Annotated in this window: 80 protein-coding genes and 2 pseudogenes; 39 read left to right on the top strand and 43 right to left on the bottom strand. The window is 63.1% G+C overall.

All coding sequences use genetic code 11. The annotated features are described in order from the left end of the window. From CKO23_RS26875 to CKO23_RS07640, 3 genes and pseudogenes are all read left to right on the top strand, one after another. Positions 1-124, top strand: a pseudogene (locus CKO23_RS26875) (IS1595 family transposase); the annotation flags it as partial. Between the two features lie 160 nt (positions 125-284). After that, entirely contained in the window at positions 285-1979 is a 1695-nt protein-coding gene (locus tag CKO23_RS07645) for a lipopolysaccharide biosynthesis protein (protein ID WP_346014584.1), read from the top strand. A 21-nt stretch (positions 1980-2000) separates the two neighbouring features. Further along, on the top strand, positions 2001-2834 hold the full coding sequence (locus CKO23_RS07640; protein ID WP_200329683.1) for a CpsD/CapB family tyrosine-protein kinase: 834 nt from the start codon (positions 2001-2003) through the stop codon (positions 2832-2834). 281 nt (positions 2835-3115) lie between these two features. Here the strand turns inward: CKO23_RS07640 and ppdK are convergent, their stop codons facing one another. Both ppdK and CKO23_RS07630 read right to left on the bottom strand, forming a co-directional pair. Beyond that, on the bottom strand, positions 3116-5887 hold the full coding sequence (gene ppdK / locus CKO23_RS07635) for a pyruvate, phosphate dikinase (RefSeq protein WP_200329681.1): 2772 nt from the start codon (positions 5885-5887) through the stop codon (positions 3116-3118). Between the two features lie 396 nt (positions 5888-6283). After that, entirely contained in the window at positions 6284-8560 is a 2277-nt protein-coding gene (locus CKO23_RS07630; RefSeq protein WP_200329679.1) for an ATP-binding protein, read from the bottom strand. Between the two features lie 209 nt (positions 8561-8769). On the opposite strand from CKO23_RS07630, the gene CKO23_RS07625 reads away from it, so the two are divergent. The 5 genes from CKO23_RS07625 to CKO23_RS07605 all read left to right on the top strand — a co-directional run bounded on the left by CKO23_RS07625 (position 8770) and on the right by CKO23_RS07605 (position 15509). After that, positions 8770-11610, top strand: a complete 2841-nt coding sequence (locus CKO23_RS07625) for a valine--tRNA ligase (protein ID WP_200329677.1) — start codon at positions 8770-8772, stop codon at positions 11608-11610. Between the two features lie 94 nt (positions 11611-11704). Then, positions 11705-12400 (top strand): tRNA (guanosine(46)-N7)-methyltransferase TrmB, encoded by a 696-nt coding sequence (trmB, locus tag CKO23_RS07620; RefSeq protein WP_242482282.1) that lies wholly within the window; start codon positions 11705-11707, stop codon positions 12398-12400. After that, entirely contained in the window at positions 12400-13026 is a 627-nt protein-coding gene (locus tag CKO23_RS07615) for an ABC transporter ATP-binding protein (protein WP_200329675.1), read from the top strand. Before trmB ends, CKO23_RS07615 begins: the two co-directional genes overlap by 1 nt. Continuing rightward, the gene (locus CKO23_RS07610; protein ID WP_200329673.1) at positions 13023-13829 is read left to right on the top strand and encodes an ABC transporter permease; all 807 of its coding nucleotides are present in this window, start codon (positions 13023-13025) and stop codon (positions 13827-13829) included. Before CKO23_RS07615 ends, CKO23_RS07610 begins: the two co-directional genes overlap by 4 nt. A 264-nt stretch (positions 13830-14093) precedes the next feature. After that, positions 14094-15509 (top strand): FAD-dependent oxidoreductase, encoded by a 1416-nt coding sequence (locus CKO23_RS07605; protein WP_200329671.1) that lies wholly within the window; start codon positions 14094-14096, stop codon positions 15507-15509. Positions 15510-15918: 409 nt separating this feature from the next. Here the strand turns inward: CKO23_RS07605 and hemE are convergent, their stop codons facing one another. Further along, positions 15919-16983, bottom strand: a complete 1065-nt coding sequence (gene hemE / locus CKO23_RS07600) for a uroporphyrinogen decarboxylase (RefSeq protein ID WP_200329669.1) — start codon at positions 16981-16983, stop codon at positions 15919-15921. 453 nt (positions 16984-17436) lie between these two features. Between hemE and uvrD the strand changes: the two genes are divergently transcribed. From uvrD to CKO23_RS07560, 8 genes are all read left to right on the top strand, one after another. After that, positions 17437-19611 (top strand): DNA helicase II, encoded by a 2175-nt coding sequence (gene uvrD / locus CKO23_RS07595; RefSeq protein WP_200329667.1) that lies wholly within the window; start codon positions 17437-17439, stop codon positions 19609-19611. Positions 19612-19693: 82 nt separating this feature from the next. Further along, entirely contained in the window at positions 19694-20905 is a 1212-nt protein-coding gene (locus CKO23_RS07590; protein ID WP_200329665.1) for a 30S ribosomal protein S1, read from the top strand. 99 nt (positions 20906-21004) lie between these two features. After that, positions 21005-22210: a radical SAM family heme chaperone HemW gene (gene hemW, locus CKO23_RS07585; protein ID WP_200329663.1), complete on the top strand. Its 1206-nt coding sequence runs from the start codon at positions 21005-21007 to the stop codon at positions 22208-22210. A 206-nt stretch (positions 22211-22416) separates the two neighbouring features. Next, a complete protein-coding gene (mgtE, locus tag CKO23_RS07580) occupies positions 22417-24081 on the top strand; it encodes a magnesium transporter (protein ID WP_242482281.1) in 1665 nt (554 codons plus the stop codon). Positions 24082-24315: 234 nt separating this feature from the next. Beyond that, positions 24316-24516 (top strand): 50S ribosomal protein L31, encoded by a 201-nt coding sequence (gene rpmE, locus CKO23_RS07575; protein ID WP_200329661.1) that lies wholly within the window; start codon positions 24316-24318, stop codon positions 24514-24516. 289 nt (positions 24517-24805) lie between these two features. After that, complete coding sequence (locus CKO23_RS07570; protein WP_346014583.1) at positions 24806-26068, top strand: malic enzyme-like NAD(P)-binding protein; 1263 nt, start codon at positions 24806-24808, stop codon at positions 26066-26068. 108 nt (positions 26069-26176) lie between these two features. Then, the gene (gene mdh / locus CKO23_RS07565; protein WP_200329657.1) at positions 26177-27109 is read left to right on the top strand and encodes a malate dehydrogenase; all 933 of its coding nucleotides are present in this window, start codon (positions 26177-26179) and stop codon (positions 27107-27109) included. Between the two features lie 93 nt (positions 27110-27202). Next, the gene (locus CKO23_RS07560) at positions 27203-28498 is read left to right on the top strand and encodes a citrate synthase (RefSeq protein WP_200329655.1); all 1296 of its coding nucleotides are present in this window, start codon (positions 27203-27205) and stop codon (positions 28496-28498) included. On the opposite strand, the gene CKO23_RS07555 is transcribed toward CKO23_RS07560, so the two are convergent. Further along, positions 28474-29109: a hypothetical protein gene (locus CKO23_RS07555; protein WP_200329653.1), complete on the bottom strand. Its 636-nt coding sequence runs from the start codon at positions 29107-29109 to the stop codon at positions 28474-28476. The two genes, CKO23_RS07560 and CKO23_RS07555, sit on opposite strands and share 25 nt — an antisense overlap. Positions 29110-29803: 694 nt before the next feature. Here CKO23_RS07555 and CKO23_RS07550 point away from each other — a divergent pair. The 9 genes from CKO23_RS07550 to CKO23_RS07510 all read left to right on the top strand — a co-directional run bounded on the left by CKO23_RS07550 (position 29804) and on the right by CKO23_RS07510 (position 43498). Continuing rightward, positions 29804-30877, top strand: coding sequence for a pilus assembly protein PilM (locus CKO23_RS07550; protein WP_200329651.1), 1074 nt, complete (start codon positions 29804-29806; stop codon positions 30875-30877). Beyond that, positions 30878-31450 carry a PilN domain-containing protein gene (locus CKO23_RS07545; RefSeq protein WP_200329649.1) on the top strand — a complete coding sequence of 191 codons (573 nt, stop codon included), beginning with the start codon at positions 30878-30880 and terminating at the stop codon, positions 31448-31450. A 56-nt stretch (positions 31451-31506) separates the two neighbouring features. Further along, complete coding sequence (locus CKO23_RS07540; protein ID WP_200329647.1) at positions 31507-32121, top strand: type 4a pilus biogenesis protein PilO; 615 nt, start codon at positions 31507-31509, stop codon at positions 32119-32121. Beyond that, complete coding sequence (locus CKO23_RS07535) at positions 32118-32645, top strand: pilus assembly protein PilP (protein WP_200329645.1); 528 nt, start codon at positions 32118-32120, stop codon at positions 32643-32645. Before CKO23_RS07540 ends, CKO23_RS07535 begins: the two co-directional genes overlap by 4 nt. A gap of 20 nt (positions 32646-32665) precedes the next feature. Further along, positions 32666-35050 (top strand): type IV pilus secretin PilQ, encoded by a 2385-nt coding sequence (gene pilQ / locus CKO23_RS07530; protein ID WP_200329643.1) that lies wholly within the window; start codon positions 32666-32668, stop codon positions 35048-35050. A 279-nt stretch (positions 35051-35329) separates the two neighbouring features. Beyond that, positions 35330-35854, top strand: coding sequence for a shikimate kinase AroK (gene aroK, locus CKO23_RS07525; protein ID WP_200329641.1), 525 nt, complete (start codon positions 35330-35332; stop codon positions 35852-35854). A 13-nt stretch (positions 35855-35867) separates the two neighbouring features. Then, positions 35868-36950 carry a 3-dehydroquinate synthase gene (aroB, locus tag CKO23_RS07520; protein ID WP_200329639.1) on the top strand — a complete coding sequence of 361 codons (1083 nt, stop codon included), beginning with the start codon at positions 35868-35870 and terminating at the stop codon, positions 36948-36950. Positions 36951-37383: 433 nt separating this feature from the next. Beyond that, positions 37384-42039 carry a glutamate synthase large subunit gene (gltB, locus tag CKO23_RS07515; RefSeq protein ID WP_200329637.1) on the top strand — a complete coding sequence of 1552 codons (4656 nt, stop codon included), beginning with the start codon at positions 37384-37386 and terminating at the stop codon, positions 42037-42039. Beyond that, positions 42032-43498 (top strand): glutamate synthase subunit beta, encoded by a 1467-nt coding sequence (locus CKO23_RS07510; protein WP_200329635.1) that lies wholly within the window; start codon positions 42032-42034, stop codon positions 43496-43498. The genes gltB and CKO23_RS07510 overlap by 8 nt, the downstream gene beginning before the upstream one ends. A gap of 77 nt (positions 43499-43575) precedes the next feature. Here CKO23_RS07510 and gspD read toward each other — a convergent pair whose 3' ends face one another. The 16 genes from gspD to CKO23_RS07430 form a co-directional block, all read right to left on the bottom strand. Further along, positions 43576-45762 carry a type II secretion system secretin GspD gene (gene gspD, locus CKO23_RS07505; protein WP_200329633.1) on the bottom strand — a complete coding sequence of 729 codons (2187 nt, stop codon included), beginning with the start codon at positions 45760-45762 and terminating at the stop codon, positions 43576-43578. Between the two features lie 41 nt (positions 45763-45803). Further along, complete coding sequence (locus tag CKO23_RS07500) at positions 45804-46415, bottom strand: hypothetical protein (RefSeq protein ID WP_200329631.1); 612 nt, start codon at positions 46413-46415, stop codon at positions 45804-45806. Continuing rightward, complete coding sequence (gene gspM, locus CKO23_RS07495; protein ID WP_200329629.1) at positions 46412-47020, bottom strand: type II secretion system protein GspM; 609 nt, start codon at positions 47018-47020, stop codon at positions 46412-46414. Before gspM ends, CKO23_RS07500 begins: the two co-directional genes overlap by 4 nt. Beyond that, on the bottom strand, positions 47017-48117 hold the full coding sequence (locus tag CKO23_RS07490) for a PilN domain-containing protein (protein ID WP_200329626.1): 1101 nt from the start codon (positions 48115-48117) through the stop codon (positions 47017-47019). Before CKO23_RS07490 ends, gspM begins: the two co-directional genes overlap by 4 nt. A 470-nt stretch (positions 48118-48587) precedes the next feature. Next, the gene (locus tag CKO23_RS07485; protein ID WP_200329624.1) at positions 48588-49556 is read right to left on the bottom strand and encodes a general secretion pathway protein GspK; all 969 of its coding nucleotides are present in this window, start codon (positions 49554-49556) and stop codon (positions 48588-48590) included. After that, positions 49517-50221 carry a prepilin-type N-terminal cleavage/methylation domain-containing protein gene (locus CKO23_RS07480; protein WP_346014582.1) on the bottom strand — a complete coding sequence of 235 codons (705 nt, stop codon included), beginning with the start codon at positions 50219-50221 and terminating at the stop codon, positions 49517-49519. Before CKO23_RS07480 ends, CKO23_RS07485 begins: the two co-directional genes overlap by 40 nt. 10 nt (positions 50222-50231) lie before the next feature. Then, on the bottom strand, positions 50232-50618 hold the full coding sequence (locus CKO23_RS07475) for a type IV pilus modification PilV family protein (protein WP_200329620.1): 387 nt from the start codon (positions 50616-50618) through the stop codon (positions 50232-50234). A gap of 2 nt (positions 50619-50620) precedes the next feature. Further along, positions 50621-51079 carry a GspH/FimT family pseudopilin gene (locus tag CKO23_RS07470; protein WP_200329618.1) on the bottom strand — a complete coding sequence of 153 codons (459 nt, stop codon included), beginning with the start codon at positions 51077-51079 and terminating at the stop codon, positions 50621-50623. A gap of 41 nt (positions 51080-51120) precedes the next feature. Continuing rightward, a complete protein-coding gene (gspG, locus tag CKO23_RS07465; RefSeq protein WP_200329616.1) occupies positions 51121-51552 on the bottom strand; it encodes a type II secretion system major pseudopilin GspG in 432 nt (143 codons plus the stop codon). A gap of 102 nt (positions 51553-51654) precedes the next feature. Continuing rightward, positions 51655-52863, bottom strand: a complete 1209-nt coding sequence (locus tag CKO23_RS07460; protein ID WP_200329614.1) for a type II secretion system F family protein — start codon at positions 52861-52863, stop codon at positions 51655-51657. A gap of 70 nt (positions 52864-52933) precedes the next feature. Then, positions 52934-54649, bottom strand: coding sequence for a type II secretion system ATPase GspE (gene gspE, locus CKO23_RS07455; protein WP_440870562.1), 1716 nt, complete (start codon positions 54647-54649; stop codon positions 52934-52936). Between the two features lie 144 nt (positions 54650-54793). Beyond that, a complete protein-coding gene (locus CKO23_RS07450) occupies positions 54794-56686 on the bottom strand; it encodes a nucleoside-diphosphate sugar epimerase/dehydratase (RefSeq protein WP_200329610.1) in 1893 nt (630 codons plus the stop codon). A gap of 2 nt (positions 56687-56688) precedes the next feature. Beyond that, the gene (locus CKO23_RS07445) at positions 56689-57729 is read right to left on the bottom strand and encodes an MraY family glycosyltransferase (RefSeq protein WP_200329608.1); all 1041 of its coding nucleotides are present in this window, start codon (positions 57727-57729) and stop codon (positions 56689-56691) included. Positions 57730-57784: 55 nt separating this feature from the next. After that, positions 57785-58339, bottom strand: coding sequence for a DJ-1 family glyoxalase III (locus CKO23_RS07440; protein WP_200329606.1), 555 nt, complete (start codon positions 58337-58339; stop codon positions 57785-57787). A gap of 79 nt (positions 58340-58418) precedes the next feature. After that, on the bottom strand, positions 58419-59774 hold the full coding sequence (locus CKO23_RS07435; RefSeq protein WP_242482280.1) for a S41 family peptidase: 1356 nt from the start codon (positions 59772-59774) through the stop codon (positions 58419-58421). A 304-nt stretch (positions 59775-60078) separates the two neighbouring features. Continuing rightward, positions 60079-61383 carry a murein hydrolase activator EnvC family protein gene (locus CKO23_RS07430; RefSeq protein ID WP_200329604.1) on the bottom strand — a complete coding sequence of 435 codons (1305 nt, stop codon included), beginning with the start codon at positions 61381-61383 and terminating at the stop codon, positions 60079-60081. A gap of 137 nt (positions 61384-61520) precedes the next feature. Between CKO23_RS07430 and CKO23_RS07425 the strand changes: the two genes are divergently transcribed. The 4 genes from CKO23_RS07425 to CKO23_RS07410 all read left to right on the top strand — a co-directional run bounded on the left by CKO23_RS07425 (position 61521) and on the right by CKO23_RS07410 (position 64141). Further along, the gene (locus tag CKO23_RS07425; RefSeq protein WP_200329697.1) at positions 61521-61889 is read left to right on the top strand and encodes an ArsR/SmtB family transcription factor; all 369 of its coding nucleotides are present in this window, start codon (positions 61521-61523) and stop codon (positions 61887-61889) included. 200 nt (positions 61890-62089) lie between these two features. Then, on the top strand, positions 62090-62521 hold the full coding sequence (locus CKO23_RS07420; RefSeq protein WP_200329602.1) for a rhodanese-like domain-containing protein: 432 nt from the start codon (positions 62090-62092) through the stop codon (positions 62519-62521). Between the two features lie 85 nt (positions 62522-62606). Then, entirely contained in the window at positions 62607-63083 is a 477-nt protein-coding gene (gene secB, locus CKO23_RS07415) for a protein-export chaperone SecB (RefSeq protein ID WP_200329600.1), read from the top strand. 11 nt (positions 63084-63094) lie between these two features. Then, positions 63095-64141, top strand: a complete 1047-nt coding sequence (locus CKO23_RS07410; protein ID WP_242482279.1) for an NAD(P)H-dependent glycerol-3-phosphate dehydrogenase — start codon at positions 63095-63097, stop codon at positions 64139-64141. Here the strand turns inward: CKO23_RS07410 and CKO23_RS07405 are convergent. After that, positions 64138-64620, bottom strand: coding sequence for a tRNA (cytidine(34)-2'-O)-methyltransferase (locus CKO23_RS07405; RefSeq protein WP_200329598.1), 483 nt, complete (start codon positions 64618-64620; stop codon positions 64138-64140). The genes CKO23_RS07410 and CKO23_RS07405 overlap by 4 nt on opposite strands. A gap of 138 nt (positions 64621-64758) precedes the next feature. Here CKO23_RS07405 and CKO23_RS07400 point away from each other — a divergent pair, with 138 nt between their 5' ends. Next, positions 64759-64983, top strand: coding sequence for a hypothetical protein (locus tag CKO23_RS07400; RefSeq protein ID WP_200329596.1), 225 nt, complete (start codon positions 64759-64761; stop codon positions 64981-64983). A 112-nt stretch (positions 64984-65095) separates the two neighbouring features. Here the strand turns inward: CKO23_RS07400 and CKO23_RS07395 are convergent, their stop codons facing one another. The 6 genes from CKO23_RS07395 to CKO23_RS07370 all read right to left on the bottom strand — a co-directional run bounded on the left by CKO23_RS07395 (position 65096) and on the right by CKO23_RS07370 (position 72069). Further along, on the bottom strand, positions 65096-65512 hold the full coding sequence (locus CKO23_RS07395; protein WP_200329594.1) for a hypothetical protein: 417 nt from the start codon (positions 65510-65512) through the stop codon (positions 65096-65098). Between the two features lie 37 nt (positions 65513-65549). Then, positions 65550-67001 carry a nitrogen regulation protein NR(I) gene (gene ntrC / locus CKO23_RS07390; RefSeq protein WP_200329592.1) on the bottom strand — a complete coding sequence of 484 codons (1452 nt, stop codon included), beginning with the start codon at positions 66999-67001 and terminating at the stop codon, positions 65550-65552. Next, complete coding sequence (gene glnL / locus CKO23_RS07385; RefSeq protein ID WP_200329590.1) at positions 66994-68073, bottom strand: nitrogen regulation protein NR(II); 1080 nt, start codon at positions 68071-68073, stop codon at positions 66994-66996. Before glnL ends, ntrC begins: the two co-directional genes overlap by 8 nt. Positions 68074-68328: 255 nt before the next feature. Continuing rightward, positions 68329-68850 carry a DUF4124 domain-containing protein gene (locus CKO23_RS07380; RefSeq protein ID WP_200329588.1) on the bottom strand — a complete coding sequence of 174 codons (522 nt, stop codon included), beginning with the start codon at positions 68848-68850 and terminating at the stop codon, positions 68329-68331. A gap of 173 nt (positions 68851-69023) precedes the next feature. Beyond that, a complete protein-coding gene (gene glnA, locus CKO23_RS07375; protein WP_200329586.1) occupies positions 69024-70427 on the bottom strand; it encodes a glutamate--ammonia ligase in 1404 nt (467 codons plus the stop codon). Between the two features lie 484 nt (positions 70428-70911). After that, positions 70912-72069, bottom strand: coding sequence for a cation diffusion facilitator family transporter (locus CKO23_RS07370; protein ID WP_346014580.1), 1158 nt, complete (start codon positions 72067-72069; stop codon positions 70912-70914). A 175-nt stretch (positions 72070-72244) separates the two neighbouring features. On the opposite strand from CKO23_RS07370, the gene glyQ reads away from it, so the two are divergent. Genes glyQ through CKO23_RS07350 form a run of 4 tightly spaced genes read left to right on the top strand, consistent with a single transcriptional unit; the run spans position 72245 to position 76548 of the window. Next, positions 72245-73150: a glycine--tRNA ligase subunit alpha gene (gene glyQ, locus CKO23_RS07365; RefSeq protein WP_200329584.1), complete on the top strand. Its 906-nt coding sequence runs from the start codon at positions 72245-72247 to the stop codon at positions 73148-73150. Positions 73151-73163: 13 nt separating this feature from the next. Further along, complete coding sequence (gene glyS / locus CKO23_RS07360) at positions 73164-75242, top strand: glycine--tRNA ligase subunit beta (RefSeq protein WP_200329582.1); 2079 nt, start codon at positions 73164-73166, stop codon at positions 75240-75242. Further along, positions 75239-75829: a D-glycero-beta-D-manno-heptose 1,7-bisphosphate 7-phosphatase gene (gene gmhB / locus CKO23_RS07355; protein ID WP_346014579.1), complete on the top strand. Its 591-nt coding sequence runs from the start codon at positions 75239-75241 to the stop codon at positions 75827-75829. Before glyS ends, gmhB begins: the two co-directional genes overlap by 4 nt. Positions 75830-75831: 2 nt before the next feature. Further along, positions 75832-76548, top strand: coding sequence for a lysophospholipid acyltransferase family protein (locus CKO23_RS07350; RefSeq protein ID WP_200329580.1), 717 nt, complete (start codon positions 75832-75834; stop codon positions 76546-76548). Positions 76549-76611: 63 nt separating this feature from the next. Here the strand turns inward: CKO23_RS07350 and gyrB are convergent, their stop codons facing one another. The 4 genes from gyrB to dnaA form a co-directional block, all read right to left on the bottom strand. Continuing rightward, positions 76612-79017 (bottom strand): DNA topoisomerase (ATP-hydrolyzing) subunit B, encoded by a 2406-nt coding sequence (gene gyrB / locus CKO23_RS07345; protein WP_200329578.1) that lies wholly within the window; start codon positions 79015-79017, stop codon positions 76612-76614. 235 nt (positions 79018-79252) lie between these two features. Beyond that, the gene (recF, locus tag CKO23_RS26695) at positions 79253-80356 is read right to left on the bottom strand and encodes a DNA replication/repair protein RecF (RefSeq protein ID WP_200329576.1); all 1104 of its coding nucleotides are present in this window, start codon (positions 80354-80356) and stop codon (positions 79253-79255) included. Positions 80357-80389: 33 nt separating this feature from the next. After that, positions 80390-81490 carry a DNA polymerase III subunit beta gene (gene dnaN / locus CKO23_RS07335; RefSeq protein WP_200329573.1) on the bottom strand — a complete coding sequence of 367 codons (1101 nt, stop codon included), beginning with the start codon at positions 81488-81490 and terminating at the stop codon, positions 80390-80392. Between the two features lie 196 nt (positions 81491-81686). Beyond that, a complete protein-coding gene (gene dnaA, locus CKO23_RS07330) occupies positions 81687-83039 on the bottom strand; it encodes a chromosomal replication initiator protein DnaA (protein WP_200329572.1) in 1353 nt (450 codons plus the stop codon). Positions 83040-83324: 285 nt separating this feature from the next. Here dnaA and rpmH point away from each other — a divergent pair, with 285 nt between their 5' ends. The 5 genes from rpmH to mnmE are packed head-to-tail and all read left to right on the top strand — an operon-like array spanning position 83325 to position 87082. Then, positions 83325-83459, top strand: a complete 135-nt coding sequence (gene rpmH, locus CKO23_RS07325; protein WP_200329570.1) for a 50S ribosomal protein L34 — start codon at positions 83325-83327, stop codon at positions 83457-83459. Further along, entirely contained in the window at positions 83456-83842 is a 387-nt protein-coding gene (rnpA, locus tag CKO23_RS07320; protein ID WP_200329689.1) for a ribonuclease P protein component, read from the top strand. Before rpmH ends, rnpA begins: the two co-directional genes overlap by 4 nt. Next, positions 83827-84063, top strand: coding sequence for a membrane protein insertion efficiency factor YidD (yidD, locus tag CKO23_RS07315; protein WP_200329568.1), 237 nt, complete (start codon positions 83827-83829; stop codon positions 84061-84063). Before rnpA ends, yidD begins: the two co-directional genes overlap by 16 nt. Beyond that, positions 84056-85726, top strand: a complete 1671-nt coding sequence (yidC, locus tag CKO23_RS07310) for a membrane protein insertase YidC (RefSeq protein ID WP_200329566.1) — start codon at positions 84056-84058, stop codon at positions 85724-85726. Before yidD ends, yidC begins: the two co-directional genes overlap by 8 nt. 18 nt (positions 85727-85744) lie before the next feature. Then, a complete protein-coding gene (gene mnmE, locus CKO23_RS07305) occupies positions 85745-87082 on the top strand; it encodes a tRNA uridine-5-carboxymethylaminomethyl(34) synthesis GTPase MnmE (protein WP_200329565.1) in 1338 nt (445 codons plus the stop codon). 247 nt (positions 87083-87329) lie between these two features. On the opposite strand, the gene CKO23_RS07300 is transcribed toward mnmE, so the two are convergent. The 12 genes and pseudogenes from CKO23_RS07300 to CKO23_RS25285 all read right to left on the bottom strand — a co-directional run. Further along, positions 87330-88778, bottom strand: coding sequence for a nicotinate phosphoribosyltransferase (locus tag CKO23_RS07300; RefSeq protein WP_200329563.1), 1449 nt, complete (start codon positions 88776-88778; stop codon positions 87330-87332). Between the two features lie 108 nt (positions 88779-88886). After that, complete coding sequence (locus CKO23_RS07295) at positions 88887-89936, bottom strand: bifunctional nicotinamide-nucleotide adenylyltransferase/Nudix hydroxylase (RefSeq protein ID WP_200329561.1); 1050 nt, start codon at positions 89934-89936, stop codon at positions 88887-88889. Positions 89937-90239: 303 nt separating this feature from the next. After that, entirely contained in the window at positions 90240-90920 is a 681-nt protein-coding gene (locus CKO23_RS07290; RefSeq protein WP_242482276.1) for a DUF599 domain-containing protein, read from the bottom strand. Positions 90921-90941: 21 nt separating this feature from the next. Next, positions 90942-91769 carry a bifunctional DNA-formamidopyrimidine glycosylase/DNA-(apurinic or apyrimidinic site) lyase gene (gene mutM / locus CKO23_RS07285; RefSeq protein WP_200329559.1) on the bottom strand — a complete coding sequence of 276 codons (828 nt, stop codon included), beginning with the start codon at positions 91767-91769 and terminating at the stop codon, positions 90942-90944. A gap of 7 nt (positions 91770-91776) precedes the next feature. Next, the gene (locus tag CKO23_RS07280; protein WP_200329557.1) at positions 91777-92928 is read right to left on the bottom strand and encodes a DUF4340 domain-containing protein; all 1152 of its coding nucleotides are present in this window, start codon (positions 92926-92928) and stop codon (positions 91777-91779) included. Then, entirely contained in the window at positions 92925-94286 is a 1362-nt protein-coding gene (locus CKO23_RS07275) for a GldG family protein (RefSeq protein ID WP_242482275.1), read from the bottom strand. The genes CKO23_RS07280 and CKO23_RS07275 overlap by 4 nt, the downstream gene beginning before the upstream one ends. Positions 94287-94294: 8 nt before the next feature. Next, entirely contained in the window at positions 94295-95032 is a 738-nt protein-coding gene (locus CKO23_RS07270; protein ID WP_200329553.1) for an ABC transporter permease, read from the bottom strand. Then, the gene (locus CKO23_RS07265) at positions 95029-95946 is read right to left on the bottom strand and encodes an ABC transporter ATP-binding protein (protein ID WP_200329551.1); all 918 of its coding nucleotides are present in this window, start codon (positions 95944-95946) and stop codon (positions 95029-95031) included. Before CKO23_RS07265 ends, CKO23_RS07270 begins: the two co-directional genes overlap by 4 nt. A 507-nt stretch (positions 95947-96453) precedes the next feature. Continuing rightward, on the bottom strand, positions 96454-96564 hold the full coding sequence (locus tag CKO23_RS26690) for a helix-turn-helix domain-containing protein (RefSeq protein WP_369407999.1): 111 nt from the start codon (positions 96562-96564) through the stop codon (positions 96454-96456). Positions 96565-97247: 683 nt separating this feature from the next. After that, entirely contained in the window at positions 97248-97763 is a 516-nt protein-coding gene (locus CKO23_RS07250; RefSeq protein ID WP_200329547.1) for an REP-associated tyrosine transposase, read from the bottom strand. A gap of 404 nt (positions 97764-98167) precedes the next feature. Continuing rightward, positions 98168-105730 carry an NHL domain-containing protein gene (locus CKO23_RS07245; RefSeq protein ID WP_200329545.1) on the bottom strand — a complete coding sequence of 2521 codons (7563 nt, stop codon included), beginning with the start codon at positions 105728-105730 and terminating at the stop codon, positions 98168-98170. Between the two features lie 552 nt (positions 105731-106282). After that, positions 106283-106500, bottom strand: a pseudogene (locus CKO23_RS25285) (sulfur globule protein CV3); the annotation flags it as partial.

Here is a 106500-nt window from a genome sequence, read left to right as displayed (position 1 = left end):
TGCCAGCTACCTGAACGAGTTCGTGTTCCGCTTCAACCGCCGGCGGTCCCGCAGCCGTGGGATGGTGTTCTACCGGGTACTCGAACTCGCGATTGCGAACGAGCCTGTGCGCTACAAGGAACTCGCACTGACCCAGCGACCCCGAACAGTACTCCCCACCCCGCCGAGGGCAAATGGCCACCCGCCAAGCCTCGACCTCCCTCCCGCAAACCGTCCGTGGAGGAACTCCGGTTAAGTGGAGAGCCCAGATCCAGATATTGACGCGAAGGAAGTGGCAGCTGATCGTGCCGACCTTCCTTCTGGCCGTCCTTGCCATCCTTGCCGCGCTCTTGATCCCGTCAGTCTATCGCTCCTCGGCGACCATCCTCATCGAACGCCAGGAAATACCCTCGGATCTCGTGAGAACGACGGTGACCAGCTATGCCGACCAACGCATCCAGGTCATCAGTCAGCGGGTCATGACGACGAGCAATCTGAGCAAGCTGATCGAGAAATACGACCTCTACCCGGACATCCGGCGCAAAGCGAGCATCTACACCGCGGTCGAAGTCATGCGCGAGAAGATCAATCTCAACATGATCAGCGCCGATGTGCTCGACCCGCAAAGCGGCCGAGCCCAGGCCGCGACCATCGCCTTCTCCCTCTCCTTCGACAGCGAGTCGCCCGAGACCGCACAGCGGATCACCAGCGATCTGGTCTCACTTTTTCTCAACGAGAACCTCGAGAGCCGCGCCGCCGCGGCCAGCGAGGCGACGGCCTTCCTGGGCGCGGAGGCAGACCGCCTGGGCGAGGAGATCAACACGCTCGAGGCCCGGCTCGCGGGGTTCAAGGAGGAGCATGGCGACAACTTGCCCGAACTGGCGTCGCTGAATCGCGAACTCATGATGCGCAACGAAGAGCGACTGAGAGACAACGCGCAGTCACTCAGGACATTGGAACAACAAGCGCTCTATCTGGAGTCGGAGCTGGCCCAGCTGAGCCCAACCATCCTGGGATCGACGAGCAAGGGCGGCGCGACTTCCTTGGACGGCTATCTGGAAGAACTCCAGGCACAATACGTGCGCATCAAGGAGCGCTATTCCCCCAATCACCCAGACCGGATTCAGCTGGAGAAAGAGATCGCCGCGTTGCAACAGCATGTCGGCAAATCGAGCATTGCAACGATCCAGGTCCGGTTGAACCAATTGAATGCCGACCTCTCTTCATTGACCAAACGCTACTCGAACGAGCATCCGGACGTCATTTCCCTGCGTCGGAGCATCCGCGAGACCGAGTCGCAGCTCGCCAGCGCCAGAAAGCAGATGCGCGATAACGACGTGGTATTCGACGGCGCCAATAACCCCGCCTACGTGCAAATCCGCGTCAAGCTCGATGCGACCCGCCTAGAGATGGAATCTCTGCGGCAGACCAAGAAAGAGCTGGAAGGCGAGACGAAGCGGTATGAGGCCCTGTTGACCGAGGCGCCACGGATCGAGCAGGAATACCGCGCACTGACGCGGGACTACGACAACGCCATGCTGAAGTACAAGGAGATCAAGGAAAAGGGGCTACAGGCCGAGCTGGGCCAATCGCTCGAACGCGATCGCAAGAGCGAACGCTTCTCCCTGATCGAACCCCCGCTCAGACCCGAAAAGCCCTTCAAGCCTAACCGGCTCGCCATCGTCGTGCTCGGGTTGGTGCTGGCCATGGCCGCGGGCGTCGGCAATCTCGCCTTGCAAGAGAGCATCGACAAGGGGCTCTATGGTTCGCAAAGGGTCCAGGCTGCCACCAACATTCCGTTGCTGGCCGTGATTCCCTACATCGCGACGGACTCCGACGTCAAAACCGGTCAGCGGCATCGCCAGATCATCCTCGGGGCCAGCCTCGTGGCTGGATGCTTGGCGCTCGCGATCATCCACTTCTTCATCGCCCCACTGGACGTCATCTGGTTCGTCCTGATGCGTCGTTTCGGGACCGACATGCCGTCAATGGGTCACTGAAAGAACGAGGTCTAGACCGCTATGGAACGACTGAAACAGGCGATGGCGCGCGCGCGGGCTGAGCGCGCATCCATTCGCACGGTGACACCATCGGCGCGGCACACAGAAGAGTTGGGGCTCGGGCAGAAGACACGCTCGAAAGGCGCGGCGCTGCGGATCAGGTACACCCACACCGCGACCATGCCGACGGATGCGCATTCGCTGCGCAATGATCGCATCATCCTCGCGGAAGGCATCGAGACGATCTCGGAGCACTACAAGGTGCTGCGTACGCAAGTCCTTCAGCGCATGCGCGCCAAGGGGTTACGCACACTTGCAATCACGAGTCCCGGCCCCGGGGAAGGCAAAACCACGACGGCCATCAACCTCGCCATCAGTCTCGCGCGGGACGTCAACCAGACCGTCTTGCTCGTGGATCTGGATCTCAAGCGCCCCGCGGTCGCCAAATACTTCGGCAACGAGCAGGCGTTGGGGATCAGCGACTATCTGACGGAGGGCCGCGACCTCGCTGACATCATGTTCAATCCCGGCATCGAGCGGCTGGTCGTCCTGCCTGGTCATCAGCAGGTCATCCACTCCTCCGAGATCCTGTCATCGCCGCGTTTCGTCAACTTGGTGAATGAACTCAAGGCCCGCTACGAAGACCGTTTCATCTTCTTCGACCTACCGCCGCTGTTCGCGAGCGATGACGTCATCACCTTTCTTCCCTATGTCGACGCGGCCATGCTGGTCGTCGAGGACGGCAAGGTCACCCAGGCCGAACTCCAGCAAGCGCAACAGCTTCTGGGGGAGAAATCCCTGGGCCTGGCGCTCAACAAGGCGCAAGAGGCCAGCACCTCCACCGGCTACTACTGAGCCGAGACGCAAACGCCCCCAGACGGCCCAGTGCGCCCCTGACCGTCTTCGCCGAAGGGAGCCGTCAAGGGCCAACGCTCGCGGAACGAGCCATTGGCGCCTTCAGCGACCGACATTCCCCCACCCCGAGACAGGGCTAGCGACCAAGAAGGCGGCCACCAACAGGTGGAGCCTGGGTGGCTCTGGCGCAGTCGCCAAGGCAGGCGGCGCATCGAGTCGCCGTTTCCGATGGCATAACGCCGATCCGGCGAGCCCGCCTAGCAGGCTCGCCGAGTAGGCGTCTAGCCGTTGGCCTTGAGCGCCGCATGCGCCGCGGCCAGCCGTGCAATCGGCACGCGGGGTCCCGAGCAGCTCACGTAGTCCAGCCCCGCCTCGTGGCAGAAGGCGATGGAGGCCGGATGACCGCCGTGCTCACCGCAAATGCCGACGTGCAGGTTCGGTTTCACCGAACGGCCCCATTCCACCGCCAACTGCATCAGCTTGCCGACGCCCTTGACGTCCAGCACGTCGAACGGGTTGTCCTGGAGGATCTCGGACTGGTTGTAGAGCGGCAGGAACTTGTTCTCCGCGTCCTCGCGCGAGAACGAGAAGGTCGCCTGGGTGAGGTCGTTGGTGCCGAAGGAGAAGAACTCGGCCTCCTCGGCCAGGGACTCGGCGCGCATGCAAGCCCGCACCACTTCGATCATGGTGCCGAACTTGAACTTGACCGGCTTGCCGTAACGCTCCGCCACCTCGGCGTGGATGTCGTCGACGAACACCTTGACCTTGCGCAGCTCCTGCGCGGTACAGACCTGCGGCACCTTGATCTGCGGGTGTACCTCGATCCCGGCCTTGGCGCATTCGGCCGCGGCCTCCAGGATGGCGCGCACCTGCATCTGGTAGATCTCGGGGAAGGTCATCCCCAGCCGCACGCCGCGATGCCCCAGCATCGGATTGGTCTCGTAGAGCGCACGCACCTTCCTGAGCATGGCCTCCTTCTTGGAGATCGCCTCCTCGACGACGGCCGGATCGATCATCCGGCGGGCGGTATCGACCTCGTGCCGCAGGCTCTCCGAGGCGTGCAGCAAGCCCATGGCGCCGGCCAGAACCGTGACCCCGCGCGCATTCTGCGCCAAGACGCGCAGCTCCGAGAGCTCGCGCTCCAGCACGTGCTCGTCCGGCAGGAACTCGTGGATCGGCGGATCCAGCAGGCGGATAGTCACCGGGTTCGGCGACATGACCTCGAAGAGATCGCGGAAGTCGGTGCGCTGCAGCGGCAACAGTTTGTCGAGCGCCTGCTGGCGCTGCTCCGGCGTCTCGGCGACGATCATCTCGATGACGATGGGCAGGCGCTCGACGTCGTTGAACATGCGCTCGGTGCGCGCCAGCCCGATCCCGACGGCGCCGTAGCGGCGCGCCTTGCGGGCGTCATCGGGCGTATCCGCGTTTGCCATGACCTTGAGCCGCGCCTTCTCGTCGGCCCAGCCGAGCAGCGTATTGAGCTCCGGCGAGAAATCCGGCTCCACCGTGGGAATCGCCCCGAGATAGACCTTGCCCGAGGTTCCGTCGAGGGTGATGACGTCCCCTTCCTTGAAGCTGGTAAGCCCGACGCGCGCCTCGCGGCGATTGACATCGACGCTGATGCCCTCCGCGCCAGCAACGCAGGGTTTGCCCATGCCGCGCGCGACCACGGCGGCGTGGGAGGTCTTGCCACCCCGCGAGGTGAGGATCGCCTCGGAGGCGAAGAAGCCGTGGATGTCTTCGGGCTTGGTCTCCTCGCGCACCAGGATGACCTTGCGACCCTGCTCCTTGCCGAGCTGCTCTGCCCGATCGGCATCGAAGACGGCGATACCCGAGGCCGCGCCTGGCGACGCGGGAAGTCCCTGAGCGACCGCTTCAACCTTGACCGTGGGATCCAACTGGGGAAAGAGCATCTGCTCCAGCGATTCCGGCGGGATGCGCAGCAGCGCCTCCTCCTTGCTGATGAGCCCCTCGCGCTCCATTTCGACCGATGAGCGCACCATGGCGATGGTGTTCATCTTGCCGTTGCGGGTCTGCAGGCAATAGAGCTGTCCGCGCTCGATGGTGAACTCGAAATCCTGCACCTCGCAGTAGTGGGTTTCGAGCTTGTCGCGCAGCTCGTCGAGCTGAGTGGCCAGGTCCGGCATCTCGACCTTGAGACGGTCGATCGGCTTGGGCGTGCGGATGCCCGCGACCACGTCCTCGCCCTGGGCGTTGATCAGATACTCGCCGTAGAGCTTGTTCTCGCCGGAGGCCGGGTTGCGGGTGAAGGCCACGCCGGTGGCCGAGTCATCGCCGCGGTTGCCGAAGACCATGGTCACGACATTGACCGCCGTGCCGTTCGCCATCTCGGGCGTGATATGGAACTGCTTGCGGTAGTCGACTGCGCGGCGTCCACTCCAGGAATTGAAGACGGCCTTGATCGCGATCTCGAGCTGCTGGTAGGGGTCGGACGGGAAGGCATGACCGGTCGCCTCCTCGACCACCTTGAGGAAGCGCTCGCTCACCTGACGCAGATCGCTGGCGGAGAGATCCACGTCCTGCTTGGCGTGGGCGGCCTCCTTGATCGCCTCGAACTCCTTGTCGAAGGCCTCGTCCGGCACGCCTAGCGCGACCTTGCCGAAGAGCTGGATGAAACGGCGATAAGCGTCGTAGCCGAAGCGCGGGTCGTCGGTGGCGCGGATGACGCCCTGGAGGGTGTCGGCATTGAGGCCCAGGTTCAGGATGGTATCCATCATGCCCGGCATCGACATCGCCGAGCCCGAGCGCACCGACACCAGCAGGGGGTTCTCCGGATCGCCGAAACCCTTGCCGGTCTTCTCTTCGAGCGCGCGCATGTGCGCCTGCACGTCCTCGATCAGCCCGGGCGGAAGGGCGCGATTCGTCTCTGCCAGATACTCCAGGCAAGCCTCGGTCGAGATCACGAAGCCGGGCGGGACATTCAGCCCGATCTGCGTCATCTCACAGAGATTGGCACCTTTACCGCCGAGCAGTTTCTTATTCTTGCCATCTCCCTCTTCGAAGGCGAAAACGTACTTGCTTGTAGTATCCATCGGTTGGATCGGCCTCTCTCGCTGGTGGGTTGTAGGAGATCAGATCAGTGCGGATCCAGGCTCACGCGGAGCCTTGGCTGGGAACGTCAAACGGTGGATATTGTGTCAGACCTTCGGCCGTGCCGTAGCCCTAAATAGTGAATATTCGACTTTTCCTGATCGGGGCCAAGACCGGATGGTACGCGAGGGACCAGCAAACCAGGCGATCGACTCGCTTCGGCGCTCGCGAACCAGCGCGGCGCGCCAGCAGGGCTGGAAGAGCCTGGCGGCGGATCCCGTCTTCGAACCCCTAGGGGCGCAGCCGGCGTTCCGCGACCTGCTGACCGCGATCGACGCCGACATCCAACAGGATTGGGCACAGGTCACCGCAACGCCGGCGTGTGACCAACCACCGGGTCAGGACTGTCCGCCGGTGACGGACTCGCCCTCTGAGGTCCGCGCTGTCTCCGGCCCTGGCGGCGGCAGCCAGCGGCTCAGCACGGAGGCCAGCTCGGCGAAGGAATAGGGTTTGGAGAGATAGTCGTCGAGCCCCGCCGCGAGATAGCGGTCGCGATCCTCGCTCAGGGCGTGCGCGGTCACGGCAACGATCGGGGTCTTGGCGAGGCCCCGCTCCTGCTCCATCCGGCGCATGCACTGCGTCGCCTGAATCCCGTCCATCAGTGGCATCTCGCCATCGACCAACACCAAGTCATAGCGCTGTCGCTGGAACGCCTCCACGGCCTTGCGGCCGTCCTCCGCGAGGTCCACTTCACAGCCCATGCGCTCCAGCATCAGTGTTGCCAGGGCCTGATTGACTGGATTGTCCTCGGCCAACAGAACGCGGACCCCAGGGTAGTTGATCGGGCTCGCGCCGCCCGGCTCGCCAGCCTGAGGCGCAGCGGACCCGGCCCCCGGTTGCAGCAACCCGAGAAGCGCCTCATCGAGCCCCGTGGCAAAGAGCGCCAAAGGCCCAACCGAGACCTCGGGCGTTGCGTGGATTTCCATGAAACGGCGGTAGGGCACGAGCAGATGCGTCGGGACACCAAGCGCCCTCGCCGCCTCGAGCGGATCCGGCGAGCCAGCTTCCTCATGGATGACCAGAATCGCGAGATCCCCGGCCGGCGGCACGGCGGACGCCTCTTTCAGGGTGCTCAAGTCCGTTGGCACGGGCACCATCGACCGCTGGCGCAGACGCGCGCACAGCAAATCCCGGCTATGGGCCTGGTCGTCGACGACCAAGACGCGCAGGCCAACCAAGGCCGCCGGCGTCTCCGCAAGAACCGCCGGCTCGGCGGCGGCATCCACGGGCAACACCAGCTCCAGCCGGCTGCCGCCTCCGGCGCGGGCGACAAGGTGCAGGTCGCCCCCCATCATCCGCGCCAGGCGTCGTGAGATGGCCAGCCCGAGGCCGGTCCCACCAAAGCGGCGGCTGGTGCTCGCCTCCGCCTGCTCGAAGATCTCGAAGATGCGCTCCCGCATCTCCGGGGAGACCCCGATACCCGTGTCTTCCACCAGAACCCGCAGCGTCGGCGCATCGGTGTCGGGCCAGCTGATCGTCACGACCACGGACCCCTGCGCGGTGAATTTGATGGCGTTACTGAGCAGATTGGACAGGATCTGCCGATAGCGCGCGACATCGCCCAGGGCAGGCCAACGCGGACCGTCCGCGACCCAGAGCAGCAAGTCAACGCCCTTTGCCTCCGCGCCTCCGGCGAACAGCTCGACCTGGGTCTCCGCCGCCAGGACCGGATCGAAGGGTTCGGCATCGACCTCAAGCCGCCCGGCTTCGATCTTCGAGATATCCAGGATGTCATCGATGATGCGCAACAGCCCCTGCCCCGCTTGCCGGACCTGAGCAGTCATGTGCCGTTGCCGGGTGTCCAGATCCGTCTCCAGAAGCAGCTCGGTCATGCCCATGACGGCACTCATCGGCGTGCGGATCTCATGGCTCATGTTGGCCAGAAACTCGGACTTTGCACGGCTCGCCGCCTCCGCCCTGCCCGTGGCTTCCTGCAGGCGCAGGTTGAGCACGATCGAACGGATCAGGATCTTGCGGTAAACAAGCCCAGTCACGGCCATCGCCGCGCCATAGATGACCAGCATGGTGCCGGTCGCCCGGCCAGCCGTGTCGCCGAGGAGGAGGAACCAGAGGGTGATCGGGGCAAGCACGATCAGGAGATAGCTGATGTAGACGCGGTAGACGCAGCCCAGCACGGCGGACGCGCCAGCGACCATGCCGCCAAGCGCGAAGGTGATCCACACCTGCGTCAGGAGCGGGCTGTCCGGCACGAACAGGAGACCGAAACCACCCCAAAGCAGCCCGCCGACGCATGAGCCCACCAGGAAGGCGTCTCTCCAACGCAGCATCTCAGCGTCGCTCGGGGCCTTGCGCCGGAAGCTCAGCAGATGGAGTGCGCGGACCCCGGTGACGACAACAAGCGCGACGAACCAGACAAACAGAAGCCCTGGCTCGGACACCAGATCCCAGAGCACCGCCATCATGAGCACGCCCAACACGACGTTGACCAGGAGGCCAGTGAGGGCATTGTGGTAGAGCGCCCTCACCCGTTCCGCCTGCACGGCAAGCGGCAACGCCGAATAGTCGAGCGCGAACAGGCCGGTACCTTCGGTCTGGAGGCGGGGCCTAGACTCGGGGTCCATGCCGGCAATCAGCTGAACTTCGTTCCGACGCATCGCCACCCTATTCGATCCCGCGATCTTGCCGCATTGGACACTCGATCAGACTGCTTTCCCACGCAGAGCGCAAGGCGCTGGCGGTGATCCTGCGCGGTGCTTCACACAAAGTGGTCGCGCGCCAGCGAGCGGAGTCGAGCGGCGTGCGCGGCTTTTTCATCAGTTATACTGCCAAGTTTCGTACCCGCCCGCCGACGAGCCCGAGCACCATGCTGGACAAGAACTACGACCCTCAATCCCTGGAGAAGACCTGGTACCAAACCTGGGAGGAGCGCGGCTACTTCGTCCCCTCCGATCAGGCGGGTGCGGGCGCTTACTGCATCATGATCCCGCCGCCCAACGTCACGGGCAGCCTGCACATGGGACATGCCTTCCAGGACACCATCATGGACGCCCTCACCCGCTATCACCGGATGAAGGGCGAGCGCACGCTCTGGCAGGCCGGCTCGGACCATGCCGGCATCGCGACCCAGATGGTGGTGGAGCGCCTGATCGACGCCGAGGGCAAGACCCGCCACGACTACGGCCGCGAGAAGTTCCTGGAGCGCATCTGGGAATGGAAGGCAGAGTCCGGCAACACCATCACCCGCCAGCTGCGACGCATGGGCTCATCGCTCGATTGGGAGCATGAGCGCTTCACCATGGACGAGGGACTGTCCGCCGCCGTGCGCGAGGTCTTCGTCCGTCTCCATGAAGAAGGGCTCATCTACCGCGGCAAGCGGCTGGTGAACTGGGATCCGGTTCTGCACACCGCCGTTTCCGACCTGGAGGTGCTTTCCGAGGAAGAAAGCGGGCACATGTGGGACATGCGCTATCCGGTCGTGCAGCCGGAAGGGGTCAAGGAGCAGGTCTACATGGTGGTTTCAACCACCCGGCCCGAAACCATGCTCGGTGACTGCGCGGTCGCGGTGAACCCGGAAGACGACCGCTATAAGCACCTCATCGGCGAATTCGTCGAGCTGCCGCTCACCGGCCGGCGCATCCCCATCATTGCCGACGAGCACGCCGACCCCGAGTTCGGCACCGGCTGCGTCAAGATCACGCCCGCGCACGACTTCAACGACAACCAAGTCTGGCATCGTCATCGCGACGAGACAGGCATTGCCGAGCAGCCGCACGGCGGGCTCATCAACATCTTCACGCCGGATGCCGCCATCCGCGACAACGAGCCCGAAGAAGGCCAGCTTCTGCCCGCCGCCTACATCGGCCTCGACCGCTACGCCGCGCGCAAGCGCATCGTCGCGGACCTGGAGGCGCTGGGCCTGCTCGCCAACATCAAGGACCACCGACTGCAGCAGCCGCGCGGCGACCGCTCCGGCGCCGTCATCGAGCCCTATCTGACCGATCAGTGGTACGTGCGCGTCCAACCGCTCGCCGACCCGGCCATCAAGGCCGTGGAGAATGGCGACATCCGCTTCGTGCCGGACAACTGGAAAAACACCTATTTCGAGTGGATGCGCAACATCCAGGACTGGTGCATCAGCCGCCAGATCTGGTGGGGACACCGCATCCCGGCCTGGTACGACAGCGAGGGCAACGTCTACGTCGGCCGCTCCGAGGAGGAGGTGCGCGAGCAGCACGGCTTTGGCCCCGAGGTCGCGTTGGAGCAAGACCAAGACGTGCTCGACACCTGGTTCAGCTCCGCGCTCTGGCCCTTCAGCACCCTGGGCTGGCCGGAGGAGACCGACCGGCTCAAGACCTTCTACCCGACCTCCGTCCTGGTCACCGGCTTCGACATCATCTTCTTCTGGGTCGCCCGCATGATCATGATGGGCCTCAAGTTCATGGACGACGTGCCCTTTCGCGAGGTCTACATCCACGGCCTGGTGCGCGACGCCCACGGCGACAAGATGTCCAAGTCCAAGGGCAACGTGCTCGACCCCATCGACCTGATCGACGGTATCGAGCTGGAGCCGCTGGTCGAGAAGCGCACCAAGGGCATGATGCAGCCGCATCTGGCGGAGCGGATCGCCAAGGCGACCCGCAATGACTTCCCCGACGGCATTCCCGGCTTCGGCACCGACGCCCTGCGCTTCACCTTCGCCGCGCTCGCCTCGACCGGCCGCGACATCAAGTTCGACCTCAGCCGCACCGAGGGCTACCGCAACTTCTGCAACAAGCTCTGGAACGCCTCGCGCTACGTGCTCATGAACACCGAGGGGCAGGACTGCGGCTTAGGGTCTGACCCCATCGAACTGAGTGCGGCCGACCGCTGGATCCGCTCGCGGCTGGACAGCACCACGGCCGCCGTCACCGAGGCCATCGAGGGCTACCGCTTCGACCTCGCCGCCCAAGCGCTCTATGAGTTCACCTGGAACGAGTTCTGCGACTGGTACCTGGAACTCTGCAAGCCGGTCCTCACGGGCGAGGCCGCATCCGATGCCGCTAAGCGCGGCACTCGCCAGACGCTCGTGCGCACGCTTGAGGCCCTGCTGCGTCTCGCCCACCCCATCATGCCCTTCATCACCGAGGAGATCTGGCAGAAGGTCCGGCCGCTCGCCGGCGTCGATGGGGACACCATCATGCTGGCGCCCTTCCCGGTGGCCAACGCAGGCTCGGCGGATCCGCTGGCGGTCGCCGAGATCGCCTGGGTCCAGCAGTGCATCCTGGGCGTTCGCCGCATCAAGGGTGAGATGAACATCCCGCCCGGCAAGCCGCTGCCGGTGCTGGTCGCCAATGCCTCGGATCAGGACGAGGTCTGGCTGGAGACCGCGCGCCCCTATCTCGATTTTCTGGCGCGCACCGAATCCATCACCCTGCTCGACGACGAATCCGCGGCGCCGGAGTCCGCCATCGCCCTGGTCGGCGGCATGAAGCTGCTGATCCCCATGGCGGGTCTCATCGACAAGGATGCCGAGCTCAAGCGGCTCGACAAAGAGATCGCTCGGCTCACGGACGACATCGCGCGGACCGAGAAGAAGCTGGAGAATCCGAGCTTCGTCGATAAGGCACCCGAGGCCGTCGTCCAGAAGGAGCGCGCCAAGCTCGCCGAGCATGCGGCGGCGATTGGCAATCTGCAGACGCAGCGGGCGAAGATTGCCGCTTTGTAGGACGGCGCTCCGAGATTGCTGAGACTTTGACGCAGCGACATTCGCGCTGATCCATCGGGATCGCGCGCCACAACACACCGACCGAGACTCGGATTTGCACTCGACCGACCCACACCACCGCCCAATCCGCAGCTTCGTCTTGCGGGAAGGACGCCTGACAGGCGCGCAGGAACGCGCCTTCGAGGACCTTTGGCCGAAGTACGGCATGGACTGGACGCCGGGGCAGCCGATCGACCTCTCGCAGGTCTTCGGGGGCTCGAAGCCCGTCGTGCTCGAGATCGGTTTCGGCAACGGAGAATCCTTGGCTGAAATGGCCGCGGCTGACCCGAGCCGAAACTGGCTCGGCATCGAAGTCCACCGCCCTGGCGTGGGACACCTCCTGCTTGAGATCGAGCGCCGCGCCCTGGAGAACCTCAAGGTCATGCGCCACGACGCCGTCGAGGTGCTGACCCAAGGCCTCTCGCCAGCCAGCCTGGATGGGGTCCAACTCTTCTTCCCGGATCCCTGGCCCAAGCGTCGCCACCACAAACGCCGCATCCTCAGCCACCAGTTGGTCGATCTGCTGGCCAAGGTGATTCGCCCGGGCGGCGTCTTCCATGCCGCGACGGACTGGGAGCCCTACGCCGAGCAGATGCTGGAGATCATGGAGGGGGCGAGCGAGCGCTTCGAGAACATCGCCGGACCTGGGCAATACGCGCCGCGCCCCGGCGCACGCCCGCTGACGAAATTCGAACAGCGCGGCGAACGGCTCGGGCATCCCGTTCACGACCTGCTCTACCGGCGTCGCTGATGACGGCCCTGCGGCTGGAGGGCATCCGACACCCGCTCTTAGCCCCCATTGATCTGAAGGTCGCTGCCGGCGAGCTGGCGTTCATTTCGGGACCATCCGGGTCCGGCAAGAGCTTGCTGCTGCGCGCGATTGCCGATCTGGACCCGCACGAGGGCAACGTCTGGCTCGGTGACGAAGCCCGCTCGGCGATGGCGCCACCGACCTGGCGTCGGCGCGTCGGCCTGCTGCCGGCCGAGTCCTTCTGGTGGGGTGAGACCGTCGGCGAACACCTGTTGAGTCGCAAGCAGACGGCGCCAGAGACCGACCCGTCCATCGATACCTGGCTCGGGCAGCTCGGCTTTACGTCGGATGTGCTGACCTGGTCCGTCGCGCGACTCTCGACCGGCGAGCGTCAGCGGCTCGCCCTGATTCGACTCTTGGCGCAAGGCCCAGAGGCCATGCTGCTCGATGAGGCAACCGCAAACCTCGATCCCGCGAATCGCGATTGCGTTGAGTCGGTGATCGAGGCCTATCGCCGTCAGGCCCAAGCGGCGGTGCTCTGGGTGAGTCATGATCCGGAGCAGCGACGGCGTCTCGGCGGGCCTTGCTACCTCATCGACGCCGGCAAGCTGGTGCCAGAGCCATGACCCTGATCCATCTCACCCCCTGGGATCTGGCCATCGCGGCGATCCTGGTCCTGCTGCTCGCGGCCATGTCCTGGTGGCTCAGGCTGGGCGTGGAGCGACGCGTGCTCATCGCGGCCGCACGCAGCGCGATCCAGCTCACCCTGGTCGGCATGGTGCTCAAGCTGCTCTTCGCCCAGACCAGCCTGCCGCTGATCGGGCTCATGGCGATGGTCATGCTCTCGGTCGCCGGACTCGAGGTCATGCAACGCCAGAAGCGCCGTTACCGCGGTGGCTGGGGCTACGGAATCGGCGCCATCTCGATGTTCCTGTCGTCGTTCAGTGTCACGCTGCTGGCGCTGACGCTCGTCATCGGCGTTGAGCCCTGGTACCAGCCACAGTATCTGATCCCGCTGCTGGGCATGATGCTGGGCAATACCATGAACGGCGTCGCCATCGCACTCGACAACCTTACCCGCAATGCCTGGGAAGCGCGGGGCAAGATCGAGGCACGCCTGCTGAGCGGTCAGAATTGGGAGGAGGCCATCGAGGACATCCGGCGCGAGGCGCTGCGCTCCGGCCTCATCCCCATCGTGAACGCCATGGGCACCGCCGGCCTGGTCAGCCTACCCGGCATGATGACCGGCCAGATCCTCGCCGGAAGCCCGCCGATGGAGGCCGCGAAGTATCAGCTCCTGATCATGTTCCTGATCTCGGGCGGAACTGGATTGGGCTCCATGGCGGCGGTGTGGCTGGGATCTCGTCGGCTCTTCGACGAACGTCAACGCCTGCGGCTCGACCGACTGGTCAAGGCATCCAGATCCTGAGACAGGATCTCTCTGCCTGATCGAGCGCCGATCTCTGGCCAGGGATGGCGCCTCGTGGCAGCCCTTCGCGGCGGCAGGCTCGCGCGCGCGTTGGGGACGGAAGGGCCAAACAATAATTGACTATTTTAATCTCTTAAATCCGAACCCTTGTGTTCTCTGGCGTCTCCACATCCGCTAATGTGACCCGAATGTTGCGCCGCACAAGAGCCGAGTCAGGCTCGCTCGCGGCGAAGGGCACCTCAGCCGCTGAAGGAGACCCAAGGCATGTCAGCCTCGACCCACTACGACGTCCTCATCGTCGGCGCCGGTGTTACCGGCACGGCCCTTCTCTACCAGCTCGCCAAGTTCACGGACCTCAGCCGACTCTGTCTCGTCGAAAAGTACGACAGCGTCGCCAGCGTCAACTCGCACGCCCACAGCAACAGCCAGACGATCCACTGCGGCGACATCGAGACCAACTACACACTCGAAAAGGCCGCCGCGGTCAAGCGCACCGCCTACATGGTGGTGAACTATGCCACCAAGCTTGCGGGCGAGGAGCGTGACAGGATCATCCACCGCATGCCGAAGATGGTGCTTGGCGTCGGGGAGGCGGAATGCCGCTACATCCGCGCACGCTACGAGACCTTCAAGGGCCTCTTTCCGCGCATGCAGCTTCTGGAGCGGGAGGATATTGCGGGCATCGAGCCAAACGTCGCCTTGGTGAATGGCGCCTGGCGGGACGAGGAGATCGTCGCGTCCGGAGCTCCGGACGATTACTGTGCCGTCGATTTCCAGGCACTGGCACAGTCCTTCTCGGATGCCTGCGTCCAGATGGATCGCACGACCGGCAAGCAGATCACGCAACTGTTCTCGACCAAGGTGGATGCCATCCGCAAGGAAGACGGCGGCTACGTGCTGCAAACCAATCGCGGCCTGCTTCAGGCGCGAGCAGTGGTCGTCTGCGCCGGCGGCCACTCGCTGCTGATGGCTCAAGAGATGGGCCTTGGGCTCGAATACTCCTGTCTGCCGGTCGCCGGCTCCTTCTACTTCGCGCCCGAGGCGCTCAACGGCAAGGTCTACAGGGTGCAGAACCCCAACCTGCCCTTTGCCGCCGTGCATGGCGACCATGACGTCAAGGAGCGCGGCAAGACCCGGTTCGGGCCGACCGCCCTCATGCTGCCGATGCTCGAACGCTACGATCGCTCATCCATCAGGGAGTTTTTCAAGGTCCTGCGCTTCGACCGACAGGTCGCCAGCGTCATCTGGGACCAGATCAAGGTACCGGACATCCGCCGCTACATCCTGCGCAACATCCTCTACGAGGTTCCGAAGCTCAACCGCCACCTCTTCGCGAAAGAGATCCGCAAGATCGTGCCTTCCATCCGCGTGGAAGACATCAGCTATGCAGAAGGATTCGGGGGTATCCGCCCGCAGCTCATCGACAAGACAGCGCGCAAGCTCCGCATGGGCGAGGCGAAGTTCACCGATGGCGCCGGGATCATCTTCAACATGACGCCATCCCCAGGCGGCACCAGCTGCCTGGGCAGTGGTGAAAAGGACATGCGGGCGCTTGCGACCTACCTTGGTGCTCGCATCGATGAGCCCGCCTTCGAGCGAGAATTGCTGATGGGCCAAGAAGATACCCGGATGCATGTCGCCAATGACGAACCGGCCGCTCTCGCGGTCGCGGCATCCTGATCAGGCTGTCCGAACATTCCATCGCAGCGTCGATGATGACCGCCCAACCGACCCCCACGGCAAGCGGGGCAGCGTCGATCGTCAGCGGGAATTGGCCATCGGAATAGGCTTCGAGCTGGTGCAAGGTCGTCCATTCGAGCACGACCCCATGGACGAATGAGGTAAGGTGACGACCTTCGCCACCCGCCAGGAACCCTGCCGCGTCCCGCACGACCCCGATCCCCGGAGTCCGTCGATCAGTCGCTCGAAGACGAGAAAGTCCATGATCCGCGCTGCCCGGCATCCGCGCTCGCAGGCCGCTCAAGGCGTTCCGGCATCGCCAACATCGGGCAATGGGGGTCTCTGCACAGGTCAGGGGCCTTCGTGGCCCCTGTATCCTGCTCGATCAGGCGGCGTCCCGAACCGCCGTTTAGACGTGATACGCCCGGCTCAGCTCGTGCACCGCGGCGACCATCGCACCGGCATGCTCCGGATTGACGTCCGGTGTGATGCCATGGCCCAGGTTGAAGACGTGGCCGTTGCCCTTGCCGTAGCTGGCCAAAACACGAGCAACCTCTTCGCGAATGCGCTCGGGCGAGGCATAGAGCGCGCAGGGGTCCAGGTTGCCCTGCAGGGCGACACGGTCTTCGACCATGCGACGGGCGTCCGCCAGATCGGTCGTCCAATCCACGCCCAGGGCATCGCAGCCCGTCTTGGACATGTCGCCCAACCACTGCCCGCCGTTCTTGGTGAAGAGGATGATCGGCACCCGACGGCCCTCGGACTCGCGGGTCAGACTCTCGACGACGCGCTGCATGTAGGCCAGCGAGAACTCCCGATAGTTGGCCGGCGCCAGCGCACCACCCCAGGTGTCGAAAATCATCGCGGCCTGGGCGCCACGCGCGATCTGGGCGTTGAGGTAGGCCGCCACTGAGTCGGCCGTCTTGGCCAGCAGCTTATGCAGCAAGTCCGGGCGGTCGAACATCATGCCCTTGGTGTGCGCGTAGTTCTTGGCGCCACCGCCTTCAACCATGTAGGTCACCAGCGTCCAGGGGCTGCCGGAGAAGCCGATCAAGGGCACCCGGCCATTGAGCTCGCGGCGAATGGTGGAGACGGCATCCATGACGTACTTGAGCTCGCCTTCCGGATCCGGGACGGCGATCCGCTCGACATCGGCGGCCGTGCGCACCGGCCGCTCGAAGTGCGGACCCTCGCCATCGGCGAAGTAGAGCCCCAGGCCCATCGCGTCCGGCACCGTGAGGATGTCGGAGAAGAGGATGGCGGCGTCCAGCGGGAAGCGATCGAGCGGCTGAATCGTGACTTCACACGCGAGCTCGGGGTTCTTGCACAGGGCCATGAAACTGCCGGCCTTCTCGCGCGTGGCGCGGTACTCCGGCAGATAGCGGCCTGCCTGGCGCATCATCCAAACCGGTGTGTAATCAACGGGTTCACGCAGCAAGGCGCGGAGAAAGGTGTCATTGGTCAACTGGGTCATGAAAGGGTGCCCGATCTGAATTTGGTGGATATCCCCGACTGGTCGAGCCGCGCATTCTACTACGCCCTGAGGCATCGGGGCGCGAAGAGCAGGGCACGCCAGCGGAGTCGCGTCGGACCTCGGCGTCGCGAACATTAGCCGACTATTTAATATCAATGACTTACGGACGATAACAAGCTGTTGATAAGCAGCCTGGTTTCTCTGTGCATAGCCTGTGGATCAATCCGAGGCCTTATTTTAACCACCGCTTATCCACATTCTCGTCCGTGTGAATCGATGCCTCAAGCACTTAAAAATGCGAAGGTTTTCTGAAAAATCGAGTTATCCACAGCCCTTATTACAGTTATTCTTTCTTCAAGATTGTAAATATAGAGAAGCGCCGTCGCCCCTAAAATCGATCGCCCCCTGCCCCCTCGATTAGGGCGCTCGCCGCGAGGTTGGTAGAATCCGCCGATGGACGTTTCTCATCTCCTCGACTCACTCAACGATGCCCAGCGCGACGCGGTGTCGGCCGAAGCCGGCAACTTGCTCATCCTCGCGGGGGCTGGCTCCGGCAAGACACGGGTGTTGGTACACCGCATCGCCTGGCTGCTTCAGGTGGAGCGACTGCCGCCTTGGTCGATCCTGGCGGTCACCTTCACGAACAAGGCCGCGCGCGAGATGCGCGCGCGCCTGGAGGAGATGCTCGGCGCGCCGGTCGGCGGGATGTGGGTCGGAACCTTCCATGGATTGGCGCACCGCTTCTTGCGCGCGCACTGGCAGGACGCCAAGCTGCCTCAGCATTTCCAGATCCTGGATGCGGACGACCAATTTCGGTCGATCAAGCGCATCCTCAAAGCCATGCAGCTCGACGAGTCGCGCTATCCGCCCCGTCAAGTTCAGGGTTTCATCAACAAGCAGAAGGACGAAGGTCTGCGCCCGCAGCATCTGGAGAGCGGCGGCGACTTCTTCATGGAGAAGATGATCGCGGTCTACCGGGAGTACGAGGCGATCCGCATCCGCGGCGGCATGCTGGATTTCGCGGATCTGCTGCTCTGCGCGCTGGAGCTGCTGCGTGAGCGCCCGGACATCCTGCATCACTACCAGCAGCGTTTCCGGCACATCCTGGTCGACGAGTTCCAGGACACTAATGCCATCCAATATGCCTGGCTGCGGCTGCTCGCCGGGCAGAACGACAACCTCTTCGCCGTGGGCGACGATGACCAGTCGATCTATGGCTGGCGTGGGGCACGGGTGGAGAACATCCAGTCCTTCCAGCACGACTACCCGACCACGCGGACGATCCGGCTGGAGCAGAACTATCGCTCGACCGGCAACATCCTGGCGGCGGCCAATGCGCTGATCGCGAACAATCCGTCGCGCTTGGGAAAAAACCTCTGGACGGAGGACACCGACGGCGATCCGATCCGCCGCTACAGCGCCTTCAACGAGGTGGACGAGGCCCGCTTCGTGATCGAGCGCATCCGCCGCTTCGTCCAGGAGGAAGGCTACCGACGCGATGAGTGCGCCATCCTCTATCGCACGACCGCGCAGTCGCGGCTGTTCGAGGAGGCGCTGATCCAGGCACAGATCCCCTACCGGGTCTACGGCGGCCTGCGGTTCTTCGAACGCGCCGAGATCCGCGATGCGCTGGCCTATCTGCGCCTGCTCTCCAATCCGGATGACGACGCGGCCTTCGAGCGCGTGGTGAATACGCCAACCCGAGGGATCGGCGACCGCACGCTGGAGCTGCTGCGCGAGCAGGCGCGCGAGGCGCGTGTCTCATTGTGGCAAGCCGCCCAGGATCTCAGCGCGACGGGGGCCTTGGGGCCGCGTGCGAGCGGTTCGCTGCGCGCCTTCATCGCGCTGATCCTCGAGCTGAAGGCCGGCGGCGCCGAGCGCGAGCTGGCTGAGGTGACCAACCGGACGATTCAAACCGCCGGTCTACCGGAGCACTACAAAAAGAACAAGGACGGCAAGGGACAGGATCGCGTCGAGAACCTGGAGCAGCTGGTCGACACCGTCCTGCGCTTCGAGCAGGAGCTGGAGGACGAGGAAGGCGATCCGCTCGGCGCCTTCCTCGCGCATGCCGCCTTGGAAGCCGGCGAGACCCAGGCCGACCAGGGCGAGGACAGCGTGCAGCTGATGACCTTGCACAGCGCCAAGGGTTTGGAGTTCCCCATCGTCTTCCTGGTCGGTCTGGAGGAAGGGCTCTTCCCGCACAACCTGTCGGCCGAGGACCCGGACCGGCTGGAGGAGGAGCGCCGGCTCTGCTACGTCGGCATGACCCGCGCCATGCAGCAGCTCTACGTCAGCCATGCGGAAAGCCGCCGGCTCTATGGGCGCGAGGACTATCCAGCACCCTCCCGCTTTCTGCGCGAGATCCCGGCTGGGCTGATGGAAGAGATCCGCGGCGGCGGGGTCAAGCGTCAGATGCGCGCGCCGAGCCCCCCCCCGGGAAGCCTCTCGGGCGCCGCCGCCCCCGAGGGATTTCAGCTCGGCCAACGCGTGCGGCACCCCAAGTTCGGCGAGGGAGTCGTCTTGAACAGCGAAGGGCGCGGCGCTCAGGCCAGGATCCAGATCAACTTCCAGGATGTCGGGGCCAAGTGGCTGGTGCTCGCCTACGCACACCTGGAACCCACCGGCTGAACCGCTCGCCACTGGGGCGAATGGCGATTACGCCCTACAATAGCCAGGATCATCCATCCACTTGTCATCCTCCGTCTCACCCATGTCCGACTCACAAAGCTTCGAAGACCTGCTCAACCAATTCGACCAAACCCACCCGCAGAGCCTCAAGGGCGACCCGACAGTGGGGGAAAAGGTCAAGGGCACACTGATCGCGATGGGGGAGGAATACGCCTTCGTCGACCTGGGCGCGAAGTCGGAGGGGCGCTTGGAGATTGCCTCGCTCAAAGATGCGGAGGGCCAGCTCAAGCATGCGGTCGGTGACGAGATCGAGAGCCATGTGACCGGCAAGGACGAGGAGAGCGGCATGCTGCTGCTCGGCAGTCAACACGGACACAAGGCCCATGGACTCGACGAGGTGGAGCGCGCCTATCGACAAGGTCTGCCGGTCCAGGGTCAGGTCACCGCGGCGGTCAAGGGCGGGCTCGACATTCAGGTCGCCGGTATTCGCGCCTTCTGTCCGGCCTCGCAGATCGATATCCGCTTCATCGATGACCTCTCCGAGTTCGTCGGTCAGCGGTTCGACTTCCGCGTGACCAAGTTCGAGGGCGGGCGCCGGCCCAATCTGGTCGTCTCGCGGCGTGCGATCCTCGAGGAGGAGCAACGCATCAAGGCCGAGGAGACCCGTGCCCTGCTCAAGGAAGGCGCGGTGCTCACGGGCACCGTGACGTCGTTGAAAGACTATGGCGCCTTCGTCGATATCGGTGGTCTCGAGGGCATGATCCACATCAGCGAGTTGGCCTTCGGGCATGTGAAGCACCCGAAGGAGATCCTGCAGGTCGGTCAGACGGTGGAGGTCGGCGTCTTGCGGATCGAGCAGCCGAGCGACGCCAAGAAGCGCGAGAAGATCGCGCTCTCGATTCGCGCGGTCAGCCGCGATCCCTGGCTGGATGCCATCGAGGCCTTCCCCGTCGGAACCCGCGTTCAGGGACGCGTGATGCGGCTCCAGCCCTTCGGTGCCTTCATCGAGCTGGCGCCCGGGATCGACGGTCTGGCGCACATCAGCGAACTCGGCGCGGAGAAACGGATCAACCACCCGAGCGAGATCCTCAAGGAGGGCGACCTGGTCGAGGCGAGCGTGCTGGGTATCGATCTCGAGCGCCACCGTATCAGCCTGTCACTGGATGAGCAGCGCGCACGCGAGGCGGCTGCCACCGACGCCCTCAAGTCGGCCAAACCGGCTGCCGCTGCACCGGAAAAGACCATGGGCAGTTTCGGCGAACTCCTGAAGGAGAGCCTGAGCAAGGGCCGCTAGTCCTGCGTCGGTGCCAGCGGATCGCCGCGGGGTGAGAGGCGTGATGCCAGGCGCAGGCACTGTGTCATCGCGCCTGCGCGGAATCGCCGCGAGGCCAAGGTGAGTCTCCGGGCGGAGACTGTGCGGGCAAGCGGACCTCCGCTGAGCCTCTACGTGCACATCCCCTGGTGTGTCCGCAAATGCCCCTATTGCGATTTCAACTCGCACGGGGCCGGCCAATCGCCCCCGTTCGAGCGCTATGTCGCTCAGCTGTTGGCGGATCTGGATGAGGATCTGAGCAGACCTGCCGCGCGGCGGCCTTTGCAATCCATCTTCATCGGCGGTGGGACCCCGAGTCTTCTACCGGGGGGCATGGCACGCCGTCTGCTGGCGGGCATTCAGGCGCGCATGGATCTGGCGTCGGACGTGGAGATCACGCTGGAAGCCAATCCCGGCACGGTCGATGCGCGGCACTTCCAGGCGTATCGCGAGGCCGGCGTGAATCGGCTCTCCATCGGTGTGCAGAGCCTGTCCGCGGACCAATTGGGCAGACTCGGGCGAATCCATGACCCCGCGCAGGCACGCGCGGCGGTGCGCATGGCACGCGCCGCCGGTTTCGAGAACCTCAATCTCGACATGATGTTCGCGCTGCCGGGCCAGACGCTGCAAGAGGCGGCTCGGGATCTGCAGGACCTGATCGCGCTTGAGCCGGAGCACATCTCCTACTACCAGTTGACGATCGAGCCGCACACCCGCTTCCACGCGCAGCCGCCCGAGCGCCCGGATGAGGATCTGGCGGCGGACATGAGCGAGCACGGCATTCGGCGGCTGGAAGCGGCCGGATACGCCCGCTACGAGGTCTCGGCCTACGCCCGCCCCGGCCGACCCTGTCGTCACAACCTCAACTACTGGCGCTTTGGCGACTATCTCGGTCTCGGCGCCGGTGCGCACGGAAAGCTGACGGATAGCGGGGACGCTGCCTCGGGCTGGTCGATCCGACGTACCGCCAAGCGGCCGAATCCCCAGGATTATCTCGACCGGGAGCCCGCTGACCTGGTGGGCACGGCGCGGGTGCTGAGCGAACCGGAGACCCTGTTCGAATTCGCACTCAACGTTTTGCGCTTGAACGGCGGATTCCAAATGCGACTCTTCGAGGACACCACAGGCCTAGACTGGTCCAGGATCCACCCCCGCATCGAAGCGGCGGTGCAAGACGGCCTCTTGTGTCTCCGCGACGGCCTGGTCAGGCCCACGGCACTGGGCGAGCGCTTCCTCGACGATCTGGTGACCCGGTTCATGCCAGGCACGAAAGAAGGAGGCGCTTGAGAACGCCCTCGCCCGACCTCGACGACGCCATCCAGGGTGAGGACGGCATGCCGGGCGCCTCTTCCGGCCGGCGCGGAATTCATCATCGACTGGTTCGATAAGGTCCGCGCATCTCTCTCACCGGGCGGACGCGCCCTGAATCGACTGGGCGAGATGCCCATGCGTGATCCTGTCGACGTCAACGCCTATCCAAACGGACGACCCACTTGAAACCACAAACGCAGGAGCGAGACGATTCCGTCGCGACCGAGATCCATCGCCTGCGCGAGATGCTCGCGCAGAACCAGGGCAAGCGCGTGCGCCGCCTGCTCAAAGCCATGCATCCGGCGAAGGTCGCGAGCTTGCTTGAAACGCTCACGCCAGAGCAGCGCGTTGCCGCCTGGCATCAGGTCGATGCACGCACGGAGCCGAAGGTGCTCGCACATCTGTCCGCGGCGCTACGCGCGCAGCTCGTGCGCGACCTCGAGGCCGACGCAGCCCCAAACGAGGATTCCACCGATCTGGCCGCGCCCGTCGCGGATGCCCGCCTGGAAGACGAGCCGGAAACCCAGTTGCGCCTCGTCCTGGATGCGCTGGACCAGGGCAAGCTCAAGCGCATCGCGCGCCTATTCCGCAAGCTGCATCCGGCGCGCATCGCCGGATTGCTGGAGTCGCTGCCGGCGACCGAGCGCGCCACGGCCTGGGACATGGTGGAGGGCGAGCGCACGGGCAAGGTGCTGCGCCACCTGCACGAGGAGGTGCGTCGGCGGCTGGCCACGGAGATGGACCTGGATCACCTGGTCGACGCCGCGCGGGGCCTCGAGCCCGATGACCTGGTCGACCTCATCCAGGACCTACCGACAGCCACCGGCCGTCAAATCCTGGAGGCCATGGATCGGCGCGAGCGCGAGCGGCTGCAGTCGATGCTCGCCTATCCCGAGGACAGCGCCGGCGGTCTCATGAACATGGACCAGATCGCGGTGCGCTCCAACATCAAGGTCGGCACCCTGCTGCGCTATCTGCGCCTGCGCGAGGATCTGCCGCTGAACACCGACAAGCTCTTCGTCATCGACCGCAAACATCAGTATCAGGGCATCCTGCGGACCGGCCGTGTGCTGACCGCGGATCTGCAGACGGCCGTCGCCGACCTCATGGAGGCCGACTTCGAACCTGTGCCAGCCGATCAGCCGAGCGATGCGGTGGCGCGCCGCTTCGAGGAGCAGGATCTGACCTCCGCCCCGGTGGTGGATGCGCAGGGCCGGCTGCTGGGGCGCATCACCATCGATGACGTGGTCGACGTCATCCGCGAGCAGTCCGCCCACGCGATGATGGGCATGGCGGGCCTCGACGAGGAAACGGATATGTTCGCCCCGGTGCTGGCCAGCAGCCGTCGGCGCGCGGTTTGGCTTGGCATCAATCTCATCACCGCCTTCCTCGCGGCCTGGGTCATCGGCCTCTTCGAGGGCACGCTGCAGCAGGTGGTGGCGCTCGCGGTGCTGATGCCGATCGTCGCCAGCATGGGCGGTATCGCCGGCAGCCAGACGCTCACGCTGGTGATCCGCGGGTTGGCGACCGGTCAGCTCGGCAGCGGCAACACCCGCATCCTGCTGCTCAAAGAGGTCGGCATCGGACTCCTGAACGGTCTGCTCTGGGCGCTGGTGGTGGCCGCGCTGGCCATTCTCTGGTTCGGCAATTGGCTCATCGGCGGCATCATTGCCGTGGCCATTCTGCTCAATCTGCTGTGTGCGGCGGTCTCCGGGGTCACCATCCCGCTGCTCATGCGCCGCTTCGGTATCGATCCGGCACTGGCTGGCGGCGTGGTGCTGACCACGGTCACCGACATCGTCGGCTTCTTCGCCTTTCTGGGACTGGCGACCTTGATCCTGCTCTGAAACGCAGGCTGGTCAACTGGCAGGGAAGCTAAATCCCGAACGCGAGAGAGGCTGTTGTCTGCGTAACGCCGCTGGCGGCGAGCCCCAAGGGCCGTCAACCGAGCCGCCTAGGAGACGACGGGTGTTGAGCGGGTTAGCGGGCTCGCAATCACGCGTTGCCTGCGTGGAAGATTCCTGGTACGCTTGCGCGTTTTACAAGAATTCCAAAGCCCAAGCGGGCCAAAAAGGGTCATCATGAAAGAAGGAATCCATCCGGATTACACCGATGTGAAGGTGGTCTGCAGCTGCGGCAACGAGTTCACGACGCGATCCACCAAGGGTCAAGAGATGCACATCGAAGTCTGCTCCTCCTGCCATCCCTTCTACACCGGAAAGCAGAAGGTTCTGGATACCGGGGGACGCGTCGACAAATTCCGTCGCAGGTATTCGCGCTGAGAGACCTAGATCGGGCGCGGGTCGTGCGAGTCAACTGTGCCTCGCGCGCCGACAGACCTCGCGCTCTCGATCGCCTTGCCATTCTGACCAAGAGACGATTGGTCGCTTCTATTATCCGCACCCGCGTCATTTGACTCGCCGCCACGGCGGGGAGATGATGCCGCCGTCACCGCCTGCCGATGCACGACCTCATCGTGCGCCTTCATGGACCTTCTCGTGGAGACTGCCGCCGACTGGGGCTTTGTCGATCGGTCGACAGACGGCCGAAGATTCCATTGGAGAGCGCACCGTGACCGACCCCGAGAGCTTCGCCCATCCCGACGCAGACTTGAACCGCGAGGCGCTGGATTTCCACGCGCATCCGAAGCCGGGCAAGATCGGCATCGCGCTGACCAAGCCGGCCGATACGCAACATGATCTCTCGCTCGCCTATACGCCCGGAGTGGCGGAGCCGGTGCGGCGGATCCATGCCGATCCGCAACGGGCTTACGACTACACCAATAAGGGCAATCTGGTTGCGGTGATCACTGACGGGAGCGCTGTGCTCGGCCTCGGAAACGTCGGCGGCCTGGCCGGCAAGCCGGTCATGGAAGGCAAGGCGGTGCTCTTCAAGCGGTTCGCGGATATCGACTGTTTCGATATCGAGGTCCAGGCCGAGCATCCGCAAGCGTTCATCGAGACGGTGACGCGCATCGCCCCGACCTTCGGGGGGATCAACCTGGAAGACATCGCCGCGCCGCATTGCTTCGAGATCGAGCAGGCGCTCATCGAGCAGCTGGACATCCCCGTCTTTCATGACGATCAGCATGGCACCGCGATCATCATCGCGGCCGGGCTGCTGAACGCGCTCGAGCTACAGGGCAAGACGCTGGAAGAGGCGCGCATCGTCGTCTTGGGCGCGGGTGCCGCCGGCATCGCCGGGATCCGCCTGCTCATGACGCTGGGCGCCCATCGCAACAATATCTTCTGCGTCGACCGCCAGGGGATCATCCACCTGGGCCGCAAGGATCTGAACCCCTATAAGTTCGGGGTCGCCGCCGATACGGAGAAACGCACGCTCGCGGATGCCATGGAAGGGGCCGACGTCTTCATCGGCGTCTCGGGACCGGATCTCGTCTCGGAGAAGATGCTCGCCTCCATGGCGCCGCGGCCCGTGGTGTTCGCCCTCTCGAATCCAGTTCCCGAGATCCGCCCGTCGGTGGCGATGCGGGTGCGCCAGGATCTGATCATGGCCACCGGCCGATCGGACTATCCGAATCAGATCAACAATGTCCTCGGCTTTCCCTTCATCTTCCGCGGTGCCCTGGACGTGCGCGCATCGCGCATCAACGAGGACATGCAGATCGCGGCGGTCGAGGCGCTCCGCGCCTTGGCTCACGAGCCTGTTCCCGGCGAAGTCCTCGCGGCCTATGGTCTGGACGCGCTGCACTTCGGTCCGGACTACATCATTCCGAAGCCCTTCGATCCGCGGCTGCGCGAGCGGGTGCCGCAAGCGGTCTCCCTCGCCGCCATCAAGAGTGGCGTCGCGCGCATTCCGCAAGCGGTGTCATGACCAGTATGATTGGCTGAAGGCTCGGGTCGACAACGGCCGACGTTGGCGAATCTCTGTAATCCCGAGCATCCGACGGATAACCATCCAATCGACCGGAGGAGCAGAGACGTGAAAAAGATCAGTATCGTGGGCGCTGGCCGCGTCGGTGAAACAACGGCGCAGATCCTGGCGGAAGAGGAGTTCTGCCGAGAGATCGCACTCTTCGATGTTCGCGAGGACGTGCCGGAAGGGATCGCGCTGGACATCCTGCAGACAGCGCCTTTCTTCGAGTTCGATTGCGTCATCCAAGGCAGCAACGACCCCCGCATCCTCAAGGATTCCGAGCTCGTCATCGTCACTGCGGGCATTCCGCGCAAGCCGGGGATGTCGCGGGCCGACGTCTTGGAGACCAATACCCGCATCATTGACGAGGTCACGGACCATGTCATGGCGCACGCACCCAATGCCATGATGCTGCTGGTCTCCAACCCCGTGGATGCCCTGACCTACCGGGTCGCCCAACGGACCGGCTGGGATCGCAGTCGGGTCTTCGGTCAGGCCGGGGTGCTGGACGCCTCCCGCATGGCCAGCTTCATCGCGCAGGAGACCGGGTTCTCCGCCCTGGACATCACCACCATGGTGCTTGGCGGGCACGGCGACACCATGGTTCCCGTCTCGCGCTTTTGCACTATCAACGGCATACCCATTTCATATTTCCTCTCGGATGAGCGCATCGAGGCCATCAACGAGCGCACGCGCAAGGGTGGCGCGGAGATCCTTGCGTTGCGCAAGAGTTCGAGCGCCTATGACGCCCCTGGTGCGGCGGTGGCGGCCATGGTCGACGCCATCGTCAACAACAGGCGGCGTGTGCTGCCCTGTGTCGCCCTGCTCGAAGGCGAGTATGGCGAAGCGGATATCGCCATGGGCGTGCCCTGCATCCTCGGCGAGAAAGGCGTGGAGTCGGTCGTCGAGCTGAACCTCAATGACCGCGAGCGCGCGGATTTCGACAAGTCCGCCTCAGCCGTGCGGGCTGAAATCGAGCGAGTGCGAGACATCCACTGAGGCGGCTTTTGGCGCCCACTGACTCGAAAACCACACGCGCTGTTCCTCAATGGTGATCGAGCACCAGGAACAGCCTTGGCCAGGAGCGAGCTAATGTCGAACGAAACCATCACCGTGATCAACAATGCCACTGGAGAGCGGCATGAATTCCCGCTGAAACAGGGGATCCTGGGACCAGCTGCGGTGGATATCTCCTCGCTCTACAAGGAAGCCGGGTTCTTCACCTACGACCCTGGCTTCATGTCGACCGCCAGCTGCAACAGCGCCATTACCTTCATCGACGGCGAGGAAGGCGTCTTGCTCTACCGCGGCTACCCCATCGAGCAGCTCGCGACCAAGGCGAGCTTCTTGGAGGTCGCCTACCTCTTGCTCTACGGCGATCTCCCTGACGAGAAGGCGCTGCTGGGTTTTGAGAAGATCATCACCCGCCACACCATGCTCAATGAGAACCTCAAGGATTTTCTCGACGGGTTTCACTACGACGCACACCCCATGTCGATGCTCGTGGGCGTGGTGGGCTCCCTGTCCGCTTTCTACCACGATTCGCTGAGCGTCAATGATCCGCGCCATCGCGAGATCTCGGCACACAGACTCATCGCGAAACTGCCCACCATCGCGGCCGCCGCCTATAAGCACAGCGTCGGCGAGCCGATCATGTACCCGCGTAACGACCTGCGCTATTGCGCGAACTTCCTCCACATGATGTTCGCGACGCCATGCGAGCACTACAAGCCTGGCCTGATCGCCGAGAAGGCGATGAATCTGCTCTTCATTCTCCATGCCGACCACGAGCAGAATGCCAGCACATCGACCGTTCGGCTCGCGGGTAGCTCCGGGGCCAATCCCTTCGCCTGTATCGCGGCGGGAATCGCCTCGCTCTGGGGTCCGGCTCACGGGGGCGCCAACGAGGCGGTGCTCGACATGCTGCTCGAGATCGGTGATGTCAAGAACGTGCAGCGCTTCATCGAAAAGGCGAAGGACAAGGACGATCCCTTCCGACTCATGGGCTTCGGACACAGGGTCTACAAGAACTACGACCCGCGCGCCAAGATCATCCGCGAGGTCTGCCATCAGGTTCTCGATGAACTGGCGGATGCCAATAACCCGCTCTTCGAGCTCGCCATGAAGCTGGAGGAGATCGCGCTCAACGACGAATACTTCGTCGAGCGCCAGCTCTACCCGAACGTCGACTTCTACTCAGGCATCATCTACCAGGCGCTCGGCATTCCCCGCAACATGTTCACGGTAATGTTCGCGGTCGCCCGAACCGTGGGCTGGGTCTCGCACTGGATGGAAATGATGTCGGACTCCAGCAACCGGATCGGCCGACCCCGCCAAATCTATTGCGGACCCACCCAGCGCGACTACCTGCCCATCTCGAAGCGATAGCCGGCATCCTCCTCGGCGAGCAGCTGCTCGACCTCGTCGACATCCGCGCCGCGCTGGGGTCGATCCGTGATCGGATCCAGCGGCGGATGTCGGCGGCACTGACGTGGCAGCACGATCAGCTCGAAGGGGATCTCACCGGCCATGAAACGAAAAACCGGGTGAGCACTGCGCTGTCCTCCCGGATAACGCAGGCTACGCTCGGCTTCCCGCCAAGGAATCCGCTGCTCCACGAGGGCGAAGAGGACGTCTTCCGGCCGATCGGCGAAGAGAAACAATTCGACGCCGGTCTGACGATCGCCCATGCCGGTGAGCACCGACCCGACCAGCCATGGCGAGAACGCCGCGAAGGTCTGCATCGCCTGTAGGGCCTGCTGACGCAGGCTGTGACGCTCGCGGGCGTGCGCGGATCCAAGAAACAGCCGCTGCTGGATCAGAACGGCATCACGGACCGCCTCGTTTGTTGGCCAGTGTCGGCGATCCTGGATTCCGGCTCGCTCGGCGGCTTTGCGCCGGGCCCGATCGAAATCGGACAACCCCTGCTCGACCATGATGCGCGCGGCTTCGTAAGCCAGGCGCTCTTTGAGTGCGTTTGAACGGTCTCGTCCAGCCATCGAATAGCTCCTCTTCTGCATGTGCGAGCAGGGTGCGCGGCTGCCGGATTCGCAGATTCGTTTCCGATCACCGCGCATCGTCGCATTGAATCACCGGTCAGGCGAGACGCCAGACCCGCGCGATTCATCCACGCGGAGCCAAGCTCATCTGGCCAGACAATCCACCGCCAGTCGAAACAGGCGGAGCCTTGTTGCATCGGGGCAACAGTTGCGTCTTGACGAAGGTGACGGCGACCCTGCGCCGCAGCAATCGAGTAAGCGCCGATGGACCTTTGCGCGCGCAGACTTAGGTCAATATCTTCCACGAAAAATGACGCCGCGCTAGCATCTCAGCAGGAGGATGTGGCTATAATGGCGCGCAGCTATTTGTGGCAGTTACGCCAGTTGCTGTCTCGGTATTGAGGGATAACAGGGAGAGAACATGTGCCTCGCCGTGAAGAAAACGAGCACCAGGACAAGTTCAAGAAGCATCTGTTTCGCGTATCCTCAGCCGCCGCGGCCCTTCGGCCTGACTCGGCAGGCTCCATCCGAGCTGTCCACGCGACCGACTCGTCGGGCTTATGCTGTCTGACGAGTGGTATGGAGGGAGTCGCATGAAGGGGCTCATTCCACACGTCAAGTCTGTTATCTTTTCACGACAGCACGGAATTCAAGCTCATACACTCCTCGACGGATACGAATCAGCGAGATAAATATGTTTGGCCTCAGTCGCAAGAACAGTCCCCTCTTGGGGATAGACATCAGCTCGACGGCCATCAAGTTGATCGAGCTTTCGCAAACCTCTGGCTCCAAGGCGGGACACTATCGGGTCGAGCACTATGCGATCGAGCCGCTTCCTGGTAATGCCGTCGCCGAGAAGAAGATCGTCGAGCCCGAAGCGGTCGGACAGTGCATCCGCAAGGCCGTGACCAAGGCGGGCACCAAGACCAAGAAGGCCGCGATTGCGGTGGCTGGCTCGGCCGTCATCACCAAGGTGATTACCCTGCCGGCGACGCTGAGTGACGCCGAAATGGAGACCCAAATCCAGCTCGAGGCCGATCAATACATCCCCTACCCGCTCGAAGAGGTCAATCTCGACTTCGACGTCATCGGTCCATCGAAGAACAGCCCCGAGGTCCTGGACGTCCTGCTGGCGGCATCGCGTCGGGAGAATGTGGACGATCGCGTCAGTGTGCTCGAGCTTGCGGGCCTGATCCCGACCATCGTCGATGTCGAGGCCTACGCGATGGAGAATGCCTGCTCGCTGATCCAACGCATGCGCAAGGACGCGGGCGCTTCCAAGACCCTTGCGATCGTGGATGTGGGCTCCGCAACCACGACGCTCCACGTCCTGAACGACGGCCAGATCATCTATACGCGCGAGCAGAATTTCGGCGGTCAGCAACTGCGCGAGGAGGTTCAGCGGCGCTACGGCCTCACCCGCGAACAAGCGACGCAGCAGATCATGGATGGCGATGTCGCCGAGACCTACGAGATCGACGTCTTGGGGCCTTTCAAGGAGGCCCTGGCTCAGCAGATCGGCCGCGCGCTCCAGTTCTTCTACTCGGGAACGACCTTCAACAAGGTCGACCAGATCCTGCTCGCCGGCGGTCCGGCCAGCATTCCCCGGATTGATGCCCTGGTGGAGGATCGACTGAAGGTCCCGACCATGGTCGCCAATCCCTTCAGTCAGATGTCGCTCTCACCCGACATCAAATCCCAACAACTCATGCGAGAAGCGCCCGGAATGATGGTGGCGGTCGGCCTCGCGCTGAGAGGGTTCGATTAGATGGCGCGCATCAATCTACTCCCGTGGCGTGAAGAAGCGCGCCAACAACGTCAGAAGGACTTCCTGACGGCGCTTGGAATCGCGCTCGCCATTACCTTCGCCGGCGCGGTGCTCGTCCATGTCTACAACGAGGACAGGATCAGCGGCCAGCAGGCGAAGAATACCTACCTCCAGACCCAGATCGCCGCTCTCGATCGCAAGATCAAAGAGATTGATGAGCTCGAGAAGACGAAGGCCGATCTCCTGGCTCGCATGGACATCATCCAGAAACTCCAGACGAGCCGGCCGGAGATCGTTCGCTTGTTCGACGAGCTGGTCACAGCCCTGCCGGCAGGCGTCTATTTGACGAAGGTCCAGCAGACTGGCCGCTCCGTGGTCATCGAGGGCCGGGCGCAATCCAACGCGCGTGTCTCCGCCTTCATGAGCCAGGTCGAAGGCTCGCAGTCGATCGGGAAGCCACGCCTGATGCTGATCGAGAACAAGGACAAGACAGGCACGGGTCTGAGTCATTTCCGTCTTTCGTTCGACCAGGTCAGCCCGACCGCGGAGACGGAAGCCGGCGACCAAACCTAAGCTCGGCTTCGGTCGTAGCACCAAGCAATCCGAGGCAAACCGAATGGGATGCGGTCATGGATCTGAATGAGCTCAACCAACTCGATCTGAATAGCTTCGGCGAATGGCCGCTCCCGGTCAAAGCCGTCGCCATTGCTTTGGCCTGCATCGCGCTCGGCGGTGCGGCTTACTACTTCGATACCAAGGATCAGCTCGTGCGGCTCACACAGGCGCAGTCGACCGAGCGAGATCTGCGCGGTACCTTCGAAGCCAAGCAGAAGAAGGCGGCGAATCTCGAGGCTTACCGCAACCAGCTTGCGGAGATGAAGGAGTCCTTCGGCGCCATGCTGCGCCAACTGCCGAACAAGACCGAGGTCGCCTCGCTGTTGGTGGACGTCTCGCAAACCGGTCTCGCGAACGGGCTCGAATTCGAACTCTTCCAGCCTGAGAGCGAGGTCACGAAGGACTTCTACTCGGAACTCCCGATCCGCGTGCGCGTGAACGGCAATTATCACGACTTCGGACGCTTCATCAGCGGATTGGCCGCGCTCCCGCGGATCGTGACCATTCACGACGTGGAGATCGAGGACGCGGCCGGCCGTGGTGCCCAGCAGAACGAGCCCGGCAGCAACCTGACGTTGCAGGCGACCGTCAAGACCTATCGCTATCTGGATGAGGAGACGGCCCAATGATTCGCCGTCAGCACCTGAATACCCTCTGGCTCTGCGTCCCATTCTTGCTCGTCGGTTGCGGGGGGGACAAGATGGGCGAGCTCCAGGCCTATGTTCAGTCCGTCCTGGCGCGCCCGCCGGGTCCGATCGAGCCGCTTCCCGAGATCAAGCCCGTCGATACCTTCGTCTACGAACCGGGCGACCGGCGTGACCCCTTCGTGCCAGATGCACAGTCGGAGCCCGAGGAAGAAATCGCCGAGGCTGGCGGTCTTGCACCGGATCCGAATCGTCGGAAGGAGGAGCTCGAGAGTTCCCCGCTGGATTCACTTCGCATGGTCGGCACCCTGGATCTCGGCAATGAGCGTTGGGGTCTGATCCGCACCAAGGAAGGCATCCTTCATCGCGTTAGAGTCGGCAATTATCTCGGCCAGAACAATGGCCAGATCATCAGCATCGGGAACGACGCGATCCAGTTGACCGAAATCGTCTCAGATGCGCCTGGCCAATGGCGTGAACGCGCGGCCACGCTCGCGCTGACTCAATGATCCGAGGAGGGAAGACCGCGATGAACAGCCCATTCAACAGTGCCCGGGTGGCCAGGCCGCACACGAGGCTGGACGACCGACGCCCGAGAGCCAGCCGCATCGCGCTCTCGGCCTTATTCTTGGCGCTGGCCTTCCCAGCCCTTGCAACCGACTTGCAGAAGGTTCAGTTCGCCGCGCTGCCTGGGAGCAAGGTCGAGATCCAGCTCGATTTGAGCGGCCCGATCCCCACGCCGGAGGCCTTTGCGACCGAGTCGCCCGCCCGGATCGCCTTGGACCTTCCAGGTGTCACCAACAAGCTGGACAGCAAGGCCGTGCCCATTGGGGTCGGCGCGGTCCACAGCCTGGTCGCCGTCGAGGCAAGCGATCGAACGCGAGTCGTCTTGAATCTGACAGATCCCGTGCCTTACGAAGTGAGTTCGTCAGGGAACACCGTGACCATCCGGGTGGATACACAAGGCAAGGTGGCCTCCGCGATGCCCCCGCCGCCTACAGCGGCCGCGGCGCCGCCTGCCGCGGTCGCGCAGACCGACGCAGGAGCCGCACAGACACCGCCCCCCAACTGGAGCTATCCGACGCGTGAGCGCCGCGCTGCCGCGACGGGTCCGGCTGTGCGCGATATCGATTTCCGCCGCGGCAGCAGCGGCGAAGGGCGTATCATGATTCGTTTGCCCAACGCCGACAGCCGCGTGGCCGTGCGCGAGCAGGGTACGCGCGTCTATGTCGATCTCTATGAGACCTCGCTGCCTCAGCGGCTCTTCCGCCGTCTGGACGTGGTCGACTTCGCGACGCCGGTCACCGCCGTCGAGTCGCGCCCGAATGGAAACAACGTCGAGATCGAAGTGCAGACGGAAGGCGATTTCGACTACATGGCCTATCAGACCGATGAGATCTTCACGCTCGATTTCAGGCCGCTGACACCCGCCGAGAAGGAAGACCTGGCTCGAAAGAAGGTCGTGTACGAGGGGGATCGTCTTTCCCTGAACTTTCAGGACATCGAGGTGCGCGCCGTCCTGCAGGTGCTCGCCGATTTCACCGATCTCAACCTGGTCGCGAGCGACAGCGTGCAGGGCAACATCACGCTGCGTCTGAAGAACGTCCCCTGGGATCAGGCCCTCGACATCATCCTGAAGACCAAGGGTCTCTCGATGCGCCAGAACGGCAATGTGATCATGGTGGCGCCAACGCAAGAGTTAGCGGCGCAAGAGCAGCTCGAGATGGAGTCCAACCAGAAGATCGAGGAGCTCGCACCGCTGCGGACCGAATTCATCCAGGTCAGGTATGCCAAGGCGTCCGAGCTTGCGGCGGTTCTGAAGGGCGTCGGGGGCGCCACCGTTGCCGGCGGGATGAACGCTGGTGCCCGCTCGACCGGCACTGCCTCAGCGCGCAATGCGGTGGGTGTGGCCGCCCTTGCGAACGCGGCCTCCTCGATGGGTGTATCGGACCGCGGCATCTTGTCGCCGCGCGGCTCAGTGACGTTCGACGAGCGGACGAACACCCTGATCGTTCAGGATACCCTGGCGCAGCTCGAAGAGGTCCGTCGGGTCGTCAACTTGCTCGACGTCGCCGTGCGTCAGGTCATGATCGAGTCGCGCGTCGTTATCGCCAACAACGAATTCGCCCGCGATCTCGGCGTTCGTTTCGGCGTTTCGGGCTCAATGGGCTCCTTCAATAACAACGAGGTGCTGATCGCTGGTGGCCAGGATGGCAATCTAGCGTTGTCCGGCTACGACTCGGGACCCTTCGGCCTCAATACGGAAACCGGAACTCGCTACAACTCGACGCTCACGGATGACGACGGCAACGCAACCCTCATCACCAATCTTCCGGCCAACACCATTTACAATCCGAGCGGGTCGCTCGACTTCCTCATCGGCAAGGTCGGTTCCTATCTGATTCAGCTCGAGCTGTCGGCCATGCAGCGTGAGGGGCGTGGGGAGATTGTCTCCAGTCCACGCGTCATCACGTCCGACAAGCACCAGGCCACCATCAAGGTTGGTCAGGAGATCCCTTACCAGGAGCAGACGGGCCAGGGCAACACCTCGGTCGCCTTCAAGGAGGCGGTCCTCCAGCTGGACGTGACGCCGCAGATCACGCCGGACGACCGGATCATCATGGACCTCGAGGTGCACAAAGACGCACCCGACTACACCAACGTCGTGCTTGGCGTGCCACCGGTCAATACCCGCTCGGTCACGACCAACGTCCTCGTGGACAATGGTGAAACCGTGGTGCTGGGCGGCGTCTTCGAGCGCGAGAAAACATTCGCCAAGGAGCAGGTGCCCTGGCTCGGCGACGTGCCGGTGCTCGGGCGTCTCTTCAAACAAGAGGCGCGCCAAGACAAAAACTCCGAGCTCTTGATCTTTGTCACACCGAAGATCCTGAGCAGTGACATCGTCCAACGTTGAACATGCGTTGAAATCGATCGAGGGCTCCGACAGACGCTAGGACGTCCGTCGGCGCTAGCAGAGCAGCGGGAAGCCGCGTCGGTGTCTTGAGCGATCCTAGCCTGCGGCCCTCGCGCCGCAGCACTCGACGTCAAGGCCGCGATGGGCTTCCCGCCGTCGTTTCGGGGTTTCCGCTGGCCGCGCTCCGGCGCTTGCGTAGCGCCGACTGTGCTTCATGAGACAGCCCGACTAACCCCTTCGCCCTTGCCCGCAGTTAGAAAATCTGGCATACCTTCCCGCATGATCCGCGCACAGAACATTTTTATCGTCGGGCCGATGGGCGCCGGCAAGAGCACCGTGGGGCGACAGCTCTCGGAGGCACTCTCCTACACCTTCAAGGATAGCGATCAAGAGATCCAGCGCCGCACGGGCGTGGATATCCCGACGATCTTCGAATTCGAGGGCGAATCGGGCTTTCGAGCCCGCGAGCGGCAAGTCATCGAGGAATTGGTGAGCGAAGAGCGCATTGTTCTCGCGACAGGCGGCGGTGCCGTTCTGAGTCCCGAGAACCGGCAGGATTTGTCGGCACGCGGTGTCGTCATCTATCTGCATTGCAGCCCGGAGCAGCAGCACGCGCGCACGGCCCGAGATCGCAACCGGCCTCTGTTGGAAACCGAGGACCCCCTGGCGCGGCTGCGTGACTTGATGGCAGAGCGCGAACCGCTCTATCGGCAGGTGGCCGACATGGTGGTGTCCACCGAAAAACGTGGGACGAGTTCGGTGGTCAAGGAGATCTGTCGCCGTCTCGAGTCCGAAGAGATCTAGACGTAGCCCGGATATGACAAAGACACTGACCGTCGATCTTGGCCCTCGGGACTATCCGATTCATATCGGCTCGGGCCTCCTCGGGGATCCCGATCTCTACCGGCCGCACATCCGCGGCAGCCAGGTGATGATCGTCACCAACGAGACCGTGGCCCCTCTGTACTTCGAGCGCTTGAGCGGCGCGCTGGGCGATTATCAGATCCGAGATGTGGTGCTTCCGGACGGCGAGGTCTTCAAGACCCTCGATGTCTGGAGTCGGATCTTCGACGCCCTGCTCCAAGAGCGGTTCGCGCGTGACTGCACGCTGATCGCGCTAGGCGGCGGCGTCGTCGGGGATATGGCGGGGTTTGCCGCGGCCTGTTATCAGCGCGGCGTTGCCTTCATTCAGGTGCCGACGACGCTGCTCGCGCAGGTCGACTCCTCGGTCGGCGGAAAGACCGGGATCAATCATCCCGCCGGCAAGAACATGATCGGCGCCTTCCATCAGCCGCGTGCCGTGATCGCGGATACGCAGACCCTGGAAACGCTGCCTCAGCGCGAGCTGTCGGCCGGACTGGCCGAGGTGCTGAAGTACGGTTTCATCCGGGATCCGGCCTTCTTGGACTGGCTGGAGTCGCACATGACCGAGCTGCTCTCGCGCGACCCGGAGGCACTGGCCTACGCGATCTCGCGCTCGTGCGAGATCAAGGCCCAGATCGTGGCCGAGGACGAGTTCGAAGCCGGACATCGCGCCTTGCTCAACCTGGGTCACACCTTCGGCCATGCCATCGAAACCGGCGCGGGGTATGGGACCTGGCTCCATGGGGAGGCCGTTGGCGCTGGCATGTGCCTCGCTGCGGATCTCTCGCACCGCCTTGGATGGATCACCGACACGGAGTTGGAGCGTGCGCGCCATCTCGTCGCTTGCGCCGGGCTACCCATCGAGCGGCCGGAAAACGTGTCCGCCGAGCGGATGCTCGATCTGATGGCCGTCGACAAGAAGGTGATCGGCGGTCAGCTGCGCCTGGTTCTCCTCAAGGGGCTTGGGGACGCGGTCGTGACCAGCGAGATCGACCCCGATTTGATCAACGCCACTCTGTGCGCCCCCCATCCCTGAGGGTCATCCTCTCTGCAAGCGAATGGAGCAGCGCGCACCAGAAGGGTGCGCAGCCCTCCAGCTTTCTTGCCTCTCCTTGCCGTAAATCATTCATTCTCATGCTAGACATGGTGGCACGACCCCTGCAACGGCGCTATGATTGTCGGTTCTCGATTTCATTTCGGTCGGGCTGTCGGGGTTTGCCATGGTGCCAGTGACAAGGTTCTGGCGGGCAAGCCATCCGAGCTTGATCGCTGAAGTCTGGTCGCCCTGGATCAAGAGACTTCGGCTCCGCCGGAACACTCGTCGGCCAACACACATCCGGATCTAGGATCACAGGATTGGGCTGCCACCCGCCATGATGGAGGTCGACTCCGGCGGACGCGAGGCCTGTGCCTCGTCTGAATGGCAGACCAGTCGGAATCATTTACCCTAGGTATCAACGAGGTCAGCGATGAGCCTTCGTGCCCTACCGCCCGCACAGGGTCTCTATGACCCAGAGAACGAGCGCGACGCCTGTGGTGTCGGCTTCGTCTGTCACATCAAGAACGAGAAGAGCCACGCGATCGTCCAGCAGGGGTTGGAAATCCTGGAGCGTCTGACTCACCGGGGCGCCGTGGGCGCCGACCCCAAGGCGGGAGACGGTGCGGGCATTCTCGTGCAGATCCCGGATGCCTTCTTCCGCGCGGTCGTCGACTTCGAACTTCCGCCACTCGGCACCTATGGCGTGGGCATGGTCTTCCTGCCGCGCGACGAACAGGCTCGGCAGCAGATGCAGGACACCGTCATCCGGCGACTGCGGGAAGGCGGCCAGACGGTGCTTGGCTGGCGAGATGTGCCAGTGGACAACAGCGATCTCGGCGAGAGCGTGCTCCCCACCGAGCCTGTCGTGCGCCAGGTCTTCGTCGGCTGCGGCGACAACTGCCCGGACCAGGATGCCTTCGAGCGCCGCCTCTTCGTCATTCGCAAGCGGATGGACAACGAGATCCGCAGCGCCGGGTACGACAAGACGGCTTACTACGTGTCGTCGATGTCGTCACGCACGGTGAACTACAAGGGGATGCTGTTGGCCACCCAGGTCGGCAAGTATTACCTAGATCTGCGCAACGAAGCCTTCGAATCCGCGCTCGCCCTGGTGCATCAGCGCTTCTCGACCAATACCTTCCCGACCTGGGATCTGGCTCAGCCCTTCCGCATGATCTGCCACAATGGCGAGATCAACACCCTGAGGGGCAACGTCAACTGGATGGCGGCACGCCGCCACACCATGCGTTCCGAGATCCTCGGCGAAGAGCTCGACAGCATCTGGCCCCTCATCCCCGAGGGTCAGTCAGACTCGGCCTGTTTCGACAACGCGCTCGAACTCCTCGTCATGGGCGGCTACTCGCTGGCCCATGCCATGATGCTCTTGATCCCGGAGGCCTGGTCCGGAAACAAGCAGATGGATTCCGACCGCCGCGCCTTCTATGAATACCATGCGGCGCTGATGGAGCCTTGGGATGGACCGGCAGCGGTGGCCTTCACGGATGGACGCCAGATCGGTGCGACCCTCGATCGCAATGGTCTCAGGCCGGCCCGTTATCTGGTCACCAACGATGACATGGTGATCATGGCCTCCGAGATGGGTGTGCTGGACATCGCCGAAGAGCGCATCATCAAGAAATGGCGCCTGCAGCCGGGCAAGATGTTCCTCATCGACCTGGAGCAGGGCCGCATCATCGACGATGCCGAGATCAAGGCCGAGTTGGCGACGGCCCAACCCTACCGGGAGTGGCTCGCCAAGACGCAGATCCATCTCGACGAGCTACCGACCAACGTTGCCCCCATGGCGCCGGACGAAGACACCTTGCTGGACGCCCAGCAGGCCTTCGGCTACACCCAGGAAGACCTCAAATTCCTGCTCACCCCCATGGTCGTCACCGGACAGGAGGCGATCGGGTCCATGGGCGCGGACAACCCACCCTCCGTGTTGTCCAACCGGGCCAAGCACCTCTCGACCTATTTCAAGCAGAATTTCGCCCAGGTCACCAACCCCCCGATCGATCCGATCCGGGAGGAACTGGTGATGTCGCTGGTTTCGCTCATCGGGCCGCGGCCGAATCTGCTGGGACTCAACGAGGCCGGCAAGCATTGGCGGCTCGAGGTCAACCAGCCTGTCCTGACCAACCAGGATCTGGAGCGCGTCCGCCACATCGAGGATAGCTCTGGCGGCGCCTTCCGGACCAAGAACCTGCACATGGTCTACCCGTCGAGCCAAGGCGCCGGCGGAATGTCCGATGCGCTCGATCGGCTCTGCAAAGAGGCCGAGGACGCGGTGCTGGCCGGCTACAACATCCTGATCCTCTCCGACCGCAACACCAATCGGGACTACATACCTATCCCGGCGCTGCTGGCGACCTCCGCGGTGCACCACCATTTGATCCGCCGTGGCCTGCGCACCAGCTCGGGCCTCGTCGTCGAGACAGGTGCGGCACTCGAGGTGCACCACTTCGCGACACTCGCCGGTTATGGCGCGGAGGCGATCAATCCCTACCTCGCCTTCGACACCATCGAGTCGATCCTGCCCAAACTCCCCGAGGCGCTGAGCTTTGAGGAGGCGCAAGACCGCTACATCAAGGCGGTTGGCAAGGGTCTGAAGAAGGTGATGTCCAAGATGGGCATCTCCACCTTCCAGTCCTATTGCGGCGCGCAGATCTTCGATGCCATCGGACTGAACAATGACTTCGTGCGCCAGTACTTCACTGGCACGCAGAGCAAGGTCGAGGGCGTCGGGCTCACCGAGATCTCGGAGGAGGCGGTTCGCTGGCACACCCAGGGCTATGGCAACGATCTCGTGCTGCGCAAGCACCTGGATGCCGGCGGGGATTATGCCTTCCGGCTGCGCGGCGAAGACCACGTTTGGACGCCGGAAACCATCTCCAAGCTGCAGCATGCCACCCGTGCGAACAATTGGGAGACCTACGAGCAGTACTCCCGATTGGTCAACGAGCAGAATGAGCATTTGCTCACCCTGCGCGGACTCATGGAGCTGAAGTTTGCCGAGGAGCCGATTCCACTCGAGGAAGTGGAGCCCGCCAAGGAGATCGTGAAACGCTTCGCGACCGGCGCCATGTCCTTCGGCTCCATCAGCTACGAGGCGCATTCGACCCTGGCGAAGGCGATGAACGCCATCGGCGGCAAGTCCAACACGGGCGAAGGCGGCGAAGAGCCGGAGCGGTTCCTGCCGCTGGCCGACGGCTCCAGGAATCCGGAGCGTTCGGCCATCAAGCAGGTCGCCTCCGGGCGTTTCGGCGTGACCACCGAGTATCTGGTCAACGCCGACGACATCCAGATCAAGATCGCCCAGGGCGCCAAGCCCGGCGAGGGCGGACAGTTGCCGGGGCACAAGGTCAATGCCCAGATCGCGCGGGTGCGTCACTCCACCCCCGGCGTCGGTCTCATCTCGCCGCCGCCGCATCACGATATCTATTCGATCGAGGACCTGGCACAGCTCATCCATGATCTGAAGAACGCCAATCCCAAGGCGCGGATCTCGGTCAAGCTGGTCTCCGAGGTGGGTGTCGGCACGGTCGCCGCCGGTGTCTCCAAGGCCCACGCCGATCACGTCACCATCTCAGGGTATGACGGCGGCACGGGCGCCAGCCCGCTGACCTCCATCAAGCACGCCGGCTCCCCCTGGGAGATCGGGCTGGCCGAGACGCATCAGACGCTGGTCCTGAACCGTCTGCGCGGCCGCATCGCCGTGCAGGTCGACGGCGGCATGCGCACCGGGCGGGACGTCGTCATCGGCGCGCTGCTCGGCGCCGACGAGTTCGGGTTCGCAACGGCACCCTTGATCGTCGAGGGCTGCATCATGATGCGCAAGTGCCACCTCAACACCTGTCCGGTCGGGGTCGCCACCCAGGATCCCGAGCTGCGCAAGCGCTTCACCGGCAAACCCGAGCATGTCATCAACTACTTCTTCTTCGTCGCCGAGGAAGTCCGGCGACTCATGGCGCGACTCGGGTTCCGAACCATCCAAGAGATGATCGGACAGTCGGACCGCCTTGAGATGCGCCGCGCCATCGCGCATTGGAAGGCTCAGGGTTTGGACTTCACGCGGCTCTTGGCCAAGCCGGACGTCGGACCCGAGGTCGCCCGCTTCAACTGCGAAAAGCAGGACCACGGCATCGAGAAGGCGCTGGATCACGAGCTGATCCGGCAGGCCGAGCCCGCCCTCGAACGGCGTGAAGCGGTGCGCATCGAGACGCCCATCAGGAACTTCAATCGCACCTTCGGGACGCTCTTGTCCGGCCGCATTGCCGAGCGCTACGGTCATGCCGGGCTGCCAGACGACTGCATCCACATCAAGGCCAAGGGCACGGCCGGGCAATCCTTCGGCGCCTGGGCGGCTCATGGCGTGACCCTGGAGCTTGAGGGCGAAGGGAACGACTATGTGGGCAAGGGATTGTCGGGTGGACGTCTGATCATCTATCCGCCGGCGGAATCCGCGATCGGCCAAGCCGAACACAACATCATCGTCGGTAACACGGTGCTGTACGGCGCCATCACGGGAGAGTGCTTCTTCCGCGGTGTCGCGGGCGAGCGCTTCTGCGTCCGCAACTCAGGCGCGGCGGCCGTTGTCGAAGGCGTCGGCGATCATGGCTGCGAATACATGACCGGCGGCGTCGCCGTGGTGCTCGGCCCGACTGGACGGAACTTCGCTGCCGGCATGTCCGGCGGCGTGGCCTACGTCCTGGACGAGGATGGCGGATTCAACGATCGCTGCAATCTGGCCATGGTCGAACTCGAGCCCATCGCCGAGGAAGATGCCGCCCTCGAGGCACTCGATCATCAGGGCGGAGATCTGGAAACGCACGGGCGTGTGGAGATCAGCCATGACATGACCCGGCATGACGCCTTGCGACTCAGGCAGCTGATCGAGAAACATCTGCACTACACCAACTCCGCGGTGGCGCGGCGCCTCCTGGACGATTGGCCCAAGGCGCTCAGCACGTTCGTCAAGGTCATGCCGGTCGACTACCGGCGGGCACTGGAGGAGATGCAGGCTAATCAGAGCCGGCCACCACAGCCGAACAAGCCGTTGAAGGGGATCGTCGAACATGGGTAAGCCGACCGGATTCATGGAATACGGCCGTCGCGACCGGCGCTATGAGCCGGCTGGCGACCGCGTGGTTCACTACGAGGAGTTCGTGATACCGCTCACGGACGGCGAAGTGCGCGAGCAGGGTGCGCGCTGCATGGATTGCGGAATCCCATACTGCCACCAGGGTTGCCCTGTCAACAACATCATTCCGGATTGGAATGACCTTGTTTACCGTGGCGACTGGAAGGCGGCGATCGACGTCCTGCACTCGACCAACAACTTCCCGGAATTCACCGGACGGATCTGCCCGGCGCCCTGTGAGGCGTCCTGCACGCTCAACCTCGATGACGTACCGGTCGCCATCAAGACCATCGAGTGCGCGATCATCGATCGCGCCTGGGAAGAGGGCTGGATCAAGCCCCAGGTCCCGGAGCGACGCACGGGTAAACGCATCGCGGTCGTTGGCTCAGGTCCCGCGGGCATGGCGGCCGCGCAGCAGCTGGCGCGTGCGGGTCATGAAGTCGCGCTCTTCGAGAAGGCGGACAGGATTGGCGGACTGCTGAGATATGGCATTCCCGACTTCAAGCTGAGCAAGGCCCTCATCGACCGCCGGATGGCCCAGATGCGCACCGAGGGAGTCCAGTTCCACACGAACTCCCATATCGGCGTGGATATTTCGGTCAGTCGACTCCGTGAGGACTATGACGCTGTCGTTCTGGCCGGGGGATCAGAGAAGCCACGGGATCTGGACCTTCCTGGCCGGGCGCTGAACGGCGTGCATTTCGCGATGGACTTCCTGACACGCAACAGCAAGCGCGTGCAAGGCTCCTTTGTCGCGGATGAGGACTTCATTAGCGCTCAAGGCAAGCACGTCGTGGTCGTCGGCGGCGGTGATACCGGATCCGACTGTATCGGAACCTCGAATCGTCACGGTGCCAAGTCCGTCACTCAGATCGAGATTCTCGATAAGCCGCCCGCGCAAGAGGACAAGGGCCTGACCTGGCCCGATTGGCCCAACCGGCTGCGCACGTCCAGCTCGCAGGAAGAGGGCTGCGAGCGGCTATGGAACCTCGCCACCAAGTCCTTTTCCGGAGACGCCGACGGCAATGTCACGGCGCTCAACTATTGCTTGGTGAGTTGGGACAAGGACGCGAGCGGGCGCTGGCAGATGCGGGAGGTTCCGGGCAGCGAAGGGTCACTCAAGGCCGACTTGGTTCTGCTCGCCATGGGCTTCGTTCACCCGGTGCACGAGGGCATGATCGAGGAGCTGCGCTCGAGCGCCGGACTGGAGCTCGACGCCCGCGGCAACGTGAAGGGGACCACGGAAGGGGCCGACGCCTATCATACCTCGGTGGAGGGCGTCTTCTGCGCCGGAGACATGCGCCGGGGACAATCCCTGGTGGTCTGGGCGATCCGCGAAGGTCGTCAGTGCGCGAGAGCCGTAGATCAGTGGCTCATGGGGCAAACCGACTTACCCCGATAAGAGACGCTCTCTCGATCCCTGCGACCGCGGGATGAACGAAAAAGCGGCCCTGCAGTGCAGGGCCGCTTTTCTTTTGCTCACAGACTGAAGTTCAATCCTCGAACCTTGTTCCGGAAGTCCTCGGTGACGGATTCGATGTCTTGATCGCTCGAAATGACCTTGGGCGTGAGGATCACGACCAGTTCCGTGCGAGCCGATGCCTTCGAGCGCTGGCCAAAGAGTCCGCCGGCGAAGGGAAGGTTGTAGAGTCCTGGGACACCGCTTTTGCCGTCAGCCCTGGTGTCCTGAATCAAGCCGCCGAGAACTACGGCCTGGTTCGAGCGGACCGCCACGAAGCTGGTGATATTGCGTGTGGAGAAGGTCGGGGAGTCGACGCCCGAGTCGCTCGCCGTCGCATCCACCGTACTGACCTCTTGCTCGATTTCCATCTGGACCAAGCCGCCCGGCGTCACTCGGGGCTTGACCGACAGCATGACGCCCGTGTCCTTGTACTCGATGCCGCTGATGAGGTTGGAGTCCGCCGTCGTGCTCTGCTGCTCGTAGGTCTTGACGGGAACCTGCTGACCGACCTGGATCTTGGCCGTCTGATTGTCCATCACCATCACCGAGGGCGAGGACAGAACATTGACGAGGCTCTCGGACGCCAATGCGCTCAGTGTCGCCCTGACGTCGGTCGGGCTGGATATGACCGCCCAGTTGAAACCGGGAATCCTGGTGTTCAAACCCGAGGTGCTGTCGTTATCCAGCGTTGCGTTGCTCTGGCCTTTGGAGGCGGTCCCAAAGAGCTCCCACTGAACGCCATATTCCAGATCCCCGGTCAGCTTGATCTCCACGATCGTCGCCTCGACCAACACCTGAAGCGGCACGATATCCAGCTGCTTCAAGGCGTCCAGGATCTTCTTGTAGTCGCGCGGGCTCGCCCGGACCAGCAGGGAGTTGTTCACGCCGTCCGCAACGATGCTAACGCTCGAAGACATCTCGATTTCGCGTGACGACGCGGTTCTGGTGTTGCGCGATTGATCGCTGTTGGAGCTGGAATCGGCTTTGTTGCCCTGCGTGTCGGATCCGATCTTCGAGCGGCCCAGGCCCGGGGCCACGCTGCCCACCGCCGAGCGCTTGTTGCGGTCACTGCTGGTCCCGCCGAAGAGTTCCGAGAGGATGTCCGCCAGACTCTCGGCATCGCTATGCTTGACGCGGTAGACGAAGAGACGCTCCGATGAGTCCCCACTGGCCTCCGCCATGTCCAGCCGCTCGATCCAGTTGCGGGCCTGCTGGATATAGCTCTCCTGCGGCGAGACGACGAGGAGTGCGTTGGCGCTCTCGATCGGGACGAACCTGAACAGACCCTTGAGCGGATTGCTGCCCTCTTCGGCAAGCAGGCTCTGGAGCTGGGCCTGGACGTCTTTGGCCTTGGCGTACTCCAGCACGAAGAAGCCAACCGACAGACCCGACATCCAGTCCACGTCGAAGACCCGGATGGTATCGAGCAGATTCCCCATCTCCGGACTGGTGCCCGCGATGACCAGCAGATTGCGCAGGTTGTCGACGCGGATCATGCTCCCCTCCGGCGCCAATGGCTGGAGGATGTTGCTCATCTCTTCGGCGCCGATATAGCGCAGGGGGACGACCTGGACGCTGTAACCCTCGGGCAGCGCGCGGGTCGAGTCGCCGAGCTGTGGCACCACTTTGCCCTGGACGGCGTTGGACAGCGGCACGACTTCGTAGGTCCCATCCTGGTAGACGATGGCCGCATTGTTCATCCGCAGCAGGGTCTCCAGCGTCGGGATCAGATCCTCGCGACGCAGCGGCCGGCCCGTCTGCAAGGAGGTCACGCCCTGCACCGCCGGATGCAGTACATAGTTGACCTTGAGCAGATCGCCCAGCACGACCTTCACGACCTCGCGGATATCGGTGCCGTCGAAATTGAGGGTGACGTCACCCGCCGCGGTATCGACCGCCGGAGGTTTGACCTTGCGGACGAAACTGCCCGTCCCGCGCTGCAGGGAATCGGCGGGCTTGGCCGGCTGATCGTCGCCACCGATGCCGATGGTCTCGGCGCCGGTACCGCCACGAGTCTTGAAGGCGTCGCGTCTCTGGTCCTGTTTGGAATTGACGATGTGCCCTTCGGCATCACCGATCTTGACGGTTGGATCCCAATAGCTGCGCTCGCAGCCCGCAAGGTTTGCAAGGAGCAAAACAAGGCTCAAGATCCGCAGCCAGCGTCCACGCTGAGAGCAGCGATTGAAGAATTGATCGGCGTACATTGTGCCTCAGTTGCGATGGTCGCTTCTGCTCGACCGAGTGATCATTTTCTTGGAGGGATTGCCGGCATCGGCGGTCTCGGGGCTCTGGGGGGCCTCTGCCGTGCGGGCGTCCGCGATGCCGCTGAGGGTGGGGCGACGGATGGAGCGGCCTTGCTGTAATCGCGCAATATTAGCTCATCCTGCTCACCCTGTCGCTCGAGCCGGATCCGGTCCTCCAGGATTTCCCGCACCGACCAGCCCATGAAATCGTCGCCGATGCGCAGACGCTGGAGCTTCGGCTTGGAGGGATCCTTGACCCAGGCGGAGACGACCGTGGGGCTGATGAGGACCGCGCTCAGATCGATCGCATCCAGCTCCTGGTTGTCTTCGGGGGCTGCCGACACCTCGGCGTCCGCCTCTTGCGGTGGTTCGGGTTTGCGATCCGGCCGGAACAAGGGATGCTCGATCACGCTGGCGTAGGCATCCTTGGGATCCGCCAGCTCCAGGCGCCTCAGCAGCTCCGCGCCCGGCGCGGGCGTTTGATCGGTCGCGACCGGCACCGCCGTTTCTTGCGCCGCATCAGGCGGCGACAGGCTCGGCGGCCAGCCCAACCACTGCAGGAGCAGCACCAGGAGCAGCGCGAGAACGACCATCACGGGGAGGGCTCGCATCATGAGTCACCCCCGAGCACGAAGCCGAAGATGTCGATCCGCAACGTCAGCTCACCGCCCTGATTCGCGACGAATCGACGCGTCGGTCGGCGTCGTGGATCATTCTGATCGACTGGGGGTCGGGCTGAAGAGCGCACCGACAGACGCTCCACGAACAGGAAGGGCCTGGCCTGCTCGAGCTGATAAAGTACGTCCAGCAAGGTATCCGTCGACCCTTGAACCTGGGTGCGCACGCGCACCCGCGCCGGATCGTCCTTCTTGTCCTCCGGGAGGATCTGAGTGCTGATCAGGCGACCGGAGGCCGCATTGACGATGTCCTGGACCTGGCTCTGGAGTTGCGCGCCGGCGAGGGCTTGGGTGGGCGCCTCGAAGTAGAAGGCCTTGAAGGCATCGTTGTTGCGGACCTGCTCCAGCTCCGCCCGCAGCGCGGGCATCGATTGGACCAGGCGTCGGTATCGGCTCAACTGGTCCTGGTGCTCGGCGATCGTCTCGTTGAGGCCGGAGACACGGCTCGCCCAGGGGATGGCCAGTGCGGCGATCAAGAGCAGTGGGATTATGACCAGCGCCGCCAAGACCAGCGTGCAGCGGACCTTTGGGCTCACGCTCATGGCTGTCTCCGGCTGACGTACTGAAAGGAGATGTTGAAGCGCTCCTTTCCCGTTCGCGCGATCTGGGTGACCGGTGACTTGAAGGAGACCCCGTCGATGCCGGGCGCCTGCTCCAAAATGGCGATCAGGGCGGTCGCCTGACCGGATTCCCCGCGCAGATCGACCTGGTTTCCGTCGAGCTCCAGATTCTGGATCCAGGTGTCCTCGGGAAGGCGATCGGTCAGCTCGCGCAGGAGCTCCAGGAACTGGGGCTGGTCGAGCTTCATCTGCAGCACGACCGTACTACCCTGCCGCGCTCGCTCGAGCTCCTGCCTCAGGTCATCGACCGCCACGGCTTGCGCGCGGATGCGGCCCAACTCCGTGTCCAGGACCTCGGCGATCTGCTTCTTCTGCCACAGCGGCGTCAAGACGATCGCCACCGCGAGCACGGCCGCGATGATGGCCATCCAGGTGCTCAGGCCAAGCCGCACGGCACGCGGGTGCGGGCGCCGCTCGATCGGCAAGAGGTTGGCGCCGGACCAGGCACCTTCCCAGGTGACGCGGTCGATTGGCGAGCCGAGTTCGTTCAGCCGCTTGAGCCAGTCCTCGAGGATGTCGCGGCGACAGAGTGCCAGCTCGAGATTCAATCGATTGGCGTTCTTGGGGCCTGGCTGCGCGGCGAAATCGAAGATCACGTCGTCCGGCTGAAAAGGCGTCAAACGGTCCAGCTCGTAGCGAATGACTTGCGGGAGATTCGCCCTCACTTGCGCGGGAAATGAGATCGCACGCGTGAGCACCGCGTGACGTGGCAGTCTCAGCTCCGTGGCATGGCGCTGGTCCATGGTGCGTTGCGTGAGCGCATCCGGCAAGGTGCTCGTGCGCAGGAGGTCGATCTCTCCGACAGCCTCGCTCTCCAGGCCCGCGACCAGCTCGAGGCGCGCGTGCCCGCCCTCGGCATGGACGATCAGCACCCGGTGATGTCTGGCGAGCGCCCGCTGAAGCGCCGCCGGCAGGCAGGCGAACAGACGCTCTCGCAGCGCGTCGGTCTGCATGACCGCGATGCTGCCCGGCCCTGATAGACCCCTGAGAAAGCGATTCAAACGATCAGTGAGCGTCATGGGTTAAGCGCGCTTCCATGGCGATCCGCATGCAGATGAGCCCGCGCCCACGATGAGAGCAGGTTGCAAAAACCACAGCGACCGACACGATGAGTCCCTATTGAAAATCTTGGGCCTATTGAAAAACCTTGGAATGGTGTGCGTTCTGCACGGGCGCCGAGCGCGGCATGCACCAGGACGATGAGGCAATCGGGCCGCAGCCGTCGTGCCTTCGATGGACCATCCAACAGGAATCATCGGAGTTCGCCGAGCACGCACGAGCGTCCATGCACATCTCGTCAGCATTCATCATCCTGTCAGTCGGGCAGCTTTCGATCCCGGCGCTTCAACCGCAGGCGAGCGCTGCGACGTCCAAGCTTACCCGAGGGCATGATTGTCGATCAAAGCACAGTGATCATCACGAAACAATCGCGGAAATGGGTTGAGCGGCCCAGTGGTCCGCCCGGTTATACCATGCGGATAGAGGTCTGTTATTCGGACTCGGGCTCGCGGTAGACCGGATCCTGTAAGGATAAGTCGTATCGCCGCCACAGGATCTGAATGGGTGAGCCCTGTTGCGCTCCGCCAGCCAGCTGGATCAGCGCCTCCATCCGGCGTCCAGCCCGATCCTCACCCTGCTCCGTGACCTGGATCCGATAGAGCGGACCACCACGATCGACCGCTCGCGCCGCGGTTGCGCCTGGAATGCTGGTCAGATCTCTCTCCGCCACCTCGTCGACCGCCTCCTCCAGCGAGATCCCGCGCAGTGCGGCCAAGACGGCCGGGGAGGCGAAACGCTCGTCGGGCGTCGCGGACTCGCCGTCGACGGTGACCTCCGGCAGCAGCCGCTGATAGATCTCCTCGGACATCCCCAGCACCTGTCTCAGCTCTTCGACGGACGCGTAGGCGTCATCCTTGGCACCAATGGCATTGCCCGCCTCCTTGTAATCGGCGTCCTCGGCACCGTTGAGGAGGGCCGCGTCGTCTTCGTCACGCCAATCCACGATGGCCGCCGCCAATGCGGTCGCGTCCTCCTCCGACACGCCAAGCACGGTGAGGAGATTCGTCAGGGTCTCCGGCTGGGCGCGATTCAGGTTGAGTTTGGACATCTCGTTGAAGACGGCGATCGATAGCGTCGAGCCGCCGAATGACCAGGTCCGCGGGACACCGTTCGGCAGCCAGGTCGTCTCCGCGTCCTCCGCCTGCTCGGCCGTCGGTGGCACCATGAAGTCCAAGGCGGCATAGGCGATGGCGGCGTCCGCGACCGCGCGGAAGCGCGCGCCAGACACATGGTTCTCCGTGAGCGCCGTTTCGGTGCGCTGGGTCGCCGTGAGGCTGACGGCCATCACCGTCAACAGTGTCAGGACCCACATCACCAGCATCAGCGCGATCCCGCGTTGATGGCGGATGCCTCGCCTGCTCAGGACGGATTGGGCAGGGCGATGATGAGGTCTGGCCATGACTGGGTCTCGGTCGCAAGACGCAATTGGATCAGCGTGGGGAGGCGGCTCTGCTCGAGCCATTCATCGTGCCAATCGGGCTCGGTCTCGCCGTCCGGTTGGCCATAGTAGGCGATCTCGAAGAGGCTCACGTCCTCGAGCAAGAGGGTGCGGCCAAAGGCACCGCCCGCCGCGTCCATGTTGGACGGATAGTCGGAGAGCGAATCGATACCCTCTTCCTTGATCGGCTCCCACGGCGGGAAATCGTCGCCGCCTTCCAGGATCTCGGGATGCAGATACCAGCGGGTCAGCACCAGGGCCTTGCCCGAGGGGCGCTCTTCCAGCTCAAGGCGCAGGACATAGAGTCCGGAGATGCCGACATGGCCGGATAGCGGTGCGGCCAGCTCGAGCCGCGCCTCATTCCCGGCGAAGATCGGTGTCGGCGCCCCGTCGAAGACGGCCGTCGCCGCTCGGGCCTGGCGGAGGGTGCGCATGAGGAAACCGTCGATCAACCTGAGATCGGAGATCTGACCGCTGACCTTCTCGACGCTCTCCCACGAACGGGAGCCGAGCCGCAGACCGGAGAACAGCAACAGGGAGATCAAGCTGATGATGGCCAGCGCGATCACCAGCTCGATGAGCGTGAAGCCGCGCGCCCGGACCACGGTCGTGGGGATGGGCTTCACGCGCAGGCTCCTAGAGCTTCTCGCCGAGCCGCAGCGTCTGCAGCGACAGGCTGCGGGCACGCCCGGCGTCATGCCAGAGCACCGTCGAGATGACGCGATAGGGCGTCGCCGGTGGCTCGGTGAAGTACTGATCCGAGACATCGACGGCCTGAATGGTCAGCTCCCACTGAAACCCGCTCGGGGTTTCGCCCGAAGACGAGCCCTCCTCCAGTGGGAGATCCCCTCCGACCTCGTTGAGGACCGACTCCGCGAGGGTCGCGGCTTGGCTGTACTGCGCGGAGGCAATGGTTGTGATGGTTGCACGCGAAAAGATCTGCATCATGACGCCGAGCGAGATGGCCAGGATGGCGAAAGCCACCAGCACCTCGAGGAGAGAGAAGCCGCGTTCGCGCCGCATGGTCAGTCCGCGCTCCAGGTATCCAGCTCGATGCGTCCGGTCAGCCAGGTGACGCCGACCTGATAGCCATTGCCCTTGCGCGACAGCAGAATGCGTCCGCCTGTCGAGCTGCCATCGGGGAAGAAACGAATGACGCCCCGCTGCTCATCGAGCATCTCACGGCTTGCCGCCTCCAACCCGATCGTCAGCCCCTTCGGCAGGCTCAGGCTGCGGTAGCCAGGCAGACTGAGACGATGCGCCTCGATGTCCACGAGGAGCGCCTGATCCTCGCCGCGCCGAATGGCCGATTCCCTGGCAAGCCGCAGTGTCGCCACCGTGCGACGCGCCGCCGACTTCATCTCGATACCAGGGAGCGCGGCCGAGAACAGGGTTGGGACAGCCGTCATGATCAAGGCCGCGATCGCCATCACGACCAGCAGCTCGACGATCGTGAAGCCGCGATTGGCGGAGGGCCTAGCCATGGGGCGACGGGAACCGGCTCAAGCAGGCGTCCCGACGGCGCTCATTCCCAACTCTTGACGTCGGCGTTCTCGCCGTCTCCGCCTTCGCGATTGTCGGCACCCAAGGACCAGATGTCGAAGCTGCCGTGCTCGCCCGGAAAGCGGTATTGATAGTCGTTGCCCCAAGGATCCTTGGGGACGGCGCCCTTCTTCAGGTAGGGGCCGTTCCAGCCCGCGACGTCGCCGGGGTTCTCGATCAGGGCGGAAAGCCCCTCGCCGTCGTTCGGATAGCGGCCAAGCTCCAGCCGGTAGAGATCGAGCGTGGAAGACAGATCGTCGATCTGGAGCTTGGCTGTCTTGCTCTTGGATGAGCCCAGGAATTTCATGACCTGAGGCCCGACCAGACCAGCCAGCAACCCGAGGATGGCCAAGACGACCAGGAGCTCGACGAGGGTGAAGCCGCCGCGGCGGCGCTTGGAAATTCGATCACGCATCTGGATACCTCGATACAGAGTGAAGTTCAGGATTCCCGTGGGGTTCGCGCGCGCATTCTAGGGCGCCCCCGCGGTGCATACCAATCGGCGGAGGCCCCGGGGTCACACAACCAGCTCGTTCGCCCCGAGGATCGCCATGAGGATCGACATGATGATGCCCGCGACGACGATGCCAAGACTGATGATGAGGATCGGCTCGAGCAGCGTGAGCATGCGCTGGACGCTGATGCGCGTCTCCCGATCATAGATGCTTGCGATCTTGGCGAGCATGGCGTCCAAGGCTCCGGATTCCTCGCCCACGCGGATCATCTGCAGCGCGAGATCGGGCAGGGCCTGCAGCCGGGCGAGCGGTCCGGCGAGTCCGCGCCCGTGCTTGAGATCGTCGCCCGCCTCGTTCAGGAGCCCGAATATCCGTTGGTTGGAGACCACCTCCTTGGAGAGGGTGAGGGCGCTCAGGAGTGGCAGACCATTCTTCAGCAGCGTGGAGAGCGTGTGGCAGAGGCGGGCCGTCTCCATCTTCCAGATCAGGTCTCCGAACAGCGGCAGGCCCAGCACCTTGTCGTCCACGCGCGCCCGGACCTCGGGCTTCTGCAGCTGGCGCTCGATGACGACGGCGATGAGCGCGATCATACAGAGCATCGCCCACCAGTAGTTGCGGAAGAGATCGCCCGTTGCGACCACGATCTGGGTCGGCAGCGGCAATGCCTCGCCCATATCCTCGAAGAGCACGGTGAACTGCGGCACGACGAAGACCAGCAGCAGAATGACGGAGAGCGCCGCGACGAACAGCAGGATCGAGGGATAGACCAGCGCCGAGGTCACGGTCTGGCGCAGCTCGGCGACCCGTTCGAGATAATCGGCGAGGCGGTCCAGAACCTGGTCCAGGGCGCCGCTGGCCTCCCCGGCGCGCACCATGTTCACGTAGAGCCGGGCGAACTGACCGTCCTGCGCGTCCAGGGCGCTGGAGAAGGTCGCTCCACCCCGCACCCGATTCTGCAGATCGGCCAAGACCCGCATCAGGTGCTCCGCCTCCGTCAGCTCCGTGAGGATCTGCAGCGAGCGATCGAGCGTCATGCCGGCTTCCAGCAGGGTGGCGAGCTCGCGGGTGAGAATGCCGATTTCCTTTTGACTGAGACGCCTGCGCCTGACCCCGCCGAGCTTGGAGATCAGGCTCTTGGTGGTGCGAGTCTCGATCGGGATGAGACCATTGCCCTGCAGCTCGCGAATCACCGCGGCTTCATCAGCCGCCTCGAGCTCGCCTTCCAGCAGCTCGCCGTCCGGTTTGACGGCCTTGTAGAAGAATTTTGTCATGACGGCCTCTCACCCGGACGTGGAGCCGTGCCGGTGCGCGCTGCCAACCCGAACTCCCCGCGCCCGATCATCAATCCGCCTCCGCGACGCGCAGGACTTCCTCGATGGTGGTCCGACCGTCCAGTGCCTTGCGCAGACCGTCCTGGTAGAGGGTCTCCATCCCCTGCTCGACTGCAATCCTGCGGATCTCGGTTGCCGTCGCATGCGAAAGAATCGCCTTGCGGATCGCCTCGGACATGACCAGCACCTCGGCGATGACCAGACGCCCACGATAGCCGGTGGCGTTGCAGGCCTCGCAACCGACCGCGCGATGCAGATCGACGCTATCGTCGAGACCGCGCAGATGGGCGAAGCGCTCCGCCTGCTCGGGCACCGCCCGGTAAGGCTCGCAACAGGCGGGGCACAGCCGACGGACCAGGCGCTGCGCCAGGATGCCGTTGATGGTCGAGGTCAGCAGATAGTCCTCGACACCCATGTCCAGGAGCCGGGTGACGCCGCTCGCCGCATCGTTGGTGTGCAGGGTGGAGAGCACGACATGGCCGGTGAGGGCCGACTGGACGGCGATACGCGCGGTCTCGAGGTCACGCATCTCACCGACCATGATGATGTCCGGGTCCTGGCGCACAATGGCGCGCAAGGCCCCGGCGAAGGTCATCCCGATGGAGGATTTGACCTGGATCTGATTGATCCCGGGGAGTTGGTACTCGACCGGGTCCTCGACCGTGATGATCTTGCGCTCTTGGGTGTTGAGGCGGCTGAGCGCGGTATAGAGCGTGGTGCTTTTGCCCGAGCCGGTCGGGCCAGTCACCAGGAGGATCCCGTAGGGCTGCTCCAGGATGCTATGCAGACGCTTGCGCGGGCCGCCGTCGAAACCGAGCGCGTCCAGGTCGAACCGCACGCTCTCCTTGTCGAGCAGACGCATGACGACGCTCTCGCCGAACATGGTCGGGACGGTGGAGACGCGCAGGTCCAGCTCCTTGCCTTGGATGCGGATGGGGATGCGCCCGTCCTGCGGGAGTCGCCGCTCCGCGATGTTGAGCTTGGCCATGATCTTCACGCGCGAAATCACCGCGGCCGTGGAGCGCACCGGCGGTGCGTCCACCTCCTTGAGGATGCCATCGACACGGTAGCGCACGGTCAGATTGTCCGCGAAAGGCTCGATGTGGATGTCCGATGCCCGCGACTCCACGGCGCGCTGGATCAGCAGGTTGACCATGCGGATGACGGGCGCCTCGCTGGCGAGATCCTTGAGGTGCTCGATGTCTTCCTCGTCGAAGTCGCCGAAATCCGCCTCGGCCTCTTCGGGTGGCTCCTCCACCTTCTCGTACAGGCGCTCGATCGCCGTCTCGATCTCGGTCGGGAGCGCGATGGCGGCCGTCACCGGCTTGTCCGCGGCCATCCCCACTGCGGTGACGACGAAGTCATCGACCGGATTGGCGAAGGCCACCTGCAGCCGGCTGTCGTCCTCGGCGACCGGCAGGACGCGCGCATCCTTCAGGAAGCGCAGGGTGAAGAGGTCTTCTCGAATCGGCTCCTCGGGAAAGGCCGCCGCATTGACGAGCGGCAGGCCCAGGACCTCCGACATGCCCACTGCCATGTCGCGCTCGGACACCAGCCCGAGACGCACCAGCATGGGCAGGAGAAAATCGCCCGCATCCTCGGCCAAACGGCGTGCCCGGGCAAGGTCTGGAGAAGTCAGTTTGCCAAGCCTTTGCAGATGCGCAACCACCCTGGACTCATCGGACGGCTGCTGGGTCTTGACGAAGGCATCGGCCTCCAGGTGCATCTCGATGTCTGGCTCGGCCAGCGCGGTAGGCGGATGCCCGTCGGACAGCAGTTCGTCGGGATCCTCTCGCAGGGCGCGAATGTGCGGGGCTTCCTCTAGGACGGCATCTTCTTGCATCTGACCTGCTCCCGTCATGGCGTCGGATCAAGCACTCGGATTCTCAACGGCGGCATGTGCCTCGGAAGGCGCCACCCGGGACGGCCGTCGCCAGCCGGGTAGCAGCGCCTGGAGTCTACTCAGCATCCGCGTCTCGTCGAATGCGTCGACATACCCCTGAAGGGCCTCCAGACCAGCCAAGAGTTCAGCGGCGGAAAGGCCGGTTCCCTGGCGCGCCACGCGGATCTTGGGGTGACCTGTGGCGACGAGCTCCTCCGAGGCATAGAAGAGTTCTTCATAGAGCTTCTCGCCCGGCCTCAGGCCCACGTATTCGATGAGGATGTCCTCACCAGGCTCTTGACCGGAGAGACGGATCATCTGTTCCGCCAGATAGCGGATTTTGATGGGCTCACCCATATCCAGCACGAAGATCTCACCACCGTCGCCGATGACCGCCGCCTGCATGATGAGCTGACAGGCCTCCGGGATGGTCATGAAAAACCGCTCGATCTCCGGGTGCGTGACGGTCACGGGTCCGCCCCGCTCGATCTGGCGCCGGAACAGCGGCACCACGCTTCCGGCAGAGCCTAGCACGTTGCCGAATCGCACGGTGATGAAGCGGCAGTGCGAGCGGCCATCCAGATCCTGACAGATGGCTTCCGCGAGCCGCTTGGTAGCGCCCATGATGTTGGTCGGGTTGACCGCCTTGTCCGTCGAGATGAGGACGAAGCGCTCGCAGCCGGGCGCGGCCGCCGCCGCCTGGGCGACGATGCGGGTGCCGATGACATTGTTCCTGACGGCGGCCCTGAGCTGATTCTCCAACAAGGGCACATGCTTGTAGGCCGCGGCATGGAAGACGATTGCCGGGCGCTCGGCGTGAAACAGCGCCGCGATGGCCGCGGCATCCGTGACGTCCGTCAGGTGTCTGGAGACGCTCAGATCGGGATGAGACTCCAGCAGCTCCATCTCGATGCGGTAGAGATTGAACTCGCAGCTCTCCAGCAGGATGAGCCGAGCCGGGCCGGCTCCGGCGATCTGGCGCACCAGCTCGGAGCCGATCGAGCCCCCCGCGCCCGTGACCAGGATCTGGCGCCCCGCGAGCCCGGCGTTGATCTCCGGCCAATCGAGCTCAATGGGCTCGCGCCCGAGCAGATCCTCGATGGAGACAGGGCGCAGCTGACTGATGTTGATCTGACCGTCCATGAGGCTGCGCAGCTCGGGCAGGATGCGAAAGGGCCGACCGGTCTGCTCGCACAGCTCGACGAGCCGACGCATCTCCCGCGCCGTCGCGCCCGGAACCGCCAGCATCAGCAGATCGACGTCCTCGCGCACCACGATCTCCGCAATGGCGTCCGTGCCGCCGAAGACCGGCAAGCCCTGGACCTCGCCACCCTGTCGTCGCAGCTTATCGTCCACGAAACCGACCGGGAAATAGGCACGCTGCGAGCCGCGCAACATGTCGCGCGCGAGCAGGTCGCCAGCCCGACCGGCCCCAACGATGAGGACGCGCTGTCCGGACGAGAGGTTGAGGCGATGGTCTTTCATCCAGCGATAGAGTATCCGGGGTGCCGCGAGCATGAGGAGCTGAACGCCGAGATAAATGACCGGCACCGACCTCGGCACCAGCTCAGAGCGGTTGACGATGAAGAGAATGACGACCACCAGGAGGGTGCCTGCTGTCACCGCCTTGGTCATCCGCACGAGGTCCGGCAGAGAAGCAAACCGCCAGACGCCCCGGTAGAGCCCGAAGAGCCAGTAGACCGAGCCCTGGACCAGGACGACCCAGGGCAGGGATTGCTGCCAGCTGGCCATGAACTCGGCTGGAATGGCGTCCAGGTTGAATCTCAGCCAATACGCCAGGAGCCATGCCAGCGGAATGGTGAGCAGGTCATGGACGAAGGCCGCGGTGCGCGAGCGCAGTCGGTCGATCATGGGGTGCATGGTCAGTGTACCGCCGCCTCGCGCTCCACCAGCATCACCTGAAAGTGGATCGTCAGATAGATGATGGTCCAGGCACCGAGAAGCATCCACTGGTCGCGGACGGACAGCCCGGGTGCCGCGATGGCGCAGGCGGCGACGGCGGCCATCACCAGGTAGCCGCGCAGCAGGGTCTTACGATGGCTCCAGCCAGCGAGCACCAGTCGCTGATAGTGGTGGGAACGGTGTGGCTCCCAGATGCGCTCGCCCCTGACCAAGCGGGCCAGCAGGGTCCAGGTCGCATCCACGATGAAGGGGGAGAAGATCAGCCCCGCCACCCAGAGTGGAAAGAGGTCGCGCTGAGCGCCCCAGAGCGCGAAACCGGCCGCGAGCAGACCCAGGCTGGATGAGCCGATGTCGCCCAGAAAGATCCGCGCTGGCGGAAGGTTGAAGATCAGAAAGCCGCCAGCGGCGCAAGCGACGCAAAGGGCCGCGACGGCATAGGAAGGATCCTCGGCCCGCCACCCCAGCAGGGCAAGGCTTGAGAAACCGATCACCGCCATGCCGCCCGCGAATCCGTCCATGCCATCCATGAAATTGTAGAGATTGATCATCCAGACGACGAAGAGGACCACCAACAGGCCCAGGGCCGCGCCAGGAACCACGAGCGTAAGACCGGGCAGGTCGATGAAATCCTCGAAGACGCCGCCGATGACCAGCAGGATGGCGGCAAGCAGATGCACCATCAGTCTGACGAGAGGCGGGAGATGACCGAGATCGTCGACGAAGGAGACGGCAGCGACCGCGGCCACGGCGGCGGCGATCCAACCCAGCTCCGGCGGCACAGCACCCATCGCGCCCGCGAGACAGAGCGTCGTGACGATGCCGGTCAGAACCCCAAGCCCACCGGTGCGTGGGACCGGCGTGCTGTGCAGTGAGCGCGCGTTGGGCTGGTCCAGCCGACCGAGACGAGCACCCCTATGGGATACCAGCCAACGCGTCGTCGTCAGACTGAGCGCGAAGGCGACGAGAGGCAAGGCACCAAAGAGCAGCTGCTCCGCAGTCATGACGCTGGCGTTCCTGTGCGTTGACCTCGAAGGGCTCGGCAGCGAGGGCCCCGGCTCAGGATGGTCGCACCAGGCCGCTTTCGACCCTGTCGCGGCATTCCCGGCCGACCAGCAGCTCGATGAGCTCGAGCGCGAAGTCCATGGCGGTGCCCGGACCCCGGCTGGTGACAACCCCCGCGTCCACGACCACGGGCGCGTCGATGAACTGGACCTCGGGAAAATCCCGCGCCTGGACGGCCCCTGGATAGCTGGTGGCTCGACGGCCATCGAGCAGACCCGCGGCGGCCAGCACCTTGGGCGCGGCACAGATCGCAGCGGTGTAGCGACCATTGCGCTGATGGCGTTGCAAGAGGGCGCGCACGCGCGCGTCCTCCTCCAGGTAGCGCGCCCCGGGAAGCCCACCTGGCAGGACGACCATATCGAAATCGTCGTCCTGCACGGCCTCCAGCGTCGTGTCCGGCACGAGCTGGACCCCGCGGCTCGCCTTGACCGGCCCCTCCGTCAGCCCGGCAGCGACCACCTCGATCTCGGCTCGGCGCAGCAGATCGATGATGGTCACGGCCTCCAGCTCTTCGCACCCCTGTGCAAGGGGAACTAGGACTCTCGGCATGGGTGTGTCTCCGTTTCGGATGGCGAGGCCGCGGCGGTGCCGCCGAATGGATCCGGATGCCGTGGCGACAAAGACAGGCTCACGGCTTCGACGTCCGGCCCAGGATGGTCAGCCCCTTGAGCACGTTCAGGGCCTCGGACAACTGGAAGTCCTCGACCGCGAGCGGTTTGGGCTTCTCGTCGACCTTAGCTTGATCGCCCGTGTCTTTGTTCGTCTCGTCGAGATGGCGCACCAGGTCGGCTTCCTTCAGCGAGGAGACATCCTGTTCGATGAGCGGCTTGAACTCGCCGTGCTCCAAGGAGATGTCCGGTGTGATGCCCTGCGCCTGGATGGAACGCCCTGAGGGCGTGTAGTAGCGCGCGGTCGTCAATTTCAGGGCCGTGGCATCGTCGATGGGGACGATGGTCTGGACCGAGCCCTTGCCGAAGGTCTGGGTGCCCATGACGATGGCGCGATGCTGATCCTGCAGGGCGCCAGCCACGATCTCGGAGGCCGATGCGCTGCCGCCATTGACGAGGACGACGATGGGCGCGCCGCCCAGCACATCGTCCGGGCCGGCCTTGAACTGCATCTCACTGTTCTTCACCCGGCCCTGGGTATAGACGATCTGACCCTCCGTCAGGAAGGCATCGCTCACGCCAACGGCGCTGTTGAGAACGCCGCCAGGGTTGTTTCTGAGATCGAGCACCAACCCCTTCAGCTCGCCCTCGTTCGTCTTCTTCAGCTCCGCGATGGCCTTGAGCATGTCGTCGGTCGTGTGCGACTGGAAATGCGTCAGACGAACGTAGCCATAACCGGGCGCGAGGATCCGGCTCTTGACGCTGGCGACCTGGATGATGGCCCGCTCGACGGTGACCTCGAAGGGTTTCTGGTCGGTGCCACGCATGATGGTGAGCTGAATCGAAGTGCCCGGCTTGCCGCGCATCAGCTTCACCGCCTCGTTCAGGCTCAGGCCCTTCACCGGTTTCTCATCGATGCGGATGATCATATCGCCGGACTGCAGCCCGGCGCGTTGGGCCGGGGTGTCGTCGATGGGCGCGATGATCTTGACGAAACCGTCCTCCAAGCCAACCTCGATGCCCAGTCCGCCAAACTCGCCACTGGTGCCCACCTGCAAGTCGCGGTACTCCTCGCCATCGAGGTAGGAGGAATGTGGGTCCAGACCCGCGAGCATGCCGCGGATCGCGCTCTCGATCAGTGCCTTGTCGTCGACCGGCTCGACATAGTCCTCCTTGATGCGCCCGAACACATCGGCAAAGGTCCGCAGCTCGTCGAGCGGCAGCGGCTCGCTCGGCGCCTCCGCGGGCGCCTTGGCTGGGGCAGCTGGCGCCTTTTCGGCGAGGGCGGCGGGCACAGGCAGCATCGAGAGACCGATGAAGACGCCGGCGCTCAGCCGGGCAGCGGACTGGAAGCGCATCAACAGGATTCTCGTCATATGCAAAGGACTCGCTGAGTAAGTGCGCGGAGTGAATGGATGAGTAATGCCTGGCAGTCTCGGCGGAGGATCGGCGCCTCGGAGCCGCATCGACTCTGGCAAAGGTCGCCGGGCGATACTGCGCGCAAAGGATCGCACGTTTTGGGTCCGCTCGACAGGCTCGCACGAAGCCAGGCAGCGGAATGCGGAATTGTTGCGCAGAGCATCCGTCATCGGGGCCGTGGACGAAATGGACCCCGTCCCGCTCCATCAGTTCCCTCGGACCTCGTATGCGGATATGCGACGCGCGTGAAGACCGCTGGCCCTAGGTCGTGGGGGCCACCAGCCGTGTGCCAAGCCGGGCGCTTTGGCGCCCCGGACTGACGCACCACTTCGCCGGGTCTTGAGGACGGCCGTTTTTGCGGATCGCGAAATAGAGCACGGGTTTATCCCGTCCGCCGCTGTTTCCGCTGAGGGCGATCGGCTCGCCGGTGGAGACCCACTCGCCCACCTCGCGCAGCAGCGCCTCGTTGTGGCCGTAGAGCGTCATGAATCCCTCGCCGTGGTCCACGACGATCAGCAGACCGGATCCGCGCAGCCAGTCGGCATAGACGACACGACCGTCACTCACCGCGCGAACCTCCTCCCCTTCGTGGGCCGCCAGCAGCACGCCATCCCAGCTGAGCTCGGAGTCTTCCTTGCGTGTGCCGAAGGCCGCGAGGAGCCGACCCTCGAGAATCGGCCAGGCGAGCTTGCCTTTGCGGGCCGGAAAGGAATCGCGATGAATGTCCAGCTCGGCACTGATCTGCGCCTTCTGACGCAAATGCTCGATCAGCAGTTTGAGCGATTCCGCGTCGCGCTTGAGGACATCGAGGGTCTCGGCGCGGCTGGCGATGCTGATCTCAAGCTGTTTCAAGACTTTGGTGCGTTGCTGCTTGGCGGAGATGAGTCTCTGGCGCGTCGTCTCCTGGCTCTTGGCCAGCTCCGCGAGGCGTTTCGCCTCAGCCTCGGCGTCGCGCGCGAGACGATCGAGCCGCTCGGCGACCTGCTGGACGGCCAGGATTCGCTTCATCCGCTCGCGGTTGAAGTAGGCGAAATAGGACATGACACGGCTCGCCTTGGTCGGATCCTCCTGATTCAGGAGCAGGCGCAGCCGATCGGCGCGGCCCATGATATAGGCTGTGCGCAGTAGCTCCGAGAGCAGCGCTACCTCTTTCTGGAGATCCTTTCGCTCCTCCGCCTGACGGGCGCGCAGTTCGGAGGCGACACGGTTGTGCTCCTTGACCAAACGTTCGAGCTCGCGATTGGCGAGGGCGAGCTCGGCGACATTGCGCTCGCGTGCCTCCAGTTCCGTAATCAGCGCCCGCCGGTCGGCCTGGTTGCCGATCAGCTGCTTGCCGATGACCTCGGCCTTCTGCTCGATGGTCTGGAGGTCGTGCTGCTTGGACTGGAGCGCCGCATCGATGTCCACCGCTGCCGCGTCATGGCAGACGCCAAGCGCCACGATCAGGGCAAGACCACGGACGCCGTGCGGCGCCTGGCCCGCTGGAGCACGTCGCTGAATGCTGGAGGGTGCGGTCTGCTCTCCGTCCGCATCTGGCTGGCGCAGGCCTGTGGAGAGGTTTGGCATTGGGGAGATCCGCAATCCTGGAGGGTCCTGTGAACAGTGGCGCCCATGTCGCCGCATCCGGCATGAACGGCCGTGCTTCGCAGGCGGGCAGAAAGAGTTTATTATTGTATGGTGATAAATCGATTAGATGCGATGCCATGGTAAGCGACCTCAGTCATCCTTCACACCCGGTGCTCAACCTTCCGGAAAATGACCGCGAAGAGATGGACTTGTTCGCGGACGACGCCGACATCGAGCGGGCATCGCGGTCGTTGAAGGCGATGTCTCATCCGCTGAGGCTGAAGATCCTCTGCACCTTGGGCGATGAGGAGATCAGCGTTCAGGAGATCGTCGACCACGTCGGCACCTCGCAGAGCAACATCTCCCAGCACCTCGCCATCCTGCGCGACAAGGGCATTCTAGCGTCGCGCAAGGATGCCAATCGCGTCTACTACCGCGTCAGCGATAGCCGCACGCTGCAGTTGATCGGGATGATGCGCGAGGTTTTCTGCCACCATTCCCGCTAGACGCCGGTCAGATCGCGCCTCACCCAGGGTGACGCCCGCGCGCGCGATCCTTATACTTCTGCGCCTCTAAGATAACCTCGAGAGATCGATAACCCCGAGAGATCGCGGTCGCGACAGGCAACCGCAACCCTCATGGCGTTGCGCCAACGCTTCGTGCCCGTCATAAACCGCGCCCCAAACCTGAGTGAGACAGCATACCCATGCCGCTTCTAGACCAAGTCGTCGAGTTCGTAGGAAATCACTGGTTCTTGTTCATCGCGCTGGTCGTGATCCTCGGGCTGCTGGCATACAACCTCATCGTCGGTAGCAAAGGCAGCGTCGGACCTCTGCAAGCGACCGAGATGGTGAATCATCGCGACGCCGTCGTGATCGACGTGCGTCCTGCCGCGGACTACGCGAAGGGACACATCATCAACGCACTGAACATCCCGATGAACGGCTTCAAGAATCAGATGGCGAGCCTGAACAAGTACAAGGGTAAGCCCATCGTCATCAATTGCCGCTCTGGGGCACAGTCCTCGGTCGCCTGCGGTCAGCTGCGCAAGGCAGGTTTCGAAGAAGTCTACAATCTGCAGGGAGGCATCATGGCTTGGGAGGCCGCTAACCTGCCTCTGACGCGTAAGAAGCGCTGACGGCCGCGGCAGGGAATACCGCGAAGACCATGGGTGGGATCAGGCATCGGTCTTCCATCATTTCATCGACATCACAGGAACAACCATGGCCGAAGAGCAGCAGAGCAGCGAACGACAGTTTTCCGTACAACGCGTATACACCAAGGATGTCTCGTTCGAGTCCCCCAACGCCCCGGAGATCTTCCGTGGGGAATGGAAACCGACCCACGAGCTAAACCTCAACACCAAGATCAACAAGCTGGAGGATCGGGTCTACGAGGTGGTACTCGCGGTGACCGTGAGTGCGAAGGTCGGTGACAAGACCGCCTTCATCGTCGAGGTCCAGCAGGCCGGAATCTTCACCTCGATCGGATTCTCCGAGGAGGAACTTGGCCCCTTGCTCGGCGCCTATTGCCCAACGCTGCTCTTCCCGTACGCGCGTGAAGTGGTGACGGACCTCGTGGTCAAGGGCAGCTTTCCGCAGCTCGTGCTGCAGCATGTCAATTTCGACGTCCTCTTTGCGCAGCATCAACAGCAGGCGGCACCAGCGCAGAACGGCGGCGACAAGCCGAGCCACCATTGAGAGGCGAGCCATTGAGAGCCGAGCCGCTGAGCAGCGAGCAACGACCCAGCGGCGACAGCGCTGCCAAGATCGCGCTGCTGGGTACCGGCTCTTGGGGAACAGCCCTGGGGCTGCTGCTGTGCGACAACGGGCATGAGGTCCGCTTGTGGGGCCATGACCCAGCCGAGATCGAGGCGATCCGCCGCGACGGCGAGAACCGCCAGTTCCTGCCGGGCTTCCCTTTGCCGTCATCCATGTCGGCATCGGATTCGCTCACGGAGGCACTCCAAGGCGCCACCGATTGTCTGATCGTCGTCCCGAGCCATGCCTTCCGGCAGGTGCTGGTCCGTTTGGTCGATCACTTGCCCGAGGGGCTCGGTGTCGCCTGGGCGACCAAGGGGCTCGACCTGGACTCAGGGCAACTGCTGCATACGGTTGCGCAGGAGGTGCTCGGCACACAACGCCCGCTCGCCGTGGTCTCTGGACCGAGTTTTGCCGGCGAAGTCGCCAAACAGCTGCCGACCGCCGTTTCCGTCGCGTCCAACGCCCCTGAGTTCGCGCGCCGCATCGCCAGTCTCCTGCATTGCGGGCGTTTCCGCGCCTATACGAGCGAGGATATGGTCGGGGTCGAGGTCTGCGGCGCCGCCAAGAACGTCCTGGCGATCGCGACCGGGATTGCCGACGGACTCGGCTTCGGGGCGAATACGCGAGCGGCCCTCATCACGCGCGGGCTTGCGGAGCTGATCCGCGTCGGCACGGCGCTCGGCGGCCGTGCCGAGACCTTTACGGGCCTGGCCGGCATCGGCGACCTGGTGCTGACCTGCACCGACGACCAATCGCGCAACCGCCGGATGGGGCTGGCCCTCGCACGCGGAAAATCGGTCGCGGAAGCCAAGGCGGACATCGGGCAAGAGGTCGAGGGCGTCATCACGGCACAGGCGATCAAGCGGCTCTCTGAGCGCCTGGGTATCGAAATGCCGATCAGCGAGCAGGTCTACGGCGTCCTCTATGAGGATGTTTCGCCCAAAGAGGCCACGAAGGCCCTGCTCGGGCGCGAGCCGCGACCGGAGTTCAGCTAAGCGGGGGCGCAGCGGCGCTCCGCGCCTGCGAAATCCTGCTGACGCCAAGCCTCGTAAGTCAGCACGGCCACGGTATTGGAGAGATTCAAGCTTCGGTTGCCGGGAAACATGGGGATGAACAGCCGCTGCTCCTCGGGAAGGCCGTTCAACACGCTGTCTGGCAGACCCCGTGTCTCAGGTCCGAAGACAAAGGCGTCGCCTGGACGATAGGCCGGCTCCGTGTAACAGTGGCGGCCTCGCGTGCTCAGCGCGAAGAGGCGAGGCTGTTGGAGGCCATCCAGGCAGGCGCCAAGCGAGTCATGCACCTCCACATCCGCCCACTCCCGGTAGTCGAGTCCAGCCCGGCGCAGCAGGCGGTCGTCGAGAGAGAATCCGAGCGGTCGGATGAGGTGGAGGCGAGACCCCGTATTGGCGGTCAGGCGCATCACGTTACCTGTGTTGGGCGGTATCTCCGGCTCGTAGAGGATCAAATCGAACATCGGGGCCTATCTCTCGGGGCAAGAGCGAAGAACAGGTCAGTGCTTGACCGCTTTTCCTAGTCGCGTGCTATATTAAGACATCAGTATTTACTGAAAACGCATTGAATCATCAGCCCACTATCGATGGGGGACAACGACATGAGTGATATCACCGCGCTGAAAAAAGAAAAGCAGGAACTGATCGACAAGATGCTGGAGATGCAGAAGCAATTCATCGACTACGAGCACCAGAACGGTGTTTCGGGTAAGGATTACTGGGCATCCTCCGAAGGTCTGCTCGTAAACTATCGTCAAGAATATATGGACATGGCGAACCGCGTCGTGGATCTGGCTCACGAGATCGTCGGGTCGTCCCGTATCTGAGGTTGAACCGGCGTAGCCGCCGGCGGATTGCAGATCGACGCGATGAAGCCCGCCAAGTGCGGGCTTTTGTTCATCCGCCGAAAAGCCCCGCCGGCATTTGCACTGCGTTGGATCAGCCCGCGTCGATAGAGCTTTGTGGGCGCAGGTGCTCGATGTATTTCGGCGTACCCTGCATGTTGAGACGAACGGCCGTCCCCACGACGATCAAGGGCTCTGGCCGACCCTCGAAACGCAGCTCGCAGCCGACATGGCCGCGGCTTTCGAAGGGAATCGGAATCATGTCCCGATAGGTGTAGATGTTCTCCTCGATGTCACCGCCCACGCAGATCTGAGGGCCGATCGGAAGTGGCGTTCGGGCCTCGGCTCCTTCGATGACGAGACTCCCCGCCTGCCACCAGCGGGTCTTTTCTTCCGAGCCAGTCATCGTCTTGAGCAAAAAGGCACGCGAGAAGAGGATCGTCAGGCGGTCTCCATCGCGTTCAATCGACTCGATTTCAGAGCCTTTCAGCTCAACGTTAATGGTGTCCAACCAAACCTCCTCGATGCGCTCAATGTCCTCGATACGTTCAACACTGTGGGTCAGAGCCCGACGCAGAGGATAGGGCTTCGTCTGCGTCTCCGCCAGCGTCCAACCGGAGTTCCTTGATCTTTCGCGTCAGGGTATTGCGCCCCCAACCGAGGAGCCGCGCGGCTTCCTGGCGCCGTCCGCCCGTGTGCTCTAGCGCAACCTGGATCAGAATCTGCTCGAAGGCGGGCAGCGCGGTATCCAGAATCGCCTCATGACCCTGCTTCAAGCTGTGACGCGCCCAGCGCCGCAGGACGCTCTCCCACGGTTCGTCGCGCTCCTGCTCGACGAAGCTGGCGTTCAACTCCGGCGGCAAATCCTCGGCATGGATGTGTTTGCTGGAGGCCATGACGGTCACCCAGCGCGCCGTGTTCTCCAGCTGGCGAACATTGCCCGGCCAGTCGAGCCGTTTCAGGTACTCGATGGCGTCTTGGAGCAGAATCTTAGGCTCGCAGCTCAGCTCACGGGCCGCCTGGACGAGAAAATGACGCATGAGCAGCGGGATGTCTTCCCGCCGATCACGCAAGGCGGGTAGATGGATGCGAATCACGTTCAGGCGATGAAACAGGTCTTCACGGAAACGGCCCTGCCGGACCAGATCCTCGAGGTTTTGGTGGGTGGCGGCGATGATGCGGACGTCCACCTTGGTCGGCGACAATCCGCCCACGCGGTAGAACTCACCGTCCGCCAGAACTCTGAGCAACCGGGTCTGGAGCTCCGCCGGCATGTCGCCGATCTCGTCGAGGAAGAGGGTTCCGCCATTGGCCTGCTCGAAACGGCCTTCTCGGCGCGCTTGAGCACCCGTGAACGAACCTCGCTCATGGCCGAAGAGTTCGGATTCCAGAAGATCGCGTGGAATCGCGGCCATGTTCAAGGCGATGAAGGGTCGATCGCTACGCGGGCTGTGGCGATGCAGGGCATGGGCAACCAGCTCCTTGCCGGTACCGGATTCGCCATTGATGAGGACGGTGATATTGGACCGGGCCAGCCGACCGATGGCGCGGAAGACGTCTTGCATCGCTGGCGCTTCGCCGATGATGTCGGGCGCTTGCGAGACGGAGATCTCCTCGGGCCGATCGTCGCGCCCTCGTCGACAGGCCCGGCTGATCTGAGACACCGCTTCGTCGAGGTCGAAGGGCTTGGGGAGGTACTCGAAGGCGCCGCCGTGGAAGGCGGAGACGGCGCTGTCCAGGTCCGAATGGGCGGTCATGATGATGACAGGCAGGCCGGGATAGCGGTCCGAAACCTGGCGCAGCAGTTCCAGGCCGTCGATGCCGGGCATGCGGATGTCCGTGAGGATGACGTCTGGCTGCTCGCGATGGAGCGCTTCCATGACACCCACGCCATTGGAAAAGCAGGTGACATGCATCTCGGCCTTGCGCAGTGCACGATCGAGGACCCATCGAATGGAACGGTCGTCATCGATCACCCAGACATTGGGCTCTCTAGTCATTGTGGCGCTCCAGCGGCAGATAGACGAAGAAGGTCGTGTCTCCGGGGCGGCTCTCGCACTCGATGAGGCCGCCGTGCTGGTTGATGAGTTCCTGAGCGATGGGCAATCCCAAACCGGTCCCGCCTTGATGCCCCGAGATCATCGGAAAGAAGATTTGGTCGCGAATTTCGTCGGGGATACCTGAACCGTTGTCCCTGACCTGAGCCTGCAGGACCAGGCGATGGCGCCGATTGCCAATGGTGAGCTGACGCCGCACGCGGGTGCGCAGCTCGATCTTGCCGTGAACGCCGGCCGCAGCGGCGGCGTTACGGGCTAGATTGAGGAAGGCCTGGATCAGACGGTCCTGGTCGGCGACGAAATCCGGGATGCTGGGGTCGTAGTCGCGCGAGACCTCCGGGCCGCGGGGAGACTCGGCCAGGATGAGCCCGCGGACATGCTCGAGGACGTCGTGGATATTGACCCGCGCACGCCTGGGCATCAAATTCGGTCCAATCATCTGATTCATCAGCGACTGCAGGCGATCGGCTTCGTCGATGATGATGCGGGTGTACTCACGCAGGGAGGGGTCGGGAAGCTCCTGCTCGAGCAGTTGAGCCGCGCCGCGAAGTCCGCCCAGTGGATTCTTGATCTCATGCGCGAGCCCGCGAATCAGCGCTTGAGTGGCCTGGTGCTGGGAGATGAGCTGCTCCTCTCGCGTGATGCGAAGTTGCCGGTCGACTTGGTAGAGTTCGACCAGAACCTCCTCATCCGCATCAAAATGGTGCAGCGGAAGGACGGTACAGTTCACCGTCTTGGTGCGCCCATCCGCGAGGGTGAAATTGATTTCGCGCTCAGTGAACGGGTGCCGCGAGGCCAGGGCGGCCGTCAGGCGCGCGTGGGTGTAGTGGTCCGGGCAGGGCAGAATGCCTGCGGCCGACTGCCCCACCAGATGTCGAGCGCTCATCTCGAACAGGACTTCGGCCGCCGGATTGAGATAGGTCAGGTACAAGTCCTTGTCGAACAACATGACGGCGGTATTCAAATGGTCCAGGATCATGCGCTCGAGAGCCGGTTTGGCCGCTGGGGTCATCATGGAAGTCGATCCAAAGGGCTAGCTGAGTCGTTTCAGATCAGGCGATGAGAGAGACGGCAGCGATCTCGAAAACGGCGGCGCGTCCCTCGGCCGCGGCAAACACCGCCGCTTTGTCCACTGCGGCTATATGCCTGCGTGAGTTTATATTAGCAAAGATAGTGCCAGAAATACCTGGCCATTCACAGAAAGGAAGGCGGAGAGGATCACGGAAAAGAAGACCGCGCCGGAACGGCGTTGGGTCGAGCGCAGTGGTGTTCAGCGCAACTGACCAGGCTCCTTGGGTTTTTCGATATGGAAGCTGCGCGGGGCGGACTGTGCAACCACTCGGCCGCCGGCCCCTTTGACGCGGATCTGGAGGCGATGACTGCCTAGGGCAGCCCCCGTTAGCTTGAACTGAGTCGCCATGTTCTGCACAGGGAGCGCGGCTTCATCGAGCAGCACCGACATCTGGTGGCCTTCGATGAGCGGTGGATCGACCATCAGACTGATGGGGACGCCGGCGTTGTCCTGAGTGAGGATTGCATTCGCCGCTGGTGCGACGATCTCCAGGGAGTCATAAGGACCGAGGAAGGGCTCGTCTGGAGAGTCTGGCTCGGGCGGCAAAGACTCTGCCTTCGGTTGTTCAGCGGCCTTCTTCTTGTCTGTGAGCCGCTCTGAGCCCTGGATCCAGCGATCGGAGAATTGGACTCGGCCATCCTGATCGACCCAACGGTAGATCTCCGCGCTCGCGCAGGAGGCCCACACCAATGCAGCGATGAAGACGATAGATCGAACCATGCGGCCAAGAATAGTCGAGGCGCAACGGCTTAACAACAACCTGTCGACAAACGTTAACTCGTCGACAAACGTTGTGGGGCAACTCGATGACCCTGAGGCATCAGGGGGCGATATGGAGGGAGGTGCGTCCCTGCACCTGCGGCCCGGAAAAAGGGTCCGGGCCGAATGGATCCTTAGAGGCTGTAGTACATATCGAACTCGACCGGGTGCGTGGTCATGCGCAAACGCGTGACGTCAGCCATCTTCAGCGTGATGTAGGCATCGATGAGATCATCGGTGAAGACCCCGCCGGCGGTCAGGAAGTCACGGTCCTTGTCGAGGGCGTCCAACGCCATGTCCAAGGAGTAACAGACGGTCGGGATGGACTTCGCCTCTTCTGGGGGCAGATCGTAGAGATCCTTGTCCATGGCGTCGCCGGGGTGGATCTTGTTTTGAATGCCATCGAGGCCGGCCAGCATCATGGCCGAGAACGACAGATAGGGGTTGCCCGTGGAGTCCGGGAAGCGCACCTCAATGCGGCGCCCTTTGGGGCTAGCGCTGAAGGGGATGCGGATAGAAGCAGAGCGGTTGCGGGCGGAATAAGCCAGCATGACCGGAGCTTCAAAGCCGGGGACCAGGCGCTTGTAGGAATTGGTCGAGGCGTTGGTCAGGGCATTCAGTGCACGGGCGTGCTTGATGATGCCGCCAATGTAATAGAGCGCCGTGTCCGAAAGGCCGCCGTACTTGTCGCCCGCGAAGAGGTTCTGACCGTCCTTGCTGAGCGACTGGTGGACGTGCATGCCGGTGCCGTTGTCACCGACGATCGGCTTGGGCATGAAGGTTGCCGTCTTGCCGTAGGCGTGAGCAACGTTCTGAATTACGTACTTGGTGATCTGGTTCTTGTCGGCGCGATGGACCAGGGTATCGAATCTGGTTCCGATCTCACACTGGCCGGCGGTGGCGACCTCGTGATGATGCACTTCGACGGGAACGCCCATTTCTTCGAGCGTCAAGCACATTGCCGCGCGCAGGTCGTTCAAGGAGTCGACTGGCGGAACCGGGAAATAGCCGCCCTTGGTCCCTGGCCGGTGACCCATGTTGCCGTCAGGAAAGACGCGCTCTGAGTTCCAACCTGCCTCTTCCGAGTCGACCTTGTAGAAGGCACCGCCCATGTCCGCGCCCCAACGGACGTCGTCGAGGATGAAGAACTCAGGCTCTGGGCCGAAGTAGGCCGTATCGGCAACACCGGTCGACTTGAGATAGGCTTCTGCGCGCTTGGCAACGGACCGAGGATCGCGCTCGTAGCCGGTCATGGTCTCGGGCTCGAGGATGTCGCAGCGGATGATCAGCGTGTTCTCATCGGTGAAGGGGTCCATGACGGCGGTGTCCGCCTCTGGCATCAGGACCATGTCGGAGGCTTCGATGCCCTTCCAGCCGGCGATCGACGACCCGTCGAACATCTTGCCGTCCTTGAACATGTCTTCATCGATCACGCTGGCGGGCATGGAAACGTGCTGTTCCTTGCCGCGGGTGTCCGTGAAGCGAAGATCGACAAATCTCACTTCGTTGTCTTTGATCATCTTAATGACATCAGTCATCTCATTGTCTCCGATGCTGTTTCGATAGAGCTGGACCGGCGGAACCATGTGTGGCGTCAGGCCTGGCGTTCTTGCCAGTGTCGTCACGTCCGGCGCCGGAGAGTAGCAGGTCAGGGATCGCGCTGCACGACTCGTCAAACAACCTCACGAATCCTGCAAGGAATGGAGTGACGCCCCACACGGCTTAAGGCAGGACATCTGGAATCGGATAGCGCATTCACTCGCCTCGCAGGCCGAATGCAATGAATACGCCAATATGCGCCGTTCAAAGGGGCTTCCGCATGACGTCGAGGCTGGTGCGGCGCAAGCGCCATAGCTGCTTTTGTTTCATGGGGTTATGCGGAGAGCGCGGGCTGTCGAGCTGAAACGTCGCGGGCGGAGATGCCGCCTCCGTGCAGAACAAGTACCGCTGCGTTCGGTGTCGGAAACCAACCGCGCACCGAGATGGGCGGCGCCAGGCAAAGATGCACTATCATGGTGCGTGCTAGAGTCCGAAGTAGATTCGCAGCTCCCTGAATGCGGAATCCTCTCTCAGGGCCGCCGCGAGTTCACTGTGAAGCCGTTGCGGATCGGCACCGTCGCGCTGGCAGGCGGTGAGGGGAAAGTAGACATCGACATCGACTCGGGAACGCAGATAGTGCAGGGTAATGCGCTGCCGCTCGTTCGCCGCGGGTATCGACGACCACAAGGACGCAAGCCGAGCCAACGCCTCCGCGCGCATGGGCAGCCTCGGACATCGCGGGGCTTGCTCGTCATCTTCCGGGTCGATGTGGACGGTCACGTCCGTCATCTCGTCGATCTCGCGCTTGAGGCGCTGCTCGACCAGCACGCTGATCATGTGTCCTTCGGAGACACTCACATCGGGATCGACCAGGACATGGACATCGGCCGACACCTGGCCGCCAGAACGGCGGGTGCGCAGCATGTGGATATCGCGAACGCCACCGACCGAGCGAATGGTCTCATTGACCTCTTCTATCCTTTCCGACGTAAGTCCCGTGTCGACCAGCTCCGTGGTGGCTTCCCAGCCGAGATCCCAGGCGATCTTGGCGATCATGATGGCGACGATGACCGCCGCGATCGCGTCCAAATAGGGAAGGCCCGCCATGGTACCCCCGATCCCCACCAAGACCACGACAGAGGAGATCGCATCAGTGCGGTGATGCCAGGCATTGGCGCGCAGCAGATCGGACCGGACTCTCTTCGCGTAGCCGAGCGTCCACCAGTAGAGCCACTCCTTGGCCCCAATGGATACGAGCGTCGCCGCCAGGGCGACGATCCCTGGGGTGAACAGCTCCCCCGGATGGAAGAGACGGTCGGTCGCGTCCCAGCCAATCCCGATCGCCACGGCAAGGAGTAAGAAGCTTAGCGCGAGGGTTGCGACCGTCTCATATCTGGCATGGCCATAGGGATGCTCGGGGTCCGGACCCTGCTCGGCATGGTGTCCCGCGACCAGAACCAGCAGGTCCGAGAGGAGATCGGAGAGGGAATGAATGCCGTCGGCCACCAGGGCCTGCGAATGGCCGGCAAGACCCGCCAGCACCTTCAGGACCGACAACAGCAGGTTGATAATGGCCCCAACGATAGCGGTGCGGGTGACGGCTTGGCTGCGATCGCTGCGAGACTGTTGATCGGAAATCACGGTTAGGGGTACCGACTGATGACGCAATGGGGGCGGGCCGGCAGTATACGACAGAGCACGGCTTCGCTCACACGGCGGGAATGGGTGCGGCGAGACCTCATCTCGTCGGCGCAGCAGGCGCGTCGAGCGCATATACTGTGCGATTTCATCGCTCACCTCGTCGCAGGAGTCCACCTTGAGTCTCGAATCCGAGGACGTCTCGACCTTTCAGGGTCTTATTTTTGCACTCGAGCGCTATTGGGCCGAACTCGGGTGCGTCATCGTACAGCCCTACGACATGGAAGTGGGTGCGGGCACCTTCCATCCATCGACGTTCTTGCGCTCCATTGGTCCCGAGCCCTGGCGCAGTGCCTATGTACAACCCTCACGTCGACCGACCGATGGCCGTTATGGCAACAATCCCAATCGGCTGCAGCACTATTACCAGTACCAGGTCATTCTCAAACCGTCGCCGTTGGAGATCCAGGACCTTTATCTGAACTCACTGCGGCATCTCGGAATCGATCCGCTGGTGCACGACATCCGGTTCGTCGAAGACAACTGGGAGTCGCCGACGCTCGGCGCCTGGGGGCTGGGCTGGGAGGTCTGGCTCAATGGCATGGAAGTCACCCAGTTCACCTACTTCCAACAGGTGGGCGGACTCGACTGTCGACCCGTGACAGGTGAGATCACCTACGGACTCGAGCGCATCGCCATGTATCTCCAGGAGGTCGAGAGCGTCTACGACCTGGTGTGGAGCCGCACGGCCGATGCGACGGTGACCTATGGGGACGTCTTCCACCAGAACGAAGTCGAGCAGTCCGAATACAACTTCGAGATCGCGGACACCAAGGCGCTCTTCGCGCAGTTCGATACCTGCGAACGCATGAGCACCGAGCTGGTCGAGCGCGGCTTGCCACTCCCGGCCTACGAACAGGTGCTCAAGGCGTCTCACTCCTTCAACCTCCTCGACGCTCGGGGGGCGATTTCGGTCACCGAACGCCAGAGGTTCATCCTGCGAGTTCGCGCGCTGTCGCGTGCGGTCGCGCAGGCCTATTTCGAGAAGCGGGAGGCACTCGGTTTCCCCATGCTAAGACGATAATCGGGAGTCGACCGTGGATACACACACTGATCTGCTGATCGAAATCGGAACGGAGGAGCTCCCACCGGTCGCTTTGCCAAGGCTCGCGAAGGCCTTCGAAGAGGGCTTCCGATCACAGTTGGATGCAAACAGCATCGCGTATCGGGAGATCCAGCGCTTTGCGAGCCCGCGGCGTTTGGCCCTCTTGGTCCATGGAATCGCCACCCGTCAGCCGGATCAGGAGAGCGTCCGGCGTGGTCCGGCACTCCAAGCCGCGTTCGACGCTGACGGAAAGCCGACCAAGGCGGTGCTCGGATTCGCCCGCTCGTGCGGGGTGGAGATCGAGGCGTTGGAGCAGGAGCACACAGACAAGGGCGCGTGGCTGGTTTTCCGCAGCTTCAATCAGGGGCAGGATACCGCTCAGTTGGTCCCGGCGATGACGGAGGCGGCCCTGGCCGCGCTCCCGATCCCCAAGCGCATGCGCTGGGGTGATCGCGCCGAGGAGTTCGTCCGCCCGGTGCACTGGGTCTGCGGGAAGATGGGAAGCGCGACCATCGAGGGCGAGGTGCTCGGTCTCAGGATCGGCCCACACACGCACGGGCATCGTTTCCATCATCCGGAGGTGATCGAGATCGGCACCGCAACGGACTATCCCCAGGTGCTCAGGGAGACTGGACGCGTCGAGGCCTCCTTCGAGGAGCGGCGTGCGGCCGTGCGTCAGCAGGTGACCGACCTGGCTGCATCGCACGGACTCCGTGCGCGCATCGAACCCGCTCTGCTCGATGAGGTCACAGCCCTGGTCGAATGGCCGCAGGCATTGCTCTGCCGGTTCGATGAGCGCTTTCTGGACATCCCCGCCGAGGTCTTGATCGAGACCATGCAGAGCAATCAGAAATACTTCCCGCTCGAGGACGCGGCAGGCACGCTTCAAGCGCGCTTCATTGCGGTCGCCAACATTCTGAGCCGTGATCCGGACAAAGTCCGCGCCGGCAACGAGCGGGTCATTCGGCCGCGCTTCGAGGACGCGGCCTTCTTCTGGTCGCAGGACCTCAAACACTCCCTGGTGGACTTCGCGGAACGACTGGAAACGGTCGTCTTTCAAGACAAGCTGGGCACGATCGCCGAGAAGAGCCGGCGGGTGGGCCGACTGGCCAGTTCATTGGCCGGCGCCTTGGGCACGGATTCGGCATTGATCGAACGCGCGGCCCTGCTGTCGAAGTGTGACCTGGTCACCTCGATGGTCTACGAGTTCCCCGCGCTTCAGGGGACCATGGGGCGCTACTACGCCGCGCGATCGGGAGAGGATCCTTGCGTCTGTGCGGCGATGGAAGATCAGTACCTCCCACGCTTCGCGGGAGACGGACTGCCAGCGAGTCGCTGCGGCCAGGCACTCGCGATCGCGGATCGGATCGATACCCTCGTGGGTGTCTTCGGCATCGGCCTGCGTCCGACCGGAGCGAAAGACCCCTATGGCCTCAGGCGAGCGTCGATCGCGGTGTTACGTCTCCTGATCGAGACCCCGCTCGACTTGGATCTTCGTGGATTGCTGGAGTCGGCGCGAGAAGGCTTTCCGGTCGGGCGGCTGCAAGGGGATGTCGTCGACGGGGTCTTGACCTACATGCTGGAACGCTTGGCGAGCTACTATGGCGACCAAGGCGTCGCACCGGATACGGTGGAGGCGGTCCTGCAGACGGGGCTGACCAACCCCTGGGATCTTGATCGACGTGTTGCCGCCGTGACGCAGTTTCGTGCGCTCCCTGAGGCTGAGAGTCTCGCGGCCGCCAACAAGCGAATCAGAAACATCCTGGCCAAGGCGCGGACGGGTGGCGATCGAGCGGCCTCGGTCGACGTCGGTCTCCTTTCAGAGCCCGCCGAGATCCGACTCGCCACGCGTATTCAGGCGTTACAAGACGAGATTGGTCCGCTTGCGGCTGAGCGCGACTATTCGGCGATCCTCACGACCCTCGCTCACCTCAAGGATGAGGTGGATCAGTTCTTCAACGATGTCATGGTCATGGCCGAGGATGACGCGGTACGCCAGAATCGGATCGCGCTCTTGCAGTCACTGTCGTCGCTCTTCCTTCAGGTCGCGGATATCTCGAAGCTGCAGTGAGCCCCGCCTGGTCCTCCTCGCACCCCATCCTGATCCTGGATCGCGATGGGGTCATCAATCACGACTCGGACGCCTACATCAAATCGGTGGCCGAGTGGACACCGATTGCAGGCAGCATCGAGGCAATGGCGCGGTTGTCACAGAGAGGCTATCGCCTTGCGGTCGCCTCCAACCAATCCGGGCTGGCACGCGGACTCTTTACGCTGACCGAGCTGAACGCCATGCATCAGAGGCTTCAAGAGCTGGTATCCGCGCAAGGCGGTCGGATCGAGCTGATCGCCTTTTGCCCCCATGGACCACGCCAAGGCTGCACTTGCAGGAAGCCGGGAACCGCTTTACTCGATGACATCGGCGAGCGGCTCGGATCAGGACTCAAGGGCGTGCCCTTCATCGGCGATTCGCTCAGTGACATCCAGGCCGCACGCAAGGTCGGCGCAGCTCCCTGGCTCGTGCGAACCGGCAAGGGCGAACGGACGCTCACGGCTCTCCGGGCCGACAGCGCGCAAGCGTCCGCCGAGCTGGACGGCGTCCGCGTCTTTCGGGATCTCGCAGACGCCGCAGATACCCTCCTCCAATCACTGGGATAGTTATGCTCCTTCTCCGCTCTCTTCTCTATCAAGTGGTCCTTCTTGGGTCGAGCCTGCTGTATTCCATTGCGATCCTTCTGGTTGGATGGGGTCGCTCGAAGCACCTGGTTGCGCGCTTGGCACGCTCATGGGGCGTGTTGAACCTACATGCCCTGAAGCACCTTTGTGGGCTCGAATACCGGGTGACGGGCATCGAGCACTTGCCGAGGGAGCCATCGGTCGTCTTGAGCAAGCATCAGTCCGCCTGGGAGATCATTGCCTTGAGGGTCCTGCTCCCGCTCGACCAGTCCTGGGTTCTCAAGCAGGAACTGACGCGCATTCCCTTCTTCGGCTGGGCGCTCAATCGCCTCGACCCCATCCCAATCGACCGTGCGGCCGGCAGGCGGGAAATCACCAAACTGATACGTGAGGGCACGAAGCGCTTGGATGAGGGGCGCTGGATCATCGTGTTTCCCGAGGGAACTCGGGTCGCGCCTGGAACGCAGCACACCTACGGCATTGGCGGCGCCTTACTCGCCGAGCGTAGCGGGCGACGCGTGGTTCCCATCGCGCACAACGCCGGTGTGTTCTGGGGGCGGAGGAGTCTGATGAAACGCCCTGGAATCATCGATGTGGTGATCGGTCCCTCGCTCCAAACTCAAGGACGCAAGGCCACCGAGATCAATGCTTTGACGGAAGAGTGGATCGAAGGGGCGGTCGCAGCCCTTGCGGATCGCTAGCCTGCTGCCATCCATTGCGATGGCCACCCCTGCGCCCTGTCAAAGGACGCAGGGAGCAAAGACTCAGACGTCCAGATTTCCCACGCTGAGTGCATTGCGTTCGATGAATAGACGCCTGGGCTCCACCTGATCACCCATGAGTGTCGTGAAGATCTGATCTGCGGCAACCGCATCTTCAATGGTGACCCGCAGGAGACGACGCGACTCCGGGTTCATCGTGGTGTCCCAGAGCTGCTCTGGATTCATCTCACCTAGCCCTTTGTAGCGCTGGATACTGCAACCGCGTTGCGCCTCTGCAAGCAGCCAGCGAATCCCTTCGCCGAGATCGGTAATCTCTTTGCGTCGTTCGCCTCGCTGAACGTAGGCACCCGGCTCGATCAAGCCAGCCAGTTTGTCACCGAGTTCTCTGAGCTTGGAGTAGTCCGCTGTATGGAAGAAATCGAGAGGGATGACTCGCGTCTCGGGGATTCCGTGGATGAGTCGAGTCAACTGCAGACTCACGGGCTTGTCTGAACCGACTTCGCTCAGGCTGAGGTGGTAGCGCAAAGAGAGGGAGCCAGCTCGATTCAGCCGCCGCTCCATGGCTTGGCACCAGGTCTCGAGCTGACTCACATCAGACAGCATCGCGTCTACGACGGATTCTGAGCTGATCAACTCTTCGAGAAAGGCCGCATCGTAACGCGAGGCCAAGCGCTTAACGATACCGACCGAGACCTGATAGTCCTTCGCCAATGCCTCGAGCGCCGTGCTTGCGAGCGGCACTGTATCGGCCGTCACATAGAGATCTGCCCCGTCGAGAGCACCTTGAAGCATAGCTCCGTTGAGTGCGGATTCATCGAGGAGATAGTCTTCCTGCTTTCCCTTCTTGATTTTGAAGAGCGGCGGTTGGGCGATGAAGATGTGGCCGCGTTCGACGAGTTCCGGCATCTGTCTGTAGAAGAAGGTCAGCAGAAGCGTACGGATATGCGCCCCGTCGACGTCCGCATCGGTCATGATGATGATGCGGTGATAGCGGAGGTTGTCCGGGTTGTACTCCTCTCGACCGATGCCGCAGCCTAGGGCGGTGATGAGGGTTCCGACCTCTGCGGAGGACAACATCTTATCGAAGCGAGCCTTCTCGACGTTGAGGATCTTCCCTTTCAGCGGCAGGATGGCTTGGAAGGCTCGGTCACGTCCCTGCTTCGCAGACCCGCCCGCGGAATCGCCCTCGACCAGATAGAGTTCGGATTGCGCTGGGTCTTTTTCTTGGCAATCCGCCAACTTTCCTGGAAGCCCTGCGACATCCAACACGCCTTTGCGACGCGTCATCTCCCGCGCCTTGCGGGCGGCCTCGCGGGCGCGAGCAGCCTCGAGCATCTTATTGGCAATGATCTTGGCCTCGGCCGGCTGCTCCTCAAGGAACATGTCCAACTGTTCGACGACCAGGGATTCCACCACAGCCTTCACTTCCGAGGAGACCAACTTGTCCTTGGTCTGCGAAGAAAACTTCGGATCAGGCACCTTGACCGAGAGCACGGCGGTAAGACCTTCGCGGGCATCATCGCCCACGGGTCTGACCTTCTGGTTACGATCCAATCCTTCACGCTCGATGTAGGAGTTTAGGGTCCGTGTCAGCGCGGCACGCAGGCCCGCCAGATGGGTTCCGCCGTCCTTCTGAGGGATCGTATTGGTGTAGCAGAAGATCGTTTCTTGATAGCTGTTGTTCCATTGGATCGCCAGCTCGACGGAGATCGACTGCCGTTCGGCCGTGAAATAGATGACGGTCGGATGGATGGGTTCCTTGTTCTGATTCAGATGCTGGACGAACGCCTGAATACCGCCCTGGTACTCGAAGGTGTCATTGCGCTGACTTGACTCGTCCAAGAGCGTGATACGGATGCCGGAGTTGAGGAAGGAGAGCTCACGAAGCCGACGAGCAAGGATGTCGTAGTGGAAATCCCGGTTCGAAAAGGTCTCGGCGGATGGATAGAAGCGGATCTCGGTCCCCGTCTTCTCGGTCTCGCCAACAACCTTGAGGGGGTGCTGAGGCACACCTAGGCGGTACTCCTGCGCATAGATGCTGCCGCCGCGGCAGATCTTCAGATGGAGGCGTTCAGAGAGCGCGTTCACGACCGAGACACCAACGCCGTGCAGTCCACCCGAAACCTTGTACGAGTTGTCGTCGAATTTGCCGCCGGCATGCAGGACGGTGAGGATGACCTCCGCGGCAGAGCGGTTTTCCTCCGCGTGAATATCAACCGGGATTCCGCGCCCGTCATCCATGACTGAAACGGACCCATCGCCATGAATGATGACCGAAACAGTCTTGCAGTAGCCGGCTAACGCTTCGTCGATGGCATTATCGACGACCTCGAACACCATGTGGTGCAGGCCGGTTCCATCATCCGTATCGCCAATGTACATGCCCGGACGCTTGCGAACAGCATCCAATCCTCGGAGCACCTTGATATTCGTGGAATCGTAGGTCATTAGGCTAGGGTTGGTCGCGAGTGGAAGGATTGATGAAATGCCTCTGGATCGCTGTCCAAGAACTCTCGATGTCTTGGATGCGACCCCGGCGAAGTGCGCGGAACTCAGCAGAAGCGTGGATCGGCCCGTGGAACCGACCGCTGCCCTATTATACGGGAAGCGGAGCAGTCAGAGCTAAACGATTGAAGTCGCTTGAAAAGGCGTCGTGGTCAACAGGGCTGCCGAGGCGCTCAGGTCACGGAGTGGGTGTGAGAACACCATGTTCCACGTGAAACATATCGACCGAGGGACGCGTCAGAAGCAGGCCGCACTCCCGCCGGGATGTCACGCGCGTGGCGATGAGCTGGCTAGCGGTCGCGGAAAACTGTTCCCATAGACTCCCCGCCGTAGCCTCGTCTAGCTCTGCCTCGAAATCATCGAGCAAAAAGATGGCGGGGGCGCGGCCATGCGCACGGTGAACCGCCTCGGCCGCCAATTGCAAGAGGGCGACGACGGCTTTCGTTTGGCCGCGCGAGAACCCAATGCGACGACCGTCTCGCGCGATGTAAAGGTCCGCCCTAGATGGGCCAATCACGGTGAAGCCCCGTTCGAGCTCATCCGCCCGCGCGGCTGCCATCGCCTCTTCCAGACTGAGTCCCGCGGGACACCCAGGGTCGAAGCGCAAGTCACAGTCGACCAAGAACGGCAGCGTCGCCGCCAGGCGCAGAAACTCACCTCGCCAGTGCGTGAAGAAGGCGTGTCTGTACGCCGTCAACGCCCCTGCGGCTTGAGCGAAAGCGCTATCCCATACGCCCTGATGGCGAGCCATCCCCTTCAGTGCGGCATTACGTTGAGCGAGTGTGCGCCGGAAGTCCCGATGAACGCGAGCAAACCTTGGTTCCACGTGGAACACATTCCAGTCCAGCAGTCGCCGTCGAAGCTCTGGCTCACCATCCAGGAGCAGTTGGGCATTCTCGCTGACCAGCTTGATCTGAACGGGCAATCGACCAGAAGACTGGTCTAGCCCGCCCTCCGGATCAAAAACGCGTTTCGTTCCGGACCGATCCCTCTCGAAACGGATGTGAAAAGGCTCGCCATCTGGAAGGTCGAAACGGCCTCGAAGGCTTAGGCGGCGCTCTCCCGTCGTGCAAAGTGGGCCCGCCTTCTGGCCCCGAAATGACTTTCCCCGCACAAGCAGGTAGACCGCCTCCAGAACAGTGGTCTTACCGGCACCGTTCCCGCCAGTAATCACTACAACCGACGCATCCGTCTCCAGCCTCAGTTGCCTCAGGTTTCGCAGCGACTCCACACCCAGCGCCCGCAAGCCACTTTGGCGTGCTCCATCGCTACCGCGCACCATATCCGCCGAAGTCGTCTCCGCCGAAATCGTCCGTCAAATTCGCATCGGCATGACCACGAAGGTCTCGTCCTCCGCCCCCAGCCCGCGCCACACGGAACTCTTGTTCCCGCTATGAAACTGAATCTGCACCTTGTCCACGTCAACCGCGCCAAGGACGTCCATCATGTAAGCGACGTTGAAGGCACCCGACAGCGCCTCCCCATCGAACTCGATCTCGATCTCCTCCTCCGCTTCTTCTTGCTCGGGATTGTGCGCGAGCAGCTTGAGGGTGCCCTCCGCCAAGCTCAGGCGCACACCTCGATATTTCTCGTTCGACAAAATGGCCGTCCGCGACAAGGCATGACGGAGCGCGTCCTTCCCAATCACAGCGACCTCGCCAACATCCCGCGGGATGACCCGCTCGTACTCCGGATAGCGACCGTCCACCAACTTAGATGTCATCGTCATGGGCCCCACGAACACGCGAAGACTCTTCTCTCCCAACCACACCCGCACCTCGTCGTCGGAAGCCGTGAGCTGCCGACGCAACTCCATCACTGTCTTGTTCGGCACGATGACCTGCCGCGCAGCGTCCACGGCGAGATCGGTCTTTACGACGAACTTCGCCAGCCGATGACCGTCTGTCGCAACTGCAATCAGGCTCGAGCTGTTGACCTCGATGAGGAGGCCATTCAGGTAGTAGCGAACATCCTGTTGCGCCATGGCGAATGCGCTCTTGTCGAGCAGCCGCTTGAGCTCTCGCTCCTTGATGCTCAGCTCGAAGCCCCGGTCTTCGTGCTCCATGGTCGGAAAACCACCCGCGGGTAGATAGCCGAGCGCAAACCGCCCCCTCCCGGACGTGACCACGCAGCGTTCGTTCTGCAATCGCAAGCGAATCTCTGCCCCGTCGCTGAGATTTCGGCAGATATCCGATAGCTTTCGTGCCGGAATGGTGGTTTCCCCCTCCTCCTTCACGGTCGCGGGAAAGTCCGTCCGAACTTCCACTTCCAGATCGCTCCCTGTCAGCGTGACGCCTTCCCCCCGGGCGACGAGTAAGAGATTGCCAAGAATCGGCAGCGTCTGACGTCTTTCGACAACGCCGATGACCTTGTTGATGGCGGGCAGAAAGACTTCGCGGTTCGCGACGAAATCCATGGACGGCTCCCTACTCAATTAGATAAATAGATATCAAGATTGTAATGATAAGGTCTGTGGATAACTGGATTTTTTCCACTAATTCGATATAAAACAGCCGTCTGCGCTCGTCGAGCGACCTGGACATCTACTGGTGAATCTGTGGATAAATAACGAGCGGACAGGATCGCCAAATCTGCCCACAGCTTTTGCACAGCTATGCATTGAGTATTCTCAACAGGTTCTTGTAGTCCTCTTCGACCCCGGCATCGCTTTCCCTCAAGCTCTTGATCTTGCGGGTCGCGTGAAGCACGGTCGTATGGTCGCGACCACCGAACGCACTGCCGATTTCGGGAAGACTGTGCTTCGTCAACTCTTTTGCCAGGGCCATGGCGATCTGCCTCGGTCTGGCGAGCGAGCGGCTGCGTTTCGCGGACAGGAGGTCGGATGTGCGTAGCTTGAAATACTCCGCGACCGTCTTCTGGATGTTCTCGATGCTCACTTGCTTGTCCTGTGCGGCGAGGACATCCCGCAAGGCGTGCTTGGAGAACTCGAGCGTGATGGGCTTGCCCGTGAACTGTGCGTTGGCGACAAGGCGTCGTAACGCGCCCTCGAGCTCGCGGACATTCGAGCGGATCCGGCGCCCGACGAAGAAGGCGACGTCCTCGGGGAGCTCGATGCCGAGCTGGGTCGCCTTGCAATGCAAGATGGCCACGCTGGTTTCGAGATCCGGCGGATCGATCGATACAGTGAGGCCCCAGCCAAAGCGCGAGCGCAAACGCTCCTCCAGTCCCACTACTTCCTTAGGGAAGCGATCGCTCGACAGCACGATTTGCTGCCGCGACTCGAAGAGCGCGTTGAAGGTGTGAAAGAACTCCTCCTGCGAGCGCTCCTTCCCGGCGAAGAACTGCACATCGTCGATCAGCAAGGCATTGACGGATCGGTAGGTTTTCTTGAATTCGTCGATCCTGTTGTGCTGCAGGGCCTTGATCATCTCCGCCACGAAGCGCTCAGAGTGCAGATAGATCACCCGTGAGCCCGGATTCGATGCCAGAATGACGTTGCCCACCGCGTGCATGAGATGCGTCTTGCCCAGTCCCACCCCCCCGTAGATGAACAAGGGGTTGTAAGCCGTACCGGGATTCTGCGCGATCTGCATGGAAGCCGCCCGCGCGAGCTGATTTGACTTGCCTTCGACGAAGGTATCGAAGGTGAAATCGGCATTCAGATTCGCACTCGCACGCCTCTGCTGCAGCTCTGGGCCTGTGTTGCCGCTCCCTGGATCGCTGCCGCCCTGGCCGGTCTCGGTCGCCCGATCGAACGCACCGACCTCGAAGCGAATCTGGGAAACCACACCCTTGCTGTAATCGGCGCAAAGCTGCAGGAGCCGCTGCTCGTAGTGCTTGTGCGTCCAATCCAGGACGAATCTGTTGGGTGCGAGAAGCCTGAGCTGCGAGCCGTCGACCCGTGCCTGCAGCGGCAGGATCCAGGTGTTGAACTCCGCTGACGTCAGCTCCCCTTTGAGATGTCTGACACATTGATCCCAAACATCAATACCTATTCCCGACATCTGTTGTCTCGTTCGAATTGGACGGCTCGGTGCGAGGCACACCCCCATCCTTTTGATTGGCTGGATACGGCAGGGCGGCCTCAGCTAGGACCAGGCACGCCTGGGCCGCATGTCGACCGCTTCGGCAGTCTAGCGCCCCCCGGTCGACTTATCCACAACCACGACGTCCGGCAAATGCGTTTGGGCCATTGACTTTCCATCAAAAATTGCCTACATTTCCGGCCCTTTTCTAGCGGGTTCTCACAGGCCCGCACCTCACCCTCTTCGACCCTTGGAGTACCGTTCATGAAGCGCACTTTCCAACCTAGCCGCCTGAAGCGGGCTCGCACCCATGGTTTCCGTGCCCGCAGCGCGACGCGCAACGGCCGCAAGGTTTTGAGCGCACGCCGCGCCAAGGGCCGCGTCCGCCTGGCACCCTGAGCGCCACGGATACGACTGGCCGCTCGGACCAGCGCTTTCCGCGTGCCCGGAGACTCACAAACTCCGGACAGTTCCAGCGCATCTTCGCTGAGCCTCTAAAGACAGGCCGGGGCGGATACGTCGTGCTGTATCGACCCAATGGTCTGACGTCCGCGCGACTCGGTCTCGCCATCTCAAAGAAATGCGCCCGCCGCTCCGTCGATCGGAGCCGGTTGAAACGGATCGCCCGCGAGAGCTTTCGGCTCAACTGGCAGCGGCTTCCAAGCGTTGACGTCGTTGTCCTGTGCGCGCGTGGCGCGCCGACCATGCCAAGCCAGCGGCTCTTCGACACCCTAGAGCACGCTTGGGCTACCATCAGGAAATCACCATGCGTCGATTCTTGATCGGCCTGATCAAGATTTACCAGTACCTGATCAGTCCGCTCCTCGGCCCACATTGCCGCTTCTACCCTTCCTGCTCCCACTATGCCGTCGAGGCCATCGAGCGACACGGCATCTTCCACGGGAGCTATCTGGCTGTGCGCCGCTTGTCGCGGTGTCACCCCTGGCATCCGGGTGGCATCGACCCAGTCCCACACGAAAGGCAGACCACGATTCATGGATAACCAGCGCTTGTTCCTTGTTCTTGCACTTGCCGCGGTGCTGTTCCTGATCTACGAGTCCTGGATGCAAGACTACGCGCGGCCCATGGAGCCCCAGTCGACGGCGGAGCAGACCCTGGTTGCACCGAGCATTCCATCTCCGGAGATTGCCGGCGTGCCCGCAGTCGCGACCACCCCGGACGCTGTCACCTCGGGCATGTCATCTGCCGAAGGCACCGAAGCATCTGGCTTGGCTCCGATCCGCGTGGAAACCGACGTTCTCCGGGTGGATATCTCGCCGCGCGGCGGCACCATCAGCAGCGTTTGGCTGCTGGACTATCCTGTCACGCCCCAAGAGCCGGATGACAAGTACCGGCTCATGAAGCCGTCCCCACCCAACATGTTCATCTCGCAGTCCGGTCTGCTTGGTGAGAAGGCGTCGGCATTGCCGACTCACGAGGCCATTTTCTCGAGTGCCAAGGCGAGCTACAGCCTTGGCGACGGCGACGCACTGGAGGTCGTCCTGGTCTGGTCGAACGGCGCTGGCGTGGAGGTCACCAAGACCTACAGGTTTTCGCGCGGCAGCTACTTGATCGACACGAAGCAATCAGTGAGCAACGGCACGGGTACGGCGTTGGTCGCCCGCGAATACAACCAACTCCAGCGCACCGAGCTCCACGATCCCAACGAAGCCAAGTTCATCCATACCTTCACGGGTGGCGTCTACTACAGCCCCGAGGATAAGTACAAGAAGGTCTCCTTCGACGACATGACGAAGGGCAAGCTGGACAAGACCGTCACGGACGGCTGGATCTCGATGATTCAGCACTACTTCATGGCGGCCTGGATTCCGCCACGCGGCATTGCGGAGAGCTTCTATACCAGTGTCCTGGGCGATTCGCGCTACATCATCGGGAAGTACTCCCCGGCTGTCAGCATCGCCCCGAGCGCTTCTCATACGTTCGAGAATCAGCTCTTCATCGGGCCGAAGCTGCAGAACACACTCGAAACCATTGCGCCAGGGCTGGAATTGGCGGTCGACTACGGTTGGCTGACGGTCATTGCGAAGCCCATCTTCTGGCTGCTCACGGCCATCCACTCCTTGGTTGGGAACTGGGGCTGGTCGATCATCTTCCTGACCATTCTCATCAAGGCCGGTTTCTACAAGCTGTCCGAAACCAGCTACCGTTCCATGGCCAACATGCGGCAGCTGACTCCGCGGATGCAGGCGCTCAAGGATCGCTACGGCGACGACAAGCAGCGCCTCAATCAAGCGATGATGGAGCTCTACAAGACGGAGAAGATCAACCCACTCGGCGGATGTTTGCCGATCCTGATCCAAATTCCGGTCTTCATCTCGCTCTATTGGGTGCTTCTCGATAGCGTCGAAATGCGTCAGGCCCCATTCGCCCTCTGGCTCAATAACCTCTCCGCGCCGGATCCCTACTATGTGTTGCCGCTGATCATGGGCGTCTCCATGTTCGCCCAGCAGAAGCTGAACCCGGCACCGCCAGATCCGATGCAGGCCAAGATCATGATGAGCCTGCCGTTCGTCTTCACGGTCTTCTTCGCCTTCTTCCCCTCGGGCCTGGTGCTCTACTGGACGGTGAACAACCTCCTTTCGATCGCGCAGCAATGGCATATCACGCGCAACATCGAGAAAGAAGCCGCCAAGCGCCGGAGATAGGCCGCACGCGCCGAGGCCATGGCCACGGACACCATTGCCGCCGTTGCCACGCCGCCGGGGATCGGCGGCGTCGGCATCGTGCGGGTAAGTGGGCCGCGTGTCGTGGAGATCGCGCAGGGAATCCTCGGTCGAGCCCCGCAGCCTCGTTATGCGAGCCTTGGTGTCTTCCTCGAAGCCAACGGCGACTTCATCGATCAAGGCATCGCCCTCTTCTTTCCCGGACCGAAGTCCTTCACGGGTGAGGACGTGCTCGAGCTTCAGGGCCATGGCGGTCCGGTGGTCATGGATCTCCTGCTGCGCCGCTGTCTGGAGCTTGGCGCCAGGCTGGCCCGGCCCGGCGAGTTCAGCGAGCGCGCCTTCCTCAATGGGAAAGTGGATCTCGCCCAAGCGGAAGCCATTGCCGATCTCATCGAGAGCTCCACGACGCTCGCCGTCCGTCTCGCCGGGCGCAGCCTGCAAGGCGCCTTTTCGCGACGCATTCATGCACTGATCGAGCACCTCATCCAACTGCGGATGTATGTCGAGGCGACTCTGGATTTCCCCGACGAGGACATCGATCTGCTCACCGAATCGAGCGTCAGGGCGGATCTCGTCGAACTCGTCGCCTCGACACGGCAAATCCTCTCCGAGGCGCATCGAGGCCAGGTGATTCGTGAGGGTCTGGCGGTCGTCATCGCGGGCTCGCCCAACGTCGGCAAATCCAGTCTGCTCAACGCGCTGTCCGGCGCCGATACAGCGATCGTGACCGATATTCCGGGGACCACACGCGATCTCCTCAAGGTCGATGTCCAGGTAGACGGACTCCCGATCCGGATCGTCGACACGGCCGGCATGCGCGAGAGCGACGATCCCGTCGAGCGGGAGGGCGTCCGACGGGCCCGCGATGCCGTGGTCCAGGCGGACGTGGTGCTCTGGGTCTATGACGCCCGAATCGGCCCGGATGCGACGACAGCTGGCTCACTGCCGACCGACATCCCGGTCACCCGCGTCAGGAACAAGATCGACATCCTGGGCGAGCCGGCGCGCATGACGGAGGTCGCGGATGGCCCGGAGATCGCGCTTTCCGTGAGAACGGGTGAAGGCCTTGGGCTCTTGCGCGAGCATCTGAAGGCACGCGCCGGTTTGGCCGCGGATCAGGAAGGTGCCTTCATCGCACGTCGACGTCATGTCGACGCCCTCACGCGGGGACTGGGTCACCTCGAGCGCGCGCTCGGGAATTTGGATGATCGTGCTGGGGCAGAGCTGGTGGCTGAAGAGCTGCATCTCGCCCAGCATGTCTTCGGAGAAATCACCGGCCAGTTCACGTCCGACGACCTCCTCGGGAGGATCTTCGCGAGCTTCTGTCTCGGAAAATGAGGCGAGTTCCGGGAATGAGATGGCCCAAGAGGCCGAGATTCTTTTTCCCATCTCGTGGCACCGCTCTGCGGTGCCACGCGCCTCTTCGGCGCTCTGCGCCAACCCCGCTCGACATGTGTTCAAACGCCTGGATCACTCCCACCCGCCAGGGCCTGCCGGACTGTTGGTAGGTTGTTTCCCGGAAATCACCTAGAGCGACGCGCCGAAGGCTCGCATGAGCCTCCGGCCGGCGCGTCTTCGGCCAGAATCAGCGCGCTGTTGAGTTAGCCATGAATCCGTCCAGGGCGGCATCCGCCCTCGCTCGGATTTCCGCCAGGGTCTGGCGCTGGTGCATGACCCCGTCCTCGTAGACCAGCGCCAAGGCCTCTCCCCATCCCGGTTCGATGGGCGTCTCGACTCGCTGCGTTCGCCAGGCGCCAAACTCGGCGTTATGCAACAGCGTCAAACGGCCCCGTTTGGATGCCTTCTCCGGATCCTCTTTCGGCCGTTTGAACACGTCTTGCCACGCGCCGTCGATCTTGATGGCGCAGGCCTTGAGCGCGAATCTCTGGGTGTCGCGATCCAGGCGTTGCAGAAGCGCGCCGCCCATCCCAAAGGCGAGGTTCTCGGCCGAGAAACCCGCCCGTTCGACCTCTGCCAGGATGTCACCGATCGAGTCGTACTCGATGCCATCGCCTTGGATGACGCGGACATGATTGAGCACCCGGTAGCCCTTGGCGTTCGTGCGGGTGCCATAACCCGCCGCCAATTGCTCCAGGGTTCGACGGACCACGGTGGGCGGGTGCCCAGAGTCTGGCCGGATGACGAGCGTCGCGCCGGAGTCGATGACTTGCTGACGCAGCTCCTGATTCCAGAAGCCGATGGCGCGTTCGAGATCATAGGAGTCTGAGACGACGGCCAAGATGCCTCCTGGCCGCGCGAAGCGCTCGAGCATGTTCCGATAGGCCTCGACCTCACGTGCCTCCCCCCAGGCCGTGATGGTGGAGTGTTCGGCTGCTGGTATCGAAAAAGCGGACATCTCCGCGTCATAGTAGGTATTTGCGGCAATCACGCCAGGAACGGTATCCGATCCTTGGAAGCTCACGAGGTGTGCCGCGCCGCCGAGGGCCGCGGATTCCAATGAGCTGACACCCCGTCCCCCGAAATCGTGCAGCATGAAGGGCAGGCCAGCCAGTGTCTCCGAGGTCCGCTCCAGGTAGCGCCGGATCAACGCCTTGACCTGCCAGCTGATGGTGGCAACCGTCGTGGGATACCAGATCGCGCGCAGGATGGCCGTCTCGGCGAACTGCCCAATCCAGGGAATCCGTTCATCCGTCGAGGCGATCGTCGCTAGAACCTGTCGAATCGGCACCACCGAACCCTCGGCGACGGCCCGAATGCGAATCGGCAGAAAGCCCGCGTGCCGCTCGAGGATGTCATCCCAACCGCCTCGATTGAACGGCGAGCCCGGCATGTGGCGTGCGTAGAAATCCGCCGCTTCGTCGATCATCTCGCGGGTGATGGGGCGGCTCAGATACTCCTGGACGAACATCTGGAGCCCGAAGAACAGGGTCCGATCGAACCGCCCTCCCCTGGACTCGACATAGCTGAGAATGGCTTCCGTGCCCTGCGGAAACTGTGCGTAATGGGACTCCTTGTAGGAATCCGTGTTGAGGATGAAATTGGACTGCAGCTTGGCCAGTGTGTCGATCTTCATGGGTCTCTCCCGTTCGACCCCGGAACCCCCGGGGTATGTGTGGCCCTCGCGCGAGGGCCGGATGCTTGCGGCGGATCAGCGAGGCGACGCCCGCCGATCGCCACCGCGTCAGATTCGCCCGAGCAGATCCTGGACGATATGAAAGTGGTCCTCGAAGATCTGCGCCTCGAGCGACTGGAACTCCGCGAGCGAGGTCCATTGCGCCTTCCGGGCATCGGTGCCGCCCTTGATGCGCGGCAGCGGCCCCGGTCGCAGCTCGAAGAGGAAGGCGTCCGTGATGGTGCGTCCGCGCAGCGAGCGCAGCGGATCGTCATATCTGGCCCGCGCCCGGAGACTCCCCCGCAGCACGGGTTCCGGTACCTTGATGCCCGTCTCCTCGCGCAACTCGCGAATGACCGCGTCCTCGATCCGCTCCTCGGCATTCAGAAAACCCCCAGGCAGCGCGAGCAGACCCTTGCCCGGATGGGCGCCCCGCTCGACCAGGAGGATGTGCCCCGCCTGCAGCACGACCGCGTCCACGGTCTGGAAGATCGGCGGATAGCGCAATCCGTCGAACTGGGACCGGTAGCGTTTGATGAAGGCCCACTCACTTCTCAAGGCCCGCCAGGCGTCGTCATGTGCGTCGATCCAGTCGCTCAACTGGGATTTGACGCCCTCTGGGAGCGGTTGCCCCTTCAGCACGCCGGCGATGTCCTCTTCCGGAACCCCGAAGAGCGCATCGCGGATCTCCGTGGCCGAGAGGATGCTCACCGCGTCCACGGGATTGAAGGCCCATTGCGGAAAGAGGTCCAGATAGTCCGAGCTTTGATCCTTACGATGCCCGACCAGGGTGATGGAGGCCCCCTGCCCCGCCGCGTCTCCCACGATCCTGCCCACGGCGGCCTGGACGCCGGCGACCCACTGCGGCAGGTTGTAGAGCCGATCCGAGACCCCGGAGATGATCACCCGGTCGCGCAAACCAGCCGGGATGGCGGCCTCGATCATCTCCCGACGCTCCGCGTAGCCGAAGGGATCGCGGATGTTTCTCGGGCGATTGATGGAGCCGACGAGGACGATGAGATGCGGCGCCAACTCCAGTGCTTGGCGAACGCAAGCGAGATGACCGTCGTGAAAGGGCTGAAAGCGGCCGATATAGACCGCAAAATCATAGCGACTCATGGGAATCCCCCAAGATTGTCGGTTGGTCGTCACCGTCTATCGATGACGCATCGCGAAGATTCGCGACTGACTTGAACATAGTTCCTCGGCATGGCGACCGTCAATCGACGTTCATCGGATTCACACCGCGTGCGCTCCAAGGCCAGCAGGGCCGGCCACTGGCCTCGCACGTCGACTGGATGCTCCGTCCCTATGAGAGCACAGGACGCACGGACGCGATTGCATCCTGCTGATCGGCGGCGATCTGCACGCCCAGGGGTCAGCTCTGGTCGCCTGTTGCCGGCGATTCGAGGCCCTTGCGCGTCAGTCCGGACGGCGCACCGGCGGCATACGGTCCATGAAGTAGAGCATGACCACCAGCATGAGACTCGAAAGCGCCATCAGGTGCGGCCCGAAGAGCCAGAACACCAAGGGAACGCTCAGATAGTAGGCGCGCATCCCGGTGCTGTAGAAGGATCCCGCCCGATTCAGATGATGGGCCACCTTGTCTGGATCCACCGCCAGGGGCCTCACCTTCGCCGGGAGACTGAGCTGAAAGCCCACGTGGTTGTAAAGCCTGACGGACATGGCAAAGCTGAAGAAGGCGATCAGCAGGTCCGCCAGCAGGACCAGCAGCTTGATCTCGGAAAGCCCGGGGTGGCGGGAGCCGATGATGTTCAGGGTGTGCCAGCCTTGCGCGATCTCATCGGCTTTTCCACTCAAGGTGAGCACGCCCATGATGAGGATGACGGAGGTGGACGCGAAGAAGGTTGCGGCCATCGTCGAGTTTCGCAGGGTCTGCACGCCCAGAATTCCGTTGGCCGGCTCCGCCATGATGTGATGGACCCAGGCTCGCCTCGCCTTCCGATTGACGCTCTGCACGGTGAAATTGGGGTTGCGCCAGACGCTCACGGCGACGAAGAGGTGGTAGCTCAGAAGGATGCATACGCCCACTCCGACCCAGATCACATCGCCGCCATACTCCAGCCACCAGGTGTCCATCATTCGACTCAGATTCCTCTCGTGTCAGTGCTGACAGCGCGAGCAGTAGAAGCTTGAGCGTTGTCCGATCCGTCGCTGTCGAATGGCTTCGCCGCAGCTTCTGCACGGCTGGCCCTCACGCCCATAGACCCGAAGAGATTGGGCGAAGTAGCCTGGCTGCCCGTCTTCGCGGACGAAATCCCGCAGCGTCGTACCGCCTTGGGTAATGGACGCCAAGAGCACGGAGCGGATGACCTCGGCAAGGCGCTGGTAGCGGGCCAAACCGATCCGACCGCAGAGCCGGGCCGGATGGATCCCAGCCAGAAAGAGCGATTCGTTGGCATAGATGTTCCCTACGCCGACCACGATCGCGGCATCCATGATGAAGGATTTCACCGCTACGCGCCGACCTCGACTCGACGCGTACAGATAGTCCCCGTCGAAGCCATCGCCGAGCGGCTCGGGTCCCAAGGACCGCAGCAGCGCATGCTCCGCTTGAGCCATGTCCGGTCCATCCGGCGTCCAGAGGAAGATTCCGAAGCGGCGGGGGTCGTGAAATCTCAGGCAGCGCGCATCAGGCAGAATGAGGTCCAGATGGTCGTGGCGCCGCGGGGGACTCTCCGTCGGCACCACCCGGAGACTTCCGGACATCCCAAGATGGAGGATCAGCGTCCCACGCTCCAGCCCCATGAGGATGTACTTGCTGCGCCGCGACAGTGTCTGGATCCGCTGTCCCTGGACCTGCGCCGCCGTCTCGGGCGCGATCGGCAATCGCAGCCGGGGCTCCCGTACCACCAGATCCTGGATGCGTCGTCCTTCGAGGTGGGGCCGGATCCCGCGAAGCGTGGTTTCGACCTCTGGAAGCTCTGGCATCAGGCTCCTAGAGCGCTCCGCCTGGATCCGTGGTTCCAGCGGGCGGATCCGGTGCGAAGGGATCCTGACCGAAGCCATAGGGCGCGCCACCCGCGTTGCGCGGTGTGCTCGGCTGCCTGACAGGACCACCGGGGGAGATGGGAATCTCTCTGCCGTCTGGCGTGAGCTTGACGACCGGAGGCGTGCTGACCGAGCCGTCGCCGGGGACGATACCGTTCGGATCCATCGGGGGCTCGTACGGCACCTTTTCCGTCGGTACTGCCCCATAGGCATCGACGGGGACCTCATCCGGCAGAGGCTCGATCTCAGGCGCGGTCGGACTGCTCTCTTCGATGGCCGGGGCCAGAGCCTCGGCTGTCGCGGCCGGTGAGACCGGGGGCTCGGGCGGTGTCGGGTCCTCGGCACCAGGGTCCAGCGCCAACTCGGGGCCGTCCGTTAGCACATAGAGCAGCCGCTGATCCAATCGCGCCCAGCGGCGGTGGTCGTCCGAGACGACGAAGCTCAAGCGGCTCCCGTCACCCATCTTGAGCTCTGCCGGTGAGCCGTTCAGCGCCTCGGCCAAGGGCTCGATCCGCTCGGCGACGGTCTCATTGAGCGCGGTGACACTCCCGGCGTCGAGCGGCACGCCCCCGAGCCGACCGAAGATGGGGTTGAAGTCCCGTGGCAGCAGCTTGCGCGAGACATAGTCGATCGGCGGGGCGATCAGCAGATGATAGAAGCGGTCCGAGATGAGGTGCACCAGGCCATCCGAGGCCACGTAGCGCGACTGCCCCAAGGGATCGATGCCACCGAAGCGCAGCTCGACGGTGTCCACCTGGAGCGTCAGCCTGGCAGGCGCGAGCTCCAGCTCGTCCAGCGCGGCGGACGCCTCCGGAACGCTGCGCAGCACCGGCGTCTTGAGAATCCCGAGCAGCTTTTCGACCTGCTCGGTGTCGGCGTCCAGCTGCATGGGCTCATGCATGCGCCATCCCAGCAGGTCATGGTTCAAGACGATCGTGGGCTCGCCCTGTCGTGCGATTCGCACCTGGTAGACATCATCGGCGACCAGATCGGTCAGCTCGGGGATGGATCGCGCCCTGGTGATCTCCTCGCGCATCAGCAGCGCGAGCCCCAATACGCCGATCAAAAGGGCTAGATTGATCAGCCAACGCAGTTTCACTGCTCCCTCCAACGATACCAACGCACCAAGAGTCCGCCGACGAGGAAGATCGCCGGTAGGATCATGAGGCTCCAAAGTCCGAGCAGCGTCCGCCGGCCGGTCGTCATCTCCAGCGGCTCGGCGGTGCCTGGCAGCGGCGGCAGCTCGACCAGATCCTCGTCCGCGTTCAGCCAGCGCAGGAGCCGAATGCCCAGAGCCTGATTGCCGTAGGTGCCAATCTGGACATTGCTCAGGAAGTCGCCGTCGCCAACCACCACGACCCGTTGCGCCTTCTCGCCATCTGGCAGCGTGCGCGTCAGGGCCAGCACCACCGGCAAGGGTCCAGGCAGCTCGCCGACCACTTCGTCGCGCCCGATCTTGCCGAAGACCGCGCCTGTCTCGTTCCAGCTCTTTTCCCCGGTCGCGAGGAAGGTCGCAAGGGTCCAGCTCGGCGCAATGGTCGCATCGAAGGCCAGCGCGCCGGGCAAGACCGCCGGCTTCGATAGACCCTCGGTCAAGGGGTGATCCGGATAATCCGAGATCACGGCGACAGCGGGCGTCGCGCCCCCGAATTGAGCGGCCGCCGCATCCACGACAACGCCAGGAAGCGCGTTGATCCCCATCAGCTCGGCCAGTGGCTCCAAGCCGTTCAGCGGACCGGGATCCATCAGCCAGAGCAGGTTCCCGCCACGGTCCAGGAAGCGCATCAGCCCATCGACCTCACCGGCGAAGAGCGGTAGCTGCGGATTGGTGAGGATCACCAGTCGCGTGTTGTCGGGGACATCCTTGGCGCGCGCCAGATCCAGGGGGCGGGCGAGAAAACCTTGATCGGTCAGCTCGTGCCCGAGTCGCCCCAGATCCGCCGCCCGCTCGCCGTCGATCGCGCGCTCGCCATGCCCCTCGATCACCGCAATCCAGGGACTGCGCGTCTCGGTGAGCCGCGCCATGGCGGCGGAGATGGACCGCTCGCTGATCTCCTTCAGGGTCTCGCGCCGACCGCGGTACTCCAAGAGGATTTGCCCGAGCAGGGAGACGTCCGCATCCCGCGCCTGCTCGGGGAAGAGCTGCGGATCGCGATAGAGGATCTCCATCTGCGGGTGCACCTGCCCATAGCGCGCCAGGAGCTGCCCGATCGCCTTCGCCAAGGGGGACGGCGCGTCCGCGAAGACCGTGACCCGCAGCGGTCCATCCAGGCGCTCCAGGATCGCCAGGCTCTGTGGCGACAGCGTATTGGCCGCCGTTGCCGTCCAATCCCAGTAGCGGTCGTGGCGCGCCGCCAGCCAGCCCGAGGTGACGACCAGCGCCAGGAGGAGCACCACGAAGAGGGTGTCGACCAGCGCTCGCTCCAGTCGGCGCACCTGCTCCCAAAGCTGAGTCATGGAGTCCTTCATTGCAGACGGCGATTACTGAGTCGGCGGTGAGTCAAGGCCAGGAAGAAGGCGATGAAGAGGAGAAAATAGGCGATATCGCTCAGGCGCACCGCCCCCAGGAGGAACCAGAAGAGGTGCTCATTCCAGGACAGCCAGCCGAAGAGGGACAGGTCCTGGGCCGCGAGCGCATCCGCGCGCCCGATGATCGAGAACAACAGCAAGATGCCGAAGGCCACCAAGACAGCCGCTCCGGGCTGAGCCGTGAGGCTCGATGCGTAGAGACCCACCGCGCAGAACATCAGCCCCGCCAGCCAGAGCCCCAGGGTACCCGCCGCCAGCTGGCCCAGATCCAGCGTCGTGACCCCGCCCAAAATCACCAGGTTGACCACGGGAAGCAGGCAGAGCGGTGTGATCAGGATCGCGAGCCCCAGGAGTTTGCCCAGCACCACCTGAACCAGTCGCACTGGCGCCGAGGTGATGAGATCGAAGCTCCCATCCCTGAGCTCGCCGCTCAGCACGCGCATCGCCAGCAGCGGGGCCGCCAGCATGGCGATCACCGCGGCGAAGGCGAAGAGGTTCATCGACAACTCTTGGGTGAGCGACGCGCCGCGCTCATCGGCGCCCAGGCCGCTGAAGTCCTCGATGACCTGAAGGAAGATCCAGGCCAGCACGATCTGACCGACGCCCAGAAGAACCCACAGCAGCGGCGTCACCACCCCGCCACGCACCTCGCGGCCCGCGATGGCAGCGATCATGTCGTCTCCTCCACACCGATGAGATCGAAGAAGACGCGTTCCAGATCGCTGCGCTCCGGGACCAGCTCCAGGAGGTCGAGACCCGCTTGCACGATGTCGCGCGCCAGGTCGGCCGCGGTCGCCGTATCGGCCAGGTCGATCTGGAAGCCTTCGCTGCCGATGGCCACGGCCCCCGCCACATGCGGAAGCTCGGCGAGCTGCTCGGCATGCGTCTCGCCACCGATCTTGACGCGCCAGACAGTGCCCGCCGGAGTGTCGGCCAGGTCGGCATCCAGTTGGACTCGCCCCTGGTGCAGGATCACCACCCGATCGCAGACCGCTTGGACCTCGGGCAACAGATGACTGGAGAAGAGGATGCCGCAATCCGTCGCCAGCTCGCGAATCAGGCCGCGCAGCTCGCGCATCTGGAAGGGGTCCAGACCCTCGGTCGGTTCGTCCAGGATGAGCACCCTGGGACGATGAAGGATGGCCTGCGCAATGCCCAAGCGCTGGCGATAGCCTTTGGAGAGCTTCGCGATGAGGCGCCTGCCACTGTCCTCGAGCCCGCAGCGTGCCTTGGCGGCGGTCACCGCCTCAGCGATCTCGATGCTGGGCAGGCGCCGCAGGCGGGCGCAATAGGTCAGATACTCGTCGACCCGCAGCTCCGGATAGAGCGGCGGACGCTCGGACAGGTAGCCGAGAAAACGCTTCGCTTGAAGCGGCTGGCGCGCGAGGTCGATGCCCGCGATCTCGATCTGACCGGCCGTCGGCGCGAGCAGACCGCTCAGCACACGCAGACAGGTCGTCTTGCCCGCGCCATTGGGTCCAAGCAGTCCCAGCACCTCGCCCTTACGCAGGCACAGATTGACGCCGGACAGGGCCAGATGGCGTCCGAACCGCCGGCTGAGATCGGTCACGCGAACGAGTGTGTCCATGGAGGCGGGAAGATAACCGGTCTGGGTCTTCTTGCCAAACGCGCAAGCCGCCCGGCTCAGAAGTTGTCTGAAAAACTCTACCGTCGCGACACCGCGGAGCGGCGTCGCGAGAGGGTTTTCAGACACCTTCTCAGGCTGATTTCAGGCGTCTGGAGTCTTGCTGGGTCCTCTCGATGCGTGCTCTCGTCATTGCCCGAGACCGCTCAGCCTGTCCGATGGTGATTCGGAAAGGATTCGACATCGCGACCAGGCTCTGGCGCCAGGGTTTACCAAGATCGCCGGTTCCCGATGCGCTGTCGTGCTCGCCGTCGCGTTCTTAATTCTACTTTGTTAGATTAGAATATTTCTGATGTATTTGATCTATAAAGGTTAATCTAGATCGCTCGCCTGTTCATTGGGGTCGTAATGCGTGCAAAAGAGGCGTTTGCGCCACCGGGAGCAGACGGATTGCCTGGTCACACAGAGTGACCTTCGCTAAATCAGGCGCATAAAGGTAACAAAGTAGTATTAAGGTGCGTAGCACTTGATCTTGTACCAGAGTGCCCGCCCGCTGATCTCCAGGAGCCGCGCCGCGGCGGCCTTGTTGCCCTCCGTGCGGCGCAGCGCTTCCTCGACCAGGTTGGCGGGCAGATGCGTGGGGCGCTAGGAACCGACTGGCTGTACGGGACGGACTGGAGAGAAAAAGTATCGCACTCACAGGGAGAAGGCTTGAAACTTTAGAATATGCTTATATTCTAACGTTAGATCATTTTCCTACTCGGAGCTATTCCATGCACACGAACCGCTATCTTGTGAGTATTCTTGTGATGTCCTTGTACTCCATCCCTCTCCTGATCGTACTCGGAATCCTTGGGCATACACTCGCAGGCACCCTGGGATCCGGGATCGCCGTCGGTCTCTTCGTCCTCGCCCTGTTCACTGCCTTGTTGCCGAAGGAACGTGCAGCGGTAAAGGCTGATTGACGGTCGCCGTTTCACAGCGCAAGGACGCGCATTTCTCGCGAAACGTCACTCCCTCCATGGCCGCTGAGTGCTGCTTCATGTGCGTCCGTGACTCATGAAACGGGAGCCAAGGGCACCTACGCAGTCGTTTGAGACTCTTACAGGAGACTCAAACCTTCCATGATGTGCAACAACCCGAGACCTGAACCTTATCTTCCCGGTCACTTGTCATCCAAAATTCGGGGACGCTGAACACGGCGAAAAGTGGGCGATTTCGACAGCCTAGGGTGATACGACATGCCAAGGTCAAACCAAACCGCCAACCTCGGTGGTTGCTAGGCTGGCTATCGGAGTTCCACCCTACGCGGGCTTGCGATCGTCGGCGCCCCAGTCGGGCACATAGAGGCCGGCTCTCGCCGCCCGATGGAAGGTCGAGTAAGGCCAGTCGCGGGCGAAGGTGACGTAACCGTGCTTCACCGGATTGAAGTGGACGTAGTCGACGTGCCGGGCGTAGTCGATGTCATTGCGAATGGCGTGCTCCCAGAAACGCCGTTGCCAGATCGCCCGCTCCCCACGCGACACGCGGGTCGGGGAGCGCCGTTCGGTGGGCGGGATGGCGCGGACGAAGCGGATCTTGATCGCCTTGATGCGGTTCGAGAAGTCATCGTCGCCTTCGGGCAGAGTGATGACGCAATGCATGTGATCCGGCAGCACCACCCAGCCGTCGATGTGAAACGGACGCTCGCGCCGAGTCAGGCGCAACGCCTCGCGCAAGGCATCAATGTGTCGCACCAAGAGATCCGAGCGCCGTTCCAGCAGATTGATGGTAAAGAAAAAGGTCCCTCCTCGAACCCGATAGCGGCGATAGTTTGACATCCCCGCACCCCCGCTCCATGTCGACAAGCAGCCGCGTAGGGCGGATGCCCGATAGGGCGATCCGCCATTCCAACGTCAGACCAATCCGCCGACGTTGGTGGATCCCGATTGGCTACGCGGTTCCGTTCCCACCGCGATTGTGTCGACCGCGACCGCCGTCTCATCGAAAGCTTCATGTCATGCCAACGTTGGACGAGATCGCCAACGGCGGTGGATCCCAATTGGCGGAACCTCCTATCGGAGTTCCGCCCTACGCGGGCTACGCGGGCTCTATCGTACACCCAGAGTTGTGTGTAATGGGATGCGTTGGACGAGATCGCCAACGGCGGTGGATCCCAATTGGCGGAACCTCCTATCGGAGTTCCGCCCTACGCGGGCTACGCGGGCTACGCGGGCTTACGCGTTCAACGCGAGCAGTCGCACTTGGAAGTCGGGCCACCAAAAGCCTCATCGATTTTCATTGCCGTAGTTAAGAAACCTGCTCCTGGGGTTATTATACCACTACCTCCACCAACCGGAGACGCCTCGTCGGGAAGTAGTTTTTCCCCAACACCTAAACCAATACCAATCACTTTTCCAACTTTAGGGCCAGGGCCGCCTCCAACAAGTGGCGCTATTTTCTCGGCAGCTTTCCCGATACCAATCGATCTACAATACTGCTCGCAACCATCTGGATCATCGCCTGGACACTTCCCATTTGGGTCTATGTAATTAATAGGATCATTTGACACATAACCAATTAAATTAGCACTCAGCCCACTAAAACCAATCGGGTCTTTAGACTCCCATCGCCCAGGGATAGAGGCATAATCCCTCGCCCCAAACCTCACCAGGCCGGTATCTATATCATACAACCCCCCAGCAAACCCAAACGGCTGAAATCCTGGATTGGTATCAGTCAGCACATTCCCAAACTCGTCATACGCCATCTCCTGCGCCACCGTATTGGTCGCCACATCCACGACAAATCGCGGACTCCCAAGATGGTCCTTGACAATCCGATAGGTCGAGCCACCCCTGACCATGTAGTCCGGCACATTGACGCCATCACCATAGACAAACCGACTGACGATATTTCCGCTGCCATCCAACTCGGCAATCGGGCGTAGCCGCTCCTGCCATAGGAAACCCTGCACCAGAACGCCGTTCACCTTCTTTCCAATCCGGCGGTTTTGACCATCGGTGAGGTAGTCGATGACAGTTCCACCAGGCAACACGACCTGCTTCAGGTTGCCCAGTACATCATAGTCATATTGGGTGACTTGACCGTTGTCGTCCTTGCTCGCCATCTCCCCATTCGCGGTATAGCTGTAGCTCACTCCGTCGTAGGTCAGGAGCCGATCCTGGGCATCGTAAGTCCCGGTTTCGGTTCCGCTCGGAGTAGACCGGCTAAGCCGGTTGCCGTTGTCGTCATAGGTATAGGTCGACTGAACGACGCTGTCCTTCTTCACCTCTACCAAGCGGCCAGCCCTGTCATAGCGGTAGTCGTAGACCTGCTCCAAGGCACCGCGTGTCTCACGTTTCTGCGTGATGCGTCCGAGCTTGTCACGGGTGTAGCTGATCTCGATGAGCGATCCCGCCCCGGATTCGGCGCTATAGCCAGCGAGGCCGCCGAAGTCGTCATAGGCATAGCGATCACTGACCGAGCCCAGTGCCGTACCGGTCAAGAGGCCATGCTGGGCATCACGCGTCAGCGTGAGGTCCCCGGCTTGAATCAGCAGACTGTCTGCATCGTAGCCATAGGCGATGGTATCCGCGCCGTCGAGCGTGATGGACGAGATTCGGAAGTCTGTGTCATAGCCAAAGCCAACGCGACCGTTGACCTCGCCGGTCCATTGCGTTTGGGTGAGTAGTGCGCCGCTGTAGCTATAGATCAGTTCCGCATCCGGGGTCGTGATCTCGGTGAGCTTGCCTGTCGTGGCACGATAACCATAGGTCGCCAGCCTCTGACCCGCTGGCTGCAATTCCAAGGAGGACAAGCGTCCGGCGGCATCATAGTCGATCGTCAAGGTCTGACCGTCCGGACGTGCCACAGAGGTCAGATTCTTGTCGAGGTCATAGGTGTAGACCGTGCTGTTGGTTCCGGCCCCGACGTCTGGCGGGATGTACTCCTCCGTCTGATCGACGGAGGTATAGCGGAAGACGTGGGCGGGCTGCCCCGGCGGTGTGAGCGAGGCTAGATTGCCCTTGGCATCATAGCGATAGAGGATCTCACGTCCATCCGGCAAGGTCTGCGTGGTGACACGCCCGGCCAGGTCGTAGTCGAACTGCACTTGTCGTCCGAGCGCATCGGTCAAGTTTGCCAGATAGCCATCGGCATCGTAGGCATAGGCCAACGTGCGTGCGCCGGCACCGGCACCTTGTGCCAGCGCGGACAGCCGACCCTGCGCGTCGTAGCGCATTTCGACGGGGAGAATGCCCGCGACCTGGATGCTCACGGGACGCCCGAGCGCATCCAGCTCTTGGGTCGTCACGCGCCCGGCCGCCGACGTGGAGGTCGTCGTTCGCGCGCTTGCATCGTACACCACGCTTGAGGCACGACCGTTGACCGTCGAGACATCGGTCAGGGTCGATAGACTTAGAGGGTCAGTTGCGTCGGTGAGGGTCGCCGATCGCGCTCTAGTCTGGGTTGCGGTGAGGCCGCCTGTCGTGACGGCGACGTTCGACAAAACGGGTGCAATGAAATCAAACCGTGGATCAGGCCCGAATTTGTACTGGATGCTGGTTCCGTCGGCTTCGGTGACGCTCGCACTGCCGTCGGTCTCGAGCAGAGTCAGTGTTTCGGTGCCATCGGGCTTGGTCAACAGACGCTCACGAGCGCCTGTGCTCAAGTTGTCAACCGCATAGGTTGTGACGCGATTCTCACCGGTTGCCCGAGTCACCACGTAGCCGGTGTCCGACTCCTGACGTGACAGCGCTTGTGTGCCTCCTGCCGCATTCTCGTCGCGTTCCAGTCGGCCGAGAGCATCGTAAGTGAACTGGGCGGCCTGTCCGTTTGGATCGGTAAAGAGACTCAACAAGCCATCTTCCGTGTAGACCATTCGGAAGTCTTCACCAGCCGGATTGGTTGCGGCCGCAAGATAGCCATTGGTGTCGAGCGACAGCGTAGTCCGCTGCCCGAAAGGCGCGATGAAGGCCGTCGGATTGCCATCCGCATCACGCTCAATCGCAGCGACATTACCGAAGGCATCGGTCATGCTGATCAAGCGCCCGTTAGCATCGTATCCAAAGCTATAGAGGACGGCCTTGGTGAGCGTATCGACCGTCCTGAGATGGCGACCGTTGGCATCGAAGAGATAGAGCTGAGCGCCATCCTCGGAGGCGATCGAAATCGGGGCACCGTCATAGGCGGGAGCAGGCACGCGAATGCGGCGTAAGCGCTTATTGCCCCCATCCGCAATCACAAGGCTTCCATCAGGCGTGACGACCGCGGCTCCCGGATACGTGAATTTCGCGGCGGTTGCTGGGCCGCCATCGCCGGTATAGCCGACAACACCGCCAATGCCGGCGATCGACGTTATGATGCCATCTGGATTGACATAAAGAATCCGCTGATCCCAGTTATCGGCGATGTAAAAGCCACCATCCGGCGCGACCGCAACATCGCTCAGCTCCATGCCAGCGTCGGTCGCCAATCCACCATCGTCGGAGTCGCGATAGTATCGTCTTCCATTGCCGGCCACAGTTGTGATGATTCCATTTGGCGATACTTTACGGATCCGGAGGCGCTCCGCGATATAGATACTGCCATCGGGTCCAACGTCGACACCATAGGGCATCCCTATTTGTGCCTCTTTGGCGGGTCCGCCATCCCCTGTGTAGCCGACGGTTCCCGTGCCAGCCACCGTATAGATTCGACCATCCGGACCAACGCGTCGAATACGGGCGTTGCCGGCATCGGCAATCAACAGACTCCCGTCTGGAGTCACCGCAATACCCGTGGGGGACGAGATCTCTGCGTTCTTAGCAAGCCCGCCGTCACCAGAAAAGCTGGACACACCCGTGCCAGCAACGGTCCAAATGAGACCGTCGCTTCCCACACGCAGAACGCGGTGATGGTTGGTCGCCGACAGATAGACGGTTCCATCTGACCCCACAGCCACATCGGAGACATCCCACAAACGGGCTTCGGTTGCCGGACCTCCTTCTCCGAGATAGCCAAACGCGGGGACTCCAAGCGTTGAGCCTCCAGCAACTGTCGTGACCGAATTATCTGAGTCAACACGAACGACCGTGTCACCGCCTGCAACGTAGAGCGCGCCATTGGGCGCCACCGCAAGCCCGTCGCAGTTGAGAGGGCTTGTTGCAAGAGATTCGATGGCGGTGCTGAGCGAATCGATGACGCGCCTGTCACCAGAGCCAAGATAGAGCGTGCGTCCCAAGGGATCGTACCCATGGTGGACGTCCAGACTCCAGCCAGCGACTCCCATTTGCCGCATATCGATCGTCCCGATCGACGTGTAAGTCTCCTGCCATAGCGTAATCTCTTGTCGACTCGGGTCGCCCGAAATCGGGACACCGTTGCCGTTGTAGCCAAACCGATCCGTCTTCTCATAGGTGCCGTCATAGACGTAACCGACACTAATGGTTGCGGCTTGACTGCCCTGCAGCGTTTGCCCGTAGGCGTTCTTCCCGTTCCAGTTGAATGTTGTCGTTTGATTGGGCTGAGTCGAAAACTCTCCCAAGTCGTATCGAACGCCCGCGACTGTCACGAAGGCTTCGATCCGCTTGAGACTGGCAGGAACACTGTCCCCACTGAGCTGAATGTCGAGTGTGCGTGCCGAGAGCCGACCTGGTACGCGATCGCTGCGATAATTCAGCGATACCCCACTACCGACGAGAGGAACCTGCTCTCCTAGCGTTTGGCTCTCACAACCGATGATGGAACCGGGTTGCTGATTCTCACTCCCTGGGCATGGGCAGGTTGTGCAATTGCTTGGCGGTTCTGGGGGTTCTTTAACGGAAGGAGGCTCTTCCGCATCACCCGGAGGCCCGAACAACCAGTTGAGATCCCACCACGACAGATGCGTCAGCGGAACCCGCCACAGCGTCTTGCCGGCAGTGTACAGCGTCGCTAGGCGCTGCCGCTCGGCATCCGTGATCCCCAAGACCGCGAGCGCAATGGCATCCGCTGCCTGTCCGCTCCCATCGAGATCGAGATCGGCCAATCCGCCGCTGATGGCAAGGATTTGGATGACCCGGCCATTGTCTTCAGCGATCCAGGCAGCCTTAGTGGTGTCGTAATAGCCTGCCGGCACTTCCTCACCGACCGGAAAACCCAGGAAATTGTCGACGTAATAGGGCACCGGCTGGTCAAAGACGACGTCCTGACCGTCTTTCCTGACCGCCGCCTCTTCGACCCCGATGTCTACAGCATAGGTGTAGCCACTGGTCGGCGGTAAGGGGGCTGGCATGCTCTGAGGGCCATTCGCGCCGACGGTGTATTCGGTGATGCTCAGGGTCAAGGTCGAGAGAGGCTCGGTGCTGCCGTCCTCTAGGAACCTGGATGCCTGCGTGCCAGCGGGAATCAGCAAAGTCGCCTGTCGTGTACCATCATCGTCCGTGATGACGCTGCCCTGCGCGACCTGCATCTCCGTGGTGTCGGTCAAGTCGATCCTGGTGACCTTCGCATCCCTGACCACCAGGACGACATCATCGACGATTGCGAAATCCTGCCAAGGCACATCAACCTGCCGCTGCGCTGGGAGATAGCCCGCGCGTGCGTAGTCGATGGTGAGCAGCCCGCCCCCATTCACTGCGAGATCGAACCAGCCATCAGCACGGCTAAGCGTTTGTCCGAATTCAGGATGATCCTTGATGCTGATGGTGACACCCGGCAGTGGTGCGTTGGTTTTGTCCAGTAAACGGCCACGAATCACGGCCGCCTGTTTCGCCTCAATCGTGCCAGGCGCCACTCCGGTCTGCACCGGATTGCTCCCCGTATAGAGGAATTGCGTCGCGACATGGGTCGTGGTGGCGACCGTCGGATCCAGCATCGGCGGATCCTCGGGGGAGCCTTCGCTGTCACTGTCGACGATGACGCTCAGGGTCGCGCTGCTGGTTATGTTCTTGGCGTCGGTGGCGATTAGCCGCACCGCATAGGTCCCGGGCGCCGTGAAGCTGTGCACGATGGACGTGCCCGAGACGTCGCTGTGACCATCATCGTCTAGATCCCAGAGACAGCTGTAGGGTGCGGCCCCGCCGCTGACGGTGCACCTCAGTTGGACCTCCAGAGGGGCATGGCCGCGTCCTGGCGTGGCACGGGCGCTAGCCTTCAGCGTTTCGGCCACAGGTTCCTCGACCGTGACGCTCAGGTTTGTCGTTGCGGTGAGACCGATGCCGTCGGTCACCTTCACGCCGACCGCCTGGGTGCCGATCGTATCGAAGACGTGCGTAAGGCTGCCCGCATAGGCGTCGGCGCTGCCATCGCCGTCTAGATCCCAGCCGCAGACATAGGGGCGTGCCCCGTCGCTCGGCTGGCAAGTGAGCAGGACGCTCAGGGGCGCCGGGCCTTGGCCGGGCGCGGCCGTGGCATGGGCGACGAGCGGCCCGCCGAAGGCGACGGCGCGGAAACGGGCGCCCGCCGCCACGCGGAAGCCGCGCTTGAGCAGGATACGCGGGGCGATGTAGACGACCCGCGCCCCGTTATCCACAAGGACTGCCGTGCCCGCCTCGAGCCGAGTGGCCGGACGGCAGGAGATCTCCTCGCCGGCGCCATACCGACGGTTGTCCAAGCGGGTAACCGTGGTTTCACAGGCATTGGGATTGGTGACGGTTGGGGTGCTGTCCCAGGCATCGGGCAGGCCGTCGGCATCACTGTGCTGGATGGGCGAGTCCGCCGCGTTGGGCGTGGCTTCGGGCACGGGGTCGGCGGCCAAGTTGTCTGTGGCGGTCACTGGGACTGGGCTCGGTTCGATGAGGGTGGTCTCCTCGAGCAGCATGTCGCCAGGGAAGCCTCCCAGATCATTGCCCGCGGGCAGGAGCCACTCGCGCAGGGCCGCGAGCTGGGAGTCGCTGTAGAGGTATACAGCACCGCCCTGCGCCTGCGGGGCGCCGATCAGCAGCTCGGGTAGGCCGTTGCCATCGAGATCGCCGCTGACGACGCCGCTGGCGGACGGGGCGCCGTCGCTGGGGAGCCAGCGCGCACGCATGGGTTCGTCAATGGCCGAGCCTGGCAGGATCAGCAGGCCGTTGGTGAGTCCTACGCCGAGGTCGTCGAAGCCGTCGCCATCAAGGTCGCCCAGATCATGCAGTGTCACCGCCCCCGGCTCGCCCGCCAGGCCCAGGTCGGCGAAGCGCAGGCGCCAGAGCGCCGTGCCATCGCCGGAGTAGGCGAACAGGGCCGTGTCGGCCGCGATCAAGGTCTCGTCCTGGCCATCGCCGTCGCTGTCCCAGCCCAGTAGTGCCTCGCCGAAGCCGGGGGCACTGTCGCGGTAGAGCCCAAGGCGCTCGGGCGCGCTGAGGTCCTGGCGGCGCACCTCGCCCAGCTCGGGCAGGCCGAGATAAAGCGCGTCCCGGTCGGCCATGAGGCTCAGCCGGCTGATGGTCTGAGCTGGTGCGAGCGCGGTGAGGGAGGGCGCCGTCCAGAGCTCAGATCGCCACCCCTCCGAGGTGAGCACCAAACGCTCCAGCCAGGGGGCCTGCTCGGCGATCCCGGCGAGTATCAGCGTGTGCGTGCCATCCGCGTCGTCGAACGCGACCAGGGTATCGATGGGGTGGGCGACGGTATAGGTGGCGCCTTCTCCCGTCTCGGTCGAGCGCCACGCGAGCTGGGTGCCGGCGCTGATCAGGAGTGCGTCTGCTTGCTCGGACAGCGGCCAAAGGTAATGCTCCGCCGTCGGATCGAGCGCGGGCCACTGCCACAGCGGCCTGGCCTGGATGCCACTGAGCAGGTCTTCGGGGGCGTAGGCGAGCACCCCGCGGCTGCCCGCCGCGCCGACGAGGAGCTGTGTCGGCTCAAGCAGCAAGCTCACCCCAAAGCGCTCGGCCTCGGCAGGGGCGCTCAAGCGTCCAAGCGGTGCGTCTCCGCTGACCAGGGCCGAGACCACGAGCAGGAGCGTCGCCACTAATAGGGTGCGGTGCGGGTTCATCCAACGGGACATGGGGGCCAACCTCCTTCTGGCCCGGCATGAACCGGGCATGCGTGATAACAGGGAATACACAAACCGCGCCCATGATGAAAAATCAGCCCCGTCATCGGCAAGCGATATCACTCAGCGTGACTTGACGGTGGTCAAGAATGCAGCGGGATGCGACCCAGACGTTGCCTGCGCGCCGAAGAACGGCTGAAGTTATGTGCTGATCGTATGCCCGGCTGGATTTGGCGAGAGAGCCTGTCTGCTGCAGGGCGACCACGAATATCCAGATGGCCAGCGGAAAGGTACTGGAGCCGACGGAAGCCGCACCCTCAGGCCATCAAGGGTGCGAGAAGCGGCTAGAGTGTTGGGCGCGCTTGCGTGCTTGAGGTCGGAGCTGATCGAATGCCGGGAGGGCATTCAATCAGCTTGTCGCGAATGCCGCTATTTCTCCTTGGCGGCTTCAGGCGCTTTAGGCGTTGCCGGCGCCGCGACCGGTGGTGCATAGAGAGCCGGGAACCCTAGCCCAAACCGGGGATCACCCCAGTAACCGTAGCGATGCCGCAGATAGGGACGCCTCCAGAAGCGGTAGGGGTGATGCCAATAGCCCGGGCCACCCCAATAGCCGGGGTAGCCGCCCCACCAGCCCGGTCCCCACCATC

The organism is Thiocystis violacea (assembly GCF_016583565.1).
Lineage (GTDB): Bacteria > Pseudomonadota > Gammaproteobacteria > Chromatiales > Chromatiaceae > Thiorhodococcus > Thiorhodococcus violaceus_A.
This window is presented reverse-complemented; position numbering and strand designations above follow the sequence as displayed.

Bases quoted from the DNA above. Each gene is read 5' to 3' on its own strand.
- CKO23_RS07640 (WP_200329683.1), top strand. From the start codon at position 2,001: ATGGAACGACTGAAACAGGCGATGGCGCGCGCGCGGGCTGAGCGCGCA.
- ppdK (WP_200329681.1), bottom strand. From the start codon at position 5,887: ATGGATACTACAAGCAAGTACGTTTTCGCCTTCGAAGAGGGAGATGGC.
- CKO23_RS07630 (WP_200329679.1), bottom strand. From the start codon at position 8,560: ATGCGTCGGAACGAAGTTCAGCTGATTGCCGGCATGGACCCCGAGTCT.
- CKO23_RS07625 (WP_200329677.1), top strand. From the start codon at position 8,770: ATGCTGGACAAGAACTACGACCCTCAATCCCTGGAGAAGACCTGGTAC.
- CKO23_RS07615 (WP_200329675.1), top strand. From the start codon at position 12,400: ATGACGGCCCTGCGGCTGGAGGGCATCCGACACCCGCTCTTAGCCCCC.
- CKO23_RS07610 (WP_200329673.1), top strand. From the start codon at position 13,023: ATGACCCTGATCCATCTCACCCCCTGGGATCTGGCCATCGCGGCGATC.
- CKO23_RS07605 (WP_200329671.1), top strand. From the start codon at position 14,094: ATGTCAGCCTCGACCCACTACGACGTCCTCATCGTCGGCGCCGGTGTT.
- hemE (WP_200329669.1), bottom strand. From the start codon at position 16,983: ATGACCCAGTTGACCAATGACACCTTTCTCCGCGCCTTGCTGCGTGAA.
- uvrD (WP_200329667.1), top strand. From the start codon at position 17,437: ATGGACGTTTCTCATCTCCTCGACTCACTCAACGATGCCCAGCGCGAC.
- CKO23_RS07590 (WP_200329665.1), top strand. From the start codon at position 19,694: ATGTCCGACTCACAAAGCTTCGAAGACCTGCTCAACCAATTCGACCAA.
- rpmE (WP_200329661.1), top strand. From the start codon at position 24,316: ATGAAAGAAGGAATCCATCCGGATTACACCGATGTGAAGGTGGTCTGC.
- CKO23_RS07560 (WP_200329655.1), top strand. From the start codon at position 27,203: ATGTCGAACGAAACCATCACCGTGATCAACAATGCCACTGGAGAGCGG.
- CKO23_RS07555 (WP_200329653.1), bottom strand. From the start codon at position 29,109: ATGGCTGGACGAGACCGTTCAAACGCACTCAAAGAGCGCCTGGCTTAC.
- CKO23_RS07550 (WP_200329651.1), top strand. From the start codon at position 29,804: ATGTTTGGCCTCAGTCGCAAGAACAGTCCCCTCTTGGGGATAGACATC.
- CKO23_RS07545 (WP_200329649.1), top strand. From the start codon at position 30,878: ATGGCGCGCATCAATCTACTCCCGTGGCGTGAAGAAGCGCGCCAACAA.
- CKO23_RS07540 (WP_200329647.1), top strand. From the start codon at position 31,507: ATGGATCTGAATGAGCTCAACCAACTCGATCTGAATAGCTTCGGCGAA.
- CKO23_RS07535 (WP_200329645.1), top strand. From the start codon at position 32,118: ATGATTCGCCGTCAGCACCTGAATACCCTCTGGCTCTGCGTCCCATTC.
- pilQ (WP_200329643.1), top strand. From the start codon at position 32,666: ATGAACAGCCCATTCAACAGTGCCCGGGTGGCCAGGCCGCACACGAGG.
- aroK (WP_200329641.1), top strand. From the start codon at position 35,330: ATGATCCGCGCACAGAACATTTTTATCGTCGGGCCGATGGGCGCCGGC.
- aroB (WP_200329639.1), top strand. From the start codon at position 35,868: ATGACAAAGACACTGACCGTCGATCTTGGCCCTCGGGACTATCCGATT.
- gltB (WP_200329637.1), top strand. From the start codon at position 37,384: ATGAGCCTTCGTGCCCTACCGCCCGCACAGGGTCTCTATGACCCAGAG.
- CKO23_RS07510 (WP_200329635.1), top strand. From the start codon at position 42,032: ATGGGTAAGCCGACCGGATTCATGGAATACGGCCGTCGCGACCGGCGC.
- gspD (WP_200329633.1), bottom strand. From the start codon at position 45,762: ATGTACGCCGATCAATTCTTCAATCGCTGCTCTCAGCGTGGACGCTGG.
- CKO23_RS07500 (WP_200329631.1), bottom strand. From the start codon at position 46,415: ATGATGCGAGCCCTCCCCGTGATGGTCGTTCTCGCGCTGCTCCTGGTG.
- gspM (WP_200329629.1), bottom strand. From the start codon at position 47,020: ATGAGCGTGAGCCCAAAGGTCCGCTGCACGCTGGTCTTGGCGGCGCTG.
- CKO23_RS07490 (WP_200329626.1), bottom strand. From the start codon at position 48,117: ATGACGCTCACTGATCGTTTGAATCGCTTTCTCAGGGGTCTATCAGGG.
- CKO23_RS07485 (WP_200329624.1), bottom strand. From the start codon at position 49,556: ATGGCCAGACCTCATCATCGCCCTGCCCAATCCGTCCTGAGCAGGCGA.
- CKO23_RS07475 (WP_200329620.1), bottom strand. From the start codon at position 50,618: ATGCGGCGCGAACGCGGCTTCTCTCTCCTCGAGGTGCTGGTGGCTTTC.
- CKO23_RS07470 (WP_200329618.1), bottom strand. From the start codon at position 51,079: ATGGCTAGGCCCTCCGCCAATCGCGGCTTCACGATCGTCGAGCTGCTG.
- gspG (WP_200329616.1), bottom strand. From the start codon at position 51,552: ATGCGTGATCGAATTTCCAAGCGCCGCCGCGGCGGCTTCACCCTCGTC.
- CKO23_RS07460 (WP_200329614.1), bottom strand. From the start codon at position 52,863: ATGACAAAATTCTTCTACAAGGCCGTCAAACCGGACGGCGAGCTGCTG.
- gspE (WP_440870562.1), bottom strand. From the start codon at position 54,649: ATGCACCTGGAGGCCGATGCCTTCGTCAAGACCCAGCAGCCGTCCGAT.
- CKO23_RS07450 (WP_200329610.1), bottom strand. From the start codon at position 56,686: ATGCACCCCATGATCGACCGACTGCGCTCGCGCACCGCGGCCTTCGTC.
- CKO23_RS07445 (WP_200329608.1), bottom strand. From the start codon at position 57,729: ATGACTGCGGAGCAGCTGCTCTTTGGTGCCTTGCCTCTCGTCGCCTTC.
- CKO23_RS07440 (WP_200329606.1), bottom strand. From the start codon at position 58,339: ATGCCGAGAGTCCTAGTTCCCCTTGCACAGGGGTGCGAAGAGCTGGAG.
- CKO23_RS07435 (WP_242482280.1), bottom strand. From the start codon at position 59,774: ATGACGAGAATCCTGTTGATGCGCTTCCAGTCCGCTGCCCGGCTGAGC.
- CKO23_RS07430 (WP_200329604.1), bottom strand. From the start codon at position 61,383: ATGCCAAACCTCTCCACAGGCCTGCGCCAGCCAGATGCGGACGGAGAG.
- CKO23_RS07425 (WP_200329697.1), top strand. From the start codon at position 61,521: ATGGTAAGCGACCTCAGTCATCCTTCACACCCGGTGCTCAACCTTCCG.
- CKO23_RS07420 (WP_200329602.1), top strand. From the start codon at position 62,090: ATGCCGCTTCTAGACCAAGTCGTCGAGTTCGTAGGAAATCACTGGTTC.
- secB (WP_200329600.1), top strand. From the start codon at position 62,607: ATGGCCGAAGAGCAGCAGAGCAGCGAACGACAGTTTTCCGTACAACGC.
- CKO23_RS07405 (WP_200329598.1), bottom strand. From the start codon at position 64,620: ATGTTCGATTTGATCCTCTACGAGCCGGAGATACCGCCCAACACAGGT.
- CKO23_RS07400 (WP_200329596.1), top strand. From the start codon at position 64,759: ATGAGTGATATCACCGCGCTGAAAAAAGAAAAGCAGGAACTGATCGAC.
- ntrC (WP_200329592.1), bottom strand. From the start codon at position 67,001: ATGACTAGAGAGCCCAATGTCTGGGTGATCGATGACGACCGTTCCATT.
- glnL (WP_200329590.1), bottom strand. From the start codon at position 68,073: ATGATGACCCCAGCGGCCAAACCGGCTCTCGAGCGCATGATCCTGGAC.
- CKO23_RS07380 (WP_200329588.1), bottom strand. From the start codon at position 68,850: ATGGTTCGATCTATCGTCTTCATCGCTGCATTGGTGTGGGCCTCCTGC.
- glnA (WP_200329586.1), bottom strand. From the start codon at position 70,427: ATGACTGATGTCATTAAGATGATCAAAGACAACGAAGTGAGATTTGTC.
- CKO23_RS07350 (WP_200329580.1), top strand. From the start codon at position 75,832: ATGCTCCTTCTCCGCTCTCTTCTCTATCAAGTGGTCCTTCTTGGGTCG.
- gyrB (WP_200329578.1), bottom strand. From the start codon at position 79,017: ATGACCTACGATTCCACGAATATCAAGGTGCTCCGAGGATTGGATGCT.
- recF (WP_200329576.1), bottom strand. From the start codon at position 80,356: ATGGTGCGCGGTAGCGATGGAGCACGCCAAAGTGGCTTGCGGGCGCTG.
- dnaN (WP_200329573.1), bottom strand. From the start codon at position 81,490: ATGGATTTCGTCGCGAACCGCGAAGTCTTTCTGCCCGCCATCAACAAG.
- dnaA (WP_200329572.1), bottom strand. From the start codon at position 83,039: ATGTCGGGAATAGGTATTGATGTTTGGGATCAATGTGTCAGACATCTC.
- rpmH (WP_200329570.1), top strand. From the start codon at position 83,325: ATGAAGCGCACTTTCCAACCTAGCCGCCTGAAGCGGGCTCGCACCCAT.
- yidD (WP_200329568.1), top strand. From the start codon at position 83,827: ATGCGTCGATTCTTGATCGGCCTGATCAAGATTTACCAGTACCTGATC.
- yidC (WP_200329566.1), top strand. From the start codon at position 84,056: ATGGATAACCAGCGCTTGTTCCTTGTTCTTGCACTTGCCGCGGTGCTG.
- mnmE (WP_200329565.1), top strand. From the start codon at position 85,745: ATGGCCACGGACACCATTGCCGCCGTTGCCACGCCGCCGGGGATCGGC.
- CKO23_RS07300 (WP_200329563.1), bottom strand. From the start codon at position 88,778: ATGAAGATCGACACACTGGCCAAGCTGCAGTCCAATTTCATCCTCAAC.
- CKO23_RS07295 (WP_200329561.1), bottom strand. From the start codon at position 89,936: ATGAGTCGCTATGATTTTGCGGTCTATATCGGCCGCTTTCAGCCCTTT.
- CKO23_RS07290 (WP_242482276.1), bottom strand. From the start codon at position 90,920: ATGATGGACACCTGGTGGCTGGAGTATGGCGGCGATGTGATCTGGGTC.
- mutM (WP_200329559.1), bottom strand. From the start codon at position 91,769: ATGCCAGAGCTTCCAGAGGTCGAAACCACGCTTCGCGGGATCCGGCCC.
- CKO23_RS07275 (WP_242482275.1), bottom strand. From the start codon at position 94,286: ATGACTCAGCTTTGGGAGCAGGTGCGCCGACTGGAGCGAGCGCTGGTC.
- CKO23_RS07270 (WP_200329553.1), bottom strand. From the start codon at position 95,032: ATGATCGCTGCCATCGCGGGCCGCGAGGTGCGTGGCGGGGTGGTGACG.
- CKO23_RS07265 (WP_200329551.1), bottom strand. From the start codon at position 95,946: ATGGACACACTCGTTCGCGTGACCGATCTCAGCCGGCGGTTCGGACGC.
- CKO23_RS07250 (WP_200329547.1), bottom strand. From the start codon at position 97,763: ATGTCAAACTATCGCCGCTATCGGGTTCGAGGAGGGACCTTTTTCTTT.